The organism is Arthrobacter sp. 01N442, assembly GCF_056399345.1.
On the sequence record NZ_JBFTRD010000007.1, the window covers coordinates 1 to 115343 of the forward strand.

90 protein-coding genes (1 of these 90 running past the window's edge) are annotated in these 115343 nt (G+C 64.9%); 57 read left to right on the forward strand and 33 right to left on the reverse strand.

Features of this window, described 5'->3' with window-relative positions; all coding sequences use genetic code 11:
• Nucleotides 1-501: 501 nt before the first annotated feature.
• Nucleotides 502-1641 (reverse strand): TerC family protein, encoded by a 1140-nt coding sequence (locus AC1DNC_RS14420; RefSeq protein WP_476863220.1) that lies wholly within the window; start codon nucleotides 1639-1641, stop codon nucleotides 502-504.
• Nucleotides 1642-1984: 343 nt separating this feature from the next.
• Between AC1DNC_RS14420 and AC1DNC_RS14425 the strand changes: the two genes are divergently transcribed.
• Nucleotides 1985-2878 (forward strand): glucose 1-dehydrogenase, encoded by an 894-nt coding sequence (locus AC1DNC_RS14425; RefSeq protein WP_476863221.1) that lies wholly within the window; start codon nucleotides 1985-1987, stop codon nucleotides 2876-2878.
• Nucleotides 2879-2987: 109 nt separating this feature from the next.
• Here the strand turns inward: AC1DNC_RS14425 and AC1DNC_RS14430 are convergent, their stop codons facing one another.
• A complete protein-coding gene (locus AC1DNC_RS14430) occupies nucleotides 2988-4607 on the reverse strand; it encodes an alkaline phosphatase D family protein (RefSeq protein WP_476863222.1) in 1620 nt (539 codons plus the stop codon).
• An 81-nt stretch (nucleotides 4608-4688) separates the two neighbouring features.
• Entirely contained in the window at nucleotides 4689-4883 is a 195-nt protein-coding gene (locus tag AC1DNC_RS14435; RefSeq protein ID WP_476863223.1) for a hypothetical protein, read from the reverse strand.
• A 103-nt stretch (nucleotides 4884-4986) separates the two neighbouring features.
• Between AC1DNC_RS14435 and AC1DNC_RS14440 the strand changes: the two genes are divergently transcribed.
• On the forward strand, nucleotides 4987-6816 hold the full coding sequence (locus AC1DNC_RS14440; RefSeq protein ID WP_476863224.1) for an AfsR/SARP family transcriptional regulator: 1830 nt from the start codon (nucleotides 4987-4989) through the stop codon (nucleotides 6814-6816).
• A 185-nt stretch (nucleotides 6817-7001) separates the two neighbouring features.
• Here AC1DNC_RS14440 and AC1DNC_RS14445 read toward each other — a convergent pair whose 3' ends face one another.
• The 4 genes from AC1DNC_RS14445 to AC1DNC_RS14460 form a co-directional block, all read right to left on the reverse strand.
• A complete protein-coding gene (locus AC1DNC_RS14445) occupies nucleotides 7002-7466 on the reverse strand; it encodes a hypothetical protein (RefSeq protein ID WP_476863225.1) in 465 nt (154 codons plus the stop codon).
• Nucleotides 7467-7675: 209 nt separating this feature from the next.
• Complete coding sequence (locus tag AC1DNC_RS14450; protein ID WP_056738746.1) at nucleotides 7676-7879, reverse strand: cold-shock protein; 204 nt, start codon at nucleotides 7877-7879, stop codon at nucleotides 7676-7678.
• A gap of 286 nt (nucleotides 7880-8165) precedes the next feature.
• Nucleotides 8166-9137 carry an excalibur calcium-binding domain-containing protein gene (locus tag AC1DNC_RS14455; protein WP_476863395.1) on the reverse strand — a complete coding sequence of 324 codons (972 nt, stop codon included), beginning with the start codon at nucleotides 9135-9137 and terminating at the stop codon, nucleotides 8166-8168.
• A gap of 871 nt (nucleotides 9138-10008) precedes the next feature.
• Entirely contained in the window at nucleotides 10009-11220 is a 1212-nt protein-coding gene (locus AC1DNC_RS14460) for an acyltransferase family protein (protein WP_476863226.1), read from the reverse strand.
• A 262-nt stretch (nucleotides 11221-11482) separates the two neighbouring features.
• Between AC1DNC_RS14460 and AC1DNC_RS14465 the strand changes: the two genes are divergently transcribed.
• Entirely contained in the window at nucleotides 11483-12661 is a 1179-nt protein-coding gene (locus tag AC1DNC_RS14465) for an aminotransferase class V-fold PLP-dependent enzyme (RefSeq protein ID WP_476863227.1), read from the forward strand.
• A 64-nt stretch (nucleotides 12662-12725) separates the two neighbouring features.
• On the opposite strand, the gene AC1DNC_RS14470 is transcribed toward AC1DNC_RS14465, so the two are convergent.
• Both AC1DNC_RS14470 and AC1DNC_RS14475 read right to left on the reverse strand, forming a co-directional pair.
• Nucleotides 12726-13940, reverse strand: a complete 1215-nt coding sequence (locus AC1DNC_RS14470; protein ID WP_476863228.1) for an NAD-dependent epimerase/dehydratase family protein — start codon at nucleotides 13938-13940, stop codon at nucleotides 12726-12728.
• A gap of 201 nt (nucleotides 13941-14141) precedes the next feature.
• Complete coding sequence (locus AC1DNC_RS14475) at nucleotides 14142-14642, reverse strand: SRPBCC family protein (protein ID WP_476863229.1); 501 nt, start codon at nucleotides 14640-14642, stop codon at nucleotides 14142-14144.
• A gap of 208 nt (nucleotides 14643-14850) precedes the next feature.
• On the opposite strand from AC1DNC_RS14475, the gene AC1DNC_RS14480 reads away from it, so the two are divergent.
• The 3 genes from AC1DNC_RS14480 to AC1DNC_RS14490 all read left to right on the forward strand — a co-directional run bounded on the left by AC1DNC_RS14480 (nucleotide 14851) and on the right by AC1DNC_RS14490 (nucleotide 18116).
• Nucleotides 14851-15303: a DUF4383 domain-containing protein gene (locus AC1DNC_RS14480; RefSeq protein WP_476863230.1), complete on the forward strand. Its 453-nt coding sequence runs from the start codon at nucleotides 14851-14853 to the stop codon at nucleotides 15301-15303.
• A 153-nt stretch (nucleotides 15304-15456) separates the two neighbouring features.
• Nucleotides 15457-17043 (forward strand): alkaline phosphatase D family protein, encoded by a 1587-nt coding sequence (locus AC1DNC_RS14485; protein ID WP_476863231.1) that lies wholly within the window; start codon nucleotides 15457-15459, stop codon nucleotides 17041-17043.
• 704 nt (nucleotides 17044-17747) lie between these two features.
• On the forward strand, nucleotides 17748-18116 hold the full coding sequence (locus AC1DNC_RS14490; RefSeq protein WP_346960349.1) for a PH domain-containing protein: 369 nt from the start codon (nucleotides 17748-17750) through the stop codon (nucleotides 18114-18116).
• Between the two features lie 93 nt (nucleotides 18117-18209).
• Here AC1DNC_RS14490 and AC1DNC_RS14495 read toward each other — a convergent pair whose 3' ends face one another.
• Together AC1DNC_RS14495 and AC1DNC_RS14500 are read right to left on the reverse strand one after the other, a co-directional pair.
• A complete protein-coding gene (locus AC1DNC_RS14495; RefSeq protein WP_476863232.1) occupies nucleotides 18210-19265 on the reverse strand; it encodes a 2,3-butanediol dehydrogenase in 1056 nt (351 codons plus the stop codon).
• A gap of 361 nt (nucleotides 19266-19626) precedes the next feature.
• Nucleotides 19627-19893 carry a hypothetical protein gene (locus AC1DNC_RS14500; RefSeq protein ID WP_476863407.1) on the reverse strand — a complete coding sequence of 89 codons (267 nt, stop codon included), beginning with the start codon at nucleotides 19891-19893 and terminating at the stop codon, nucleotides 19627-19629.
• Here AC1DNC_RS14500 and AC1DNC_RS14505 point away from each other — a divergent pair.
• The 3 genes from AC1DNC_RS14505 (at nucleotide 19840) to AC1DNC_RS14515 (ending at nucleotide 22236) form a co-directional block, all read left to right on the forward strand.
• Entirely contained in the window at nucleotides 19840-20082 is a 243-nt protein-coding gene (locus AC1DNC_RS14505) for an HNH endonuclease signature motif containing protein (protein WP_476863396.1), read from the forward strand. The genes AC1DNC_RS14500 and AC1DNC_RS14505 overlap by 54 nt on opposite strands.
• Nucleotides 20079-21659 (forward strand): zinc-ribbon domain-containing protein, encoded by a 1581-nt coding sequence (locus AC1DNC_RS14510; RefSeq protein ID WP_476863233.1) that lies wholly within the window; start codon nucleotides 20079-20081, stop codon nucleotides 21657-21659. Before AC1DNC_RS14505 ends, AC1DNC_RS14510 begins: the two co-directional genes overlap by 4 nt.
• Nucleotides 21660-21849: 190 nt before the next feature.
• The gene (locus AC1DNC_RS14515) at nucleotides 21850-22236 is read left to right on the forward strand and encodes a TfoX/Sxy family protein (RefSeq protein ID WP_476863397.1); all 387 of its coding nucleotides are present in this window, start codon (nucleotides 21850-21852) and stop codon (nucleotides 22234-22236) included.
• A gap of 72 nt (nucleotides 22237-22308) precedes the next feature.
• Here the strand turns inward: AC1DNC_RS14515 and AC1DNC_RS14520 are convergent, their stop codons facing one another.
• Nucleotides 22309-23247 (reverse strand): LysR substrate-binding domain-containing protein, encoded by a 939-nt coding sequence (locus AC1DNC_RS14520; protein WP_476863234.1) that lies wholly within the window; start codon nucleotides 23245-23247, stop codon nucleotides 22309-22311.
• Nucleotides 23248-23499: 252 nt separating this feature from the next.
• Between AC1DNC_RS14520 and AC1DNC_RS14525 the strand changes: the two genes are divergently transcribed.
• From AC1DNC_RS14525 to AC1DNC_RS14535, 3 genes are all read left to right on the forward strand, one after another.
• The gene (locus AC1DNC_RS14525; protein WP_476863235.1) at nucleotides 23500-24618 is read left to right on the forward strand and encodes a PrpF domain-containing protein; all 1119 of its coding nucleotides are present in this window, start codon (nucleotides 23500-23502) and stop codon (nucleotides 24616-24618) included.
• Between the two features lie 12 nt (nucleotides 24619-24630).
• The gene (locus AC1DNC_RS14530) at nucleotides 24631-26118 is read left to right on the forward strand and encodes an SLC13 family permease (protein ID WP_476863236.1); all 1488 of its coding nucleotides are present in this window, start codon (nucleotides 24631-24633) and stop codon (nucleotides 26116-26118) included.
• Nucleotides 26119-26510: 392 nt separating this feature from the next.
• On the forward strand, nucleotides 26511-27149 hold the full coding sequence (locus AC1DNC_RS14535) for a hypothetical protein (protein WP_476863237.1): 639 nt from the start codon (nucleotides 26511-26513) through the stop codon (nucleotides 27147-27149).
• Between the two features lie 164 nt (nucleotides 27150-27313).
• Here the strand turns inward: AC1DNC_RS14535 and AC1DNC_RS14540 are convergent, their stop codons facing one another.
• Nucleotides 27314-33763 carry a DUF3320 domain-containing protein gene (locus tag AC1DNC_RS14540; RefSeq protein ID WP_476863238.1) on the reverse strand — a complete coding sequence of 2150 codons (6450 nt, stop codon included), beginning with the start codon at nucleotides 33761-33763 and terminating at the stop codon, nucleotides 27314-27316.
• Nucleotides 33764-33996: 233 nt separating this feature from the next.
• Here AC1DNC_RS14540 and AC1DNC_RS14545 point away from each other — a divergent pair, with 233 nt between their 5' ends.
• The 18 genes from AC1DNC_RS14545 (at nucleotide 33997) to AC1DNC_RS14630 (ending at nucleotide 61073) form a co-directional block, all read left to right on the forward strand.
• Entirely contained in the window at nucleotides 33997-34590 is a 594-nt protein-coding gene (locus AC1DNC_RS14545; RefSeq protein ID WP_476863239.1) for a hypothetical protein, read from the forward strand.
• A 484-nt stretch (nucleotides 34591-35074) separates the two neighbouring features.
• Entirely contained in the window at nucleotides 35075-37045 is a 1971-nt protein-coding gene (locus AC1DNC_RS14550) for a type I restriction-modification system subunit M (RefSeq protein ID WP_476863240.1), read from the forward strand.
• Nucleotides 37042-38325: a restriction endonuclease subunit S gene (locus tag AC1DNC_RS14555; protein WP_476863241.1), complete on the forward strand. Its 1284-nt coding sequence runs from the start codon at nucleotides 37042-37044 to the stop codon at nucleotides 38323-38325. Before AC1DNC_RS14550 ends, AC1DNC_RS14555 begins: the two co-directional genes overlap by 4 nt.
• A gap of 2 nt (nucleotides 38326-38327) precedes the next feature.
• Nucleotides 38328-39263 (forward strand): restriction endonuclease, encoded by a 936-nt coding sequence (locus tag AC1DNC_RS14560; RefSeq protein WP_476863242.1) that lies wholly within the window; start codon nucleotides 38328-38330, stop codon nucleotides 39261-39263.
• Nucleotides 39264-39273: 10 nt separating this feature from the next.
• Entirely contained in the window at nucleotides 39274-42351 is a 3078-nt protein-coding gene (locus AC1DNC_RS14565) for a type I restriction endonuclease subunit R (protein WP_476863243.1), read from the forward strand.
• On the forward strand, nucleotides 42348-42887 hold the full coding sequence (locus AC1DNC_RS14570) for a hypothetical protein (protein ID WP_476863244.1): 540 nt from the start codon (nucleotides 42348-42350) through the stop codon (nucleotides 42885-42887). Before AC1DNC_RS14565 ends, AC1DNC_RS14570 begins: the two co-directional genes overlap by 4 nt.
• A gap of 81 nt (nucleotides 42888-42968) precedes the next feature.
• Nucleotides 42969-44177 carry a DUF6361 family protein gene (locus AC1DNC_RS14575; RefSeq protein WP_476863245.1) on the forward strand — a complete coding sequence of 403 codons (1209 nt, stop codon included), beginning with the start codon at nucleotides 42969-42971 and terminating at the stop codon, nucleotides 44175-44177.
• Entirely contained in the window at nucleotides 44170-46050 is a 1881-nt protein-coding gene (locus tag AC1DNC_RS14580; protein WP_476863246.1) for a phospholipase D family protein, read from the forward strand. The genes AC1DNC_RS14575 and AC1DNC_RS14580 overlap by 8 nt, the downstream gene beginning before the upstream one ends.
• Complete coding sequence (locus AC1DNC_RS14585; RefSeq protein ID WP_476863247.1) at nucleotides 46040-49192, forward strand: DEAD/DEAH box helicase; 3153 nt, start codon at nucleotides 46040-46042, stop codon at nucleotides 49190-49192. Before AC1DNC_RS14580 ends, AC1DNC_RS14585 begins: the two co-directional genes overlap by 11 nt.
• Before the next feature lie 136 nt (nucleotides 49193-49328).
• A complete protein-coding gene (locus AC1DNC_RS14590) occupies nucleotides 49329-50018 on the forward strand; it encodes an 8-oxoguanine DNA glycosylase OGG fold protein (protein WP_476863248.1) in 690 nt (229 codons plus the stop codon).
• 193 nt (nucleotides 50019-50211) lie between these two features.
• Entirely contained in the window at nucleotides 50212-51978 is a 1767-nt protein-coding gene (locus AC1DNC_RS14595; RefSeq protein WP_476863249.1) for a hypothetical protein, read from the forward strand.
• 98 nt (nucleotides 51979-52076) lie between these two features.
• Complete coding sequence (dcm, locus tag AC1DNC_RS14600; RefSeq protein WP_476863250.1) at nucleotides 52077-53327, forward strand: DNA (cytosine-5-)-methyltransferase; 1251 nt, start codon at nucleotides 52077-52079, stop codon at nucleotides 53325-53327.
• Between the two features lie 3 nt (nucleotides 53328-53330).
• Nucleotides 53331-55217 (forward strand): DEAD/DEAH box helicase, encoded by a 1887-nt coding sequence (locus AC1DNC_RS14605; protein ID WP_476863251.1) that lies wholly within the window; start codon nucleotides 53331-53333, stop codon nucleotides 55215-55217.
• Nucleotides 55214-55708, forward strand: a complete 495-nt coding sequence (locus AC1DNC_RS14610; RefSeq protein ID WP_476863252.1) for an EcoRII N-terminal effector-binding domain-containing protein — start codon at nucleotides 55214-55216, stop codon at nucleotides 55706-55708. Before AC1DNC_RS14605 ends, AC1DNC_RS14610 begins: the two co-directional genes overlap by 4 nt.
• The gene (locus AC1DNC_RS14615; RefSeq protein ID WP_476863253.1) at nucleotides 55708-57288 is read left to right on the forward strand and encodes an ATP-binding protein; all 1581 of its coding nucleotides are present in this window, start codon (nucleotides 55708-55710) and stop codon (nucleotides 57286-57288) included. The genes AC1DNC_RS14610 and AC1DNC_RS14615 overlap by 1 nt, the downstream gene beginning before the upstream one ends.
• Nucleotides 57289-57298: 10 nt before the next feature.
• The gene (locus AC1DNC_RS14620) at nucleotides 57299-58141 is read left to right on the forward strand and encodes an HNH endonuclease (RefSeq protein WP_476863254.1); all 843 of its coding nucleotides are present in this window, start codon (nucleotides 57299-57301) and stop codon (nucleotides 58139-58141) included.
• Nucleotides 58142-58212: 71 nt separating this feature from the next.
• Entirely contained in the window at nucleotides 58213-59379 is a 1167-nt protein-coding gene (locus AC1DNC_RS14625) for an RNA polymerase sigma factor (protein WP_476863255.1), read from the forward strand.
• 95 nt (nucleotides 59380-59474) lie between these two features.
• Nucleotides 59475-61073 (forward strand): SIR2 family NAD-dependent protein deacylase, encoded by a 1599-nt coding sequence (locus AC1DNC_RS14630; RefSeq protein ID WP_476863256.1) that lies wholly within the window; start codon nucleotides 59475-59477, stop codon nucleotides 61071-61073.
• 78 nt (nucleotides 61074-61151) lie between these two features.
• Here AC1DNC_RS14630 and AC1DNC_RS14635 read toward each other — a convergent pair whose 3' ends face one another.
• On the reverse strand, nucleotides 61152-61820 hold the full coding sequence (locus AC1DNC_RS14635; protein WP_476863257.1) for an NUDIX hydrolase: 669 nt from the start codon (nucleotides 61818-61820) through the stop codon (nucleotides 61152-61154).
• Nucleotides 61821-61913: 93 nt separating this feature from the next.
• On the opposite strand from AC1DNC_RS14635, the gene AC1DNC_RS14640 reads away from it, so the two are divergent.
• From AC1DNC_RS14640 to AC1DNC_RS14675, 8 genes are all read left to right on the forward strand, one after another.
• Complete coding sequence (locus AC1DNC_RS14640) at nucleotides 61914-62873, forward strand: ARPP-1 family domain-containing protein (protein WP_476863258.1); 960 nt, start codon at nucleotides 61914-61916, stop codon at nucleotides 62871-62873.
• Nucleotides 62870-64399 (forward strand): ADP-ribosylglycohydrolase family protein, encoded by a 1530-nt coding sequence (locus AC1DNC_RS14645; RefSeq protein ID WP_476863259.1) that lies wholly within the window; start codon nucleotides 62870-62872, stop codon nucleotides 64397-64399. Before AC1DNC_RS14640 ends, AC1DNC_RS14645 begins: the two co-directional genes overlap by 4 nt.
• A gap of 526 nt (nucleotides 64400-64925) precedes the next feature.
• Nucleotides 64926-65228, forward strand: coding sequence for a hypothetical protein (locus AC1DNC_RS14650; protein WP_476863260.1), 303 nt, complete (start codon nucleotides 64926-64928; stop codon nucleotides 65226-65228).
• Between the two features lie 152 nt (nucleotides 65229-65380).
• The gene (locus tag AC1DNC_RS14655; RefSeq protein ID WP_476863261.1) at nucleotides 65381-67063 is read left to right on the forward strand and encodes a nuclease-related domain-containing DEAD/DEAH box helicase; all 1683 of its coding nucleotides are present in this window, start codon (nucleotides 65381-65383) and stop codon (nucleotides 67061-67063) included.
• 89 nt (nucleotides 67064-67152) lie between these two features.
• Entirely contained in the window at nucleotides 67153-67710 is a 558-nt protein-coding gene (locus tag AC1DNC_RS14660) for a hypothetical protein (protein ID WP_476863262.1), read from the forward strand.
• Nucleotides 67707-68309 carry a hypothetical protein gene (locus tag AC1DNC_RS14665; protein WP_476863263.1) on the forward strand — a complete coding sequence of 201 codons (603 nt, stop codon included), beginning with the start codon at nucleotides 67707-67709 and terminating at the stop codon, nucleotides 68307-68309. The genes AC1DNC_RS14660 and AC1DNC_RS14665 overlap by 4 nt, the downstream gene beginning before the upstream one ends.
• 183 nt (nucleotides 68310-68492) lie before the next feature.
• Nucleotides 68493-71075: a PD-(D/E)XK nuclease family protein gene (locus AC1DNC_RS14670; protein ID WP_476863264.1), complete on the forward strand. Its 2583-nt coding sequence runs from the start codon at nucleotides 68493-68495 to the stop codon at nucleotides 71073-71075.
• Nucleotides 71072-74215: a UvrD-helicase domain-containing protein gene (locus AC1DNC_RS14675; RefSeq protein WP_476863265.1), complete on the forward strand. Its 3144-nt coding sequence runs from the start codon at nucleotides 71072-71074 to the stop codon at nucleotides 74213-74215. The genes AC1DNC_RS14670 and AC1DNC_RS14675 overlap by 4 nt, the downstream gene beginning before the upstream one ends.
• 3 nt (nucleotides 74216-74218) lie before the next feature.
• Here AC1DNC_RS14675 and AC1DNC_RS14680 read toward each other — a convergent pair whose 3' ends face one another.
• Nucleotides 74219-74479 (reverse strand): hypothetical protein, encoded by a 261-nt coding sequence (locus tag AC1DNC_RS14680; protein ID WP_476863266.1) that lies wholly within the window; start codon nucleotides 74477-74479, stop codon nucleotides 74219-74221.
• Nucleotides 74480-74793: 314 nt separating this feature from the next.
• Here AC1DNC_RS14680 and AC1DNC_RS14685 point away from each other — a divergent pair, with 314 nt between their 5' ends.
• Nucleotides 74794-75564, forward strand: coding sequence for a DUF4839 domain-containing protein (locus AC1DNC_RS14685; RefSeq protein ID WP_476863267.1), 771 nt, complete (start codon nucleotides 74794-74796; stop codon nucleotides 75562-75564).
• A gap of 552 nt (nucleotides 75565-76116) precedes the next feature.
• Here AC1DNC_RS14685 and AC1DNC_RS14690 read toward each other — a convergent pair.
• Together AC1DNC_RS14690 and hisC are read right to left on the reverse strand one after the other, a co-directional pair.
• Complete coding sequence (locus tag AC1DNC_RS14690; protein WP_476863268.1) at nucleotides 76117-77538, reverse strand: amino acid permease; 1422 nt, start codon at nucleotides 77536-77538, stop codon at nucleotides 76117-76119.
• Between the two features lie 50 nt (nucleotides 77539-77588).
• A complete protein-coding gene (gene hisC, locus AC1DNC_RS14695; protein ID WP_476863269.1) occupies nucleotides 77589-78686 on the reverse strand; it encodes a histidinol-phosphate transaminase in 1098 nt (365 codons plus the stop codon).
• A gap of 93 nt (nucleotides 78687-78779) precedes the next feature.
• On the opposite strand from hisC, the gene AC1DNC_RS14700 reads away from it, so the two are divergent.
• The 4 genes from AC1DNC_RS14700 to AC1DNC_RS14715 all read left to right on the forward strand — a co-directional run bounded on the left by AC1DNC_RS14700 (nucleotide 78780) and on the right by AC1DNC_RS14715 (nucleotide 83864).
• Nucleotides 78780-79283, forward strand: coding sequence for an Lrp/AsnC family transcriptional regulator (locus tag AC1DNC_RS14700; RefSeq protein WP_476863270.1), 504 nt, complete (start codon nucleotides 78780-78782; stop codon nucleotides 79281-79283).
• 117 nt (nucleotides 79284-79400) lie between these two features.
• The gene (locus AC1DNC_RS14705) at nucleotides 79401-81077 is read left to right on the forward strand and encodes a thiamine pyrophosphate-binding protein (RefSeq protein WP_476863271.1); all 1677 of its coding nucleotides are present in this window, start codon (nucleotides 79401-79403) and stop codon (nucleotides 81075-81077) included.
• A gap of 35 nt (nucleotides 81078-81112) precedes the next feature.
• Complete coding sequence (locus tag AC1DNC_RS14710; RefSeq protein WP_476863272.1) at nucleotides 81113-82078, forward strand: lipid kinase; 966 nt, start codon at nucleotides 81113-81115, stop codon at nucleotides 82076-82078.
• 118 nt (nucleotides 82079-82196) lie between these two features.
• The gene (locus tag AC1DNC_RS14715; protein ID WP_476863273.1) at nucleotides 82197-83864 is read left to right on the forward strand and encodes an alpha-amylase family glycosyl hydrolase; all 1668 of its coding nucleotides are present in this window, start codon (nucleotides 82197-82199) and stop codon (nucleotides 83862-83864) included.
• Between the two features lie 168 nt (nucleotides 83865-84032).
• On the opposite strand, the gene AC1DNC_RS14720 is transcribed toward AC1DNC_RS14715, so the two are convergent.
• Entirely contained in the window at nucleotides 84033-84860 is an 828-nt protein-coding gene (locus AC1DNC_RS14720; RefSeq protein WP_476863274.1) for a hypothetical protein, read from the reverse strand.
• Nucleotides 84861-84993: 133 nt separating this feature from the next.
• Here AC1DNC_RS14720 and AC1DNC_RS14725 point away from each other — a divergent pair, with 133 nt between their 5' ends.
• Together AC1DNC_RS14725 and AC1DNC_RS14730 are read left to right on the forward strand one after the other, a co-directional pair.
• Nucleotides 84994-86229: a ScoMcrA-related endonuclease gene (locus tag AC1DNC_RS14725; protein ID WP_476863275.1), complete on the forward strand. Its 1236-nt coding sequence runs from the start codon at nucleotides 84994-84996 to the stop codon at nucleotides 86227-86229.
• Nucleotides 86230-86495: 266 nt separating this feature from the next.
• Nucleotides 86496-87389 carry a potassium channel family protein gene (locus tag AC1DNC_RS14730; RefSeq protein ID WP_476863276.1) on the forward strand — a complete coding sequence of 298 codons (894 nt, stop codon included), beginning with the start codon at nucleotides 86496-86498 and terminating at the stop codon, nucleotides 87387-87389.
• A 160-nt stretch (nucleotides 87390-87549) separates the two neighbouring features.
• Here AC1DNC_RS14730 and AC1DNC_RS14735 read toward each other — a convergent pair whose 3' ends face one another.
• Nucleotides 87550-87930: a VOC family protein gene (locus AC1DNC_RS14735; RefSeq protein WP_476863398.1), complete on the reverse strand. Its 381-nt coding sequence runs from the start codon at nucleotides 87928-87930 to the stop codon at nucleotides 87550-87552.
• A gap of 313 nt (nucleotides 87931-88243) precedes the next feature.
• Here AC1DNC_RS14735 and AC1DNC_RS14740 point away from each other — a divergent pair, with 313 nt between their 5' ends.
• From AC1DNC_RS14740 to AC1DNC_RS14755, 4 genes are read left to right on the forward strand one after another with little or no spacing between them, the layout of a single operon-like run.
• Nucleotides 88244-89002, forward strand: a complete 759-nt coding sequence (locus AC1DNC_RS14740; protein WP_476863277.1) for a DinB family protein — start codon at nucleotides 88244-88246, stop codon at nucleotides 89000-89002.
• 41 nt (nucleotides 89003-89043) lie between these two features.
• Nucleotides 89044-89622 (forward strand): histidine phosphatase family protein, encoded by a 579-nt coding sequence (locus AC1DNC_RS14745; RefSeq protein ID WP_476863278.1) that lies wholly within the window; start codon nucleotides 89044-89046, stop codon nucleotides 89620-89622.
• A gap of 47 nt (nucleotides 89623-89669) precedes the next feature.
• Nucleotides 89670-90359, forward strand: coding sequence for a VTT domain-containing protein (locus AC1DNC_RS14750; RefSeq protein ID WP_476863279.1), 690 nt, complete (start codon nucleotides 89670-89672; stop codon nucleotides 90357-90359).
• Nucleotides 90360-90413: 54 nt separating this feature from the next.
• On the forward strand, nucleotides 90414-91184 hold the full coding sequence (locus AC1DNC_RS14755; RefSeq protein ID WP_476863280.1) for a YoaK family protein: 771 nt from the start codon (nucleotides 90414-90416) through the stop codon (nucleotides 91182-91184).
• Nucleotides 91185-91194: 10 nt separating this feature from the next.
• Here the strand turns inward: AC1DNC_RS14755 and AC1DNC_RS14760 are convergent, their stop codons facing one another.
• From AC1DNC_RS14760 to AC1DNC_RS14790, 7 genes are all read right to left on the reverse strand, one after another.
• The gene (locus AC1DNC_RS14760; protein WP_476863281.1) at nucleotides 91195-93087 is read right to left on the reverse strand and encodes an FAD-binding monooxygenase; all 1893 of its coding nucleotides are present in this window, start codon (nucleotides 93085-93087) and stop codon (nucleotides 91195-91197) included.
• Nucleotides 93088-93298: 211 nt separating this feature from the next.
• A complete protein-coding gene (locus AC1DNC_RS14765) occupies nucleotides 93299-94663 on the reverse strand; it encodes an MFS transporter (RefSeq protein ID WP_476863282.1) in 1365 nt (454 codons plus the stop codon).
• Nucleotides 94664-94802: 139 nt separating this feature from the next.
• Nucleotides 94803-95570, reverse strand: a complete 768-nt coding sequence (locus tag AC1DNC_RS14770; protein ID WP_476863283.1) for an amino acid ABC transporter ATP-binding protein — start codon at nucleotides 95568-95570, stop codon at nucleotides 94803-94805.
• Nucleotides 95567-96658, reverse strand: coding sequence for an amino acid ABC transporter permease (locus AC1DNC_RS14775; RefSeq protein WP_476863284.1), 1092 nt, complete (start codon nucleotides 96656-96658; stop codon nucleotides 95567-95569). Before AC1DNC_RS14775 ends, AC1DNC_RS14770 begins: the two co-directional genes overlap by 4 nt.
• Nucleotides 96659-96664: 6 nt before the next feature.
• Nucleotides 96665-97567: an ABC transporter substrate-binding protein gene (locus AC1DNC_RS14780; RefSeq protein ID WP_476863285.1), complete on the reverse strand. Its 903-nt coding sequence runs from the start codon at nucleotides 97565-97567 to the stop codon at nucleotides 96665-96667.
• Nucleotides 97568-97648: 81 nt separating this feature from the next.
• The gene (locus AC1DNC_RS14785) at nucleotides 97649-98920 is read right to left on the reverse strand and encodes an alpha-hydroxy acid oxidase (protein WP_476863286.1); all 1272 of its coding nucleotides are present in this window, start codon (nucleotides 98918-98920) and stop codon (nucleotides 97649-97651) included.
• Between the two features lie 42 nt (nucleotides 98921-98962).
• The gene (locus tag AC1DNC_RS14790) at nucleotides 98963-99298 is read right to left on the reverse strand and encodes a cupin domain-containing protein (RefSeq protein ID WP_476863287.1); all 336 of its coding nucleotides are present in this window, start codon (nucleotides 99296-99298) and stop codon (nucleotides 98963-98965) included.
• A gap of 156 nt (nucleotides 99299-99454) precedes the next feature.
• On the opposite strand from AC1DNC_RS14790, the gene AC1DNC_RS14795 reads away from it, so the two are divergent.
• Entirely contained in the window at nucleotides 99455-101161 is a 1707-nt protein-coding gene (locus AC1DNC_RS14795; RefSeq protein ID WP_476863288.1) for a RecQ family ATP-dependent DNA helicase, read from the forward strand.
• Nucleotides 101162-101189: 28 nt separating this feature from the next.
• On the opposite strand, the gene AC1DNC_RS14800 is transcribed toward AC1DNC_RS14795, so the two are convergent.
• On the reverse strand, nucleotides 101190-101507 hold the full coding sequence (locus AC1DNC_RS14800; protein WP_476863289.1) for an acylphosphatase: 318 nt from the start codon (nucleotides 101505-101507) through the stop codon (nucleotides 101190-101192).
• A 157-nt stretch (nucleotides 101508-101664) separates the two neighbouring features.
• On the opposite strand from AC1DNC_RS14800, the gene AC1DNC_RS14805 reads away from it, so the two are divergent.
• Nucleotides 101665-102039: a YegP family protein gene (locus AC1DNC_RS14805; RefSeq protein WP_476863290.1), complete on the forward strand. Its 375-nt coding sequence runs from the start codon at nucleotides 101665-101667 to the stop codon at nucleotides 102037-102039.
• A 171-nt stretch (nucleotides 102040-102210) separates the two neighbouring features.
• Here AC1DNC_RS14805 and AC1DNC_RS14810 read toward each other — a convergent pair whose 3' ends face one another.
• Together AC1DNC_RS14810 and AC1DNC_RS14815 are read right to left on the reverse strand one after the other, a co-directional pair.
• Nucleotides 102211-102933, reverse strand: a complete 723-nt coding sequence (locus AC1DNC_RS14810; protein ID WP_476863291.1) for a hypothetical protein — start codon at nucleotides 102931-102933, stop codon at nucleotides 102211-102213.
• A gap of 6 nt (nucleotides 102934-102939) precedes the next feature.
• Nucleotides 102940-103698, reverse strand: coding sequence for a hypothetical protein (locus AC1DNC_RS14815; RefSeq protein ID WP_476863292.1), 759 nt, complete (start codon nucleotides 103696-103698; stop codon nucleotides 102940-102942).
• A gap of 188 nt (nucleotides 103699-103886) precedes the next feature.
• Between AC1DNC_RS14815 and AC1DNC_RS14820 the strand changes: the two genes are divergently transcribed.
• A complete protein-coding gene (locus AC1DNC_RS14820; RefSeq protein WP_476863399.1) occupies nucleotides 103887-105125 on the forward strand; it encodes a mechanosensitive ion channel family protein in 1239 nt (412 codons plus the stop codon).
• A gap of 385 nt (nucleotides 105126-105510) precedes the next feature.
• Here the strand turns inward: AC1DNC_RS14820 and AC1DNC_RS14825 are convergent, their stop codons facing one another.
• The gene (locus tag AC1DNC_RS14825) at nucleotides 105511-106389 is read right to left on the reverse strand and encodes a pullulanase X25 domain-containing protein (protein ID WP_476863293.1); all 879 of its coding nucleotides are present in this window, start codon (nucleotides 106387-106389) and stop codon (nucleotides 105511-105513) included.
• Nucleotides 106390-106511: 122 nt separating this feature from the next.
• Nucleotides 106512-107378 carry a DUF1295 domain-containing protein gene (locus tag AC1DNC_RS14830; protein ID WP_476863294.1) on the reverse strand — a complete coding sequence of 289 codons (867 nt, stop codon included), beginning with the start codon at nucleotides 107376-107378 and terminating at the stop codon, nucleotides 106512-106514.
• Nucleotides 107379-107521: 143 nt separating this feature from the next.
• On the opposite strand from AC1DNC_RS14830, the gene AC1DNC_RS14835 reads away from it, so the two are divergent.
• Both AC1DNC_RS14835 and AC1DNC_RS14840 read left to right on the forward strand, forming a co-directional pair.
• Nucleotides 107522-107962, forward strand: coding sequence for a DUF2177 family protein (locus tag AC1DNC_RS14835; protein ID WP_476863295.1), 441 nt, complete (start codon nucleotides 107522-107524; stop codon nucleotides 107960-107962).
• 84 nt (nucleotides 107963-108046) lie between these two features.
• Nucleotides 108047-109021 carry an aldo/keto reductase gene (locus AC1DNC_RS14840; RefSeq protein ID WP_476863296.1) on the forward strand — a complete coding sequence of 325 codons (975 nt, stop codon included), beginning with the start codon at nucleotides 108047-108049 and terminating at the stop codon, nucleotides 109019-109021.
• 121 nt (nucleotides 109022-109142) lie between these two features.
• Here AC1DNC_RS14840 and AC1DNC_RS14845 read toward each other — a convergent pair whose 3' ends face one another.
• On the reverse strand, nucleotides 109143-110267 hold the full coding sequence (locus AC1DNC_RS14845) for an adenosine deaminase (protein WP_476863297.1): 1125 nt from the start codon (nucleotides 110265-110267) through the stop codon (nucleotides 109143-109145).
• A 48-nt stretch (nucleotides 110268-110315) separates the two neighbouring features.
• Between AC1DNC_RS14845 and AC1DNC_RS14850 the strand changes: the two genes are divergently transcribed.
• Complete coding sequence (locus tag AC1DNC_RS14850; protein WP_476863298.1) at nucleotides 110316-112949, forward strand: excinuclease ABC subunit UvrA; 2634 nt, start codon at nucleotides 110316-110318, stop codon at nucleotides 112947-112949.
• A 13-nt stretch (nucleotides 112950-112962) separates the two neighbouring features.
• Here the strand turns inward: AC1DNC_RS14850 and AC1DNC_RS14855 are convergent, their stop codons facing one another.
• The gene (locus tag AC1DNC_RS14855; protein WP_476863299.1) at nucleotides 112963-113535 is read right to left on the reverse strand and encodes a hypothetical protein; all 573 of its coding nucleotides are present in this window, start codon (nucleotides 113533-113535) and stop codon (nucleotides 112963-112965) included.
• Between the two features lie 145 nt (nucleotides 113536-113680).
• Between AC1DNC_RS14855 and AC1DNC_RS14860 the strand changes: the two genes are divergently transcribed.
• The gene (locus AC1DNC_RS14860; RefSeq protein WP_476863300.1) at nucleotides 113681-114586 is read left to right on the forward strand and encodes an MSMEG_6728 family protein; all 906 of its coding nucleotides are present in this window, start codon (nucleotides 113681-113683) and stop codon (nucleotides 114584-114586) included.
• 128 nt (nucleotides 114587-114714) lie between these two features.
• Nucleotides 114715-115343: the 5' portion of an SDR family oxidoreductase gene (locus AC1DNC_RS14865; RefSeq protein WP_476863301.1), read on the forward strand. 271 nt of this gene lie beyond the right edge of the window; only the first 629 of its 900 coding nucleotides appear in the window; it begins with the start codon at nucleotides 114715-114717; the stop codon falls past the right edge of the window.

The window sequence follows — 115343 nt, forward strand, 5'->3', positions numbered from 1 at the left end:
TATTGAGTTCTCAAACAACAGACACACCCGGCACCACCCAAACCCAACGGTCCAGGATCACTCCGGAGCAACTTTTCAAACTTACCCGATCACCAACCGCTTTGCAAACCAGCGTATTCGCCGAATTCGAAGCAATGGAAGGGTCCCCACCCAAAAAACCAGCACGGAAATCCGCACCATTTTCCAGGCCGTTCAACAAGGGGGTCGGTCGCTATCTTTCCGCTTCAGCGGCGGCGACTCGAACTACTCTACACACCAACCCGACCCGGAACAAATCGACCCCCAGGGACGCCTCTGCCCGTCACAATCCCCGGAACGGCGCGGATTTCAGCCGCTGCAGCAGGCCCAGGGACCCCAACCGGCCGGCACTGGGCTCGTATGGAGTGGGTCACAGTCCGAGCCGACGGCGATCGACCCAGCCTGAGACGCAGCATGCGCCGGGCCAGCAGCGGCCCGTCGTCGTTCATGCGCGTTCGTTCCCTGCCGTCGCGTGCGTCCCGGCTACGGAGCGTCCGATGCCCTGGTAACCGGTGCCGGAGCCTCGGGCGCCGGAGCCTCGGCCTCCGGAGCGTCCTGTCCCCCACTTCCGGGCTCCCCCTCCCCACCGCCGCCCGCCGTCGTCGTTTGCTTACGCGACGGACGCCGCCACAGTGGTTCCAGCCCAGCCATCTCGGCGGCGGTAGCGGTCCCGAACGGAGCCCGCGCCGGCCCCTCGGGAGCCTTACGCTCCTGGCCGCGGGTGGCCCACAGGCTGGCACCGATAGAGATGCCAAGGATCGTGGCGATGACACCCAGGGACAGCGGGGTGGGGATGTAGTAGATGTCGATTTTCAGGAGCATCTTGATGCCGACCCAGACCAGGACGAGCGCCAGGCCGACCTTGAGGTAGATGAACCGGTGAATCAGGTCGGCGAGCAGGAAGTACATGGCACGCAGGCCAAGGATCGCGAAGGCGTTGGCGGTGAAGACCAGGAACACCTCATCGGTGACCGCGAAGATCGCCGGGATCGAATCGACGGCGAAGATGATGTCAGTGACCTCCACCAGGGCCAGGACGGCCAGCAACGGGGTGGCCAGCACCAGGCCGTTCTTGCGGACCAGGAATTTCTGCCCGTGGAACTTATCCGTCATTGGGACATACCGGCGGAAGAGTTTCAACGCCCGTGATTTCTCCGGCTCGGGGTGCTCGTTGCGCTGGCGGATCATCCGGTAGCCGGTGAAGAGCAGGAACGCCGCGAAGAGGTACAGCACCCACCCGGCACTGGCGATGATGGCGGAGCCTGCGGCGATGAAGATGCCGCGGAACACCAGGGCGCCCAGCACGCCAAGGAAAAGCACCCGGTGCTGGAACTCGCGGGGCACGGCGAAGTAGGTGAAGATGATCGCCCAGATGAAGACGTTGTCTACCGCCAGGGATTTTTCGATCAGGTAGCCGGCGAAGTACTGCTGGCCGAACTCGGCCCCGTAGAGCTGCCACACCAGGACGCCAAAGCCAACGCCGAACGCGACCCAGACCGCGGACCACAGGGCCGCTTCACGAACGCCGATCACGTGGGCTTTGCGGTGGGCGAAGAGGTCTACCGCCAGCATCAGGACAATCACGCCAAGGACGGCCAACCAGGCCCAGAAAGGAACATTCATCGAGGAGCACCCGCTTCCAGTCAGTCAATACCAACTGGAGGTCTCTCCCGGCCCCAACGGGCCTGCCCGCCGGGCCGCTCAGGGGCGGCCGTACTGACGACGGAACATTTGGGGGATACTCCCCTCCACCTAAAAAGTGAAGCACACTTCACCCCCGGCCGACAACGGTCGAGGATGGTCGTCCAAAGCCAATCGGGAACCCGGCCGCAACCTCGTTGCATCCGCTCCCCCGATCTGACTAGGGTAATTACTAAGCATGCTTAGCGTGTTGTGCTATCCACCCGCCGTCGATGTCCGGCCCCGCAAAAGGTGCCGGGCGCAACGCAACCATCGGAGGAGAACTATGACTGACCAGTACACGTTCAGGAACCCCGTTACGGCGTACGAGCAGATTGAGCCGCCCGAGCAGAGCCAGCCGGAACCCGGCCTGGACGCCAAGCTCACGCCCAAGGCGGATCTGGGCGAGGAAACTTATCGCGGCACCGGCCGGCTGGAAGGCCGCAAGGCACTCGTCACGGGCGCGGACTCCGGAATCGGCGCCGCGACGGCGATCGCGTTCGCCCGCGAAGGGGCCGACGTCGTGATGTCCTACCTTCCCGAAGAGGAAGAAGACGCCACCCGGATCGCGAACCTGATCGAAAAAGCCGGCCGCAAGGCAGTCAAGGTCCCCGGCGACCTGAAGGATTCGGCGGTGTGCCGGGAACTCGTGGAGACGGCCGTGCGGGAACTCGGCGGCCTGGACATCCTGGTCAACAACGCCGGCAAGCAGGTGGCGCAGAAGGCCCTCGGCGACATCACCGACGTCGAGTTCGACCACACCTACAAGACCAACGTGTACGCGATGTTCTGGCTCACCAAAGAGGCGCTGCCGCACCTGCCGGCCGGCTCCAGCATCATCAACTCCACGTCGATCCAGGCGTACAAGCCCTCCGAAACCCTGGTGGATTACGCCTCCACCAAGGCAGCGATCAACAACTTCACCAAGGGCCTGGCCCAGCAGCTCGCGCCCAAGGGCATCCGGGTCAACGCCGTGGCGCCCGGCCCGATCTGGACCCCGCTGCAGGCCAGCGGCGGCCAGCCCACCGAGGACCTGCCGGAGTTCGGCAAGGAAACGCCGCTGGGGCGCGCCGGTCAGCCGGCCGAACTGGCGCCCGCCTACGTGTTCCTCGCCTCGGCCGAGTCCAGCTACGTGATCGGTGAGACGCTCAACGTCAACGGCGGCATGCCGACGCCGTAACCCACCCTGTCCGCCCAACTGGCTCGCWGTTGTTGTCGTTTTGAGCGCTCATAACGACAACAACTGCGAGCTACTTGGGTCCCGACGCCGGGCTGCCGCCGCTCCCCGCCTACCGCTCGGGCTGCAGCGCCTTGCTCCACAACACTGCGCCGTTGGCGTTGCGCAGGCTGACCGTAAAGACGTCGTCGGCGCCGAGGTCCACGTGGCCGAAGTACTGGCTTTCGCCGCTGCGCGGGGATTCGTTGGCATAGGCGCCGGCCTTGAAGAACGCCACCTCCGGGCCGAAGGTGCCGTCCAGGGCGTTCGGGCCGAAGCTGCCGGCGTTGATGGGACCGGCCACGAATTCCCAGAACGGATCGAAGTCGGTGAAGGCGGCGCGCTCGGGCGAGTAGTGGTGGGCGGCGCAATAGTGCACGTCGGCGGTCAGCCAGACCACGTTCTTAACCCGGTTGCGCTTGAACGCGGAGAGCACCCCGGCGAGCTCGAGCTCCTTGCCCAAGGGGGCGCCGGCGTCGCGGTTTGAGAGTGACTCCTGGTTGACCGGGCCGTCCGGCACCACCAGGCCCAGCGGAAGGTCGTTGGCGATGACTTTCCAGGTTGCCTTGGACTTGCTCACCTCGCGGATCAGCCAGTCGGCCTGTTCCTGGCCGAGGATGTGGGTGAGGTGGGTTTCTTTGCCGTCCGTGTTGGCGTCCTTGTAGGTGCGCATGTCGAGGCAGAAGATGTCCAGCTGCGGGCCGCGGCTGATCTTGCGGTAAATCCGGGCGGGCTCGAAGCCGGTGCCGCCGGCGCTGACGCCCGCGATCGGCTGGTACTCCTGCCACGCTTGGCGGCCGCGGGCGGCGAGCACGTCCACGCGGCGTTCGGTGTAGCGGCTGTCGGTCAGGATCTGGCCCGGGTACCAGTTGTTGTGCGTCTCGTGGTCGTCCCACTGGGCAATGACCGGGACCTCCGCGTAGAGCGCGCGGATGTTCTTGTCCATCATGTTGTAGCGGTGCCGGCCACGGTACTCGTTGAGCGTTTCGGCCACCTTGGAGACTTCCTCGGTGACGAGGTTGCGCCACACCTGGCCGTCCGGCTCGGTCACCTCGGCGCTGATCGGACCGTCGGCGTAGATCGTGTCACCGGAGTGGATGAAGAAATCCGGCGCAGTGGCGTGCATGGCCGCGTAGCCGCGCATCCCGCCGATCTCCTCGTTGATGCCCCAGCCCTGGCCGGCGGTGTCGCCGCTCCAGACGAAGCTCTGGCCCCGCGCGGCGCGGCCACTGCGGAGCAGCCCGGTGGCCGGGGCGGTGCTGAAGGAGCCCTGCGCGGTCTCGCCGGCGTGACCGTCGGCGTCCTCGAAGTGCATGCTGACCGCGAAGCGGGTCCCGGCGGGCAGGTGTTCGGCGTTGATCCTGGCGGTGAAGTCGGTCGCCTCGGACGCGGCGCTCCCCCGCAGCACCCGCCGGAAGGCGCGGCCGCCGCGGAGCGGGGACCCGCCGTCGTCGACCGCCAGCAGGTTCGCCACCAACCGGCCCGGGCCCGACGCGCGGGACCACAGCACGCCGGAGCCGGTGGTGACGTCGCCGGTGGCGATGCCGGACGGCAAGGTTAGGCGGTTGCGGACCAGGGCGACGCCGGCGGGACGGGCGGCGCTGGCCGCTCCAGCCGTAGCGGGGACGACGGCGGCGGCGCCGGCAGCGGCCAGGGCACCTTTGAGGACATTGCGGCGGGTGAAATCAGTCATGCGTCCCAGCCTTGACGGTCCGCGTGAACCGTCGGTGGCGGGCGAGTGAACGGCACCGGGCCAGCGCCCGACGCCGGCGGGTTACCGGAACCAGAGCGCGGGCGGGAAACTCCGATTCGCCGACGCGTACGGTTCGCTCGGCAGATTGCCGGCTTTCCACGGTTCGGTGGACCGCACCTCGGGGGTGTGGCCGTGGCCGTCCCGGAGGATGGCGACGAACGTCCCGGGGATCGCGACCAGCGCGGAACCGGCGAGCAGGATAGCGAGAACTTCCATTGGTATTGCACCTCGGTGGTGGGTGGTGACTGGATGGCTTCAGTGTCTTTTGGGACCGTGTGAGCCGGCGTGTGAGCGGCGTTCCGGCGGTAAAATTGCCGGTATGGCCGACACCTGGATTCGGCTCCTCGGCCCGCCCCGGATCGAACCCCCTGACACAGCGCCCGCGGGCCCTCAACAGAGGGGCACGCCTCCCGCGCAGCCCCGGGGCCGCAAGGCGTGGGCGGTACTGGCCTACCTCGCCCTGAGCCCGGCCGGCGTCGCGCGCGCCCGAACGGCAGCGCTGCTCTTCCCGGACGCCGCGGATCCCCTGGGTGCCCTGCGATGGAACCTGTCCGAGCTGCGCCGGGTGCTCGGCGGGCCGGCGATCGCGGGCGACCCCTTACGCCTGGAGCTGGCGCCGCCCTGGCGCTGCGACGTGCTGGAGCTCGGTTCCGCCGCCGCCCGGGACGTGGACCCGCGCCGGTTCGAGGGTCAGCTGTTGGAGGGCCTGAACTTCGCCGACAGTCCGGTGTTCGAGTCCTGGCTCGCGGACCAGCGGTTCCGGCTGGAGAACGCGGTGCAGTCCCTGCTCTACGACGCCGCGCTGGCCTCGCTGGCGGCCGGCGCCCCGGCGGAGGCGGCCGCCCTCGCATCCCGGGCGCTGCAGCGGGATCCGTTCAACACCGACTGCGCCGCAGTGCTGGTCAAGGCGCTGGTGGCCCTCGGTGAGCGGCGCCGCGCCCGCGAGCAGGTCACCAGGTTCGGCGAGCTGTACCGCGCGGAGCTGGGCCTGCCGCTGCCGGAGGAGGTCAGCCGGGCGCTCTCGGAACCAGGGTCCGCCGCGGATGCCAGCACTCCGGCGAACGCGGCCACCGTCCGGTCCTACCTCGACGCCGGCGCCACCTCGCTCTCGGCCGGCGCGGTGGACCGCGGGCTCGCGCAGCTGCGCCTCGCCGTCGAACTGGCTCAACGGGCGGGCGAGCGTCACCTGCTGGCCGAGGCGCTGGTCACCCTCGCCGGGGCGGTGATCCACCAGGCGGGCGGACGCGGCGCCGAGGTGGCCGACTTCCTGCACCGCGCGCTGACCGCGGAAGCGCCCGACGGCGGCTCCCGCACCGCCGCTGCCGCCTACCGGGAGCTGGGCTACCTGGCCGTGCAGCGGGGCGTGCCGGACCGGGCCGCCGGCTGGCTGGCGAAGGCCATGCGGGCGGCCAAGGGATTCCCGGACGAGCAATCGAGGGTTCTGGCCATCCAGGGCATGCTGGCCTCGGACATCGCACGCTACGGGGATGCTGTGGCTGCCCTGGCGGAATCCGTGCGGCTGGCTGCCGAGGCGGGGAATCGCCGGCAGCAGGCATTCGGTGAGGCGCTGCTGGGACGGGTACATCTGATCCGAGGCGAGCTGGGCCCGGCGGGAGCGTGTTTGGACCGTGCTCTGGCCGGCGTGGCCGCGGAGCACTGGACGGCGTTCGAACCCTTCGTCGCGGGGCTGCGCGGCGAGACCTACCTGGCCGCAGGAAAGCTCGAGCAGGCTGCGGCAATGATCGACCGGTCCTGGGTGATGGCCGAGCTGGCCGGCGACCACTGCTACATGGCCCTCGCTGCCGGGGCCGAGGCGCGGCTGTTCCTGGCGCACGGGGACCTGGCCGCCGCGGAGCACTGGGTGGGCCGCGGCCTGGAACCGAGCCCGTGGTATCTCTGGTACTCGGCCCGGCTGCTGGACGTCGCGGCCGAGGTGGCGCTGGCGGCCGGGTCGCCGCGGGCCTCCGAGTTCGCCGACCGGCTGGGTTCGTTGGCCAGCCGGTCGGGGATGCGCGAATTCGCGGTGCGCGCGCAGTCGCACCGGGCCGCGCTGGGCGATCCGGACGCCGCGGAATCGGCGCAATGGCTCGCCAAAGAGATCGACAACCCGGCGCTGGCGGGGTGGGTGGCACGGCGGCAGGCGAGGTGAATCGGCCCGCCGCCGGGGCCGACGTCGGGTTGGTGCGCCCGTCCGCGGACCGGGCCGACGTCGGGCGGGTGCGCCCTGCCGTTGCGGCGGGTGCCGTGCCAGCGGCCCCGGATGCTCTCTCAGCTAGGGCTGTTCTGACGGCTCCAGAACAGCCATAGGTGAGAGAGCAACCGAGCTGGGCGCCCTCAAGCGCGTGCGGTGTCCACGAACGGAACCTGCCCGGCGTACTGCTGGTAGAGCTTGACGGCTTCGTCGACGTCGATGTGCCCGACGTCCAGCGAGACGGCGAGGCTTTCGAGCTGGGCGCTGCAGGTCTCCGCGGCGCTGACCCGGTCCGCGACGGAGCGTGAGGTGGCGAAGTTCGTGGACAGCGCGGCGGCGACGGAGAGGATCACGGCGAGCAGGCACAGCACCCGCCAGACGATCGAGTCCTCGCTGAGCGAGAGCAGGCCGGCCGTGGCGTGGGTGAAGCCGGTGCCGCCTACCGCGGGTCCGGCGGTGAGTGCGGCGGCCAGGCCGCTGCCCACGATGCTGACGTTGGAAAGCCGGTTCCGCCGGGGCCGTTCACGGGCCAGGTAGGCACGGACGGCCCGTTGTTTCTCGTCGATCCGGTCGGACAGCCGTTGCCGGGCGTCTGGTGCTTCGCTCATGGTCTGATGCCAGCTTCCCTCGCCGCTCCTTGGGGTTCCGCGTGGTGGCGACCGCGGACAGCATCAGAATGCTCCCGCGGGTGTGCGGTGTCTAGGGGGCGTTTCCGGGGAGGGGACAGCGCCGCGGGGCACTTCCGGGTTAAACAAAAGCAGGGCCCGTCCGAAGACGGGCCCTGCTCGAAACCTAACGGTCCCGGGTCTCTAAGGAATTAGAGAGCCTGGATGTTGGTGGCCTGAGGACCCTTGGGGCCCTGCTCGGTTTCGAAGGAGACCTTCTGGTTCTCTTCGAGGGAGCGGAAGCCGGAGGAGTTGATCGCGGAGTAGTGCGCGAAAACGTCCTGCGAGGAGTCATCGGGGGAAATGAAGCCGAAGCCCTTTTCAGCGTTAAACCATTTGACGGTACCAGTAGCCATTATTTTTGTCCTTCGTGAAGGTGGAGGAAAAGTCCCGACTTTCGGGTCCTCCAGTGTGGGGTGCTCAAAACCGCTGCTTCAGAAGAACACGGGCTTTCGACCGTGCGTACTGCCTGAACTACGAACTGCATAAACACAACAACAGGATCTACTCTACCGGAGTTTGGCGGGCCGGTTTACCACGCGTCATACAGCCCCGCGGTCCCCTCGGGCCCGGACACCCAACCTCCCATTCTGAGGAGCTCTGGAAAACTCCCCCTGGCTAGGCATCCGGAGCTTCAGGGCCCTACTCGCAGGCGATACCGTCACTGTCCCGGTCAAGAGGGCTTCTGTAACCTGGCTGTCCGATAAAGATCGGGGCCGCGCCCGCCGCCCTGGCAGCAGAGCAGTTAGCGTAGTAAACCGCCGAAACGACGGGAACCGGGGCAGCGGGCGCAGGAACGGCAACTCTGCGGCCGGCGGAAGACTTGCCGAGGGTTGTGTATCCGGCCTTGGACGCGGTGACGCGGACCGACAGAGTGGCACCCGCAGCGCTGGCAGGGATCCGGTAAGTCGCGGCGGTTGCCCCAGCAATCGCCCGACCGGAGCGGTACCACTGATAACGGAATGCGACAGGGGCGGGCGACCAGGATCCGCGGTTCAGGGTCAGCAAACGCCCCACGCGGGCCGTACCGGTAATGCGCGGGGTCGACCCCGCCAGTATGCCCTTAGCCACGACAGCAGTTGCTCCGGAGGTCTTGCCGAGAGTGGTGTAGCCGGCTTTAGATGCAGTAACGCGCACTGTGAGTCTCGAACCGGCAGCGCTGGCGGGGATCCGGTAAGTCGCGGCGGTTGCCCCAGCAATCGCCCGGCCGGAACGGTACCACTGGTAGCGGTAGGCAACGGGCGCCGGGGACCAGGATCCACGGCTGAGGGTCAGCACACGTCCAACGCGGGCAGTGCCGGTAATCCGAGGCGTGGACCCTGCCAGCACACCCTTCGCCACTACCGCAGTCGCTGCGGACAACTTGCTGACGGTGGTGTAGCCAGCCGCGGAAGCGGTGACGCGGACGGTGAGTCTCGCACCGGCGGCGCTGGCGGGGATTCTATAAGTGGCAGCGGTCGCTCCAGAAATTGTTCGACCGGCAAGGTACCACTGATAGCGGAACGCCGAGGGGGCCGGCGACCAAGAGCCGCGATTCGCAGTTGCGACGTATCCCACCCGGGCCGTACCGGTGATGCGGGGCGCAGACCCGAGCAGCGCACCCTCCGTTACCATCCCGGTCGCCGCGGACAGGGCCGTTGCGGTGGTGTAATCGGGCTTGGAACCGGCCACGCCCACTACCAGCGAGGTACCCAGGTCACTTGGTGTCAGGGTGTAGGTCGACCCCGTAGCACCGGTGATGGCAACTCCGGCGCGGTACCACTGGTAGCTAAACGAGACGGAGGACGGTGCCCAACTGCCGGGGTCGGCGGACAGTACATATCCGACCCTGGTAGTGCCAGAGATACTAGGGGTGCCAGCGGCGAGGGCGTATTTGGCCACCACGGCAGCGGACGTCACCGTGCTCACGTCGTAGCCGGGATTGGAGCCGGTCACTTGTACCGAGATCGCCTTCCCGACGTGGTCTGCGCCAATGAGCAGGGCGGCCTCGGTCGCCCCCGCCAGGGGAACTCCATCAGCCAGCCACTGATACTCGAATGTGGTGCCCGGGGTCCAGAGACCGGGATCGACCGTCAGCGTCGCACCTACCGTGGCGTCGCCCGAAAGAGACGGGGTTGAGACGGTCAGCGTGCTGTCTTGAACAACGGCAGTCGGCTCACTGGTACTCGTAACGTCCGAAGATGCGACTGCAGGCAGCACCCCGGAGGCAGTGACAACTGCAACGACTGTGATCAATTCCGCTAGGCGACGTGTCCAAGACGAAGCGGGTGTGGCGCGGCAAACTTTCAAAGCTCATTCCCCCAATATTCAACTACTTCAAGATTCAACTGAGAGAACTATGCCACAGCTTTCGCTGGAATTACCTACCCGTTTCCAGCCGATTCCTAACGAATGAAAAGCAGCCCAATTGTCGGCCGGCAATGGCGCTTCCAGAGCGCACCACTTACCAATCGACCGACGACGATTTCTCCACCCCTCGGGCCGGCTAGGAGACGGGCTCCCGCTCCCGGACGCTGGCGGCCGACGTCGTCGCCGCCTCGGGCGCGACGTCCGGCACCACCGGGGTTTGCCCGCCCCTGTTGCCGCCAAGGCGCCGGTCCACCGCACGTCCGGCAGCGATCGAGAGGCGCTGGGCAGGCTGTTCCACATAGCGGTAGAACAGTTCAGCCGCCGCGAAGCAGAGGACGACGGCGACGGCGAGCGCCAGCGGCAGCGAGACTCCCCGCATTAGCGTCACGCAGGCCAGGATGATCGGCAGGTGCACGAGGTACAGGCTGAAGGAGATGCGGCCCAGCCATTGTGCGGCGGCGGTGTCTCCCAACTTCTTCGCGGAAGCGGTCAGCAGGAACACAAGGACGAGCAGTGTGGCGCCGACGGTGATGAGCGCCTCCACACCCTTGACGGGTTTGGCCGGGCTGATCCATTCGGCGTTGGCCAGGAAGAGCCCAGCGGCGGTCAACGGGAGCCAGACGAGCCGCGGCCAAGAGTCGGTCAGCTCCCGGATCCGGTCCCGCTCGACGCCCAGGATCGCACCGATGGCAAAGATCGGCAGGTAGATCAGCCACTGCACTTCCTGCAGGGCGCCCAGCACGGTCAGGCCGACGGCGAGCGCCAGTTTCAGGTGCCAGATGCGCCGCCACTTGAGGGCGATCAGGACGTAAAGCGGAAGCAGCAACGAGAACAGCACCTCCCACCGCAGCGTCCATAACGGCGTATTCACGGTACTCGCGCCGAGCACCAGCAACCCGTCGCGGGCCACCCGGCCAAGTTCGGGGTCCACCACGTACATGTCAGCCCACGAACTCTGCAACGGCGACGCCGTGCGGGGCACCAGCGCGATCAGCGCCGCCGCAAGCCCCAGGGCCGCCCAGGCCGGAAGGTAGAGCCGCAGCAGCCGCTTGACGTAATACGAGGCCCAGCCCTTGCCCCGGCCGGCCTGGGTAAGGGGCAGAATCAGGACAAAGCCGGAGAGCACAAAGAACACGTGGACCGCCGGCGTGCCGTTCCAGAGCAAGTGCAGCGGCGAGAACACCGCCCACATCTCCGCGCTGTTGAGCGGACGGGAGCGTTCATCGAACACGACGTGGCCAATTCCGGGCACGACGGAGAGCACGTGGCAGGCGACGACCACCAGGGCGGCGAGCCCACGGAGGCCGTCCAATTGCGTGACTCGGGTGGTTCCAGACTGTTTCGGCATCAGCCCCATGTTACCAGTTCGTTACATTTTGCTGCTGGCCGGCAATAGCTCGCGGACCTGGATTTGGGACCTCGCCGCGGACCGTCGCAGTCCGGTTCCCGAGGGAGAATTCCCGGGCGCATCCCCCGGCCCCGCAGCGGCATGCCTTCTGAAAGCGGGCGCTTTCCGGGTATTGACTACTCGTGACACGCGGTCACCGGGGCTATAACTTGAGCTTCACTCAGTACGGGTCGAGGTAGAGGTGCCAGGCGGGGAGGCAACCATGCGTAAGAGTGCAACTCTGGCCTCCAAAGCGCAGGCAATCGAGGCTGCGGCGCTCCCCGGCCCAGTCCGCAAAGGCCTCACGCCGTTATCCGAGAAAATACTTTTCAACTATGCCACCGTTGCGCCGATGAGCCGGGCCGCCTATGAAGCCGCACGCACATTCATGGCGGATTTTTACCTCTATGGGCCTCCCGAAGTTCTCTACCAATACGACACACTGGCAGACGACATGGCCACCGAAGCCGCCCGGCTGCTCCATTGTTCGGCGGAGGAAGTCACGTACCTAAAAAATACGACCGAAGGCATCATGATGGCGAGCGAAGCCTTGCCGTTGCAGCGGGGCGATGAGGTATTGGTGCTCGGCAACGAATATCCCGCAAATCTGCTGCCGTGGCTGCGTAAGCGCCAAGACGGCGTGACCGTGAAGGTAATCACGGGCCGCGACAATGAAGGCGCGTTCCTGCGTTTGCTCGAGAGCATCGGCCCCCAAACCAGGGCCATAAGCATCTCCTCGGCCCAGCAGTACGACGGATTCATGCCCGCTCTCGGCTTACTTTCGGACGTGTGCCACGGCCGGGGCATCTTCCTGATTGTCGACGCCGTCCAGCACCTTGGTGCGCGGAGGATTGACCTGGCCAAAACCCCGGTGGACATCCTGGTGTGCGGCGGCCAAAAGTATCTGCGCGCCGGAATGGGCATCGGGTTCATGTACGTAAACCGGAACGTCATGCCCTTCTTGCGCGACAGCAAAGCGGGCATTCGCAGCGTGGAACGCTTCGACGAGAATTCCTACGTGCTGAAAAGTACGGCCGCGCGCTTCCAGGATGGCACCCAAAATGTCAGCGGGCTGGCGGCCCTGCATGCGGCACTAAGGGAAACCAACGCCGTTGGGATGGACGCCATCGAACAGAAAAACCTTGAGCTTCTAGCGGGGATCAAGGCTGTTCTGCACGAACACAACCTGGACTTTATTGATCACGGCACGCAGCAAAGCAACATCGTCTCGATCCGCACCCCCGATCCGGCCGGCCTATGCGGATTCCTGACGGAGCGCGGCATCTACCTCAAGCCCATCCAGGACGTAGCCCGAATCTCCTTCATCCACGAGTCCAGGCTGGAAGACGTCGCGGTTTTGGCCCGGCTTACCCGGGAATTCCTCGACGGCGGCAGAACCTAGCGTTTACGCGGCTGGCAAGGGCGGGCGGTGGGTCTGTGCGGGCAGCGGGTCAGCGGGCAAGGGGTTAGCGGGCAGCAGCTTGTTCGGTGGGCGACCACTTGACCCTCGGCATGATGATGGACGGCTCGATGTTGTCTTTGTAGCGGCGCGTGAACTCGAGCATGGCGGCCAATTCTGCCTGCAGCCGGGCCTCCAGGTCCCTGTGACAGGCCCTGATGGCCTCGTGCACCTCGACATGGGGTTCCAGCTTGCCGGTCGCTTCCTGGCGGGGGTTGGCGACATGCTCGATTTTGACCGAGGAATCGATGTCTGCGAGTTTTTGGGCTATTTCGCCGATGCTCAAGCGGTGGGTGAAATTGTGCACCATCTGGTGTTCACCGGCCTCGACGTCGAGGTCGATCAACTTGAGGAAGTTTTCGACCGTATCGGTCAGGCTTATCAGGCCGGTCTTCTGGGTGCCGTCGCCGTAGACAGTGAGGGGATGGCCGACGACGGCCTGGCAGACAAAGCGGTTGATGACCGTGCCGAAGACGGCGTCGTAATTGAACCTGGCAGCCAGGCCGCCCCGCTCGGGTGCATGGTTTTCCGGAATCGTTGCGCCAAAGATGGTGGCTTGCTGGACTGTCATGACTTTCAAGCCCCACATTTTGGAGCAAAGGTCATCAATCAGCAGGTCGGCGATCTTCGACTGATGGTAAAAGTCGGTGGCTTGCATCGGGAGGAAGCTTTGCAGGACCTTGTGCTGCCGGCCTTCGTGTTCGAAAGCGAAGTCGTGCTTGCCAAGCGGGACAGCATCGGTATCGGTGGCCATGTAGCAGCCTCCAGAGCCCAGCTTGATGTATTTAGTCGCTTTGCTCAGGTGCGCGATAGTCCACAGCACGTTGAGGTGGCCGACGATATTGTTCGTAAAAGTGGCGGCCGCATTTTCGGCGCTGCTCATTGAAAACGGCGCCGAGGGCTGCTGGGCCGCATTAATGACCACGGCGGGCCGGTACTTTGCTAGGACGTTCTCAACTGCCTTTGGATCCAGCAGTTCAACCTTCTCGAATGAGAGATTCGCCTTCCCGAAGATCCGTGTGTACTCCGCGATGCGCACTTCGGGGCTCCGTAGGGGCACCAGGACCTTGGCCCGGGCTTCCTTTTCCCAGCGGCGCTTGATGAGGTTGTCTACCAGAACCACCTGCCGGCCGGTGCGGTTGGCCATCGCCAGACCCAGCGTCCAGCCTAAATACCCATCCCCGCCAAGAATCATGAGCACATTGTCGTTCGTCTCAATCATGGCTGAGCCCCATGAAAATCACGCTTTCCGCTTTTACAAAATGCATGAATGGTTCTGTAGTTCGAGAACGTAGAGCAACTCTGCCCATGAGTCAATGGTTTGGGTCAGCTCATAGTGCGACTTCAGCCCGCGAGGTTGCAACGACGGCGCCTACCAGGCCCGGGTGCGGGAGTTCCGCGCCGGGACGGGAGCCCAGTAGCGCTAGGCTCGGACGACGCCAGCCGGATTGCTGGACTCGGCGATCCGCTTGATCGCTGCGAGCGTCCTCGGAATGCCGTCGAGCGCCTGCTGGGTGCGGTCCGCGATTTGGGCGTCCGCCCCGTCGCCGAATTTCTCCCCGAACATGGCGATCCCCTCCGGCAGGAATTCCCACGTCTCGCTCAGGACAGTTCCGGCGTCGGACGGGGTGAGGGTGAAGCCCCAGCGCACATACTTGCCGCCCACCACCCACGCGAATTCGCGGCCACGCTCGGCCGCCACCACCTGCGACCGGGTTTCCCAGGACCGCGTCGGAAGCTCGTTGCGGCCCGTGAACCAGGCACCGACCTGGCCGGCGCTGTCCTCGTCGTCCCACCAGCATGACGTGCAAACCGGGCTCCACTCGCCGGTACGGGTGATGTCGGAAACCAGGTCGTAGAGCGTCTCGGCTGATGCGTTGACCGTGACCGAGTCCTGGTATTGGCGAATGCTGTGCTGAACCATGAGTCCATCCTTACAGACGCTTCCCCCCTTCCGCCGCTGCTTGTCGCCGCGGGTAGCCGCCGGGGGTGCCTTCGGCTCGCAGCAGGAAGGCCTGATACTGCCGCGAGCAATCCACCGCCCCGAGTCCTCCGAATTGCTGGCATAAGCACAGGACCGGCCGAACCACAGGCCGCTCCCTCACCGCAAGCCCGCACCCAAGGAGCCAGCTATGACAACCACGACCCACACCCGAACCGCAACCCGCACCACCGTCCAAAAGGCCAGCCTCGCCGTCGGCGCCGTCTTCCTGCTGGTCGGCATCCTGGGCTTCGTCCCGGGAATCACCACCAACTACGATTCACTGCAGTTCGCCGGCCACCACTCCGAGGCCATGCTGCTGGGCCTGTTCCAGGTCTCGGTCCTGCACAACATCGTCCACTTGCTCTTCGGCGCCGCAGGCCTGCTGCTGGCCCGCACTGCCACCGGCGCCCGCTCCTTCCTGCTCTACGGCGGCGTCGTCTACCTGGTCCTGTTCGTGTATGGCCTGGTGGTCCCGGAGGATTCGGCCGGCGACTTCGTGCCGCTGAACAGCCTGGACAACATCCTGCACCTGGTGCTCGGCGCCGGCATGATCGCGCTGGCAGTCATCCTCACCAAGGGCCGCGCCAAGGCACACGCCTAAGCCAGAGCCCGCACGGAGCACCGCTCCTTCCCGACAACCGCGCCCACCGGAACCCGGCGGGCGCGGTTGTTGTGTCAGGTCTTGTCACGCAGTTAACTGCCCATTCATGTCTTCCTTGGATTGGGTCAATCCGGCGTGAATAGCGTGGCGGGCATGGACAACATTTCCCGCAGATCCGTTCTTTCCGCCGGCCTCGGTGCCGGGCTCGTCGCCGCCTGGCCGGGCGCCGCCGTCGCCGTTTCCCCCGCGGACGACGCCGGTCTCCGCACCGACCCGTTCCGGCTCGGCATCGCCTCCGGCGAACCGTGGCCGGACGGCTTCGTGCTCTGGACGCGACTGGCCGTGGACCCCGTGGCCGAGGACGGCCTGGGCGGCATGCCCGCCCGGAACGTTGCGGTGGCCTGGGAAGTGGCCGAGGACGCGGCTATGCGCACGGTCGTGGCACGCGGCGTCGAGCAGGCCCGGATCGAGACCGCACACTCGGTGCACGTGGAGCTGCGCGGGCTGCGGCCGGGGCGTGAATACTTCTACCGGTTCCGCGCCGGCCGTCACCTCAGCGCCGTCGGCCGCACGCTGACCAGCCCGGCGCTGCACGAGACGCCGGCGGCGCTGGCCATGGCGTTCGCCAGCTGCGCGCAGTACGAGCACGGCTACTTCACCGCCTACGCCCGGCTGGCGCAGGACCACCCCGACCTGGTGCTGCATCTGGGCGATTACTTGTACGAGTACAAGAAGGACAGCTACGTGATCGGCGGCGGCAACCCGCGCGACCACGAGGGCCCGGAGACGGTGAACCTGGCCGGCTACCGGCAGCGGCACGCGCAGTACAAGGCCGACGCCGACCTGCAGGCCGCGCACGCCGTGGCGCCGTGGCTGGTGGTCTGGGATGACCACGAGGTGGACAACAACTGGGCGGACGACGTGCCGGAGAACCGGGACGCCGGGCAGCTGAACGACACGACCGAGCACTTCCGGCAGCGCCGGGCGGCGGCGTTCCAGGCGTACTACGAGAACATGCCGCTGCGGCCTTCGTCCGTGCCGGCTGGCGCCGACATGAAGATCTACCGGCGGCTGCAGTGGGGCCAGCTGGCCAACTTCCACATGATGGATACCCGGCAGTACCGGGATGACCAGCTGGCCGGCGACGGCTGGCGGAAGAACGTGGCCGAGCGGCTGGCCGAGGACCGCACCATCACCGGCGCCGAGCAGGAGCAGTGGCTGCTGGAGGGCTTCCGGAACTCCACGCAGCGCTGGGACATCCTGGGCCAGCAGGTCTTCTTCGCCGAGCGGGACCGGAACCAGGCTCCGGAGATCGACGACGTCTCCATGGACGGGTGGGACGGCTACGCCGCTTCACGGCGCCGGATCACGCAGGGCTGGGTGGACGCGGACGTGCGGAACGCCGTCGTCCTGACCGGCGACGTGCACCGCAACTGGGCCAACGACGTCAAGGTGGACTACAAGGACCCGGCCTCCCCCGTGGTCGGCTCCGAACTGGTGTGCACCTCGATCACCTCGACCGGCAATGGAACCGGCTCCACCACGGACGCCACGATGGCCTGGAACCCGCACCTGAAGTTCTACAACGACAACCGCGGCTACGTGAACACCCGCATCACCAAGGACGCCATGACCGCCGCCTTCCGGACGCTGGACTACGTCACGACGCCGGGGGCACCGGTGAGCACTAAGGCGTCGTTTGAGATCCGGGACGGGGTGCCGGGGCTGGTGGCAAGGTAGGGCCTACTTCGTCTTCCGGTGCTGAGGCTCTAGGTACCGAGCGGGTCGAAACCGTCGAAACCCCCGGCCGAGTCCGCTCGGCCGGGGGTTTTGCGCGGCCCCAAGACGTGACCCTGCGGACCGGACCGCCGGGGTCTCAAAACCCGAGTCGACTTCGTCCCGATGGTCCTGTTCCGTCGTGGCTACCGATCGATACGATGAGTCATGACTAGCCAGGACCCCTTGGAATTCCTCCGTCGGACAAATCAGTGCCGTACGGAACAGCAGCTCGAGCTCGCCGCAGATGTGCTGGATACGTTTAAAGCAATGCATGAGGCTGAACAGGTGCTGTACCAAGCCCGAAGACGCTATATCGAGTCCTTCAAAAGGGCCACGGGTGCGCAATGGAAGGCACAGGAACTCCGGGACGCAGGATTTCCGACGCCGAAGGTCTCCGTCCTCAAGAGAAGAATGGATCTCCGGGGCCTCATGGCACCCCCAGCTGACGCCAACACTCAAGACTGAAAGACGGGGCCGCCGGAAAAAGCGACCCAATTACCCCGCGGTTCCCCCTCAAACACCAGCGGGCCCATGGGTCGCGCGTGCTTGAGGGCCAACAGCCGGTCGCGACGTCGTGCCGGCAACACGCCCGTTCGGAAAGGGATAAAACCAGCCCATGATTTGCAACACTGAACGCAAACACTATCCCTTTAGAAGGAGCCTCTTTGGAAGCCGCAGCAGTAACGACGTGGATGTTTGTCGAGGAATGCCCGATTCCGAATGACGTCATGGAGTTGCTGGTCCCGGGCGAGGAGCCCGTTGCCGCTTACCGGACCTTCCGGGACAGCGCGATCTTCACGACCAAGCGGATGATCGTCCGCGATGCCCAGGGCATCACGGGCAAGAAGGTAGAGGTCTACTCACTGCCCTACTCGGCCATCAACATGTGGTCGTCCGAGAACGCGGGACGCTTTGATCTGGATGCTGAACTGGAGCTGTGGACCCGGGCCGGGCACATCAAGATCAAGGTGGGCAAGAAGGCGGACATCCGGCGCCTCGACATGTTGATCGCGCATTCGGTGCTTGGCTCGTAGCACTAAACAGCGGGAAGGCGGTCCAGGCATGCGGGCCGGGCGAGAACAGCTGTGGCTCGGGACTGCCGACGGCTCCCCTCTCAGCTTCCGCCGCTAGGGATGCACCAGCACCTTCACGGCGGTGTCCTTGTGGTTGATCAGGGTGTCGAAGCCCTGTTCCACGAGGTCGTCGAGCGCGATCCTTCCGGTGATGAAGGGCTTGAGGTCTACCTTGCCCTCCTGCACCATCCTGATCACGGCGGGGTGGTCCCGGACGTAGGCGATGGTGCCGCGCAGGTCAATCTCCTTGAGCACCAGCTTCTGCATGTCCACGGTGGCCGGCGCGCCCCAGATGGAGACGTTGACCACCACTCCCCCGGGCCGGACGGCCTCGAGCATGGTGTCCAGCACCGCGTTCACGCCGGCACATTCGAAAGCGACGTCGGCGCCGGTCCCGCCGGTGAGTTCCAGCACCCGGGCCGGGACGTCCTCCTGGCTGGGGTCCAGCACGTGGTCCGCCACGCCGCTGGAGAGGGCCTTTTCCTTCCGCGCCTGGGTCAGCTCGCTGATGATCGTCGTCACGCCCTTGCCCTTGAGGACGGCCGCGGTCAGCAGCCCGATCGGGCCGGACCCGCCCACCAGGGCCACGTCGCCGGCCTTGGCTCCGCTGCGCGCCGCCGCGTGGTGCGCCACGGAGAGCGGCTCAATCAGGGCCGCCTCATCCAGGGGGATGTCGCCGATGGGGTGCACCCACCGCTGGTCAACCACGATCTTTTCGCTGAGCCCGCCACCGCCGCCGGAGAGCCCGATGAAGCCCATCTGCCGGCACAGGTGGTAGCTGCCCGCCTGGCACATGTCGCAGTCGCCGTCCACAAAATAGGGTTCGACGACGACGTTGTCCCCCACCGCGAGCCCCTCCACCCCGTCACCAACCTCGGACACCGTGCCGGAGAACTCGTGCCCCAGAGTCACCGGCGACTCCTCGTGCGAGAGCGGATGCGGCTGTCCCGGGGCCGGGCAGAAAATGGGGCCTTCCAGGTATTCGTGCAGGTCCGTGCCGCAAATGCCGCACCACGCGACGTCGATCTTTACCGCGCCGGCCCGGAGCTCCGGCTCCGGAACGTCCTCGATTCGGATGTCCTTGCGGGCATGGAAGCGTGCTGCCTTCATGATGGTCCTTTCCATTTCTGTGGAGGTGGCGATCTTTCGACACCCGGGGCTGCGGCGTGCCCGGGTACCTTGCTGATCCTCGCACCGTCGCGGCGGGCTTGTTAGGGACTACGGACCCTGAACGGCGGGAGCTTCCCAGGGCTTCAAGGGCAGCCCGGACAGTTTGTCTGTTATGAGCGATACGATCTGTTGCAGTGGCCGCAGAGCAGCACGGCTGGAGCTCATTTGGGGGAATGAACCGATGGTTGAACTGAAGCGCATCTACTGGAGCCGGCAGGCTCTGCGTCTCGCTTATGCGGCTGTGGTTGTGTGGTTAGCCGTCTCGGTTGTCCTGGCGCTGACACGGACAGGCAAAGCCGACTCAGCGAACAGCACGCCAACCGTCAGCGGGGCCCTTCGCGGCTTTCTTGACAGCGTTCTGGCTGCGGTCGCTCTCCCGGGGCTGTTCATTGTTGTCTTGCTCATTGTCGCTGTGGTCATCCACGGCATGGATGTCCGGCGGCGGGACCCAGTCCGGCGTTTCAGCCGCCAGCAGCGCCGGGAGGGCATGGCGCGCGCCGGTGGCCAGTGCGAGATGGAGGCTGGATTCAGGCGACGATGCTCGCGGCCCGCTGAGCACGGAGATCACTTCTTCCCGTGGTCCAAGGGCGGGTCCACCAACTTGCAGAACTTCGTCGCCGCCTGCGCAAGGTGCAACCGGGCGAAAGGCGCACGGGTTCCCTCGCCCGGCCAGCAGGCAAGGATAGAACGACGACGGCGGGAGTACGTTGCGCCGGCCGGTCCCGTCAGCGTCGGCGCACGTCGGACGCTGTCTTGAACGTCGCGAGTCGAGAAGGGAGTGACTCCCTGAGCTTTAGCCGTGCAGCAGAGGTCCCTCTGGATATTGTTTTCCACACCACCGGCTCGGCCGCTGGACCACTGGAATCCGGGCCACACACGCAGGAATCAGCGACTGAGACACCTCCCAGCGGCCGTGGAAGACGACAACTGCCTGTCAAGGACGAGGGCGTCCGGTCGCTCGCACATCTGTTTCCGACCATTGCTGCGGAATGGGATCAGACCAAGAACCCATTCCCGCCCTCTCACGTTCGGCCAGGTAGCAACCGCAAAATTTGGTGGCTCTGCGAAAAGGGCCACTCTTGGCTAACCGCGCCGTATGTGCGGACGAAGGGACATGGCTGCGCCGCCTGTAAGGGCACGAAAGCGACAGGCTCCAACAACTTCGCCTTGGCTAGGCCAGACCTGCTCCCCACTTGGAATCACGAGCGCAACAAGTCCGAACTGGGTATCGCACCCACTGACGTATTGCCACAGTCCAACAAGAAAGTTTGGTGGACCTGTCAGAACGACGAACGGCACACGTATGCCGCCTCCCCTGCCGCACGCTTCCGCGGGCGGGGCTGTCCCTATTGCGTTGGGAAAAGGGTTGATGCGTCCAACAGCGTGGGCGCTACAAGACCAGTCCTAGCCGCCGAGTGGGATCCGGCAAACACCAAACGTCCCGATGAGGTGTCCATCGGTAGCGACTTCAGGGCCGCTTGGATATGCCGAAATGATGACACTCACAGATGGATAGCTGCCGTAAGCTCCAGACCTGCCAGCGGTGCGGGATGCCCGTTCTGCAGTGGCAAGCGACCCACGGAAGCCAACCGATTAGACGTGAACCGGCCCGCGCTTGCACTGCAATGGCACCCAACCAAGAATGGAGCGCTGACGCCTGCCGACGTGACCGTTGGTAGTAACCGTCGCGTTTGGTGGCTGTGCCCTCAAGATGCTGCCCACGTCTGGGCAACCACGGTTCGTTCACGCGCCCTGGATCACGATGGCTGCAAATGGTGTGCTCCGACCATCCGATCCAGAGTCGATATTGCCATAGCGTGCGAGTTTGCAGCGGTGTTCCCTCAGGACGTTGATCCGAAGAGGCAAGAGCTCCTGGATCTTGGCCATAGTAGGCCACACAGCGTCGACGTCCTGATCAAATCCTTGCGGATCGCCATCGAGTTTGATGGCTCGTACTCACATAAGGGCAAAGCCCACGAAGCGCGCGACAACGTGAAAACAGGATTGCTTCGCGAGGCTGGGTACAGAGTTGTTCGAATTCGGGAGGAGCCATTGCCACTGCTCGATCCTGAATGCGACGTCTCAGTCCAACAAACCCGAGTTCCGGATGCGAAAGCCATAACAAACAAAGTCTTGCGCCATTTAGTGAGTCTTGGTTGGGTCGGCCTGGATGTCGCTGCAGCCTACCTCGAGTCACCTAATGCGTGGGCCGTCGCAATGGCTGACCAAATCTACGCGTCCCTTCCCGAGTCCGAACGCTTCGTCCCGTTGAGCGCCAAAGCTGCACGAAAGCGACGGCAGTCGGAGTTAGCTGCCCTCGACCGACCCTCCTAGAGTGCACTCGCGCTAACAGCGGTGCACCGAAGTTTCGTTTCCGGCAGGCGCCGCCGCGGTACTAAAGCATCGTTCGAGATCGGGGACGGGGTGCTGGGGCTGGCCGCGCGGGGGTAGGGGCCTGTACCCGGCGCGGCGCCGGGCATATCCTGCGGTGACCGAGCCCCTCCAGCCGCTTCCGGAGGAACAGATGGAGATGCCCAAAGCGTCCGACGCCGACAAGGAACACTTCCGCGCGATCATGCCCGACCGCGCCGAGGTGGTGGTCAAGCCGATGTTCGGGAACCTCGGGGCGTTCGTGAACGGCAACATGTTCGCCGGGCTGTTCGGTCCCACCGTCGGGGTGAAGCTGGGCGCGGCGGACAAGGAAGCGCTCGAAAGCACGGAGCGGACCGTTCCGTTCGGGCCGGCCGAGCGGCCGATGGGCGGCTACACCGGTCTGCCGGAGGTCTGGAACGGCGACGGCGACGGCGATGAGGCGCGGGCCAAGGCCTGGGTGGAAAAGGCGTTCGAGCACGTGGCCGGCCTCCCGCCGAAGGCACCGAAAGCGTCGAAGGCTGGCGCCGCGAAGAAGTAGTCGCCGACTGCGCAGGTCTTCACCACCGTCGCCGGACGCGGCGCCGCCCGCCGTCGTGGGCCGTCGCCGTCGTTACAAGTAGTCCCCTGCGCGCTCCCGGGCGATTTCCAGCAATGTGGAATGGAACGCGACCTCTGCCGGGGCGTAGACCTTGTCTTGGCGCTGGGCGAGCAGCACGCGCCGCAGGGGCGCGGCGGAGCCGAGGCTGATCACCCGGACGTCCGGGTGCTGCAGGGCCACGGCCGTCTTCGGCACCATGGCCACGCCCATGCCGACGCTCACCATCGCCTGCGCTTCCTGGTAGTCGTTGGCCAAAAAGCCGATGGTCGGTTCGAACCCGGCTTCGTGGGCGGAGCGCTGCAGCACTTCGACGACGGGGTGCGCCTCGGCCCGCACGATCCACGATTCCTTGCGGAGCTCCTCCATCCGGATCTCGTCGCGGTCGGCCAGCGGATGGCTGCGGGACACCAGCAGGACCGTGCTTTCCTGGAAAACCTCCGTGATCCGGATGGAATCGTCATGAAAGCGGTTCCAGGGGTAGTCCCAGAGCAGGCACAGCCCGGTCACCCCGGACTGCAGGTCGCTCACCAGGTCATCGAAGCGCGCACTGCGCAGGGACAGGCCGATTGCCGGGTACCTCTTCTTGAAGGCCCGGATGACAACCGGCAGGAACGAGCCGGCGAGCGTCGGAAACGTGCCAACAGTCAGCGAGCCCCGTTTGAGGCCGGCGATCTGGTCCAGGTCGGACTGGGCGGCGCGCATCTGCCCGATGACCTTCCGCGCGTGCCCGGCAAGCACCTGGCCCGCCTCGGTGGGCACCACTCCGCGGGAGCGGCGGTTCAGCAGCGGCTGCCCGACTTCCTGCTCGAGCTTGCGCAGCTGCTGCGAAACGGCGGAGGGCGTGTACATCATCAGCTCGGCTGCGGCGGTGATGGATCCCTGCTCCACCACCTCCACCAGCAGGGCAAGGCGCCGGATGTCGAACAATTCCTGATCAGGATCGTTAAGCAACGCTTTACCCTTCTGTTGGATCCGTTAATTCTATACATTCCCCGCCCGGTTGGCGGGGAAAGGCCAGGGGTTTACGACGTCGACGCCGCCTGAGTTGGGCACCTTCGGACCGCCAGCAAGGTGAATTAAGCATCACTACACTCCCTTGCAGATATCCAACCTTGTCTTCATTTGTGATCTGGATCAATCTCGAATCAAGCCCTTGAACACCATTGAGGCAGATCGAAGCAGAACCGAAGCAAGGAACAGACCATGAAGATCGAAGCGGAGTGGATGCGCGGAGGCACCAGCAAATGCTGGGTCTTCGAAACCGGCCAGCTGGATGACACCGGGACCAGCCCGGACGTGCTCCTGCCCCGGCTGTTCGGCAGCCCCGACCACCGGCAGACCGACGGAGTGGGCGGCGCCACCTCCACCACCAGCAAGGCGATGATCCTGCACCGCCCGGCCGACGCCGGCGTCGACGTCGAATTCACCTTCGCCCAGGTGGGCATCGAAGAGGCCGCCGTGGATTGGGGCAGCAACTGCGGCAACTGCTCGGCAGTGGTTGGCCTCTACGCCATCGAAAAGGGCTGGGTGGTCCCCACCGGAGACGTCACCCGGATCGTCACCCGGAACACCAACACCGGCCAGATCATCATCCAGCGGGTGTCGACGCCGGCCGGAGCCCTTCCGATCGTCCCGCAGGCAGAGATGCCCGGTGTTCCGTTCCCCGGCTACCGGGTGGGGCTCGGCTTCCTGGACCCGGCCGGCAAAACCACCGGCAGGCTGCTTCCCACCGGATCAGCCACCGACACCATCGTCGCCGGCGGCACCCGCTGGACCGTGTCACTGGTCGACGCCGGAGCACCGGTCGTCATGCTGCGCGCCGAGGACCTGGGCCTGGACCCGGAGCGCTACGGCAGCTGGCCCGCCGGGCTGGAACTGCAGCTGGACACCCTGGAACACATCCGGCGCCAGGCAGCCGTGCGGATGGGTCTCGCATCGGCTCCCGGAGACGCCGCCCGCGCCATCCCCAAGGTGGCCGTCGTGGGGGCCCCGGCCCCGTCCGACGCCGACAGCGACGTCGCCGTCGTCATGCTGTCGATGGGCAAGCCGCACCCGGCCCTGGCCATCACCGGAAGCATCGCCCTGACCCTCGCGGCCCGCACCCCGGGCACGCTGCTGGCCGACATCACCGGCGGCACCGTCCGTCCCACCCTGCGGCTGCGCACACCGGCCGGGGTGATCGAAACCTGGAGCGAGGAACGGGACGGGCAACTGCTGGTCGGCGTCGACCGCACCGCCCGCACCATTGCCACCACCACCATCCACCTTCCCGAGGCCCTCGGCACCGCCGTCGACGCCTCCCTTGCCAGCGCTACTCGATGAGGAGAAAGCATCATGACTAACATCGCAGAAAAGACTGCAGAAGAAACCGCAGAACGAGCCCCGGAACAGACGGACGAACAGACTGCCCCCGGCGACACCCGGGTAGAGCCCTCCGGGCGTCCCGACCGCCGTCGCCGTATCCTGCTGGTGACGGTAGCCGCGATCGCTGTCCTGGGTCTGCTGGCCCTCCTGTTCGGAGGTGTCCTCTTCAACCCCGCGGCCGCCCCTGAATCGGAGCCGACCATGACCGCCACCCAGATCATCCCGCTCGTCATCCTCGTGGTGATGTTCGTCGTCGCCACCAAATGGCCGCTGAACATCGGCGTCATGGGGCTGGTGGCGTCCTTCGGCGTCGGCTATTTCATGCTCGGCATGAGCGACAAGGAAATCCTGGAGGACTTCCCGGCCAGCATCGTCCTGACGATCATCGGCGTGACCTACTTCTTCAGCATGGCCCAGCGCAACGGGTCGATCGACATCATCGTTCAGACCTGCGTGCGGCTGGTCCGCGGCAAGACCATGCTGCTGCCCTGGGTGTTCTTCCTTCTGGCCGCGGCGCTGACGGCGCTGGGCACGTTCTCCCCCGCCGCGGTGGCGCTGCTGGCACCGGCGGCCCTGGGACTGGCCTACGAATCACGCATCCACCCGGTCCTGATGGGCGCCTTCGTGATCAACGGAGCCCACGCCGGCGGCTTCTCCCCGCTGTCCGTCGCCGGTGTGCTGGTGCACGACATCGCCCTGAAGAACGGCTTCCCCATCTCGCAGGCCGGGCTCTTCACGGCCAGCTTCGCGCTGAACTTCATCCTCTCCGCGCTGACCATCGTGTTGTTCGCCCTGGTGGGCAAGCTGCGCGACAAGCACGCCAACGAGTACGCCGGCCTCGAGACGCCCCGCACCGGCCGCCCGAGCGGACAGCAGATCTTCACCCTGATCCTGATCGCCGCGATCCTGGTGTGCACGCTGGGCTTCCACCTGCCGATCGGCTTCGGGGCCCTCTCCGCCGGCCTGCTGCTGGCCTTCGTCAACATCAAGGAACACAAGACGTTCATCGGCGGCGTCTCCTGGTCCACCGTGCTGCTGGTGGCCGGCATGATCACCTACGTCTCGCTGCTCCAGCACGTGGGCGTCATCGACACCCTCGCCGAGATGGCCCTGGCCCTGGGAGCGCCGCTGCTGATCGCCCTGGTGCTCTGCTACGTCATCGGCGTCGGCTCCGCCTTCGCGTCCTCGACGGCGCTGCTCACCGCATTCATCCCGATGGCCGGACCGCTGCTGGCCACCAGCTCACTCAGCGCCTCCGGCACGGTCGCGGCCCTTGCCATCGCGGCTACCGTGGTGGACGTCTCCCCCTTCTCCACCGACGGCGCCCTGGTGGTGGCCAACGCCCGCGACAACGACCGCCAGCGCGTCTACCGCCAGCTCATGATGTACGCCGGAGGTGTGGTCCTGGTAGCTCCCGCACTGGCCTGGGTGCTGCTGGTGCCGACCGGGGTTATGTAGGCGGGCTCGGCCGGCCCCGAGGTTGGCAGGCCGGCGCCACAGGTAGGACGGCTTTCGCAGCCGCCCTGCCTGTGGTCTGTCACGTGTGAACTGTCCGGAGTCCGCGGCGCCTTGTCATCTTTTCCTTGGAAGGAACAGCTATCAGGAGCCAATTCGAAGAAGAATGGGCCCTGACACGCAACCAGCGGACGAACGTGGCATGACTTGTCCCCTCCCTCGGATAAGCTTCGGAGGCCGACAACAACGCGCCCCTTGGAGGGGATTCGTACGACTCTGTCGGCACATCCCCAGACGTTCGCGATACCGCGGCTTGGGGCGGGCCCTTGCGTCCGGACCTAATGGCAGACGGTCCGCACCGTCTGTTCGTAAACGCACTCTCTCTATGGGGACAAATGAAGAAAATCGCTACAATGCTATTTGCCGCTGGGCTCACACTCACCGCCTGCGCTCCCAGCGGCCCGTCCGCTGCGGTCAGCACAGAAACAGTCAGCAGCTCCAGCACTGCCGAAGCCACTGAGTCGACCTCGCCGACGCCGACACCCACGCCGACGCCAAGTTTGAAAATCTACAAGCTGAATGAACCCGCGGATCACGACGGCCTCATCATCAAAGTCAAGCAGGCCAAGATATCCCGCACACTCCTGATGAACACTTCGCAGTACCGCCCCGAAACAGATATGGCGACGTTTGAGGAGGTTCCCGCCAAAGCTGGCGCTACGTACATGATTCTGACGACTCAAGTGACGAACAATACTAAGAAGGGTTTGGATCTGACGTGCGGCGGCCCCGTCCAGATCACCGTTTACAACGACCAGGAGCAGGAATACACCCCGGTTGAGGACCTCTACCAGATCAAGGGAAACCCCGAGTGTAATTCCCAGCTGGGCCCGGGTTTTTCGGCCCCGATGACCTGGGCCTTTCTCGTCCCGGCTGGTTCAAAGATGATTGCCGCCGGCTTCTACAACATCAATGACTTCAATGCCGTAAACAATGAACCTACATTTATCGCGTTGGATCCCAACTACAAGTAGGAAATCAACGCCAGTCAGCGACGCGCCAACCCGTCGCTGCATGAGGCTCAGCTTCATCCAGCGCGTCTGAGATACAAGGCGCGATGGGTCGCACCGCTCAAATAGTTATGGGCTTCCGATGTGTGGCCGGGCGTATCTGCCCGGCCACACTTCGTCGCGACGCCCTAGCCGCCAGCTATATGCACCATGTCGCCCCGCAGCTCAAGCCGGTTCGTGTCGACGCCATACTGCAAGCCCTCGTTCAGTCGCGCAGTAACGCCCGCGGTTCGCCGCTTTCCGCCAAAAAGTCGGATCGTTTCCCGATGCAGCTCGCTGACAGAAATTCCTCCGGAGAGCCGGACGACGTCGACCATCGCGTTGCGCAGCTCGACGACACTGATGTGTTCCGGTTTGCGATCGACATCCGGGCCGCTGGTCCGGTAATCGGTCCATGCCTCCGGATCTGTAGAGACGTCCCAGATGAAACCGTCACGGTCGCAGCAGTGAACCGATGAATCCAACGCGTCAAGAACTGAGTTGGCCCGATCGGAGTTCATTTTGTTCAGGTCAAAGGCCGCGCAGACGAGTTTGGCCAAACGCTCCTGATGAACAGGCCCTTCCGCTTCTACAACGGTGCGGATGGCGTCCCGCACGGCAAGTACCGACCGCCTAGAAGGCAGCGCATCCAGAACGTCTCTGCCGCCAAAGCGACGAACAGTCCAAGGCTTGTACTCGGGATGTTTATGCTCGACGACAGCTGCCGCAGAGCCGGATCCGCCGCCCGCGGAAGCCAAGAGCGGAGCAGGCACGCCAGCAGGGGAAGTAGCGACCGCCGGGGGAAGCGGGCTGTTCAAAGCGGCTCCCGGGGTTGAAGCAGCCGGCTCAGCCTTCGGACCTTCCACTCCCACGGAGCGAACCGGTTCGACTTCGCCGGCCGAAATCCCCGAACCTGCGTCAACGAACGCCTTCTCCAGCTTGTCCAGCACCGCCTCTCGGTCGCTGATCCAAGCCGGCAGCCATACGCGCTGGACCGAAGGCCAGCGCATCATCCGTGTGAGAACATCCCCCGGCAGCCCATCCCGGTCCCCGGCCGTTCGCCGTGCGGCCCAGGCCGGACTGTCTAGGAGGATGGCCATGGAGGGTCTGTCCGGGGCATCGAGGGATGCCAAGCTGATGTCCACTTTGAAGTCGGACAAGCCGACGTCGGTGGCAACGGCATACCCACGGTCCCGGAGCGCATCGGCGATTTCCTCACGGTGAAGGTCGACCGTCATGGTGCGGCGGCCGTCGTAGGGCAGGGCGCCGGTTCCTTGCTCCGCAACATCCAGATAAGAGCGCAGGTGCTTGATCCCGACGGAGCTTGTCTCCTCAGCCCGCAGCTCGGAGGGGCTGAAGCTGGAGAACACGATGACCTGCCGCCGCGCACGGGTCACGGCCACGTTGAGCCGCCTTTCGCCTCCTGCCCTGTTCAAGGGGCCAAAGTTCAGCGGCAGGTAGCCCTTGTCGTTCTTGCTGAAGCCTGTCGAAAAGAGGATGACGTCCCGCTCGTCACCCTGGACATTTTCAAGGTTCTTCACAAAGAGACCCTCGGGGTCTTCGTCGAGCGCCTTGATAATGCGCGGGTCGTCAGTGTCGCGGAGCAGGCTCTCGATCAAGGCCCGCTGTTGCAGGTTGAACGTCACCACTCCCACGGACGGCGAATCATCCCCTGCCTCGAACCGCCGTCGCACTTCCGCCACGACGGCGGCCGCCTCGATGGGGTTGGTCCGCAGCACCTTCGAAGTTCCCGACCGGTAGAACTGGCCGTCGACTCGCACGTAATTTACGCCGTAACCGCGCACCCCGGGGTCCGGGGCTCCGTGCGAGGGGCCCGGGAAGGACGAGAGCTTGCTCTCGTAGTACTGCTGGTTGCTGAACGCGATGAGCGATTCATCCTGGCTGCGGTAGTGCCAGGAGAGCCACTGCCGCGGCACGCGCGCCTCAACGCATTCGGACAGGATGGACTCCATGTCCTCGACCGCGGTGACTTCGTTCTCCGCCTCGTCAAGGGAATCGTTGGACGATTCCGCGAACGACGTCGGGGGCATCTGCTTGCTGTCGCCCACGACCACCACCGAGGCGCCGCGTCCCATGGCACCGACAGCGTCTGCCACGCGGATCTGCGATGCCTCGTCGAACACCACAATGTCGAAGACGCCGGCTCGTGCCGGAAAGAATCGCGCCACAGAATCCGGGCTGACGAGCGTGCAGGGCATGATCTGGGTGATGAGGTCGGCATAGTTTTCCATCAGCTTGCGGACGGTGAGGCCGCCGCGCTGCCTGGTCAGCTGCCGCTGCAGCTCCCCCATCCGTCCGGAGGTCGACGACGTCGAGACCCGCCGTGAATTCACGACGCCGGCGGCAAGGTTGCGTTTGAGCAGCTCGCGTACCAGCATTGCCCTGGTGGTGAACCGCTCGATGGTTCGTTCGTGGGCCTGCGCGTCAAAATCCTGCAGTCCAGTTGCCAGGCCGCGTTCCTCCAGGGAGCTCTCCGCCAGTCCCCGCTCGAAAGCTGTGGCGGCGTCATCCGCGTCGAGTTCGCCGTCCAGAATTGCGTTGCGCACGCCCGGCAGGCCCACGGAGCGCAGCGGCTCCACATGGTGCAGCAGTTCCAGCCACCGCTCCAAGGCGCGGGACCCTGCGGCGTCGAGACTGCGTGCGGCGCGTGTGCTGCACCAGGCGTCCAGGAAACCCTTGTTCCCGGTCCAGCGCGCGAGTTCGGCTCGGTCGACGGCCGGGACGTCCGTCAAGGCTTCCCACGCTGATGCGAGCTCGTACAGCCAGGCAACGACGTTCTCGTGGACGGGCTGGCCGCCGTCGAGGAAGGTGCGCAGAGCCGTTTGGAAGGGCACTCTTCCGTCGCCGGCGTTGGGCTGGACAGCCTGCGCCGCCCACCGCAACCACCCGAGCCGACGCTCCAGCGCTTGCTGGCCGGCCTCGGTCAATGGATTCCAGCCACGGGGGACGGCCACACCGGGAACCGACCGCGCTTCGCTCTGGAGTCCGCGGATCTCGCGTTGCGCGGCGACCAGACTCTGCATCAGCGGCACGAGTTCCTTGGGCCGGACGCTGGCTCCCGCGTGCACCACGGAGTCAAGCTCCGCCACTACTGCCAGCAACCGCTTCTTGCGCCCGAAGAAGCCGCTGGCCGCCGCCTGTTCCGCGCGGCCCAGGATCTCTTCGAGCGGTAGTTCCATGGCTTCGGGGCCCACCTTGTCCAGGCCCGGGTGGTTCACCGCCGCGAACGCCGCCACCAACTGCTCCAGGTGCTGGGCGCCGGCGGACCACTGACCGGACCTGACGACGTCGAGGGTTTCCACCGGGACACTGCGATCCTCAAGGAGCGCAGCAAGCGTGCGAACGTCGTCGGGGGATGCGGCGGACACGACGACGTCAGGCAGCCCGTCAACGGATCCGGCGACGTCCAGAGCCTCGTCAACTCGGCGTCCCACCTCGGTAAGTTGAGTCATGACGTCGGGGCCGGCGGCGAATGCGACGAACCGCCACGGGTGATCAGCTGCTGGGCGGGCACGGTCGGTGTACTCGGGCAGCCCGCGCAAGAGGGCCCGCACGGGCTCAAGGACCGCAGCATTTGCCGAAGAGGCGAAATCCGCGCCCAGCGGGAGTCCGGGGATATCCGGATCGAACGTCAAGGCTTTGGTCCGGGCACTGTAAAGGGAAAGCTGGGCGCCGTTTTCCTCGTGCAGACGGCTGGCATAGCGAACCAGACCGCGGCGCGCGGACGCGAGGTCGGTGGACGCGGTGTCCAGCTGCTGGGCATCGGAATCCACACGCAGCTCCAACGCGTGCTTGATTTGGGCCCGGACGGCCGCCGGTTTACTGCCCTTGTCGTGCAGGTCCAAGGAGAAGGGACCCATGCCCACCTCCTGGAGGCGCTTTTGCACAACGTCCAGAGCGGCGCGCTTTTCGGCGACGAACAGGACCCGCTTACCCTCGACGATCGCTCGGGTGAGCAGATTCGTGATGGTCTGGGACTTGCCCGTGCCGGGAGGACCTTCCAGCACGAAGGTCTGGCCAGCAACCGCCGAGGCGACGGCCTGCAGCTGCGACGAGTCGGCCGGGATGGGACACAGCGCAGACAGAGCATCGAGATCCGACTCCTCTGCAACATCCACGTGATCGTTGAAGAGTTCTGTAGGGCTGCTGATGAGATGGTCCACCAGTCGGTTCTTGGCGAACTGCTCCCAGCTCTCGTCCAGGTCCTTCCAGAGCCGGAATTTGGCGAACTGCAGCATGGACAGGTCCACGGTGTTCTCCACCCGGAACGCGAGTCCCTTGGCCGATACGGCTTCCCTGACGGCGTTGAACGCGGCGTCCAAGTCGATGCCGGATCCATCTTCCGTGGGTTCGGCCAGACCGGGAATCCGAAGGCCATGGGTCTGGGCTAGCTTCTCAAGCAGACAGTAATTCGGCGTTGACTGCCCGGCTTCATCCAACGTGACCCGGTACAGGCCGTTCTTTCCAGCAGAAGTCAGGTTGACCGGGACGAGCACGAGCGGCGAACGCAGGGCTCGGCCATCCAGGTCCCAAAGCAAGCTCCCGAGGGCCAGGTACAGGTTATTGGCGCCGGTTTCTTCGGTCTGGGTCTTGGCTTTGTAGGCCAGGCCCCGCATTTTGGAGTTGTAGGCCTCCTCGGTGACCTCGGCGAAGACAGCCTTTTTAGAGCTGAGGAGGCTAATCAGTTCGTCCTGCGGAAGGTCCCGGCCGAAACGGATGCCGCGTTCCTGGTGGACGGCGCTGATCTGGTTGGACGGAAGCAGGCTGATGGGGGTGCCGTTGTTGACGAGATCTTCGAACGGGCCAATCCACGTGCTGGGAACGGCTAACGGGAAACGTGCCGTGTCGGTGAAGTTGATCAGCCGGTTTCTGAGGCTGAGGTCCAGCAACGCGTTCTTCCACTGGGTGACGCGCGGCGGTACATCTGACGCGGTCCCCGGACGCGGCGCTAACTTGCCTGCCTTCTCTGGAAAGAGGGGGGCAACTTTGGCCTGCGGGACGTAGTTGGTGACGACCAGCTCCCCGGAGGAAGCGGTAGTCCGTGCGGGTAAAGGGTAGATGCCATCCAGCCGGGCACGGCGGACGTCCGTGACGGCTTGAATTTCGTCGTGCCCCGTTTCGATGTACTTAGCTTCCGGGCTGCTTCGGAGCATAGCCGGGGTGAGGGGCTGGCTGCCTGTCAGCAGAGTGGTCTCGACAAGGCCGATATAGCCGCGCTGGACCAGGCTGACAAGTTCGGGGACGTCGTCGGAAGCTGCCGTTGAAAGCCCTGTGTCTTCCCGCCAATACCCAAGAAAGGCGTGCCCGTTGACGACCCACAGGAGCGGTGCGATGCCGCAGAACTCGAGCGCGGCTGCCATCGCGACCGTGGTGTCAAGGCAGGTTCCTAGAGGGTCTTCCAGAACTTGCGCCGGTGTCCGAACCTGCTGGCCCTGCAGACCCCAGCTGGCCGGCGGCATGCTGTAGCGGATGTCGCGGTTGCTCGCTGCCTGGGCCAACGCGAAGACTATTTCATCCACCCGCTCGGCACCGTCCGTGTAACCGTCCAGACTGCTGCTGCCGGTGGTTTTCTCCAAGAGGTCCGCCGCCTCGGAGACCAACTTGGCGATAGCAGGGTGATGAGGCTGAACAAACGCGGCCAAGAATTCGTAGGAGACAAGACCTCTGCCGGCGATCCAGAGCTGGGCCGGGAGGAGCTGCAGGCGCGCCTCGGTCTTGCCGAGGTCCGAGGCCGCGATGCCATCCGCGCCGGACTCGATCGTGACAACCACTCGGCCAAGCTGCTTATCGGAGAGGTCATACATCGTGGCGGCGGAGACGTGCACGTCGACATCGTCCAGGACGATAGTCTGCCCGGGTCCGAGGTCCACGTACTGCTGGAAGTCCTCTGAAATCCTGTTCGTGTCTGCAAACACCTCCACGCGGACCACAGCACCGCGAATCTCCGCCCCCGGGTTGGTGATCTTGATTTGCCGTACAAACTTGAAGCCGTTGTGCACCATGGCATAGCTGAGCGACTCCGCGGCCGTGACCTCGATTCCCACGGCATGCTGTTTCAACGGGGTCCCTGACGCCTCGAGCGGCTCCGTCTGTCTTATTGCTTCTGTCCCGACGGGGGCCTCCGGCGCTTGGCCCCCGCCTTCTGCACTGTCGCGCAACTTGTATTCGGCGAGCAGAACCTTAAGCGCTTGCGCGGCGCCTTCTAGCTCCAGATGCTTGGCGAGCCGGCTGGCAGTATCAATCGCGCGGTAGGTGTCAGCGTCATCGAAAGTCTCGTTGTGGGCCCAAAGGTTTCGGGTCTGGCGAAGCTCGGAGGTGTAGCTTCGGCCGTCGTGGGTGAGGTTGAAGGGGTAGCCAAGGGATCCCAACGACTCCGTCATGACCCGGAGCTGCACGCTCAGATCCGTGGGCGAGTACGTCGTCGGCGCTCTCCCGGCGCTGGCATCCTTGTGCTCCAGAAGCTTCGGCCATGAAATGCCCGCCGCAATGCCTTCCAGGACTGAAGCAATGTGTGAACCAAGACTGGCTGCCAAGGTATCCAGAGCACGGCCAACGTACTCGCGGTTGGAAAGCCCCATTGTGTTCCCCCATCTGCGGCATGCAGGCCGCGACCATCAACTCAGCTCAGAGTAATGCCCGACCCAGTAACTCCCAACCCGGACGTCTCGGTCGACAACTATTCCTGAACGCCAAACGACGAGGCCGACAATTTCGAGCTACGCTACGAACGACGTCCCGGCAATGACTTCGGTGGTTGGGACAGGAAGTGCGAATCTTGGCTTGCGCGAATACGACCAGTTTTGGGGAGATAATGAGAGCGATCACGGAATCTGGACTTGCCATCGACCTCAATGAAGATGGCACGTGGGTACCAGCAAAGCTTGGAGGAGTGCCTACCCAAGAAGGCTTCAGAAAAGCCTCTTGGGGTGCCTCGCCCACAGAAGTCAAAGCTTTGGAGGGCGCCGAGCCCCAAGTGGAACAGGATGATTACCTCCATTTTGAGGTGAGGCTGGGGAGCTTCGCGTGCGTCGCCGCCTACATTTTCATCGGAAATCAACTTGTACGCGGGAAATATCTGGTTCTCGAGGAGTACCAGAATCAGACAAAGTACCTCACCGTATACGAGGAGCTCAAAGACTCAGTGAGCAAGAAATACGGTTCTCCAATCACGGACGAGACGTATTGGCTGAATGAGAACTACAAGGACGATTATTCGGAGTGGGGAATGGCCGTTGGATGTGGACACCTCAGCAAGTTTGCGAGCTGGGAAACTCCGGGATCAAAAATTAACGTTGGTCTCTTCGGTGAGAACTTCGACGTGCATGTGTCTGTTGAGTATGCAGGGAAGATCTTTGACGGCATCGAAGATGCCGTCAAAGAGGCCAAGCTTCTCGACGATCTCTGACCCGCGGAAGCTCGAGCATCTGATCCAGAGCCATACTGCTTGAACCCTGGACCCCAGCGTCAGCCCCGTCAAATGCACACGAGAACGAGTCAACTAACTCTTTCGGGATCCATATCTCCGTGGGCGCCGCCGTTCTTGCAGGGAAACATGGTCTTATCGGTCCCCTTCTCTCGCGGTTGGATCTTGATACCAACCAAGCGAGAAGGACGGGCAGTGGAACCGCCGTCCTTCTTGCGCAACCGACTGCCCGGCGCCCCCTGGCGTGAGTTGAGTGCCGACAAAGCCTGACGACGACCTACTCTTTACCCTCTAAGCGGGCTCCGACTCACGGTCTTCAGCACTTCGAGCCAAAATGTCTTCCCTCCCCCATACAATGCATATCAAGTACGTGCGTGATCGATGAACGCTGCACGGCAATGGGGTCGCCGCGATCGGCAAGACATCAAGTAGCTCCCCACTGCCCGCAGCAAGGAAAGTGGGAGCAGTGGCCGGCAACAACAACGCCAACCTGGTGTGGAGCATCGCGAATATTCTGCGGGGCACCTACAAACCGGCACAGTACGGCTCGGTGATCCTCCCGTTCACGATCCTCCGCCGCCTGGATTGCGTCCTGGAAAATACCAAGGCCGCCGTCCTTCAGGAGGCAGAGGCGAAGAAGAACCTGAACATCCCGCTGGACACCTTCCTCCAAAAGGCCTCCGGCCACAGCTTCTTCAACGCCTCCCAGTTCAACTTCGCGAAGCTCCTCGATGACCCCACCAACATCAAGGCGAATATTCTCAACTACGTCCAGGGCTTCTCCGAGAACACCAGGGACATCTTCGAGCGCTTCGAGTTCTATAAGACGCTCGAGAAGCTGGACAGCTCAGACCTGCTCTACCACGTCACCAAAGACTTCGCCGCGATCGATCTTCACCCGGAGACCATCAGCAACATCGAGATGGGCCTCATGTTCGAGGAACTCATCCGCCGCTTCGCCGAAGCCTCCAACGAGACCGCCGGCGAGCACTTCACCCCGCGCGAGGTCATCCAGCTCATGGTCCAGCTCCTGCTGAACTACGACGACGACGTCCTCACCAAAGAGGGCATCGTCAGGTCCATCTACGACCCCACCGCCGGCACCGGCGGCATGCTCACCGTCGCCCAGGAGCACCTCCACGCACTCAACCCGAGCGCCTCCCTCGTCGCCTACGGGCAGGAAATCAACGACGAGTCCTACGCCATCTGCAAGTCCGACCTCCTGATCAAGGGTCAGGACATCTCCAAGATCTCCGTCGGCGACACCCTGGCGAACGACCAGAACATCGGCCAGCAGTTCGACTTCATGCTCTCCAACCCGCCCTTCGGCGTGGAATGGAAGAAGATCCAGCCGCAGATCCAGAAGGAACACGAACTCCACGGCTTCGACGGCCGCTTCGGCCCGGGCCTGCCCCGCGTCAGCGACGGCTCGCTGCTCTTCCTGCTGCACCTGGTCCGCAAGATGCGCCCGGCGCACGACGGCGGTTCCCGCATCGGCATCGTCCTCAACGGCTCGCCGCTGTTCACCGGCGGCGCCGGCTCGGGCGAGTCCGAGATCCGCAAGTACCTGATCGAGAACGACCTCGTTGAAGCCATCATCGCGCTGCCCACGGACATGTTCTACAACACCGGCATCGCCACATACATCTGGATCCTCTCCAACAGCAAGAAGCAGAAACACCCGGATCGGGTCGGCAAGATCCAGCTGATCAACGGCGTCGACTTCTTTCAGAAGATGCGCAAGAGCCTTGGCTCCAAGCGCAAGGAACTCGCGTCCAAGGACATCACCAAGATCGTCCAGCTCTACGGCGCATTTGAGGACGACGGCAAGACCTCCAAGATCTTCAACAACCAGGACTTCGGCTACTCCACCATCACCGTGGAGCGCCCGCTCAAGATGAACTTCGCCTGCACGCCCGAGCGGATCGACACCGTTCTGGCGCAAAAACCGGTCGAGAAACTCTCCGACGACGACCGGCAGCTTATCGAGAAAACGCTCACCCGGCTCGGCGAAGACGCATCAAAACTCTGGAAGAACCGCAACGCATTCCTCAAGGTCCTCAAGCCTGCCCTCACCGGGGCCGGCCTCAAGCTCGGCGCCCCGGTCCTGAAATCCGTCCTCGCAGGACTCTCCGAACGCGACGAAACCGCCGACGTCTGCAAAGGCCCCAAGGGAACACCCGAGGCAGATACCGACCTCCGCGACACAGAGAACGTCCCGCTCGGCGAAGACATCAAGGCCTACTTCGAGCGGGAGGTCCTCCCCCACGTCGCCGACGCCTGGATCGACACGTCCAAGACCAAGATCGGCTACGAGATCCCCTTCACCAGGCACTTCTACAAGTACGTCGCTCCCAGGTCGCTTGACGAGATCGACGCAGACCTGAATAGGCTAATCGCCGAGATCACGACGCTGCTTTCCGAGGTCGAGAAGTGACTTACCGGCGGCACGGCTCTTATCTACCCGTTGAGTCAGCTTGGCTGCAGGAGGTTCCAACCAGCTGGAGGTATTCTCCTCTGTGGCCCTATTTCCATGTCATTGAAGACCGAGCCGGCAACGGTGCTGAAACCCTGGAATTGCTATCTGTATCGCAGACTCTGGGTGTTCTGCCGCGGTCGGCTATCAGCGATAAGGAACCGCGAGCCGACGACCTGAGCAACTACAGGCACTGCCGCGCCGGCGATGTCGTCATCAACCGAATGAGCGCCTATCAAGGGGCTGTTGGAGTGAGCCCTCAGGAAGGCATCGTCAGTCCAGATTACCTTGTCCTTCGATGCTCCGACCTGCTTCGTCCTGGCTTCCTTGTGCACTTGCTGAAGTCCTCCGGCATAATCGGCGAGATCGTCCTTCGTCTCCGCGGCATCGGCACCCCAGGGGCCGGCACGGTCCGTACACCGCGAATTGGCGCCTCGGAACTTGGCCGCATATCGATTCCGCTGCCCTCAGTCGCGGAACAGGACGCAATTCTTACTGCGCTCGGCTGCGAAACCGCCCAAATCGACGGCCTGATCGGCAAACAGGAGCGGCTCATCGAGCTGCTTGTCGAGAAGCGCCAGGCCGTCATCACTCACGCCGTCACCAAAGGCCTCGACCCCACTGCCCCCACCAAGCCCTCCGGCATCCCTTTGCTCGGTGACGTACCAGCCCACTGGACGGTTGGCCCCGCTAAGCGGTTCTTTCGCTCGCTAGACAACCAGCGCATTCCACTTAGCACGGTGGAACGCGCTGATATGCAAGGCGATTATCCGTACTACGGCGCCTCGGGGATTATCGATTACGTGGATGACTTTATCTACGATCGGCCGCTAGTTCTTGTGTCCGAGGACGGCGCCAACCTCTTGGCTAGATCTTCAGCCATTGCATTTGTGGCTACAGGCAGATATTGGGTCAACAATCACGCCCACATCCTCCAACCCATCACCGATTCGGTGGAGTTTTGGGCTGCCCGAATCGAATGTGAGGACTTGACTCCAGTCGTAACGGGTTCTGCCCAACCTAAGTTGACCATCGAAGCGCTTATGAATCTGCAGATTGCTGCTCCAGAGGACCCCGAAGAGACTCGACGAATTCAAGAGTTTATAGTCCAGCGATCTTCATCACTCGACGCGCTTCTTGACAAAGCAAAAACCGTAGTCCGTGTACTTAGGGAGCGCCGCTCAGCCCTGATCTCCGCTGCCGTCACCGGAAAAATTGACGTTCGAGAAGGAGCAGCATAGTTATGGCGTTGCCTCAGTGGCATGGATTCATCGACCCCGTGCTCAGAGAAATGACGGACGGGAAAACCCGACGCAATGCCGATATTCGGGAAGCGGTGGCGAAGCGTACTCACCTCACTCAGGAGGACATGAGCGAGATCATGTCCTCCGGCGAGGCTCGGTGGTCGAACCGCATCAATTGGGCAGTCTTTGACTCGATGAAGGCTGGGCTGCTTGTTAGAGAAGCTCGCGGTCAGTACAGGATCAGCGAGGAGGGCCTGCGACGTGTTTCGGCCCCCTTGCCGGTCACCTATCAGACGCTGATGGAGTACGAGTCCTACCGCCAATACAACAAGAAGTCGAGTCCGCCCAAAGTTGGACTCGTAGCTGGTTCAGAAGTAGCCGTAACGCCCGCGTCGTCCGTTGCGGATTCTGATCCCTCTGAGTCACTGGAAGCGTCGGCGGACCAGCTCAACCAAGTTGTCATCGACGAGATCTACCGCAATCTGCTCGAGCTCTCTCCCGACGCTTTCGAACGCCTCATTCCGTTTGTCGTGAGGGCACTGGGCTACGGAACGGACCGCGAAGACAACCTTAAGCCCACTCAGCGGTCGGGTGACAAGGGCATAGACGGAATCGTTTGGCAGGATGCGCTGGGCTTCGACCGGGTCTACCTCCAGGCCAAGCGCTACTCCGAGGGCAACAACGTCGGAGCGCCCGAGGTCCAGGCCTTCAGCGGAGCTCTGGGCCAATTCCGCGCCACCAAGGGCATATTTATCACCACCTCGACGTTCACGACCGGGGCGCGGGCTGTCGCCCGCGACACTGCGCATTACACGCTGATTCTTATTGACGGGCAGCGGCTGGCGTCGCTCATGTTCGAGTACGGCGTCGGTGTCCAGATCGACCGCACTGTGGTCGTGAAAAAGCTGGACCAGGACTTTTTCGACAGTTTCTAGGGGGAACCATATGGCGCAGCACAATGAAGTGACGTTCGAGGAAGAGATCTGCCAAGCCCTCGCGGCCGAGGGCTGGATCTATGAACCTGACCGCAAGGCGAGCGAGCTCTACGACGCAACCCGGGCCCTTATCCCGGAGGATGTCTTCGCGTGGCTCGCTGACACCCAGCCCGAAGAGCTGGCGAAGGTCCTGAAGCCCACGGATTCCCCCGCCGAGCAGGTGGTCGCCAATAGGCTCCTGCTGGACCGCCTCTGCAAGGTCCTGGACAAGCCGGCGGCCAAGGAAGCCGGCATGCTCTCGGTCCTCCGCACGGGGTTCAAGGACGTCGCGGCGAAGTTTGAGATGTGCCAGTTCAAACCGGCCATGGGCCTGAACCCGGAAACGCTTGAGCGTTACGGCAAAGTGCGACTGCGCGTGATCCGGCAGGTGCACTACTCCACGGTCGACACCATGAAGAGCATCGACTTGGTCCTGTTCGTCAACGGCCTGCCGGTCGCGACCATCGAGCTCAAGACCGACTTTACGCAGAACGTCAATGACGCCGTCGAGCAGTACCGCAAGGACCGGCTGCCCCGCAACGGCAAGAACAAGGACGAGCCGCTGCTGTCCTTCGGCCGCCGCGCCCTGGTGCACTTCGCGGTCAGCAACGACGAAATCCAGATGACGACCGAGCTCAAGGGCAAGGACACTTACTTCCTTCCCTTCAACCTCGGCGACAACGGCCACGCCGGAAACCCGGTCAACCCCAAGGGATCGGCCACCAGCTACCTCTGGGAACAGGTCCTGCAGCGCGACTCATGGCTGAACATCATCGGCAAGTTCCTGCACCTGCAGATCAGCGACAAGACCAACCCCGTCACCGGCGAGCGTGAGGTCCGCAAGTCGTTGCTGTTCCCGCGCTACCACCAGTGGGACGTGGTCAACCAGCTCATCGAGACCGCCCGCGAAGAGGGCCCAGGCCACCGCTACCTGGTGCAGCACTCCGCCGGGTCGGGCAAGACTAACTCGATTGCCTGGACCGCTCACCAGCTCAGCTCCCTGCACGACGCCGGCAACGAGAAGATCTTCGACTCCGTGATCGTGGTGACCGACCGGACCGTGCTGGACGCCCAGCTGCAGGACGCGATCTACCAGATCGAGCACAAGTCCGGCGTCGTCGTTCCCATCCGCGGCAACGCCGGCTCCAAGTCCGCCGAACTCACCACTGCGCTGGCGGCACGGACGCCGATCATCATCGTCACCATCCAAACCTTCCCTTTCGCACTGAAGGCCATCGCCGAATCCCAGGCGCTGAAGGGCCGGAACTTCGCGATCATCGCGGACGAGGCGCACTCCTCCCAGACCGGGTCCACCGCGAACAAGCTGAAGAAGGTGCTCTCCGCGGAGGAACTGGCGGACGTCAACGACGGCGGCGAGTTCGACGTCGAAAGCTATCTGGCGGCCGAAATGGCCGAGCGTGCCGATGCCAAGAACATCAGCTACTTCGCCTTCACCGCCACGCCCAAGGCCAAGACCCTGGAGCTGTTCGGCCGCAAGGGTCTGGACGGGCTGCCGCAGCCGTTCCACCTGTACTCCATGCAGCAGGCCATCGAGGAGCGCTTCATCCTTGACGTGCTGCAGAATTACACCAGCTACAAGGTGGCCTACCGGCTCACGCACGAGGGCCGGGACTACGACTCGGACGATGCCCAGGTGGACAAGTCCGAGGCTCTGAAGTCGCTGATGAACTGGGTGAAGCTGCACCCGTACAACATCAGCCAGAAGGTCCAGGTGATCGTGGAGCACTTCCGCGCCAACGTGGCCTGGCGCCTCGACGGCAAGGCCAAAGCCATGGTGGTCACCGGCTCCCGCAAGGAAGCTGTGCGGTACAAGCTCGCGATCGACAAGTACATCCACGACGCCGGCTACTCCGGCTTGGGCACCATGGTCGCCTTCTCCGGCGAAGTGAACGACGACGAGTCCGGCCCAGAGGCGTTCACGGAGCTCAACATGAACCCCGGGCTCAAGGGCCGCACGCTGCCGGAGGCGTTCTCCACGGACGAGTACAAGATCATGCTGGTGGCCAACAAGTTCCAGACGGGCTTCGACCAGCCGCTGCTCGTCGCGATGTACGTGGACAAGAAGCTCTCCGGCGTCTCCGCCGTACAGACGCTCTCCCGCCTGAACCGCACCGCCGTCGGCAAGGATCAGACGTTCGTGCTGGACTTCGTCAACGACCCGGCCGAGATCCTCGCCTCCTTCCAGCCGTACTTCCGCGAGGCCGCGCTCGAAGGCGTCTCCGATCCCAACGTCGTGCATGACCTTCAGGCCAAGCTCGACGCCGCCCAGATCTACCTCGAGTCCGAGGTAGACGGGCTGGTGAAGTCTTACGTCCTGGAGGCCGGCAACAACGCGCTCTCCGGCTGGGTGGCCCCGGCCAAGTCCCGCTTCAACACCCGGTACAACGCCGCCGCGGCTGAGGGCGACAAGGCCGCCCAGGACGAGCTGGACCTGTTCCGGAAGGACCTCGGATCGTTTGTCCGCGCCTACGACTTCCTCTCCCAGATCGTCGACTTCGCCGACACCGATCTGGAGAAGCGCTCGATCTACTACAAGCACCTCCTGCCGGTTCTCCGCGTCAACGACGCGAAAGTGGCCCTGGATCTCTCCGGAGTAGTGCTGGCCAAGTACGCGCTCAAGGACAAGGGCCACGCCCAGCTGCAGCTTTCGGGCGATGATGCGCTGCTGAAGCCGTTGACGGATCCGGGAACCGGCCAAGCCAAGGATCCGGTCCTGGCCACGTGGGAAGAGATCATCCAGCAGGCCAACCTGCCGTTCGAAGGCGAGGAACTGGACGCGGTGGCGCACTTTGTGGAGGGCGTGCGTCGCGAGCTTGTGAAGAACGAGACGCTGCAGAAGCAGGCAAAGAACAACACACGTAGCCATTTCAATGCGAGTCCAGAACTCCATGGTGCGGTGAGCACAGCTGTCATTAACTCGATGGAAAGCCACCGCAACCTCAGCATCCAAGCATTGGGCGACAAAACAAAGATGCAGGCTCTGCTCAAGATGCTGAGCGAGCTGGTTTATGAGGACATGCAGTCATGAGCGGGTGGGAATGGGTGGAGATCGGCGCCCAACTCGCGACGATGGTAACCGCATTGGCAGTCTTCCTCGCTCTGCTGCAATTGACCCAGGGCCGCACGGCGAAGCATCGAGACTTCGAAAACCTCTATGTTCAGCGCTATTGGAACCTGATGGATCGTTTCGAGGGTAATCCCTGGACGGCCTCTTCCATCGACGACCTCGTGGACAGCGACAGGTCTCGTGTCTCGGCCTATCTTCAACTCTGCGAGGATGAACTAGATCTGCGACGGAACGGCTTCATCTCCACGAAAACTTGGGGTATATGGGTAGACGGCATGAAGAGTCAGTGCGCCCGCCCGGCCTACAAAGAAGCTCTAAACGCCATGGAACAGGGCGAGCTGCCTGCGCTGCGGGACTTCATCGACAACGGAAACGAGGATCCGTTGTCGATGAACTGGTTCCGGAAATGGTGGACTGGCATTGGAAATGAAGGTCGGAAGCAAGCAGCAAGGCGGCCGGTGGCCGCCGCGCAAGAATACGACGCTGCACGGTCATAGGTTCGCCGACGTTGCACTGACCGAAGAATCAACCATAATCCCTCCCGTCGGCCGGCCGATAGAAGCGAGCTCCTCACCAACATGACCTCCCTCATCTCCTGGCTCGACGCGTCCACCGAGGAAAACTCGAAGATGCGCGAGCTCGTGAAGCTCTTCGGCACGCCGGAAACCACCGATGACCTCGGCATGGGCCAGCTCCGCGACGCCATCAGCAACAGTCTGTTTCCGGGCACTTCCGTGCTGCATTTGGGCGCGCGCTACATGCTCCTCGTCCCGTGGGCCTACCAAACCGCCCACCGCAGCACCCGAAACCCGGATGACCTGCGGAAACGGTCCGAGGAATCAGAGCGGCAGCTGATCGGCCGGCTCAAAGAAATCGGCGAGGAAAGCTACATCGGCCGCGACGCAGGCCGGAACGTCCAGCTGCTGCCATCCGCCGCCTACTGGACCGCTCTGCGCACCTACGGCATCGTCAGCCAGGACACCGACCGCTCCGCTGTCGCCCAGCTCATGTGCGCCGACGCCCCCGCCCCTGAAGACGGCGAAAACAGCTACTCGGTCTGGAACCAGACCCTCCCCAAACCGCCGGCCGGCTTCCCGCAGGCCGAAGATCGCGGACTGAAGCTGTCCCACAACGAAGCCCGCTGGCTGCAGGAACGCATCCTGACCACCTGTCCCGGCACCATGCTGGCCCACGTCGTCGGATCCGAGGTCAGTCCTACCCCGGGACTTTGGGCACCATGGCTTGACCCGGCGTGCCGCGGCGCGGAAGGCGAGCCCGCGCGGTGGCTCACGGACGCAGAGGCGTTCTCCTTCATCCACAACGGCGCCACCATCCTCTACCAGCACCTGCTCGCGGAACTCTCGGCAAAGGTCTTCTCCGCCGGCGCGGATACCCTGAAGCCCACACACGAGCTCCTCGCAGCGTGGGAAGACCAGCGGGACAGTAAACGCGAGCTCCTCAGCGAATGGGACGTCGACGGTTTCATCGCCCGCGCCACGGCACTGAACCGCGGCATCAACAGCAACACCGCCGGCTTTGCCCGGCAGATGGCCGAGACAGCCACAAGCCCCGGAAAACTGATCGACAACCAGGACTTCCGTGCCGCCGTCGAAACCCGGGAGAAGCTCATGAAGAAGTCCAACTCGCGGTTCCGCAATGAACGCCGGCTCCGCGCTTGGCAGCCGCCGGCCCGGGTGGGCGCTCTGACCTTCCGCTGGACGCAGGTCCGCCGGAACGTCCTGGACATCCGCGCAGGACTCGCACTGGAAGGGCAGTCGAATGCTTGAGGCAGCAAACAGGCAGGCACTCGCCCAGCAACTGCGCCCGCCGGCAGGATTCCGGCTCTCCCACGCCGTGGGCACCACCTTCACCCTGGACATGACCAGCGCCCTTTCGGTGCCGCTGAGCTTCGTCGCGGGCTCCGGAGAAGAATTCACCAGCCCGGTGGCGGTGCTCAGCGCCCTGCGCAAAGTCTCCGACCGCGTAGACATCTTCTGCCAAGCCGGCCACATCAAGGCACCCTCGGACGCCTCGGACCTGCTCGCACTGCTGGAGCCGATGGTCCACCAGGTCAGCGTCCGGCGCGGTCTCTTCCACCCGAAGATCTGGCTCCTTGAATTCGAGAACGACACCGAGCGCCGCTACCGCTTCCTGTGCAGCAGTCGCAACCTCACCACCGACGCCAGCTGGGACCTCCTAGTCCGACTGGACGGCGAACCCGTTCAGGACACCGAGGATGCCGGGCCGGACAGCGGGCCCCTGGCACGCTTCATCGCCGGGCTCCCCGACCTCTGCACCGTGACGCCCGACGCCGGGAGGCTCGCCAGGGTACGCGGGCTCGCGTCCCGCCTGGGGGACGTCCGCTGGGATCTGCCCGAGGATATCCACCGTTTGGCATTCCGGCCGATGGGCATGGGCGAAGACTTCGAACAGGGCTCAATCGTGGCGCACCTCCGCGACCCGGAAGACTTCAAAGCACTCAACGGCAAAACCGGGACCGGAGCCCACTTTGGCCGAGAGAAGCTGGTCATCTCGCCCTTCCTCGACGACACGATGCTCGGCCGGCTGCGGGACCCGTGGACAGATAACCTCTACGTCTACTCACGCGGGGACCAGCTGGATCTCCTCAACGAGTCAACCGTGGGTGATTCGGCAACGTCGTTCAGGGCTTTCGACGAACTCGGCATCCCCGAATCGTCAGCGTCAGGCCAGAGCGATGTAGACGAGTCCGGCCTCCAGCGCGTTGCCGACGATCTCACCGGCCTGCACGCCAAGGCCTACTTCTGCGACTTTGACCACCATACTTACGCGCTTCTTGGCTCCGCCAACGCCACCGAGGCGGGCTTCACCAGGAACGTGGAGTTCCTGCTGGAAATGCGGGGAACCAAGAAGCGATTAGGCGTGCAGCGCATCCTGGAAAGCCTAAAGGACGTCCCGTTCGAGGTGTACTCAGGCACGGGCGGCTCAGCCCGCTCCGAAGAAGACGTGGCGGCCTTCCGGCTGGAGAACGCCCTGCGGGACGCCGCCGCGCAGCGGTTCCTCCTCGACGCCGTCCCCGAGGGCGACGCCACGAACAACTTCGCCGTGACCGTCTCGCATGACTGGTCGCCGAAGCCCGAGTTCACCGCGACGCTGCGGCTCCTCTCTCTCCCCCAGCCGAGCGCCGTCGTCGAACCTCCCGGCGGTCAGCACGCACACGTTTTCCACGCCATACCGCTGGCTGACGTGACGCCGTACCTGGTTCTCACGCTGGGGGACCCGGCGGCCGGGCTGTCCAAGAGCACGGTGATTCAGGGCAGTCTGCTCACCGATCCTGCGGGACGGCTGGATGAGATCGTCGCCCGCCAGCTGGACGATCCCCAGAAGCTTCGGCAGTTCCTGCTGTTGTTCCTTACCCCGGAAGATGCCCTGCCGGGGTCGGGGACTGGCACGGGATGGTTCGCCGGTTCAGGGTTCGGCGACGGATCCACCGCCGGGCTCTTCGAAGCGATGGTTGGCGCCATGGCAGGTCCGGACGCCGGCTCGGTCTTCCCGGATCTGAAGGTCGTCATGGACCGGCTGCTCGCCCTTCGCGGCGATGACCCGGAGATTCAACAGCTGCACGCGCTCTGGACGGCAGTCACCGAAGCATTGGAAATTGGGGAACTTCATGGGGTTTGATGCAAAGCCCGCGCTGGACGGACTGCGAGGCTTTCAGCGCCGCACAGTGGAACACGTCTTCAAGCGCCTCTACCTGGACGACCAGCCGGCGGACCGCTTCCTCGTCGCGGACGAGACCGGGCTAGGCAAGAGCATGGTGGCCCGTGGCGTCATTGCCAAGGCCATCGAACTGCTCGACCGGCCCGACTCCGGGGTGAACCGCATCGACGTCGTCTACGTCTGCTCCAACGCTGACCTGGCCAAGCAGAACCTCAGCCGGCTGAACGTCACCGGGCAGAAGGACATCATCGAGTCCGGCCGGCTCACACTGCTGCCCACCGAACTGGCCAAGCTCAACGCTCCGGCCGCGAAGGGAACACGCAAGCGCGTCAACTTCATCTCGCTGACCCCTGGAACGTCCTTCAACGTCGGCGGCGCCACCGGTCGGGCCAAGGAACGGGCGGTGCTCTTCCGCATCATCACGCAGCTTGGCGTCATCGGCGAAGAAGAGCACGACGACGCCGTGGAGCTCCTGCGCGCGGGCTCGGGCACGCAGAACTTCGGCCGTCTGGTCCAGTACATGCACGAGCAGTTCCCCGACGGTTTCTCGGTCCCCGTGCGGAACCGCTTCCGCACCCTGGCGCACCAAAGCGGCAACCTCCCGGCGTTCCGCAAAGCCCTGCGCGAGGCGACGCGTGACGGGGCCGAGACCGTCCGGCCGCGCATGAGCTCCATCATCGGCGGACTCCGAGGAGACCTGGCCCAGGCCGGGCTCGATTGCCTGGAACCCGACCTGATCATCCTGGATGAGTTCCAGCGCTTCCGCGATCTGCTCTACTCCCCCGGCACCGCGCCCGACGACGAGGATTCCGCGGCAGAGCTGGCCCGGCAGTTCCTGAACTACAAGGACGCCAAACTGATCCTGCTCTCGGCCACGCCGTACAAGGCGCACACCGGAGCGAACGAGGAAGACGGCGACGACCACGCCGCGGACTTCCGGCAGCTGCTGCGTTTCCTGAGCAGCGAACGGCCGGGCTACATGGAAGGACTTGAATCCGACCTCGACGGCCGGCGGACCCAGCTGCTAAAGCAGGTCCCGGACGATGCCCTGACGCACCGCATCGAGGACGGCCTGAAGCTCTTCATGAGCCGCACGGAGCGGCCCCAGCTGGGCAAAGACGACATGCTGTCCGTGATCGAGATGGCACCGACGGACGTCCGGGCCGGGGACCTCACCAGCTACAAATCCCTCTCTGCCTTGTTCCGGGCTGCGCGCACCGGCAACCCGATGGAGTACTGGAAATCCGTGCCGATGTTCGCGCACTTCCTCACCGACTACAAGGTTGGCAGGATGCTGGACGGCAGGATCCACTGCGACCGCGAAGCCGTGGACCCGGTACTGCCGGCCCTCACCACCATCAATCCGGAGGCCTATCGCAGCTACGGTGCCGTGGAGACCGACAACGCCAAATTCCGGGCCGTGCGCGAACACACCGTCGGCCAGGGCTGGTGGAAGCTGCTGTGGATGCCGCCGTCGCTCCCGTACATGCCCCCCTCCGGCGCGTTCGCGGAGGTGGGTCCGGCCGTCACCAAGCAGCTGGTCTTCTCGGCGTGGAACGCCGCCCCGACGGCGATCACCACGATGCTCTCCTACGAGGCCGAACGGCAAATCCTCGAGGGATCGCCGCTGCATGGTGAAAACACGGCCGAGGCGCGCAAGCGCTTCCGCGGCAGACTTAGGTTCCGCGTCCGCGACGGCGAACCCCAGGCCATGTCCACGCTGGCGTTGTTCATTCCTCACGCGGCCCTGGCACTGTCAGGTGACCCACTGGAGAGTGCCTCCATGAGCGGTTCCCTCGTGTCCGGAGACGCGGTGCGGGCTGCTGCGGCAGCGGCCTCCAAGGCCATGCTTGGCGGTGCCGTCGTTGATCCGGCCAGTCGCCTCGGTGCATGGGCGTCCTATTTCTCGGTGCCCGGCGCTCTGCCGGGAGAGTGGAACGACGACGCGCAGCTGGCGGCGCGTGAGCTGCGGGAGCTGGACGAACTCACCCAGCGCCAAGGCAAAGCCTCGGACGATGGGGACACCGAGCAGGAAGGTGGCTCGGAGGCTGGACTCTACTTGGCGCACGTTGACCGGATGCTCGAGGCCGTGGGCGGCGAGCCGGCGGGCTGGGAGGACGGTATTGAAGACCTGGCCGTCAACTCCCCCGCCAACTGCCTCTACCGCGCCCTGAAGCGTGTGGTTCCGGACGACTTTGACGGCGCCGAGCTGTGGAAGGCCGCCGTGTTAGCGGCGACTGGCCTGCGCACGCTGTTCAACCGGCTCGATGCCACCGAGCTGCTGGACAAGCTCTACCCCGAAGGTGACTACTGGCAGAAGGTCCTGCGCTACTGCGAAGCCGGAAACCTCCAGGCTGTGCTGGACGAGTACGTCTTCCAGCTTCGCAGCCAGCAGGCTCCCGGGGAGGTCACGGCAGAACAGCTATGGTCACTGGCCGATGACATCCGGCGCTCGTTGTCCCTTAAACCGGCGCAGATGCTCGCAAAATATCCGGACGGTTCGCACGAGGATCTCCGCATGGGCAGCCGCTTCGCCGTGCGCTACAGCAACGCGAAGACGGACGACGGCGACAGCAACCGTATGCCCGACGTCCGCCGGGCCTTCAACAGCCCCTTCTGGCCGTTTGTTCTTGGGTCCACATCGGTGGGCCAGGAGGGCATCGACTTCCACTGGTGGGCCCACTCCGTTATCCACTGGAACGTGCCAGGAAACCCTGTTGATTTCGAACAGCGCGAGGGGCGGGTGCACCGGTACCTGGGGCACGCGGTGCGGAAAAATGTTGCGTGCAGGCACGGTCGGGACGTCTTGAAGCCGGACGTCACTGATCCGTGGCAGTCCCTTTTCAGGGTGGCTGCAGACTCGGTCGCCGCACTGACAGAGAACGAATCTAATGAGTTCGCTCCGCACTGGATCTACCGGGGAAAGCACAAGATCGAGCGGCGACTGCTCGATCACCCCCTCAGCCGCGACGTGCCCAGAACGAAGCACATGCTTGCGGGGCTCGCGAAGTACCGGCTCACGCTGGGCCAGGCCCGGCAGGATGACTTGCTGGGACTGATCAAGGAAGGGACTGAGATCAAGCCGCTGAATTTGCGACCTTAGTTCGACGCGGAAGTTTAGTTAGCCACGTTGCGTCCCAAACTGCGCCAATCGGAGATGTGAGAAGGTTACATTTGGGCGGGAAACCCCCAAAACACCACTGAGTAACTTCAGAATGCCAGAGAATTCGGAGCCATTCTTGATCAATCCAGATGCGTCACTACCGGAGGATATCTATCGCCGGCTACCCAGCCGGGCAAAAGTTCTCAGCCATGCGGTGTCGGTGGATACCGCTCGCTGGAAGAAAGAGCTTTCGGTTAGGGGTCTCCCCGGACCTACCGGCAAATTGAACGGATCCGGCATCGTGCCGCTGAGCCGTGCCGACGTTTTTTCCGTCGCTGATCAAGAGCCTTCCCCCGAATCAGCTCTTCAGCTGCTCTGGTACTCCCTAGCTTGGGGCTTGGGCACCCGCGCACCTCGACTTCACGCCCGACTAAACGGCATTGCCGAGGACGAGCGGAAGGCCGCAAATCTCCTCATGGAAGCTTGGGGATTGGCGCGTAACGAGGCAGACGCAGAGAAGGGATACTCCGTTCTCACCACTGACAAGGGAAGGGGGCGCATCAAGTGGTTGGGCCCCGCGTTCTCCACCAAATTCCTTTACTTCGCGCAGGGCTCCACCAAGGCGCCAAGCTACCTAATTCTTGACGCGGTGGTCGCGAGGAATCTCCGCGCGACCGCTTGGCCGAGTGCCCCATCGACGGCTTGGTGGCCAAGTACGTACGGCGCGTACTGCTTACTCATGAAGAACTGGGCGGAAGAGGCACAAGTCCGGTCTGGAAATGAAACAACTTCAGACCAAATCGAACTGGCAGTATTCAAGGGCTGAACCCGCAGCGACCTGTCGCGTTGCGCCAACGAGGCAACCTGCTCGTGCAGCGGATCACTCCGAGGCGGCGAGGTCAGCGAATTGAAACGACGTGATCAAGGTGGCGACCGCGCCCGATAATGACTGGTCTAAGATGTCGGCGCCACCGGATATCCTTTTTGCCGGTAACAGAATTTTCGCATTTGGGGGACGAATGAGCGGACTCGACGAAGAGCAGCAGGCTGCGCTGCTGAAGTTCAAGCAAGACGTACTCGGGGTGCCGACCGAAGAACGGGTGGCGCCGCCGACGACACTAGCCACGCCGCCTGCGCAATCCCGTCAAGTGCGCATAGCGCAGCCGAAAGCTGCTCCCGTCAAGTTCCGTCCCACGGCTCCCCGACCATCAGTGCTCTTCAGCGACGTCGTCAGTGAGACAGGGCTGCCCTCGAGAGTACTCATTGAAGAGTCGCGCCGTTCAGGGATCCGACTGCATGCATCCCCTGGGCGCACGCGACTATATGCCGAAGAAGCCGAGCACCTCCGGCGTTTTGCGGCGCTAAGGGCGGCAAAACCGCTACTGACCGCCAGCACATACGTGCCCGACCCCGAGGGTCGTATATCCCTAGAGGACTACGACCGGTTGGAACCGCGATTCGCGGCAAAATTGCTCGTGTGGGGTTACCTACCCGTGCGGAAGGAGCTTAAATCGTTTCCGAACCGGTCCTGGGCCGGGGTAGTCCGACACCACCGGCGACTCGAAGTCCTTAGAAATCAGAGGGAGCGGGAGGCCGCCACCTTGCGGCGATTGAATGGCAATTCTCCCGGTTCGCTCTCTAGCTCCGAACCTCTGCCGACGACTAGTCCGACTGTCGAGACGAAGCCGACGAAAGGGCCGGCGACTGCGGTATCCAGCCCCGTGGCAATAGAAATCAAACGGCAACTCGACGCCCGCCGGCACCGGCGAGAAATAGATCCCGAATCCAAGCTTGAGCCTGCCGGCGTCAAGGTCTCTGCACCACTCCCGGATCCGGTACCCACGTCCGTCGGCCCCGGAAACCCCGCTTTGGAAGAACTGCACCTGACCCTTAGCGCCTTCGCCCCGAAGGATCACCCCGTCTTCTTCGACAGCCTGCTCGCCGCCTTGGAGTTGGACGAGCGTAACGCCAAAAAATTGTCCGCTGAACCGGACTCTCGAAAGATCACGGACCGAGCCCTCCGCAATCTGATTCGTCTGGTCTGCAACGGAAAGTTCGGCCTATTCGCTTACCACGAGGTCAGCAACACACTCCGGTCCGCGGCTCGGAAGAACAGACTGATCACTTCGACGGTTGTGGTGAAGAATGCCCTCGCAAATTTGCAGCCAATGTACACCGGTGTACTGACAGACGCCGGCAAGAGTCGATTCGTCTTCTGGCATGTGGAGCAGAACGGGACCCAGCTCGCCGTTGTCACGTTCGGAGCTTTGTCGGATTGGGTCCGGGGAATGGAGCGCGGTCAATACGTGCCCCTGCGCGGCCGGCTGATCACGGTGTCACGCCACGTGAAACTGACGGAGATGGACCGCGAGGACGCCCAGTTCATGGCCGAGGCCGCCCTCAAACTGCGGAAGGGCATCCACATACGCCGGAGCGCACCACTGCTCGCTGAACCTCGAGGACGGGACTACCTAGACGGTCGTACCTCCTCACCACGGCGCACCCTCACTTACAAACCTCACAGCGATTGGCTGATTCCTGTAGTCATCGAGAACGGCTTTGCCACAGCCGGTCTCCAGGAGGGATTCTTCTCCAATCACGGGGGCAGAAGCGCCCACGAAGTCCGCGAGTTCTACCGGCGGGCACCAGGCACCTCGTGGACCGCCCCGAAGACAGTGCAGGTAAGTGCCCACACGCGCGGCGGCTACGAGGTTGGTGACATCGGGTTCATGCCTACAGTCACCATATTGAGGGACAAGACTGCGACCGAGCTGAGCCGCTCCTGACAACCCAACGTAGCTGTCAACGAGACGGGCATCACGGCATCTTGGGGTGGCGCTGGGAGCGTCTTGCGACAGAATGTCAGTACGATGCCCCAGAATGGATGACTATGCAGACCCAACCAAGCGCAACTACCCGCCAGAGACTCAGCACCCTCGCCAAATTGCATGGCACCCGCGAGGTCGCTCAGGTGCTCGGCTACTCGGCGAGGACTGTCGAGCGATGGATCTCGGACGAGACGACCATCCCACCCCTGCTCGCCCCAGCGCTTGACAGCATTTACGGAATTTGGCCCATGGACGTGCCTGCTTCCTCGGGCAACTACAGGTTCGTGGACCTTTTTGCCGGAATCGGCGGCATCCGGCTCGGGCTGGAACGTGCGGGTGCAGAATGTGTCTTCACCAGCGAATGGGACAAATTTGCCGTCAAGACATACATGGCCAATCACGACTCACACCATCAGGTTCTCGGTGACATAAACACCGTCGACGCGGCCCATATCCCCGACCACGATATTCTTGCAGCAGGCTTTCCCTGCCAGCCCTTCTCCTTGGCGGGCGTCTCCAAGAAGAACTCCCTTGGACGAGACCACGGATTCCTCGACAAGACCCAGGGAACGTTGTTCTTCAATGTTGCGGAGCTAATTGACAAAAAGCGTCCTAAGGCATTTCTGCTTGAGAATGTAAAGAATCTAATTAGCCACGACAAGGGCCGGACTTTCGCAGTCATCAAAGAGGTTCTTGAGAAGGACCTCGGTTATTCAATCCAGTACAAGGTGGTTGATGCCAAGGGTTTCGTCCCACAGCACAGAGAACGGATCTATATCGTTGGGTTCCAATCGCCGGTCGAATGGAACTGGGACTTGGTCAAGCCGGACAAGAGAATCGGCCAAGTGGGTCAAATTCTTCATTCATCGCATAATCCGGTGGAAGGAGACCTTCCCTACCTAGACGCTGAAAGTGGCGAGGTTGTAGATAGATACGTACTCAGCGACAAGCTTTGGTCGTACCTTCAGGCGTACGCCGCGAAGCATCGTCTTGCCGGCAACGGGTTTGGCTTCGGGCTGATTGAACCCCAGAACACGACAAGGACCCTCTCCGCTCGCTACCACAAGGACGGGTCCGAGATTCTTGTATCACGGGGCCTCAACCAGAATCCGAGGCGGCTCACCCCCCGCGAATGTGCTCGGTTGATGGGTTTCCCTGATACGTTCCGCATCCCGGTTAGCGACACGCAGGCCTATCGTCAATTCGGCAACTCCGTGGTCGTACCTGTAATAGAGTCGCTGGCAACCCAGATCGTTCACCATCTTGACGTTCTGGCGATGAAGAATGGACTAGCGGAGGCGTCGTAGGCAATGACTACTGGGGGAACATGGGCGTCTGAGGCGGGCGGAGAGTTGGTGCTCAGGACTGACTCTGAAGTGATCGCCGTGAAAGGCATCGATGTCTGGTCGGCCGAGTACGAGGGGACCTCGGAGGTTACCGGGGTCGCGTGCAACAGACCGTCCGCCGATTTGCCGCATCTGGACTTCGCAGCCGACCTGCTCGAAATACAGCCAGTTCTTCTTTCGTTAGACTCCGGACGAACGTGCGTTGCCCTGCGTGCAATCAATGCTGCGGGCAAGCCGTGGGTGGATTCCTGGCCCAGATCCGACCAAACGGTCATCGGAAATCAATGGTTCGCGACCGATCAGGATCATTTCTCGCGGGTGGCGGCGAAACTCAAGTCTCATGGAATTGAGCTACGGCAGGAACTTAGTGAAGCGCAGGAACTGTGGCTTCTATGGCACAGCGGACTGGACATCGATTACTCCGGAGCTGAGCACCCAGGGGTTGAGATTCGGCCGAATCCGGTCGAAACCCGCAGCGTTCCCGGGGAGCTAGTGGATGCCAGCTTGTACCCCTACCAGACTATCGGCGTGTCGAAATTAACATCGATGGCCGCCCAAGGACTTGGGTGCCTACTGGCCGACGAAATGGGTCTAGGCAAAACTATCCAGGCTATTGCCTTGATTTCATGGATGACCAAGAACGGCGGGTCACCTTCACTTGTTGTAGCCCCATCGTCCACCACTGCGAATTGGTGCCGGGAACTGAGCCGCTTTGCGCCCCACCTGAGTGTCTACGAGCACACGGGCCCCCATCGAACTGGCGACCCGGCGATGCTTAAAGGCTTTGATGTCATCGTGACGTCGTTCGACCTCATAATTCGGGATGAGTTCATGATGCGAGCGATAAAATGGGCGTCCATATGCGTTGACGAGGCGCAGAATGTTAAGAATCCCCAAGCGCAGCGATCTATGGTCCTGAGACGGCTTGACGCGAAGACGATCATCGCCATAACAGGCACCCCAATCGAGAACTCACTGACCGACCTCTGGTCTATCATGGCGCTCGTCGCCCCAGACCACCTATCGTCTCTTGACGACTTCAAAATCCAATATCCAGACGAGGCTCACGCTGCTCTCGAGCTGGGGCGAAGGGTGGCTCCGCTGATTATCAGAAGAAGGGTCACCGAAGTTGCCGAAGACCTCCCGAAGCGGACGGATTCAGCGGTACCAGTTCACGTCAGCAACTTGATTGCGATGGAGTACGAACGCGTCAGACTGGATGAGTCGGTGGCCCCATTGGCCAGGATCGGGTACCTACGGCAAGTTTGTTCGACCTTGAGGTGTTTGGACGGAGAGAATCCGCCCATTACCTCAGGAAACCCCAAGTACGAACAGGCGCTGCAGATAATTACGGACGCGTTCAGCCGCGACTGCAAGGTCCTCCTCTTCGCCTCATTTACGTCAACCATTGATGAGATCCAGGCAGATCTTCGCAACCGATTCGCAGCCGCCTTCGTATCCCGCCTAGATGGCCGAGTGCCGATCCGTGAACGACAGTCGACTATCGATGAGTTCACGCGTTTCGCTGGCCCCGCGATATTGGTACTCAACCCGAAGGCCGCAGGAGTCGGAATCAATATTCAAGCGGCTAACTACGTCATCCATTTTACCCCTGAATGGAATCCAGCAACCATTGACCAGGCGTCCGCACGCTCCTATAGACGGGGGCAAGGAAAACCAGTCTTTGTCTACTCCCTCTACTACAAGGACACGGTAGAGGAGTTGATGTTGGAACGGGTCGAGGATAAGAGAGTTCTCTCAGCCCATGGGTTGTTAGCGGCCGAGGAGCTTCCCAGCAACCGAGAACTAGAAGAGATGCTTACGAGGAGCCCACTAGGGAGCTTAGTGTGACGATTTCGATAACCGCCGCTGTCAGTAAGGTACTCACCCCTAACGACGTAGGTACGACAGGGTCCCATCAGGCGGGCATTGCTGTGCCACGACAGGCAGCAACGCTTGCGTTCTTTCCAGCCCTCGACACGGGGCTATATAACCCACGGCAACAACTTCTATTTAGAGAAGTCGGGGGTATAGATGAGTGGCCGTTGAACTTCATTTACTACAATGGCAAACTTCACGGTCGTTCCACCAGGAACGAATATCGGCTGACAGGTCTGACGCCCTATTTCAGGCGGCATGAAGCGGCTGTCGGGGATACCCTTCACCTTTGCCGGACTCTGTCTGGGCGTTGGACGATCGACATAGATCACGCGAGCGATGAAGCGCTACCAAATATCGCTTCGATCTCTCGGCCCCTTGGAGCAACCCAAGAACAGCCGCACCTTTATGAAACAATCAAACTCTCCGGCACATGGAGTGCCGTATCAAGGAGGAAGAGCTAGTGTCCGCTGAGTTATTTGAAGTCACCCCCGATCCCGAACGCATCACGGAATCGCTGAGGGACACGGGTTACATACTCAACACCGCCGTCGCTGACATCGTCGATAACTCAATTGCGGCGGGAGCCAACTCCGTCTCTGTGGAACTAAAACTGGACCCCCGTGGGAATGTGCGCTTCAGCGTCACTGACAATGGGATTGGGATGGACCGAAACGGCCTCGTTAATGCTCTTAAGTACGGCTCCGCCCGCCGTCCCGATCCATCGAGCCTTGGCAAATTCGGGCTAGGGCTCAAGACCGCCTCCACCTCCTTCGCCCGGCGGCTCAAGCTGACTTCAAAAGCATCGGCCGATTCGCCAGGAGCCACGGCCATTTGGGACTTGGATCTAGTGCCGAGCCAGGGGTGGCAGGTGTCAGTCGACTCGCAAGCCGATCCGCTTGATGCTGCCTTGCTGGAGAAGCACACCGCGGGAACGGGAACCGTCGTACGTTGGGAAAAGGTCGATCGACTGATTCGGGACTACAAAGATCCCGCCGGAGACCGGGCCCAAGGCGCCATTAAGCGGCACGTAGCTTCCCTTCGTGATCATTTGGCCATGGTCTTTCAGCGATTTCTTGATCCAACTGATACTCGGGCTGGCAATGTAGAAATTTCGCTAAATCAAACTCCTATCGAGGCGTGGGACCCCTTTGGATTCGACTCCGACAAGCTCCTGGACGTTTCCATTCCGGTGGATCTTGGGGATAAGACCACGAAGATGCACCTCAAGGCTTTCGTTCTGCCGAGAAAGACTGAGCTCCAGGCCGCTCACGGGGACGGGGCGCCTGCCTTGGCTCGCTTGGGCAACAAGACACAGGGAATCTATGTCTACCGGGAGAACCGTCTAATACATGGGCCCGATTGGCTAAACATGTGGGCCCAAGAACCGCACTTCACCCTCTGCCGGGCAGAGCTTTCCTTCGACCACGAACTTGATCTTGCGTTCCAAGTTGACATCAAGAAGTCGACAATCATTTTGGACACAGCCCTTGCCGATGTGGTGTTCAAGGCCCTGACACCACCCCGGCGTGAAGCCGAGACACGCTATCGCGATGGTCAGCGGTCCCGCGTCAAAGAAATGACGGACCCAGAACTGCATGCTCCGTCCAATGCGGCCATCAAAGACAAGTCAAAGTCCATTCCCAACGCAACGCTGCAGTCAACTGATGAAAGTTCCGGGACGGCAGAAATCCGTAACGATCATGGTGTCGTCAAGGTGGACTTTGTTCAGTCCACGTCAGGTGTTTTTGTCGAAGCAGTCGATGAGCTTCGGGACGGAATTCTTTATCAGCCGGCCTATATCGGCGACAACCCGGGCGTGAGAATTAGCAAGTCCCACCCATACTACGAGAAGGTATACCTACCCAACCAAGACTCAGGAAATACCATTCAGGCCCTTGACTCACTCCTATGGGCACTGGCCTCCGCCGAGTTCCGCTCTGCCCAAGACTCAACGAAGGAAATCTTCGAAGACATCCGGTACGACGTATCCCGAGCGCTGAAGAAGCTCGTGGAGGATCTCCCGTCCCCGGAAGCGGAATAGGGTTCGCCGTATGGACACGGAAAGGCTCGCACTCACACTCAGCAATGCTCTTAGCCTGCCGATAATTTCCAAATCAGACGCACGGACAGGAACACTTGAGTTTCGTCTCCACGGCATGGCTCGCCCGCACGGTTTCAGCATCTTGGTGACCCCTCTCCTGAGCAGGGTCAAAGCAGAGTTAAGACTGGACAGACTGGCAGCCGACCTTCTTCGGGTAATAGGCGAAGCCGATTCCGAGAAATGGCTCCAGGTCGCCGAGCTATCACGTGCGTACGGCTCCCTTGGAGCCGCATTCCAAGTTCTCGTCAACGGCACCACGCTTGAAGCGCTTAGTTCGAATGAGTTGAGCGAGGGCGTCGAATCATTTACGTGCACCGGCCGCCTTATGCGGGCTTCGACTGACGACGCGAGTTCGGACGTTCTCATGGTTACCGAAGCACTCTTCAGCTTTATCGTCTGTCTCCTTCCGCTGGACCTAGAGCAGGAAACTACAGTAGAAATGGGCAACGTCGATTTCTCCTTCGCTTCTGAGGGCCGAAGATTTGCCGTGCTTTCCAACAGATACGAACGGAGCAGAGCCAACCGTGCTGCGGCGATAGCCGTACACGGAAGATCCTGCACTGTCTGCCAATTCAACTTTGACGAGGACTACGGCGGCCTCGCCGGTGGCTACGTCGAGGTGCATCATCTGACCCCCTTGAGCTCCATGGGCGAGCCTCGCCCGGTGGACCCAGTGAGGGAGCTGGTGCCGCTGTGCGCCAATTGCCATCGCATGGCCCACAAACGCTGGCCTCCTTACACCCCGCAAGAGCTAGCCGAAGCGCGCATGCAATCGGCTTCGACCAAGGCCTAGGCGGGCAGCTCAGGCCTATTGTCCGTGCCCGACGTTAGGATCGGGCCAGTCGTTATTACAGGGGGGCGAAGATGAACCGGGCAGAACAAGCGTTAGAGCCCACCTCTAACGAGGGAACAGACCTAGCCGCGTCGCCCCATGGCAACTCCGACTGGCTCGCAGATTTGGTGGTGACGCTTAGTGGGACGCTGGATGGTGGGCGCAGCGCGGCTAGGCGGCAATCTTCCACGTCACCTGAAGCTGCAGCCACCGGCTCCGGCTTCGTCCACTCCGAAACCGACGACGGTGACGCCCCCGTGCAGCAGGTCATGTCCGCCGGCGCCACCGCCGACCCGGTCAAGGACTACCTGAAGCAGATCGGCAAGGTAGCCCTGCTGAACGCCGAGCAGGAAGTCGACCTGGCCCTGCGGATCGAGGCCGGGCTGTTCGCCGAGGAGAAGATCGCGGCGGACGACGGCTCCATGGACCCCAAGCTCAAGCGCGAACTTGAGTTCGTGATCCACGACGGCAAGCGCGCCAAGAACCACCTGCTGGAGGCGAACCTCCGTCTCGTGGTCTCGCTGGCCAAGTACTACACCGGCCGTGGCATGCTGTTCCTGGACCTCATCCAAGAAGGCAACCTAGGCCTGATCCGTGCGGTCGAGAAGTTCGACTACACCAAGGGCTTCAAGTTCTCGACCTACGCCACCTGGTGGATCCGTCAAGGCATCACGCGGGCCATGGCCGACCAGGCGCGCACAATCCGCATCCCTGTGCACATGGTGGAAACCCTAAGCAAGTTCACAAAAGTGAGTCGCCAGATGTGGCAAGACTTGGGGCGCGAACCTACCATTCACGAGCTTGCCCTTGAGTTGGACATCACGCCGCAAGTGGCGCAGACCTACAAGGGGTACGCGTTAGAACCGATTTCTCTCGACGAAGACGTACTAAGTGAATGGGGCGATCTGGTCCCGCTCCGCACTCTTATTGAAGATGCTGAATCTTACGACGTCCATGAAATTGCTATATACGGTCTTCTAAGAGGGAAACTCGAATCAGTGTTGGACACTCTTTCCGAACGCGAGGCCGGCGTGGTCGCTATGCGTTTCGGCCTGACCGACGGGCAGACGAAGACTCTGGACGAAATTGGCAAAGTTTACGGCGTCACGCGTGAGCGGATTCGCCAAATCGAATCCAAGACTATGTCCAAACTGCGGCACCCAACTAGGTCTCACGTCTTGCTTGATTACCTTGACTGAGAACGAGGGCAAATCATTGCACCGCCCCACCTTCCTTCTTGTAAGTGCAGGTTGGGCGGCCGCCTCTCACACGTGCAACTGATAGAACTACAGTCATGGCTGAATCACACTTGTTCGTGACAATGGGCAACATCTTGCACTTGCGCTTCGACGCCTGGCTGGCTCCGACCGACGAAGAGCTCAACTTTCATAATGGTTGGACGGACAGAATAGATGGTCTGGCCGAAGCTGCATTCGCGTCCGCCGGGCCGTCGTTCCGACAGGGGACAACCTTCGCGGTGGCAGCCGAGAACTGGCCTACGTATGAACCCCTTCCGGTCTTCACCTCAGTCCCGTTTCGTGGTGTTCAGTCAGCTAACGACCTTCGTCCTAGGGTTGCAGCGTTCCTCCGCGAGGCGGCGCGCGCGGCCTTGTTGAGCCCACGCAGCTGGACAGTCCAAGCACGCAGAGTTCCCCTGCTAGCACTTCCTTTCTTCGGAACAGCAGCGGGAGGGGGCGATCTTCAGCGAGGGGAGCTCATGCGAGCAATCCTCGAGACTATTGTCCGAGAATTGCCGATGCTCGAATGTGATGTCGTCTTGGTTCTCCAAGACGAAGCCGCATTTGCCCTCGCGCAAGATATACGCAGATCAAACGAGCGCAGCTACTGGTCGCGGCTTTCCCCCGAGCACTTGGATCAGGCCAAGAGCCTTGCTGCCAAGGCAAGGGATGGGCGGCTAGTTCCGTTCATGGGCTCAGGGGTGAGCGTCACTGCAGGGGCCCCGTCATGGGAAGGTCTGCTGGACAAGCTGGCAGAATGCGTCGGCCTGGACGACGATCTGGCTGTTGGGTTCCGGAAACTCAGTCCCCTAGACCAAGCCAACATCCTGCAGTCCTTGCACGAATCACCGCAGAGAACCGGGGATGAGCCGAGAGGATCTTTTGGCTCACTCGTGGCAAGCTTCGTCAGGGTTGAAAAATACGGACTGGCACCCACGCTGCTGGCGAACCTACCGTCTGATGGAGCGATCACGTTGAACTACGATTCTCTGTTTGAAAGAGCGAGTGCCGACGCACGTCGGAATCGGGCCATAATCCCGCAAGATCCGACAAGCGCCCACGTCGACACGGATTCCCGTTGGCTCCTCAAGCTTCATGGCTCCGTCTCTCAGCCGGACTCAATCGTCCTGACACGCGATGACTACCTTGGCTACAACGCGAATCGGGAGGCCTTGTCGGCACTGGTAAAAGCACACCTGATGACCCACCATTTGCTGTTCGTCGGCTTCGGCCTGAAGGATGACCACTTCCATGAAATAATCCATGATGTTCGCCGCGCAATGCCAAGCGATCGTGGCGGATCTGCGAGTCTTGGCACAGTGCTGACTCTCAATACAGATCCGCTCCAAGAACTCGCATGGAAGGATAAGCTCAGTTTTATTTCCATGGAGAATCCTTCGTCAGGCGACTCGGCACGGACTCTGGAGATCTTTCTTGATGCCCTAGCCTGCTATTCCACGGCGAGTCACTTCTACTTCTTGGCGCCCAAGTATGAAGGCGGACTCAATGCAAAGGAGAGGCAATTGAGAAGAGAAATTCTCAGGCTGAAGACTCTCCCTGCAGCTGTCGGCGAAAGCAGCGTAGTTGGAGTCATCGACGAAATGCTGAGGACCCTGGGTTGGTCAGAAAACGCATCTTACGAGGGAGAGCTCTAAAATTGCCGCATACGTCAGCGGCTCCGAGAGCGCGCGATTCGCCCCAGAGCACGCGCAAGGGCAGGGACTTCTCGAAAGTCATTTACCCCGTACCCACAACCGCGACGGCCTCCCCCGGGCCCCGTCGGACATATGCCCGGTGCCCTGCAGCTTCGGCTCCATGAACCGTCGGAACGTGTCCCGCATCAGGGTCGCGTCCGCCACTGTCTCATGCAGCTCCCGCAGGTCCTTCAGCGTGAACGGTTCGGCCAGTAGCGCCGCCGGGTCCGGCGCCTCACGGTAGGCCGCCCGCAGCCACTCCACCGCCTTCGCCACGATGTCCGCGTGGCCGTACGGCAGCCCAGCGATGAGCTCCGGTTCCCCCGTCACCGAGGCCAACAGAACGCCGTCGGACGCTAACGCGGACTCCAGGGCCGCCAGCGGCACCACGTCCACGTGCGCCACGGACAGCACCCAGCCGCGGTCGTCCCGCGCCGGGTCGTCGAAGACCTGCAGCTGGCGCGGCACCCGCCCGGAGATCCCGCCCTTTTCCCGGAGGCAGCGCAGCACCGCGTCCGCCAGGGTCTCGCGCTCGCCCAGGAAGGTGCCGGGCAGCGCCCACTTTCCGTGCTGATGATCCTCCGCGCGCCGCACCAGCAGCACGCAGACGGACCCTTCCGCCACCGTCAACACCGCTGTATCCACCGCCACCGAGGGGCGCGGGTAGTCGAGCAGGGACGTTCCGGGGCCGTTCTGGGAATCCTTCACAGGATTATTTATTGCAGTATTGCGCTAAAGATGCAAGCCGTGCATACTGAAGGCAATTAGCGCAGAAATGATCTAAATCAACCGGAGGTTCCCATGAAAGTCCCCCAGCTCCACGTCGGCGTCGGCAGCAGGCTCGGCCCGCTCAGCATCTTCCCGGTCTGGACGTCCGGCTCCGGCAGCCTCGGCATCAGCACCGGCACCCACGCCGACGTCGCCGTGACCGAACTCGCCAGCGGCCCCCAGGTCGCCCGGCTCACCGTCACCAACAACGGCCCGCACCCGGCGCTGCTGCTGGAAGGCGAGCTGCTTGAGGGCGGCCAGCAGCACCGGACCTGCGCCCGCGACGTCGTCCTGGGCCCCGGCGAAACCCGCGACATCGACACCTTCTGCGTCGAGGCCGGCCGCTGGGAAGCCGGCCAGTCCAGCCACCGCCGGCAGGCACGGCGCGCACCACTGAACGTCTGGTCCGAACTGGCCAACAGCCTCGACGGCCGCCGCGGCGGCGACCGGCAGGGGCGGATTTGGGAGCGGGTTAGCCGCTTCGACGCGGCCCGCGGCCCATCGGTGACCAGCTCCCTGCTGGACCACATGGACCTGTTCAAGGACAACGCGCACAACCGCTTCGACGCCACCGACGCTCCGGCACCGCTGGAGGGCCAGCGCGGCGTCGTGATCGGGCTGGGGACGCAGCCTCTGCTCCTGGAGGTCTTCGGCACCGGCACGCTGTTCCGCCGGCACTACCGCCAGCTGATCGACTCCGCGCTGCTGGACCTGGAGCTTCTCTCACCCCAGGCGCTGGCCGCCGGTCCCATGCCGGGCCAGCGGGCCCGCGACTTCGCTGCCCACGTCCAGGCGATGGACTTCGGAACGTTCGACGGCGGCGCCGCGGCTGTCGAGGTCCGGAGCCACGGCACGCTCCGGAGCCGCAACGTCTCCCGCACCGCCGGCCCGGTGTCCGCCGCGGGCATCGCCGTCGAACTTCCCACCCGCCGCCCCCAGCTGGCCCACCTGACCGGCTGGAACACCCACCACCCCCTGATGGAGCTGGCATGAAACTGACCCCCTTGCAGAATGACCGCGCGGCCGGCGTCCTCGTCGCTCTGGCCGCCGGCGACGCCCTCGGCGCCGGCTACGAGTTCGGCGCGCCGCTGCCGGACGGCGCCGAGGTCACCATGAAGGGCGGCGGGCCGTTCGGGTTCGCGCCGGCCGAGTGGACCGACGACACCTCGATGGCCGTCCCGATCGCCCAGGCGTTGCTCGAGGCAGCGTCCGACGCCGGATCCTCCTCCCCTGCGGCGCTCACCATGGTGGTCCGGGCCTGGGCGGCATGGGCCGCCGAGGCCAAGGACGTGGGCGCCCAGACAAGTGCCGTGATCGCCGCCGTCGGCCGGCTGGCGTCCGACTCAGGCCGGAGCAAGGTGACTGCCGCGGACTTCAATGCCGCGGCCGCGGACTTCCATGCCCGCACCGGCCGCAGCGCCGGCAACGGCTCGCTGATGCGCACCGCTCCGCTGGCGCTGGCCTACCTCGACCGGGATCCGGCGTCGTTGATGGCCGCGGCAGGGGCACTCAGTGCGCTGACCCATGCCGACCCTGATGCGCAGGAAGCCTGCGGGCTCTGGTGCGTGGCCATCCGGGAGGCGGCGCTGACCGGGCGGCTCGATGTCCGGGCCGGGCTGCCGCTGCTGTCCGCCGAGCGGGCCGCACTGTGGCTGGAGCGGATCGAGGTGGCCGAGCAGTCCCGGCCGCGGGACTTCGCCCGCAACGGCTGGGTGGTCGAGGCCTTCCAGGGCGCCTGGAGCGCCATCTACTTCGCGGGATTGACCGCGTCCGGCCCGGCGCACCTGCGGGCCGCGCTGGAAGAAGCGGTCCGCGGCGGCCGGGACACCGACACCGTCGCCGCCATCGCCGGCGGACTCCTGGGTGCGGCCTACGGCTACACGGCGGTGCCCTTCGAGTGGCGGCGTCGGCTGCACGGCTGGCCTGGACTCCGAGCCCGCGACATCATGATGCTCGGAATGGAGCTCGGCCGCGGCGAGGGCCGCAGGCCCGCATCCTGGCCGCGCGCCGAGCGCCAGGACTACAGCATGTGGAGCCGCACCGACGCCTTGGTCCCGCACCCGCACGACGACGGCGTCTGGCTGGGCGGCGTCGGGTCCCTTTCACGGGTGGCCGAGTTGGGGATCGACGCCGTGGTGTCGCTGTGTCGGCTGGGAACTTTGGATGTGCCCGGGGTGGCGCCGGAGGATCACGCCACGTTCTGGGTTGTCGACTCCCCTGTTGAGGAGGACAACGCCCACGCCGCGTTCGTGCTGCGCGACGCGGCGGCCGCCGTCGAGCGCTTCCGCGCAGAGGGCAAGACGGTTCTGCTGCACTGTGTCCGGGCCGAGTCGCGGTCGCCGACAGTGGCGGCACTGTACGGGGCTCGGGTTGCGTGTATTACGCCGCTGGAGGCACTTGAGGATGTGCGGCGGGCGCTCCCCGGGGCTAACCCCAATGGGTTGTTCCTGGGGTTGCTCGCCGAAAGGTCAGGGGCTACACCGAGCCCGTTCAACGCGATGTCATCGAGCCTCACCTAAAGGCTCGAGAACTGCGGCTAGTGTCGCAGCATGCATTCAATTCAAACAGGACGAATCATTGACAAGGTCATCGATATGTCCGAATTCTAAACAGGCTTTACCTCTGCGTTGGACTGCCCTAAGGACATTCCGTCACAGGTGGCGGGAACTGTAGAAAAAGTCACCAAATTCATCAAGTAGAGAGCCGCCCGTGTTCAACTACCCCGTCATCGAGGAGCGCTGCTCCTGCGGTGCCAGTACCCAGACTGTCGGAACGAAGCCTGCTTCGAGCGGGCAATTCGAGCGATGGCGTACGGACCACGTCTGTCCTCCGAAGCCACAAGTAGATCCCCGAACGCCGTTGATTCGCTCCTTGGCGGAGGCGTGGAGGGAATCTCCTGAAATCGAACCTGGGGAACCGAGCGCAAAGCAAGTCCTGCTCGGGCAGTGGCCGGTCTTGGCGTCAGCGATCTTGGCCTTGGTTGATGCAACTATCCCTGTAGTTAGCGGCGGGCAGGGAGGGCGCAGGGTCGTCAGCACGCGAAGCATGAAAATCCTGAACATTAATGCCGCCAGCACGCATCAAGCCGACATTGCTCTCCCATACGAGACCGACGAGCAGGTTCAGAGCGCCTGGGAGTACATATTCCGACGGAATTGCGTAAAGGTCCGGCCCGAGCCCTATGTGGATAACCAGGACCGGGCCATGCTTGAATACTGCGCCGAAGCCTTTCGGAAAGACGAAGAACTCCACATTCCCGGCGCCGATCAAACGCGCCGGCTGATCTCGACTATTCGCCAAAACGAGATGAGCCATGACGTCCGGGAGCTCTTCGACCCAGCCAGTTAGATGTCAGAGGGCACTACAGCGACAGGCATCTTGGCCTACGTTTGGAAGAACCTGCCACGCGTGGCCCGCCTCTGCAATAACCAACCGGCCTCTCCCGGCTAACGTTGGATCAGCGAACACCGGGCAGCCGGTTCATAAGTTTGGGGGCAGCAATGAGATGCATTCCGGAAGAACCCGAATTTGGCGAGGGCCACGTGGCCGAGGAAGCGGTTTGGGAGGCCCTCAAGAAGAGCCTTCCCGACGACGTCGTCCTCGCCCACTCCGTCCAAGTCAGAGACGGACGCGCAGAGCACGAGATCGACATCCTCGTGCTCTGGCCCGGCGTCGGGATGGCTGCCATCGAGGTAAAGGGCGGAAAGGTCGGCGTCGAGAACGGGCAGTGGTACCAGTCTGACAAGGCCGGCGGGCACAACATCCAGAGCCCGGTGGTGCAGTCGCAGGCGTCGATGCATGCTTTCAAGAACTGGCTGGAAGACCAGCTCGGATCCCGGCTCAGCAGCCGCTTCGCGTATCTGGTCAGTCTCCCCTACTCGGACGTTCCGCAGGGCTGGGCCATGGCGGGGTGTCCCCGCTCGCTGATTCTGGACCGGGCGGACACTGGATCGCTGAAGGACCGGGTGCGCCACGCCATCGAGCGCGAAGGCAGCGGGGCCACCACCCTGACCCCGGTATTCCTGGAACGCATCGTCCGGAAACTGGGCGGCGACCTCGACGCAGGGCACTCGCAGATCCCCGACCCGCACGAAGCCGAAGACGCCCAGGATCACCTCACCATCAGGCAATCCGTGCTGTTGCGCGCGACCCGGTCTCTTCCCCGCGTCCGCTTCACCGGCGGTGCAGGCAGTGGCAAGACCTGGCTCGCCTTGGAGAAGGCGCGGCTCCTCTGCAAGGAAGGCAAGCGGGTGGGCCTCTTCTGCTACAACAAGGGACTAAGTCAGTATCTGCAGCAGCAAGTCTCCGGCTGGCGGCAGGCCAAGCCGGTCTTCACCGGGGAATTTCACGAGTACGTCCGAGCCCTTGGTGTTCGGGACGGGACCGGGACGGAGTACTTCGAGCAGGAGATGCCGCGGCTCCTCAAGGAACTGGCAGGACGCATGGGACCGCACGAGCGGCTGGACGCCGTCGTCGTCGATGAAGCGCAAGACTTCGCTCCACTGTGGTGGGAGTCGCTGCTGGCCTGCACCGCTGACCCCGAGGCCGGCGAGGTGTATGCGTTTATGGATGACCGGCAGGACGTCTATCAAAGGTGGACAGGGTCCGGGTCCGACGGCAAGCATCCGACGGCGGACCTGGTCCCGATCCATATCGACGAAAACCTCCGCAACACCCGGAAAATTGCCGAAACATTCCGGTCCTTCGCAGGCGAGCATTTCACTCCCCGGGGCGGCACCGGACTCCCCGTGCGGCGGGTGGAGTGCGACACCGAGGACGCCCTTGATGCGGCGGATGAATGCGTCGAAGCACTCATGGACGAAGGCTGGAGCCCCAACCAGATCGCGCTGCTCACCACCAAGTCACGGCATCCGGTGCATCAGGAACGGTTCGATGCCGGTTCCATCGCCGAGTACTGGCTGGATTTCCACGCGAACAACGACGTCTTCTACGGCCACGTTCTTGGGTTCAAGGGCCTGGAGCGCTCGGCCGTGGTGCTATGCGTCAACGGTTTCAAGGACCTGCAGCGTGCCGCCGAACAACTGTATGTGGGGCTGTCCCGGGCCAGGAGCCTGCTGGTGGTGGTCGGTGATTCCCGCTTGTTGGAGAGCGCTGGCGGCCGGGACCTGAAGGCGGCACTCGCCCGCGCCGAGGCCTGGCAGCCCGCCGCCGTCGGTTTGTGACTCTGGCGGCCGCAGTTCACGTGGGCTTCAGATTGTCGGTGCGGTGCCGCACACTTCAGGCAGGAACCGTCACACCGCTTGGGGGATGCATGAAACAGGGAGCACAACAGCTCAACGACAACTACGCCGAGTTCATCGCGCGGCTTGATACGGCCGCGCGTAAGCTCACGGACCGGAATGACTCCCTCAACACCTCTCTCGAGATCCTCACCCTGCTGGCCGAGCAGAACCGCGCCGGGCTAACGGCGTGGGAAGAACGGCGGGCGACCCTCAGCGGACAGCTGGAACGACGCGCTGAGGGTCCGGAAACGAATTCCCTGAAAGAGCTATTTGAGGTTGCCCTCAGGATGACGCCCATGTTTCGCAACCGGGTGGATCGGATCGAACAACGGTTGTCTCTGCTGCGGAAACGATCGGACGATCTCAGCAAGTCTCTCTCGGAGCTTCGGAAGAGCAAACTCAAGCTGACCACGTCCAAGGTCCTTGCTCAGGAGAAAGCCAACCTGAGCCGGGCCGTAGCGGAGTTATCAGGCACACCGCAGGGCCCTGTTGGTGCCCTTCCTGATGCCGGCCTGTTGGACGACCTCAAGAAGGCCAGGGAAGCGATCGTCCTCGCCGAAGCACTCTTGGAAGTGAAGGGACAATGAAAGACTCGTTGCCTAAAAAGGAGCAAAAACTGCTCCTTTCGTTTACGTCGCTGCAATGGAGCGGACGTCCGGCGCAGGAGGCGATCTACTCCTGTCTGGGGCTCGGTGTCATCGGGTTCTTCGTTTGTCTGGTGCTCATGATCTTCATTGCCGGTCTCCGGGACCCCGGAGTCGCGACACTTTTCATCGTCGTTTTCGCGGTCGGGTTGACAACACTGGCGGTCTGGTCAAAAGCGTCCAACGAGAAGAAATTCCTCGCCGGGATCAGCAAGCGGGTCAACGACACGATCGTCGAACTGACCGGCAACCCGAACGACCAACTGTCACTCCCTGACTTCAGGAAGTTCATCGAGAACGAGCGTCGCATTTCGCTGCTAGTTCACGGCGTGCCGGGCCTGGAGCTTCGGGCGGTCCGGCATGGCGAATCGCCGGCGATCGGACCAAAGCAGTCTCCACCGCACCAGACTGCACCGAGGAACTCTTCGTCCGCACGCACGCCCGTGGTGACCACAACTCAGGTGGTCATCGCCATCACCCCGCCCGAATACGGAACCGCAAGCTTTGACCGGCTGCTGCAGGCCACACTCGACGCCGATTGACGTCACTGCTCGGCCACCCCCATCGCGTCGCAACGGTCATTGTCCGACCCTGAACATATGATCTAGGAACTGTCGCTCCAACACGTCCCGGGGGATGATGTGAACGTTTTGTTTGGCCTGTACCTGGACCGTGCTCCATGGACCTACCGGGATTCTGCGCTAGGCGTGGTTAGGCTCGGGCCCTTGGGGCTGGCCCAGCTCCTGCAGACCCGGCTCGGGCTCACCGGCCCCGACGCCCGCCACTCCACACGGATCCGGCAGTTCATGGCCCGACTCGCGGAGCAGGACAGCCCGGAAGCTTGGTTCCACGGATCGTTCTCCGTCGATCCGTGGTCCACGGCCATCGACCTTTTGAACATGCGCGACGAACTTGTGACCAACGGGTGGACGGGCCTCGCCCCGGACGGATCCAGCGCCAAGCTGCAATCCCTCGCTATCCTGGAACAGAGCCGGCTCCCTCTCGACCGGGCGTTCGCCGATTACCCGTTGGAACTCATCCATGAGCTGGAGAGCGAGGCCACAGCCCACTGGCCACTCGGAATCTCGCGGCTTGAACTCCAGCACCACCGCGCATCGTTCCCCGCCATCTGGACCCGCCTCATCGCCGCTTTGGAGCGCCGCGGAGTGACGGTCGTGGAGCCCTCAGTCCCGACGGAGCCCGTGGGGGAGGTGACCGTCCTCGTCACCAAGACCGAATGGGAAGCGGCTGAGCACACGGCACGTTGGCTCGCGTCTGCAGATAGTCCTGACTCGGTCCGCTCCGCCGTCGTCGCCTCCACGAGCACCGCGCTGCTGGACCAGGAGCTGCAGCGCCTCGGCCTGCCGCGGATCGGGGTCGGCAACCGCTCACGCTGGCGGGCCATGGACCAAATCATTCCCCTCTTCTTCAACGTGATCTGGGGGCCGGTGGACGTCCAGTTGCTGGGCGAATTCCTGAACCTTCCCGTGAGCCCCGTCCGCCGTAAAGCCGCCCGGCATCTCCTGCACGCCCTCGCCGCCCAGCCGGGGACCGGCGGCGACGAATGGCTCGGCGCGCTCCAAAAGATAAGCACCGATGAAAACCTCGGCCCGGCGGTCGCGGCGGAGCTGGACCGGCTTCTCAGCACCGGGCTGTTGACCGATGACGGAACTGTCACCGGCAGCGCCGTCGTCGAACGCGCACAATGGCTGCGCACCCAGCTCAGCCGCCGCGTGCAGCTCTACCCCCAACTTGAAGGCGTGCTTAGCCAGCTCAATGAATTTATGGCCCTGATCGACGGGCCGGAGCCGGTAACACGCAAGACCATCGCACGGATCCTGGAATCCGTCATTCCCGCCAGTGCCAGTCCCCTGGCCGGCGGCGAGGCTGCGCCGTGGGTCACGCTGCGCAGCCTCGGTGAACTGTGCGACAACGTCGACACGCTCGTCTGGTGGGGGTGCCAGGATGACGGCCAGGCCCGGTCCCGTCACTGGGACGACGCCGAACGCCAATCCCTGCTCGGCGTCGGCGTCGAACTGCCCCATCCTGCTGCCCTTGCCGAGCTGGAACTTTCGGTCGCAGTAGACGCCGCGAGACGCTGCCCGCGGCTGCTGCTGGTCCGCGCCGCGGAGATCGGCGGGGAGCCAACCAAGGCCCACCCGGTGCTGTCTTCACTGGCCTTCAGCACCCTTCCGACGCCGTTGCCAGGAACCCCGGAGGAGAACAAGAAGGCGGTGGAGCAAGCCATTTCGGCCTTCAGCACCACCACCGCCGAGTTGGTGCGCGACGGCGTCTGGCGGCTCGCCGGCCGGACTGCCGCGTTGACACCGGTGCAGCCAGCCCAACCCGAGCCGATCCCGGCCACGCACGAGTTGGGTCCCCGCCCGGCGTTCCTGCCCGACAAGCTCTCCTTCACCCAGCTCAGCACGTTGATCGGTTGCTCCATGAAGTGGGTCCTGGAGAAAAAGGGCCGGTTGAAGGTCGGTGACGCGCAATCCGTCCCCACCGGGAACACCATGATCGGCACCCTGGTCCACAAGCTCGTCGAAGAACTCTTCGCGGAGCTGTACGCCGCGAACCGTGCCGTGCCCGAACCAGCGGAAGTCCAGGCCAAACTGGACCAGCTCGTGCCGCTTTATGCCTCGGAGCTGCTCCTGCCCGGCCGCGGCAGCAAACTCGCTGGCCTCCGGCCCATCATCGAGAACTCGGTCATCAAGCTTTTCCAGACCCTGCAGACGCAAGGGGTCTACATCCGCGCGACGGAGCACGAGTTCAGCAAGCCGGCCCTGTTCAACGTCAACGGGACGCAGATCGAAGTCGAGGTTTCCGGCTACATCGATGTCTTGGCCGCGGACCAGCAAGCCGAACCCGTTGTGATCGACCTCAAGTGGACCAACCGTTCGAAGTACCGCCGCGATGAAATCACGCAGGGCAACGCCATGCAGCTGGCCCTCTACCACTGGGCCTTGGACGACGGCCCGGACACCATGTCCACCGTCGCCGAAGACGCTGCGATGTCCTACTACATGCTCAAACAGGGCGAGTTCGCTTCGACGAGCAGACTTTTCGGTCCGGCCTTGGCCAGCCCCGCGTCCAGCCGGAGCACCTGGCGACGCTCGGTCCGCGCCGCCGAATTCTCCATCTCTGAAGTTGTCGGCGGGCGCGTCCTGGCAGCCGGGCGGCAGGAGTTGGGCTCGTCCGACGAGCAGCGGGACACGGCGACGGCAGACGGCCGGCTTTACCAGAAGCCGCCCTGCAACTTCTGCGATTTCTCCGCACTCTGCGGCCTCAAGGGGGACCTGTCATGAACCACGCACTGAACAACGTCACCATGATCACGGCCAGCGCCGGCACCGGCAAGACCTACAGCCTGATGGGTGAAATCGCCCGGTCAATCAACAGCGGCACGAAGCCCAGCCAGATCCTGGCCACCACCTTCACCAAGAAGGCCGCCGCCGAACTGATCGACCGGGTCCAAGCCGAACTCTTCAGCCAGGAACGCCCCGATGCCGCACGGCAGATGTCCGTCAGCATGGTGGGCACCGTCAACAGCGTCTGCAGCCGGCTGCTCCAGGAATACGCGGTCGATGCCGGGCTGTCGCCGGCCCTGCAGGTTATTGCCGAAGACGAACAGCTCCGCATCTTCCAGCTCGCCACGGACGCCGTGTTCGCAGAGTTTACTCCCCGGATCCAGCCCCTCGCCCGCCGGCTGGGACACGACGGCGAAGCCGACATCCGGGGCACCGACACCGACTGGCGCAAGATCGTCCGCGACATCGCGGATGCCGCCCGCAGCAACCGGATTGCCCCCTCGGCCCTGACGCACTCCGCCGCGGCGTCAGGGCAGGGACTGCAGCAGGTCTTGGGCCCGGCCGGCCTCGACGACCGCGCAACCTGGTCCAACCACCTCCTCCAAGGGCTCATGAGCCTTCGGGGGCTGGCCGCTGAAATCGCCGAATCCGGCAAGACTCCACCGAAGAACCTCTTGGCCTCGATCGCCCTGCTGGAGCCGGTCCTGACCCATGCGTCGCCGGAGGAAGCTCCTTGGCGGTTCTGGATCGAGGCGTCCGGCGTCTCCAACGCAAACGCCAAGCGACAGCTGGAGAGCTACATTTCCGCGGTCGACGTCGAGCTGGCCGCCAACCCGGCGTTCCAAACCGAGCTGCGTGAATTCACCGAACTGGTGTTTGCCTGCGTCGCTGCGTGCCTGGACCGGTTCGCGGACTTCAAGCGGCAATACGGACTGATTGACTTCGCGGACCAGGAAACCCTGGTTCTGGACCTGTTGGAAAACAATCCGGAGTTTCAGGCCTCCATCACCGGCCGCATCAAGTTCATGGTGGTGGACGAGTTCCAGGACACCAGCCCGCTGCAACTCCAGCTGTTCACCAAGTTCGCCGAACTGGTGGAGAAGGTCGTCTGGGTGGGCGATTCGAAGCAGGCCATCTACGAATTCCGGGGCACTGACCCGGAGCTGATGAAGGCAGTTGCCGCGCATGTCGACGAATCGAACAAAGAGCACCTTCGCCACTCTTGGCGGTCGAAGGAAGCTGTCATCGATCTCTCCAATGCAATCAGCCTCGCCATGTTCCCGGAGCTTGGCGAGGACGAAGTCCGTCTGACGGTCCCCGAAGCCCGCCGCGATGAGTCCCATCCCAAGAACGCCCTGGGCGGCGCCCGGGAGGCATGGACACTGGCTGCGAAAACCGTGCCGGAGCAGCGGCGGGCGGTCGCCGCCGGCGTCGTGGATCTCATTCAGCGACGGGGCTTCAAGGGGTCCGACGTCGCGGTCCTCGCCCGGTCAAACGACGCCGTGGCCGCCATTGCCGCGGAACTGGCCGCGCTCGGAGTCAAGGCAACCACCAACACCTCCTCGTTGTTCGCCGCACGGGAAATCCAACTGGTCCGCGCCGGCATGGCCTTCGTCGCGTCCGACGACGACTCCGTGGCACTGGCTGAGCTGGCGCACCTGCACCCGGATCATCCCCAGTTCGGCCGCTGGGTCCCCGCCCTGTTCGACGCCGAGGAGCCCCGGGAGGAGCTCCAACGCTGGGCCAGCGACCCCCTAGTGTCCGGATTAGTCGAGCTCCGCGACTTGGCCACGGTGTGCACGCCGACCGAGATCATGGAGGAGGTCACGTCGCGGCTCGGGATCGCCCGGCTCATCAAAGCGTGGAGCAACCCTGGAACCCGGCTCAAGAATCTGGATGCACTGCGCTCCCTCCTGGAGCAGTACTACGAATCGTGTGCCGCGCTCAGCAAGCCCGTGACGCTGAGCGGCTCACTCAAGTTCCTGGCCGACGCCGACAGCGCCGGCAGCGAGAACTTCGGCGACGACGTCGTGAATGTACTGACCTACCACAAGGCCAAGGGGCTGGAGTGGCCGGCCGTCGTGCTGGCGAGCCTCGACACCGACGTCGTAGCAAAACCATGGGGCGTGGCTGTCGAAGGCGTCGATGAGATCGACGTCCGCGATCCCCTAGTCGGACGCTGGATCCGCTTCTGGCCCTGGCCGTTCGGCGCCAAGGGATTCAAGCCTCTGTCGTCGCTAACGGACTCATCGGCGGTCGCGGAACGGGTCTTGGCCCGGCGCCAGGCCGACTCAGCGCGAGTGCTCTATGTGGGTCTGACCCGCTCGGTCAGCGTGACCTGTCTGGCGGCCGCCAAACCCGCGCCGGCTTCGCTGAACTCGCTTGGAACCGGCCCGATTGTGGAGTGGACTGAGGAAGGTAATTTGAAAGTCCAAGGGCGCGACGGGGAACAGACTCTCTCCGTGGAGGCGTTTAGCTACGAGCCAGCGGATGGCCCGGCCGATACCGATGAAGGCGCCAAGGTCGAGTATGAGGACGGCCTGGCAGTCGAAGCGCCGGTTTCGCATAAACCTGCCCGCGTAACCGCCAGCTCCCTGGAGAGCTTCGGCTTCGCTGCCGACGTCACCGAGGTTGCTGTCCTTGGTCCGCAGCTGATTCCCCACGGCGCTGCCAACTGGGACCAGGTGGGCTCCGCCATCCATGGTTACTTTGCCCTGCCCCTCGCCAAGCTGGATGACTCCGTCCGGCTCCGGGCAGCGCAACGTCTTCTGGACCGCTGGGGTGCGACCTCCGCAGTCGACGCTGACGTTGTGGTGGAAGCGGGTGAGCGGATGCTCGCATTCTTCGCCCAGCACTACCCCGGGGCGACGGTCACCACGGAGCAGTCCGTTGCCTGGCGCAATGCTGACAACCAGCTCATGGAGGGGTGGATTGACCTCCTGCTGGAGACGCCAGCCGGTTATGTGCTGGTGGACCACAAGTCCTATCCGGGCAAGGATCCTGTCGGTCACATCAAGGACAAATACATCGGCCAAATGCGAGGGTATGCCGAAGCGATTGAGTCCATCACCGGAAGGCCCGTTGTCGAAACGCTAATCCACATGCCGGCGCTGGGGAAGATGTTCCGGATTAGCTGAAGTTCACCACCAGCGGTGACGGCACTCTGGGTTCTGGCACGCCCATTTGGGTGTGCCAATCTCCCTCATGCCGGTGGCGGGGTACTCGCGGACCATCATGTCGATGCAACATCCGGCGAACTCGGTTTTCTCGGGCATTGCGTCGCGCGCTGACGGCATGATCATTCCGTAGGCAATCCGCCAGGCCTCACTGCCACACACCGGGCATTTCCGCGAGACGGTCCGCTTTTTCTTCGGTGCGGTGATTGCTTCTTCAGGATTCATAGAAGCAATGTAGGCCAGCGTCCTGACATTAAGCGGCATGTTGGTCCTAACAAGATTCCTTTTTTGGCTGTGCGTTTCTTGTAACCAAACCAGCGGGGCCCACTTCGGGGTCGGCGGCTGGTGGGAATTGATGGAAGCCCGATGCTGCGGCATTCAGCGCTACGTGGCGGTGTCACGCGACCGCTTGATGAGTCTTACCGCCGCGCAGTGCTAGTACTGTAAGCATAGGAAATAGCGGGGCTCGACAGCACATATCGACCTGTCGTTGACCGCGCCACCATCCACATCTGAGTCACATCTTTGGGGGAACATTTATGCGCCGTCTTGTCGTCACGTCCGCTGTCTTCGCCGTCACTTTGCTAATCGCAGGGTGCTCTGGCAAGGCAGCCGTCACCATGCCCGATGTGGTTGGGAAAGGCCTCGATGTTGCAATCAGCGATGTGAAGCGAGCCGGAATAGACAAGGAGGTGGAGGTCCTCGGCGGCGGCGTGTTCGGCGTTGTCGACAAGTCGAATTGGAAGGTGTGCAGCCAGGAACCTCAAAGCGGGGCCGGAGTGTCTTCAGCGCCTCGCCTCACCGTTGACCGTACCTGCGATAGCGCTAAGGATCCCACAGAGGAGCCGACGCAGGTGCCTACCCAGGAACCGGAGCAGAGCACCCCGACGGGGGCCGCAGCTCCCTCGTCCGAGCCAGAGCAGACCCTAACGGTAAAGAACAACCAAGACCTGGCAGCGCTTTTGGCCGGGTCAGCTCCAGACAGAGACATGGTCGAAGCATTTGCGGTCAAATATGAGGGTCAGAACATCGAGTTCGATGGAAACATCGCCTACATGAACAATCATGGCAGCTTTAAGACCAGATATGACATTCTGATCGCAGCTGGCGACTACAGCAAATCAAAAATGACTGGACCAAACTTCCAATTTAAGGACGTCAATATCGTTAATGATTTGCGCCTCACGGGTGCAAACGTTCCGGATACTATTGGCGCGGGGCAAAATCTTCACATTATCGCCACGGTCGAAGGGTATAACCGCACTCAGGAGCTGTTCTTTCTAAAACCGGTGTCTACCACAGTGAGATGAGCGCGAATACCTCGGCACTCGAAGTCTAGAGACTTCGGCAAAAACAACCGTTTTCACCGGTTACCGCCCCTTAGCGAAGGTCCTGATGCTCCGGTCAGGGCCTTCGCTTTGCGACGGCCGCCACTAGTCGCGGTTGCAGGCCACTACAGTTTCGAACGCCTTAACCTCCCAAGTCATGCAAGGCGTCGAGGAGGAAACCCAAAAGGGCAGCTACGTCGTGATGCTGGGCCGCCGCGGCGCCTAGTCCGCCTACATTGCGGGCTCTCGTCGCAGCCAGCGCACTTACCGGGCCACCTGCGTCATCCTGATCTCCGCGGTGATCACGCTGTGGCCCCGGAGGCCGCTGGGCCCGAACGTCGCCATCAGCGACACGTCGGGCTCCCCAGCAATGCCATCGCGACGGGTACGCAGCTTGCGACGCGACCCGCCACCAACCGATTTCACGTTCACCAAGGCCAACCCGGCACCCCAAGACAGAAGGGCGCGCCCGGCCAAAGCCGGACCCGCCCTCCGCGTGCACCGGACCCGCCATGCGGGTCCGCAGCACTTGACTTAGTCGATCAGCACCGGCTCCTTGGCGCGCTCCGGGGATTCCTCAACCGGCGCAACCTTCCGGTTCCTCTGGTTCAGCCAGCAACCCGCCGCCAGCAGCGCCACGAGTGCGAACGTGCTCAGAAGCTGGGGACGGGAATCCTCGCCGATGAAGCCCACCGTGAAGATCGCCGCGAGGATCACCAGACCAAACACCGTGAGCCCCGGGAAGCCGGGCATCCGCAGGGGAAGCTCGGTGCCCTCACGGTCGGCGCGGAGACGCAGCGCGAGCTGGGCCAGCAGGGCGGACGTCCACACCAGCAGACACGTCGACCCCACGATGTTGAGCAAGATGGGGAGGACCATCTCGGGGAAAGCCAGCTCCAGCACCACTGTGACAATGCCGAAAGCGACGCTGGCCAGGACGGCCACCACCGGAACCCGGGCCTTGGACACCGAGGCCAGCAGGCGCGGCGCTTCACCGCGCTCCGCGAGGGAGTACGCCATCCGTGACGCGCCGTAGAGGTTGGCGTTCAACGCCGACAGCAGCGCGGCGACGGCCACCAGGGTGATTGCGGTGGCTGCGCCGGGCATGCCGGCGGCCTCCAGCACGGCGGCGAACGGGCTCTTCAGCCCGGCCGACCCCACCGGAACCACCGGAACCACCGCCGCGATGATGAAGATCGCGCCGATGTAAAACACCAGGATGCGCCACAGCACTGTGCGGACTGCCTTCTTCACGCTGCGGGCCGGCTCGGCCGTCTCAGCGGCAGCAACGGAGACAATCTCGGTGCCGCCAAACGCGAACGCCACCACGAACAGCGCCGTCGCAATTCCGGCAAATCCGCTGGGCGCGAAGCCCTCCCCCATGAAGTTGCCCAAGCCCGGCGACTGAACGCCCGGCAGCCAGCCGAAGAGCAACGCGAAGCCCACCAGCAGGAACCCGACGATCGCCGCCACCTTGAGCAGGGCGAACCAGAACTCGAACTCGCCGAAGTTCTTCACGCTGGTCAGGTTCACGGCCGTAAGCACCACAATGAAAACGAAGGCCATCAGCCACACCGGCAGGGCCGGGAAGATGGTGGCCAGCAGGCCGGCCGCACCGAGTGCTTCGGCCGCGATGACCACCACCAGCTGGATCCACCACAGCCAGCCGACGGTGGCGCCGGCCACCGGCCCGTAGGCCTTGGCGGTGTAGACGGAGAAGGCGCCGCTGTCCGGGTTGGCGGCGGCCATCTCGCCGAGCGCCCACATCACCAGGATAATCAGGGTGCCGGCGACGAGGTAGGAGATCAGCACGGCCGGGCCGGCGGCCTGGATGCCGGCGCCGGAGCCGATGAAGAGGCCGGCGCCGATGGCGCTGCCCAGGCCCATCATGGTGAGCTGGCGGGGTTTGAGTGCCGCGCCGAGCGCGCGGGCAGACGTCTTTGTCTGTTGTTCCATGGGGATTCCTCTGGTTGTAGGCGGAACGGGTTGGTAAAGGTCAGTGGTTTCTAGGCGGCGTGGGCTTCCAAAAGCCCGAGCACGCGGTCGTTGGAGGCGGGGTCGGCCACGGTGATCCGCACGCCGTCGCCCTGGTAGCCCCGGACCAGGATGTCTGCGCGGTCGAACGCGTCCACCAGCATTGCCCGGAGGTTGTCATCGGCACGGATCCACAGGAAGTTGCCCTGGCTTGGCTGCAGTTTCCAGCCCTGCGCTTCCAGCTCCGCGGCCATCCGGGCGCGCTCCTGCTTGACGGCTGCCACCCGCGCTTCCATCTCGTCCCCGGCGTCCAGCGACGCGATGGCCGCCTTCTGGGCCAGCGCGCTCACCGAGAAGGGCAGGGCGGTGCGGCGCAGTCCCTCGGCGATGGCCGGCGCGGCCACGGCGTAGCCCACGCGCAGGCCGGCGAGTCCGTAGGCCTTCGAGAAGGTGCGCAGGATGCAGACGTTCGGGTACTGGCGGTAGAGCGCCAGGGAATCGGGGCCGCTGCCCGCGTCGGCGTACTCCGCGTAGGCCTCATCGACCACCACGAGGATGTCGGACCGGACGGACCGCAGGAAGGCCTCGATGCGCTCGTGGCTGATGGGCACGCCGGTGGGGTTGTTGGGGGTGCAGAGCAGGATCACCTTGGTGCGGTCGGTGACGGCCGCGGCCATGGCCTCGAGGTCGTGGCCCTCGGCGTCGTCCAGCGGGATGCGGACCGGCCGGGCGCCGGCCAGCTCAACCAGGATGGGGTACGCCTCGAAGGAGCGCCAGGCGAAGATCACTTCATCGCCGGCGTCGCACAGTCCGGTGATGATCTGCTGGAGGACCCCCACGCTGCCGGGTCCCACTGCTACCTCCGCGGCGGTGACGCCCAGGTGCCGGGCCAGCCGTTCGCGGAGTTCGACGGCGGCGCTGTCCGGGTAGCGGTTCATGGTGCCGGCCGCTTCGGTCACGGCAGCGGCGGCCGCGGGCAGCGGCTCGTAGTGGCTTTCGTTGCTGGCTAGGGCGGCGATGTCCAGGCCGGAGCTCTTCCGTCCCGGGACGTAGGACGGCAGTCCGGCCACGGCGCCGCGAAGGCTAGGAAACGCTGCGTCCGGTGCGGTGAGGAGTTGTTCAGAGGTCATGAGGTCCGATGATGATTGTGACCCGCCACACAATGCAAGATACCCTCATCCCATTGGGACTTCTGCTCAACTTATACAGTCTGCGGTGAAAATATGACCACGCCGAACCCGCGTGCCCTGGATTCCCTCGACGGCCGGATCATCCTGGCCATGGACAAGGATCCCGAAGCCAGCGCCTTGGCCCTCTCGCGGACCCTCGGTGTCGCGCGGAACACCGTCCATGCCCGGCTGGCGCGGCTCGAGCGCAGCGGCGCCCTCCGGTCCTTCAGCCGCCGGCTGGACCCCGCCGCGCTGGGCTATGAGCTCATGGCCTTCCTGTCGTTGTCCATCAGCCAGACCCGGACCGGGGCGGTGGAAGACGGGCTCGCCGCGATCCCGGAGGTCATCGAGGTGCATGCCACCACCGGGGATGCGGACCTCATGGCCAAGGTGGTGGCCCGCGGCACGGCCGACCTCTACCGCATCACCAACGAGATCCTGGGAATCGAGGGAATCCAGCGGACCAGCACCGCCATTTCCGTGCTGGAACTCATGCCCCCGCGCTACGACGGCCTGCTGGCCCGGCTCTCGGAGCAGGAGTCCCGCTCCGCCGACTGAGGCGCGTGGCGCACCACATGTGGGCAGATTTTCACTCCGAATGGCTCATGACTGCCAAAAGTCCCAGCCAAAAGCAGCGCTCTTGCCGGTTCGTGACCCAGCCCACAAGCTTTCAGCATGACCACTCTCACCGTCTCGGGCCGCGTGGCACAGGTTCTCAGCGGCTATCTCACCGATCTGTTTGGTGTCATGGGCAACGGAAACGTCTACTTCCTGGACGCCGCAGAGCAGCTGGGCCTCCGCTTCTCCGCCGTCCGCCATGAGGGCGCCGCCATCGCCGCAGCCGACGCCTACTACCGGACCTCGGGCCGTCTCGCCGCGGGCACCACCACCTACGGCCCCGGCTACACCAACGCGCTCACCGCGCTGGCCGAAGCGGTCCAGGCGCAAATCCCCGTTGTGCTGGTCACCGGGGACGCACCGAGCACCGGCGCCCGCCCCCAGGACGTGGACCAGGCAGCAATCGCCGCGGGCCTCGGCGCGGCCACCTTCACCGTCACCCGCGACGCCGCGGGTGCCATCACGCAGCAGGCGGTGGAGTACGCGCTCACCAAGCGCACCGCCGTCGTGATTGCCATCCCCTACGACCTCGCAGCACTCGAAGCGGCGGATGAAGAGCTGCCGGCGCCGTTGGCACCGGCCGTGAGTGACGACGTCGACGGCGGCCTGGGACAGGTTGCCCGCCTGCTCGCCGGGGCGAAGCGCCCGCTGATCCTCGCCGGCCGCGGCGCCCATCTCGCCGGCGCCGGCCCGGAGCTCCGCGAACTCGCCGACCGCCTCGGCGCGCTGACCGCCGGAACCGCGCTGGCGCTGAACCTCCTCGAGGGCGCCGGGTATCTCGGCGTCGCGGGCGGCTTCGGCACCGACACCGCAGCCGGGCTCATGGGTGAGGCCGACGTCATCCTCGTCGCCGGGGCAAGCCTGAGCCCCTTCACCATGCGGTTCGGGCACCTGCTCGGCCCCGACAGCACGGTCATCCAGATCGACGCCGCCCTGCAGCCGACGCACCCCCGGGTGGACACGTTCGTCAGCGGGGACGTGAAGGCCGCTGCGGAACGCCTCCTGACGCTGCTGGATGAACCGGCCGCGCCCGCCGCCGGCCCCTCCGGAGCCTGGCGCGCGGAGGCCCGCAAACGTCTGGCCGAGGGACCGGCGCACCACCCAGGCTCTGCGGAGACGCCGGACGGCCGGCTGGACCCGCGCGCCCTCGCCAAGGCACTGGACGCGGTGCTGCCGGAGCGCCGCACGGTGGTCCAGGACGGAGGGCACTTCGTCGGCTGGGCACCCATGTACTGGCGGATCCCGCGGCCGCAGGACCTGGTCATGGTGGGCACGGCCTACCAGACCATCGGGCTGGGCCTTGCCAGCGCCGTCGGGGCAGCCCGCGCGGTGGAGGACGGCCGCACCCTGGTCTTGGCCTCCGGCGACGGCGGTTTCCTGATGGGCCTCTCCGACCTCGAATCGCTGATCGGCGCGGCCCGCAGCGCCGTCGTCGTGATCTACAACGACGCCGCCTACGGGGCCGAAATCCACCAGTACGGGTCCCAGGGCCTGACCGAGAAGCCCATGCTGATCCCCGAGGTGGACTTCAGCGGCGTCGCCCGGGCGCTTGGTGCCGAATCGGCGATCATCCGCTCGCTGGAGGACCTTTCAACTCTCACCGACTGGATCGACGCCGGCGCCAGGGGAACCTTTGTAGCCGACTGCCGGATCACCGCCAGCGTCCGCGCCCCGTGGCTGAGCGAGTGGATGGCGGCCTCGCAGGCCGCGAAAAAGGCGCCGGTGGCCGGCTGACGGAATTCACAGGTCCGCGGGCTACCCTGATCCCCATGAAGGCTGCCCGGGACGCACGCTCCGCCGCCGTGGTGATCAACGCTGGCTCACGCCGCGGGGCGGCGTCCGAGCAGGCCGTGGACGCGATGCGCGCGGCAGGCGTGCCCGTTACCGCCGTGCACCGTGTGCGGTCCGGGGCGGACCTGGCCGCGACGCTTGACCGGGTGCTTGCGGACGGGCATGACCTGGTTGTAGTCGGTGGCGGCGACGGGACCGTCTCCTACGCCGCCGGCCGGGTGGCCGGCACCAACGTGGTGCTCGGCGTCCTCCCACTGGGCACCGCCAACGACTTCGCCCGCACGCTGGAGATACCAAACAACCTCGCCGAGGCTTGCGCCACCGTCGCCGACGGCAAGGTGGTGGACATCGACCTCGGCCGGGCCAACGGTGAGCCATTCCTCAACGTCGCCTCCGTAGGCCTCTCCGTGGCGGTGACCGAGGCGCTCAGCCCCCGCTTGAAGCGGCACCTCGGGCCACTGGCCTACAGCATCGCCACCCTGCGCGCTTATACCCGGCACAAGCCGTTCCGGGCCCGCCTCGAGTTCCCGGAGGGGGACCACCAGCCGCTGGAGCTCGGGGATCTGCTGCAGGTGGCGGTGGGCAACGGCCGGCACTACGGCGGCGGCAACACGGTCTCCCCCACCGCAGGGATCGATGACCACCTCCTTGATATATACGCCATCCCGGCAGGGCCTCTGCGGGAGCACGTGAGCATCGCCCGGCTGCTCAAGGGCGGTAGCTTCATCAAGCACGACCGGGTCTACCACCTGACCACCCGGCACGTGCGGGTGGTCACCGAGCCGCCGCTACCGGTGAACCTCGACGGCGAGATCGCCACCACAACTCCTGCCGACTTCACCATCCAGCGCAACGCCGTCCACGTGGTGGTGCCCCAGGCCAGCACCAGCGCCGTATTCGACGGGCCGGGCACCACGGCCCCTCCTGAGGACGTTGTTTCCTAAACAGTCACGCCCTGGCCGCCTCTCCCCTTAGTGTTGGTGCAGCCAACGAAACAGTTTGCCTTAGGCTTCCGTAGTGCGTTCGCGCAGCACCCGCAGGCACACTCAGGGAGGAGAAACAGTGGTCACCATCCGCGATGTCGCCAAGTACGCCTGCGTCTCCCCCGCCGCTCTCCCTGCTGCAGAGGAAACCGCTCTCACGCCGGACGTGCAGTGGTGGGAATCCGCGGTGATCTATCAGGTCTATCCGCGCTCCTTCGCCGACGGGGACGGCGACGGCGTGGGCGACCTCGCCGGGCTCGCCGCCCGGCTGCCGTACATCGCCTCCCTGGGGGTAGACGGGATCTGGATGACCCCGTTCCAGCCCTCCCCGCAGGTGGACCAGGGCTACGACGTGTCCGACTACTGCGGCGTGGGCCCGCTGTTCGGAACTCTTGCGGAGTTCGAGTCTTTGTTGGAGCGGGCGCACTCTTTGGGGTTGCGGATCCTGCTCGACGTCGTCCCCAACCACTGCTCCTCCGAGCACCCGCTGTTCCAGGCAGCGTTGGCCGCCGGGCCGGGCTCCCCGGAGCGGGAGATGTTCCACTTCGTTCAGGGTCCCGGGGGTGACGTTCCCCCGAACAACTGGCAGAGCGTGTTCGGCGGCCGGGCGTGGAGCCGCGCCAACCCCTCGTCCGGGACAGACACCGACTGGTATCTGCACCTCTTCTCCGCCGGCCAGCCGGACTGGAACTGGCGCAACCCCGCCGTCGGCGACTACTTCGACGGCGTGCTGCGCTTCTGGTTCGACAAGGGCGTGGACGGGCTGCGCATCGACGTCGCCCACGCGCTGTTCAAGGCCGAGGGGCTGCCGGATTCGCCGTCGGAGGGCGGCGTGGTGGACGGGCTGCGGTCCAACCCGCAGGTCTCGGACCAGGAGGAGGTCCACGAGGTGTACCGTCGCTGGCGTGCCCTGGCCGAGAACTACCAGCCCCACCGCCTGCTGGTGGGCGAGGTCAACCTGGAACCGGCCCGCGCCGCCCGCTACACCCGCTCCGACGAGATGCAGCAAGCCTTCGCCTTCGCTTTCGTGAAGCTCGGCTGGGACCCGGAGGCCTGGGCCGCCGTCGGGAACGACCTCGAAGCCGCCCGCCGGGAACACGGCGCCACCCCGACGTGGGCGCTGGAGAACCACGACATTGTCCGCACCGTCACCCGGTTCGGCGGCGGTTCTGTCGGTGCCGCCCGGGCCCGCGCGGCGCTGGTGGCCCTGCTGGGGCTGCCTGGGCCGGCGTACCTGTATCAGGGCCAGGAGCTCGGGCTGCCCGAGGTCGACGTGCCGGTGGAGGCCCGGGTGGACCCGATGTGGGCGCGCGGCGGCGTCTGCCGCGATGGCGCCCGCGTGCCGCTTCCCTGGACTGAGGACGCCGGGCGAAACCACGGCTTCTCGCTGGGGGACTCTGGCGTTAGTTCCGAACCCTGGCTGCCGCAGCCCGCCGGGTGGGGAGCCCACGCCGTCGACCGCCAAGAGCAGGATCCGGCGTCAGCGCTGAACCTCACCAAAGCCGCGCTGGAACTGCGCCGGAAGCTCTGGCGGGAAGGGGTCTTCACCGCGAACGACGGCGGCACCTGGCGCGTCGAGGCCGGAAACCTGCTGATCTGCGAGCGCAACGAGCACTTCCTCGCCGCCGTCGCGATGGGCGATGAACCGGTGCGGCTCCCGGCCGGCACGGTCCTGCTCAGCGCAGCCCCGCTGGAACGGGATGGCTGGCTGCAGCCGAACAACGCCGTGTGGGTATTGAACGGCTGAGCACGTTGCAGGGTTGCGGAGGCCTGCCATACGAAAGGGCCGGCGCGCGTTTCTAAAGGCGAGATGGCTGTGGGCCAAACGCTAAAGAGCTGGGCGGTTGCGCCGGGTCGCGTTGCCGGCGTCAGCTGGACTCATGGTTTGGGTCAGCTCTGGCGGCTCGGCCTCTCGCTATTTCACGACAACCTCCAGATCGATTACTTCGGCGTCAATGATCTCGGCGTCAACGATCTCGGCGTCGTCGGTTCGGTGTCCTGGCTTGGTCAGCTCCAGGCTAGCGAGGTGCTTCTGCAGCCGTTTGGACATGGGAAGGAATGTGCCCAAGGTGAGGCCTCCGGAGAGAACTGCTCCGACTATTGGGATAGCCTTTGCGACTCCGCTGGCGAAAAGCTTCTTGGTCATGCTCACACCGAGATAGCCGGCCACCTTTTTCACGATCGGATAGATGACACCCTGAGTAAGTGCCTTCTGCGGCAGTTTCTTGGCAACGGTGGCGGCGACCATGCCCGCGACTCTTGCCACTCCACTCTGGGCGATCTGCACGCCGAACATCACGCCCACGAACAGGATCAGCATGCTCTCGGTGGCTTCATCGATTTCGTCGTCATCATCGGCGAATAGGTCAGGCCAACTGTAGATATACGCCAGCTTCTGGGCGATCCGAAGCATGTGACCCAAGTACTGCGCGAGGTCGGCTGGGACAGTGCCGATCATTGCCAGACCGCCGGGGATACCTGCGACGGTTGATATGCCTGTGACCTTGCTCGTCTCATAAGCGATCGAGGTGTTTGCGATCTCAGCGATGACCTTGAGTGGAATGCCCGCTGCCGCGGGAGTTTCGGCGATTGCCCTCTTGATCTGTTCCTCGGTGCAGTGGCGCTTGAGTGCCGTTCGGAGATAGGCGGCCCTACTGATCCTCACGCCTGGCAGCTTCGCCGCCGCGTCCAGCACCTGGGTGAAATTCGATCCAGGGTTATCAATCTCTTGGGTTTCGGTCATGAGGTAGATCGTATCTGTGGGCTCCGACCTACACCGGTATTTGCGAGTCCGAAAATGTTACTCTCCCGTTCCTTCCACTTCCAAGGTTCTTTTGAACTCATGGGCAAGTCATAAATCAGGTATGAATGGGGACATGAAGAGATCATGGGCCGATTTGGGGCGTCGAAGCATCGACCGCGCAATTGAGCTGTGGCATGAGCTCGGAAGCGAGGAGTTCATTGCCCGGACCCGATTTAAGGAGTCTCACCGGTACGTAGTGATCGACCGAGGGCAGTCGATTGCAAGCAAGCCACTGGTCGCCATGGCCTTCCAACTGCAATTCGGCTGCGGCAAGGACGGGCCTCCGCGGCTGTCCGGGGGAGAACAGACACGGTCCATCTTGAATCGACTGGGATACGAGCTGGTGGACATTCACGGAGAGAGTCTCGAAGGCACAGCCGAACCCCTCAGGATCGAAGTCAGTCCGAGCACGAATTTCTGGTGGGCGAACCAGTCGGTGAACTTCGACCCCGTCTTTAACGACGGTACCCTGTGGGCTCCCCTGAAGGATCGCCGTGGCCAACAGGTTGACCACTGGCGCACTCTTGACGGTGTGTCCCCAGGGGATCTCGTTTTCCACTATGCCAGCCCCGAGATCCGGGGCGTCAGCCGCGTGGCAACTATGCCGCGACCGGCCTATCCGCCTCGCGGCTATGACGATGTGCCTGCCGGCACGAAGGGCACATTGGTTCTCACGGAACCGGTGCATGAGATCCGTGTTTCACGGGATCGGGCTCTGAACGCGCTCGACGTCGGCCAGGGTCCGATCACCGCAAGCGGGTCCCTTAGGAACGGCTATTTCTTTCCCCTCGACCCTGGCCGCGCACTGGAGGTGTTGCGGCTAGCAGGCATTGAGCCCGTCACCGGAACAGCCGAGGAGCGAGGGGAACACGCTGAACCGTTCGAAGGCTATGTCGGCGGTCCTAGTGACAGTTTGGCAGTAGTGGCAATCCGGGCAGAGCAGCGGTTTCTGCGGGACCAGCAGCTGCGGCGCTGGGGTAGCTCGTGCGCACTTTGTGGACGCTCGCTCCCCGAAGAACTAGTTGTCGCGGCGCATATCAAGCCCCGCTGGGCATGCTCGGAGAACGAGCGCATGGACACACGAAACGTGTCCATGCTCGCTTGCCTGTTCGGCTGCGATGCGCTCTTTGAGCTCGGCTATGTTGTCATCGGTGATCAGGGAATCATCGAACACGGCAGCCGCGGTTCCGAGCAAGCTGCGGACCGGATACGGGACATCGTCGGCAGGAGATGCGCGGCCTTTGGCGAAAAGTCCCGGCAGTACTTCGCTTGGCACCGACAGCACAATTCGGCCAAACGCGGCAAATAGCGGTTGAGGGAACGCTGCCTATTTTCTCCGCTAAGTGCCCACGTCCAACCTAACCAGATCGTGCCGCTGAATACCCTTGGAAATGGGCCTGCAGACGAGCCCGTCTTTCTATAGGCGGGTGCCCCACGGCGGAACCGCCTGGGACCGGGAACAGAAACCCGGCTCCGAGTAACCTGCATCCAGACCCAGGGGAACCCCGCAGTGCCCGGCACTGCGGGGTTCCCCTGTCTGTCACTGTGCCCGGGGCGCCGCCCATAAGATGAGGCATGGACTTTGCGGATACGCTCTGGACGGTTTTGGGGGCCGGGCTGGTTCTGCTGATGCTCGTCGACGTCTTTCGTACGCTCCTTTATCCCCACGGCTCCGGTCCCGTGGGCCGGGCGATCATGCGCGGGTTCTGGCTAGCATCCCGAAAACTGCGGGGCCGGGGCTCCTTCATCGCAGCGCCGTTGGCCATGGCGGCTGTCATTGGCGCCTGGGCGGGCCTCGCGGCCATCGGCTGGGCCCTGCTGTACCTGCCGCATCTGACGGACGGTTTTGTTTACGGAGCCGCGGTTCCCCTGCGGGCCGACTTCGCCGAGGCCCTCTACATCTCCCTGGTCACTCTTTCCACCGTGGGATTCGGCGACATCGTGGCCACGCATCCGCTGCTCCGGCTGGTTGTGGCCTTCCAAGCCGTCACGGGTTTCGGTTTGCTGACAGCAACGGTCACCTGGATCCTGCAGATGTACCCGGCTCTTAACCGCCGCCGGGCCCTTGCCCACGATCTGAACTTGTTCAGGGAGGCTGCAGGTCCTGCAGGTGTACTGTCCGTGGAACCCACGCATGCCGCCGGGCTGCTGGAGTCAATGGCCGGAAACGTAGCTCTCGTGAGCATCGATCTGCTTGCGTTCCATGAAACCTACTATTTCCGTGAAGTCGAGCAGCGCGGCTCCTTGCCGGCCACAGTCGCCTACGCCCAGGAACTGGCATCCGAGGCCCAACGCAGCGACAACCCTGAGCTTCAGTTCGCCGGACGGATGCTCCACGCCGCGCTGGATGGACTCGCCGCCGTTCTTCGCGGCAAGTTCGGCCACTCAGGAACCACCTCTTCTGACGTGTTCGACAGCTACGAGCTACACCACCGCCACCTTCGGGGCAGGAAACCCGACACTAACTAGCGTGCGGGCAGCCGCTGCCAGCGCTGCTGTTCTGGACGCACTCGTTGCCCTGTTCGGGGGCGACGTCAGGCTCGAAACCGGCTCCCGCCTGAGGGCTGGATCCGGTTCCCTCCGGCTCCGTTGCCGGCGTTAGCGATGTTGATCGGTGCCAGCCTCCGGCCTACGAGCGCTGGGCGATGTTGAGGATATTGCCCTCGCTGTCCAGGAACCAGGCCCCCTTCCCCCAGGATGCCGTGGCAATGCCGTTCTCCGTCTTCAGGCCGGGAAAGTCGTACTCCTCAAAGACGACGCCGCGGCCGCGCAGATCCTCCATGTCGCGTTCGATGTTGTCGGTTTCCCAGCCCATCTGGGTGTTCTTGGCCGTCCCCGCATTGTCCGTCTGGTAGACGAGGAAGCGGGTTCCTTGGCCGCAGCTGTACATCACGCTGCCCTCCTCCATGGATTCGGAGGGCTCGATGCCCAGCTTGTCCCGGTAGAACTCCTTCGCCCTGTTGATGTCCTTCGCGGGGAGGACAGCCATAATGTTTGAATCCTTGAACATGATGAATCCCTTCAGTGCGTCGATGACCGCAGTGATGGCGTAGCTCCCCCCGGTTTCGGTCCCCGGAATCATTGTCCGGAGCCGTGACCGCCCCTCGCGCCGAGCCGGGGCAGCCACCTGGGACTCTCCAACGCCGCGCCACCCATCACCGGCGCGAGGGGTCCCCGAAGCTTATGTGGCCATTATGGACCGATCTGATCCCGCAGAAAATGGGTGCCGGGTGTCCGGTTTCAGGCTCTGAGGACCGCCGGCTGCAACCGCGGAACCCCGCCAAGGCGCTGCGCGGCTGACGCTGGCGTGGCAGAGTGCTGGCATGACAGCCTTCACCCAGTCCGAAGACCTGCAGGGCGCAACGTTCACCGACGTGAACCTGCGGGGCGCCCGGTTCGTCCGGACCGACCTGTCCGGCGCGGTGATGCGTGCGGTCGACGCGGCCGGGGCGGACATCGACGCCCCATGGCTGGTCGAAGCCGGGAACACCCTGTACGTCAACGGCGTCGACGTCGTTCCCTTCGTCGAGGCCGAACTCAACCGCCGCTTCCACGGCCGGGAACAGAGGCGCGCCCAGGGCCCGGACGGGCTACGGGAGGCGTGGGCCGTCGTGGAGCAGGCCTGGCGGGCGACGCTGGAGCGGGTTGCGGCGATGCCGCCCGGCAAGGTCGATCTCTCGGTCGATGGCGAGTGGTCCTTCGCCCAGACCCTGCGCCACCTGGTGATGGCCACGGACACGTGGTTCCGCAAAGCCATCCTGGAACTCGAGGAGCCCTATCACCCGGCAGGGCAGCCCAATGCGGAGTACGAGACCGACGGGTACGACCTCTCTGTCTTCTCCGCAGCCGCCCCGCCCTATGCCGAGGTGCTGGAGGTCCGGGCCGGCCGGCAGGCCATGGTCCGCGATTTCCTCGCCACGGTTACCGAGGCGGAGCTGTCGGCGGAGCGCCGGAACCCGTGGGGGCCGGAGCACGCGGTGACGGTCCGATCCTGTCTGCACACGATCCTCAACGAAGAGTGGGAGCACCTGCGCTACGCCGTCCGCGACCTGGAGGCGATAGCGGTGGGGCTCAACAGGTAGAGGCTGCGGGGCGCCGGGAGCCGTCTGAAACAATGGAGGGCATGACCCTCACAACTTTCGCGCTCATCCGCCATGGCCAAACCGACTGGAACGCGGAGCGCCGGCTGCAGGGATCAACCGATATTCCGCTGAACGACGTCGGCCGCGGCCAGGCGCGGGACGCCGTCGCCGCCCTGTCCGAGTACGAATGGGATGCGATCGTTTCCTCGCCGCTGAGCCGGGCCGCGGAGACGGCGGACCTGATCGCCGCCGGGCTCGGGCTCGGCACGGCGCGGCGGGTTCCGGAACTCACCGAGCGTCACTACGGCCCCGCCGAAGGTCTGCAAGACGGTCCCGACCTCGACGCCCTGCGCATCCCCGGCGGCTTTCGCGGCGCCGAAAGCGACGACGATACATCTGCCCGCGGGCTGGTCGCGTTGGAAACTCTGGCCGAGGAATTCCGCGGCGGCCGGGTGCTCGTGGTCGCGCATGGCTCGCTGCTCCGCGTGACCCTCGGCCGTGCGGTGGGCTGCACCATGCCCAGCATCGATAATGCCGCGCTGAATCTGGCCCATCACCACGCCGTCGAGGGCTGGCAGCTCGAATACCTCAACGGCGAGCGGCTCAGCGCCGTGGTGTGACCGCCGTCGTTCGAGGGACTCCCAGCAGCCATGCCTAAGATGGGCCCATGACCGCTTCGCCGCTGAGTGCCATGCTGTCCGTCCACCCGGTGACCGGACTTCTGCCGCCATGGCTGGACCCAAACGTGTTCCTTCGTGATCCGGCGGTGGCGCCGTGGCTCATCGCCGTCGTTTGCGCCTTCCTCTTCATTGAGACCGGCCTGCTGGTGGGATTCTTCCTGCCCGGAGACTCCCTGCTGTTCACCGCGGGCCTGCTGGTGGCCACCGGCTCCGTCCCGGTCAACATCGTTCTGCTCGGCGCGGCCGCCTCTGCTGCGGCGTTCGCCGGGGACCAGACCGGCTACCTGATCGGCCGGAAAGCCGGGCCGTCCGTCTTCAAGAAACCGGATTCCAAGCTGCTGCGCAGTGACTACGTGGACAGGGCCCACGAATTCTTCACAAAATACGGCCGCCGCTCGGTGGTGCTGGCCCGGTTCGTCCCCATCGTGCGGACTTTCCTGCCGGTGACGGCCGGCGTCGGGAAAATGGGGCACCGGACCTTTGTCGCCTTCAACGCCATGGGTGCCCTGCTGTGGGGCTTCGGGGTAACCCTTCTGGGGTTCGGGCTCGGCCAGTATGAGTGGATCGGTTCGAACATCGACCTCATCTTCATCGTCATTGTGCTGGTCTCGGTCATCCCGATCGGCATCGAGGTGCTCAAAAAGCGCCGCGCCAAGGCCTCCGACCACGCCGGATAGTCCCTCAACCGGGGTTCAAGCAGCGCCACACTCCCCCGCAAGGAAAGTTGATTTGTGCTTAATCGATTGAAGTCCGCCGAGCCGGCCCGGCTCCACCTGGTCCTGATGCTGGTTTTGACCTTCTCCACCGGCGTGATCGACGCCGTCGGCTACCTCGGCCTGGACCGGGTGTTCACCGGCAACATGACCGGCAACGTCGTGATCCTCGGCATGGCCCTGATCGGCGCAGACAACCTGCCGGTGGTGGGACCGTTGATCGCGCTGGCCTGCTTCATGGTCGGCGCCGTGGTGGCCGGCCGCGTCCTCCGCCCCGAGGCCACGGGCTGGAGTCGCCGTACGACGGCGTTACTCACGGCCGTCGGCGCCACCATGACCGCGGTCGCCGCCGTCCTCTTCGTCCACGCGCCGCACGCCGGCGACCCCGTCACCCTGACCATCACCGGCGCGCTCGCGGTCGCGATGGGCATCCAGGCCGCCACCGCCCGGCACCTGGCGGTCAACGACGTCACCACCGTGGTGGTCACCTCCACCCTGACAGGCCTCGCCGCGGATTCCCGCCTCGGTGGCGGCTCCGGCAAGCACACCGGCCGCCGCCTCGGCGCCGTCGTCCTGATCCTGGCCGGCGCCACCGTGGGCGCTGCCCTGCTGCACGTGCACCCAGGGCTCGGGGTGCTGCTGACCGCGCTGCTGACGCTGAGCGTCGCCGTCGCGGGCGGCGTCGCTCGGGCGTCGGGCCAGGAGCGGGTTCGGTCTGAGCCGGCAGACGCCGACGCCGGGCCCTCCACTGCTGTGGAAGACCCGGCGCCGATGTCCGTGCAGCGCTAGCCGCGCCGGGCTAGACCGTCGCCCGCTCCCCCACCAACGGCGCGAAAAACGCGGCGAGCTCCGCCGTCGCCGTCAGGGGCAGGACGGTGGCCACGTACTGGTCCGGCCGCACCACCACCACGACGCCGCCGCGGTCCAGGCCGCGTGATTCAAAGATGTCCGCCCGGGGGTCCGCGGCGTACACCTTCTCCAAGTAGTTGAGCTGGAACGGCCCCACGGCAGGCTTGAACACCGCCGGCACGGCGCCGATGTCCACGCTCGTGTGCTCCTGCTGGTAGATGACCTTGACGTCGAACCATGCGTCACGGTCCAAACCCTCAGGGGTGGCGGCCAGCGGCGAATCCGGCGCGTCGGCCATCCAGGCGGCCAGGTCCGTGGTGGGCGACGGGGCGCCGGGCAGGGCCGGGTCCGCGAAGACGTAGATCCGCCAGCGACCGTCCGCCGCGGCCTGGTGGCCTAGGTGCAGCGGGTTGGTGTCGCAGACCCGCACCACGGGCGCGGACTTGAAGCGCTTGCCGATCGGGAAGCCGGTGGCGAACTCCTGGTGCGTGGCCTCGCCGATCAGCATCGACGCGGTGTACTGGGTCATGAAACCGGCCGGGAACTCGGCGGTGCTGACGTAGAAGTCCTCCAGCTCCGAGGGGCTGTTGAACTCCTCCGGCTTCTTCGCCATCAGGGTCGACCATTCCTTGTCGAAGTCGATCAGGTTCTTGGCGACCACCTGGCGCTCGGCCGAATAGGTGGCCAGCAGCGCCTCCGGGCTGCGGCCCTCCAGCACGTGCCCCAGCTTCCAGCCCAGGTTGAAGCCGTCCTGCATGGAGACGTTCATGCCCTGGCCGGCCTTGGCGCTGTGCGTGTGGCAGGCGTCGCCGGTGATGAACACCCGGGGCGTGCGGGTACCGCGGTCCGCCGGGACGACGTCGTCGAACCGGTCGGTCAGGCGGTGGCCCACCTCGTAGACGCTGTGCCAGGCGACGTTGCGCACATCCAACGTGTAGGGGTGAATGATGGCGTTGGCCTTGGCGATGATCTGTTCGATGCTGGTGCTGCGCACCGCGCCGGCGTCGTTCTCCGGGACCACGCCCAGGTCCACGTACATGCGGAAGAGGTGCCCGCCCTCGCGCGGAATCAGCAGGATGCTGCCGCCGGAGCCCGAGGTGATGGCGCATTTGGTGCGGATGTCCGAGAAGTCGGTGTTGGCCAGCACGTCCATGACGCCCCAGGCGTGGTTGGCCTTGTCCCCGGCCATGGTGCAGCCGATCGAGTCGCGGACCTTGCTCCGGGCCCCGTCAGCACCGACAACGTACTTGGCCCGGACGGTGCGCTCGGTGCCGGCGTCGGGTCCGGCGGTGTGCGCGAGCGTCACGCTGACGGGGTACTCCCCTTCGGTTACCTCCAGCCGGAGGAATTCGTAGCCGTAGTCGGGCTTCATCCGGGTGGGGGCGTTGGCCATGAACTCGGCGAAGTAGTCCAGGACGCGGGCCTGGTTGACGATCAGGTGCGGGAATTCGCTGATCCCGGCCGGGTCATCGAGGGTGCGGGCTGCCCGCACAATCCGCGACGGGTCCGCGGGGTCCGGCTTCCAGAAAGCCATCTCCGTGATGCGGTACGCCTCGGCGATGATCCTCTCGGCAAAGCCGAAGGCCTGGAACGTCTCCACGCTGCGGGCCTGGATTCCGTCCGCCTGGCCGATGGCGAGCCGGCCGGGCCGGCGCTCCACGATCCGCGTCGTGATGTCGGGGAACTGCGAGAGCTGGGCGGCGGCGACCATGCCCGCGGGCCCGGTGCCCACAATCAGCACGTCGACGACGTCGGGAAGCTCTGCCGGGCGGTCGACGCCGACGCCGGCGGCCGGCTGGACCCGCGGGTCCCCGGATACATAGCCGTGGTGGTGGAAGTGCACGGGATTTCCTTACGTCGTTGTAGGGCTGATTGACGCCGTCGAGGCCGGTTGTTCGATAATAGAACACGACGTTCTATTATCGAACCGATCCTTCGACTATAGGCTTCCCTCGGGCACTCCGGCAACTTTTTTGTGGCTCCGCTCACACACAAGCCAGCGGTGCGCGGGGGTCGCCGTCGCCGTCGGGTCCTCCGCTCAGGCCGGCCTCCGCTTAGGTCGGCCGCCGCTCCCGCCATGCCAGGGACACCACGAACACCACCGCACCGAGGCCCAGCATCACCAACACCATCAGCCCCCAGTTCGCCTGGCTGACGCCGGTGCCGTAAAAAATGCCGATCAGCACGGTCGCGGTGATCGCTCCGCGGTAGCGGCAGGTCTGGTAGATCCCCGCGGCCACGCCGCGCTCCTCCAGCCGGGTGGAGAGGTACATGCCCTGGCTCGAGGCGATGCTGACCACGCAGTACGGCACCCCCAGCAGCGCCGTCATCGCCAGCACCAGCGGAGCGGCGAGGGACGCGGTCAGCAGCCACATGGTGCCGGACGCGGCAATCAGCAGTACGACGCCGGCGATCAGCACCCGCCGGACGCCGAAGCTGTCGATGGCGCGGACCGCGAAGGGCGTCCCGACCACCGAGATGGCGGCGAGTGGCAGCATCAGCAGGCCCACGATGCCAGGGTCGTAGCCGCCGGCGGTCTGCAGCAGCTGCGGGAGCCCGAAGAACGCAAAGTAGTAGACGCCGTTGAACAGCGCGAAGCCCAGGTAAACCAGCAGCAGCGGCCGGTTGGTCCCCAGCAGCCGCAGGTCCAGGAAGGGCGGGCTGAAGCGCAACTCCCGCACGGTGAACAGCACGGCGAGCAACAGACCGCCGCCCAGCAACCACCACCGGTAGGCCGGCAGCACATTGAGCAGCGCCATCATCACCAGCACCAGCGCCCCGATGAACGCGCCGATGCCCGGCAGGTCCGAGTCGCGGAGCAGTTCCGACACCCGGCCGCGTTCCCGCTCAGCGTCCGCCGGCGCAAACCGGCGGACCACCAGGATCGCCGCCAGCGCCAGGGGCACGTTGATCAGGAACAGCGCCTGCCAGCCCACCAGGCTCACCAGCAGGCCACCCACCACCGGCCCGACGGCGGCGGCCGAGGTGTTGGCCATCTGGATCCGGCCCAGCGGCCGGGTGGACCTCACGTCCGCCTGCCGCGCCAGCGCCGCTACCATCACGACGGCGCTGGGATACGCCGTCGCGGTGCCAAGCGCCATGAAAGCCCGCGCGACGCAGAGCAGCGCGAAGTTCGGCGCGAAAGGAGCGAACGCGCAGGTCACGGCCACGAGTGCCATGCCCAGCAGGAACAGCCGGCGCGGGCCGAAGCGGTCCGCGAGCCGGCCCATCAGGGGCTGGCCGGCCGCGGATGTGAGGTAGAAGGAGGTGACCACCCAGGTGACTGTGGCGACGTCGAGCGCGAAATCCGCGCGCAGCACCACCAGCGCGACGGCGATCATCGATGAGTTCAGCGGGTTCAGCGAGGTACCGAGGCTGAGCCCTGCAATGGCGACGCCGGTCCGGGAAGAGTTGCTCACGGCAACAGTCTGTCCTACGATGGCGGCCGAGATCGAACCCGCTCACCGTCACGGACCCGTTGGGCCGTCACACAGCGCAGGCTTCCCGTGACGGCCGACGGCGGGCAGCCGCCCTACTGCCCCGGCGCCCGGTAGCGCGTCAGAGGACCTTGGAGAGGAACGCCTTGGTCCGGTCATGCTGCGGGTCGCTGAGGAGCTGCCGCGGCGGTCCGGCTTCCACCACCACGCCTTCATCCATGAAGACCAGGGTGTCCGCGACTTCCCGGGCGAACCCCATCTCGTGGGTCACCACGATCATGGTCATGCCGCTCTTGGCCAGCCCCTTCATGACGTCCAGGACCTCGCCCACCAACTCCGGGTCCAAGGCACTGGTCGGTTCGTCGAAGAGCATCAGCTTCGGGTCCATGGCCAGGGCCCGGGCGATCGCGACGCGCTGCTGTTGGCCCCCCGACAGGTGCGCGGGATAGGCATCCCCCTTGTCCTCGAGCCCCACACGCTCCAGCAGTTCCATAGCCCTGGCGGTGGCCGCCGCCTTGGACTGTTTTTTCACCCGCATGGGAGCAAGGGTGATGTTCTCCAACGCGGTGAGATGCGGGAACAGGTTGAACCGCTGGAAGACCATGCCGATGTCCTGCCGTTGGTGCGCTGCTTCACTGAGCTTGAGCTCGTAGAGCTTGTCGCCTTTTTGACGGTAGCCAACCAGCTGGCCTTCCACCGACAGCCTGCCGCCGTCGACGCGTTCCAGGTGGTTGATGCAGCGCAGGAAGGTCGATTTGCCTGAGCCGCTGGGGCCCACGATGCAGAGCACCTCGCCGCGGTCCACTTCCAGGCTGATCCCGCGCAGCACCTTGTTGGTGCCGAAGTTCTTGGAGACCTTTTCCGCGAGGACCATGGGCGCGCCGGTCATCCTTTTCCTCCAAAGTCGGTGCCGGTCGGGGTGGCGGGGGCGCCGGGTGCGCCGGGCGCGGCCGGCGCCGTCGTCGTTGCCGGCCCGGGTGCCGCAGGTCCCTTGTCAGTCTTCATCCGCCCGGTTCCGCGCGAGAACCGCTTTTCGATGAAGTGCTGGCCGACCATCAGCACCGAGGTGAAGAGCAGGTACCAGAGGGACGCGACGATCAGCAGCGGCACGGGGGTGAACGTCACGGCGGAGATGCCGCGGGATACGCCGTAGAGGTCGATGCTCAAGGGGATCGCGGCAACCAGGGAGGTGGTCTTGAGCATCGAGATGACTTCGTTGCCGGTGGGCGGAATGATGATTTTCATGGCCTGCGGAACCACGACGTACCGCATCGTCTGCCCCCAGGACATGGCCAGCGCCGTCGAGGCCTCGGCCTGGCCCTCGTCCACGGACAGCAGGCCGGCCCGCACGATCTCGGACATGTAGGAGGCCTCGTTCAGGCCCAGCCCGATGACGGCGGTAATGAACAGGTTGGTGAAGACCTCGTTCGGGATGGTGACCCACGGCGTCATGAACGGAATCCCCAGGGTGAACACCGGATAGATCAGCGACACGATGCCCCAGAACACCAACTGGACGTAGACCGGAGTCCCCCGGAAAATCCAGATGTAAAGCCATGCGATGCTCTTCAGCACCGGGTTCGGGGAGAGCCGCATGATGGCCAGCAGGAGCCCGATGACGATCGCGCTGATCATCGCGTAAATGGTCAGCCACAGCGTCACCCACGCGGCCTGGCTGATTCGGCGGTCGAAGATGTACTTGCCCACGTCCGCCCAGCCATAGTCCGGGCGCTGCGCGGCGTCGAGGACGAAGACCGCCAAGCCCAGCACCAAGAAAACGGCGATCACGTTCCGCCAGGGGTGCCGCAGCGGAATGGCGACAATCGCCTCCGCCGGGGCGTCGTCCGCCCCGCCGCCCGCGCCGGCGCGCTGTACCTTGCCGGCCGGCAGCGCTTTACCGACCGGCTGCGCCCCGCCGGCAGGCAGCTTGTTGGCCGGGTCCGAGTCAAGCATCCGGTCGGGTTCCCGCTCGTTCATCTGATGTCACCCTTTGGCGGCCACGTTGAGTTCCGCCGTCTTGATGCCGCCGGCTTCCACTCCCCACTTGGCCAGGATCTTGGTGTAGGAACCGTCGTCGATCAGCGACTGGAGCGCCTTCTGCAGGACCGGCGTGAACGCGCTGCCCTTCGCCACCGGGATCCCGTACGGTGCCACCTCAAAGGCGTCGCCGGCGGTCTGCAGCTTGTTCTTGGTCTTGGAGATCGCGTACAGCGTCACGGGCGAATCGGCGCTCATGGCGTCCACCTGCCCCACCACCAGGGCGTTCGTGGCCTGGTCCTGGGCGTCGTAGCGGAAGATGGTGATGGCCGGCTTGCCAGCATCCGTGCAGGCCTTCGATTTGGCCGGCACCTCATGGGTGTCCTCGTAGGTGGTGGCCTGGACGGCGACCTTGAGGCCGCAGGCGTTTTTCGGATCCACGGTCTTCCCCTTCGGCGCGGCCCACTGAATGCCGGCGGAATAGTAGTTCACGAAATCCACCTGCTTTTCGCGTTCCACGGTGTCGGTAAAGGAGGACATGCCCATGTCGTCCTTCCCTGCCCGGACGGCCGGAAGGATGTTATCGAAGGTGCCAATGTCGAAATTGACCTTCAGCCCCATCACTTTTCCCAGCGCGTTAGTGAGATCCACGGACCAGCCTGCCGGTGCGCCGTTATCGTCCTTGAACTCGTTGGGCGGGTAATTGTTGGCCATGCCGACATTGAGCACGCCGGCGGTCTTGATTTTCTCCGGCAGGGCCGCGGCAATGGCGTCGTTCTTTTTCACATCGACGGCGTCGGAGGTGCCATTTGTTCCGCCCGTGGCGGCGGGTTCGCTGTTGTTAACACAGCCTGAGAGGGAGAGCGCCGTAGCGATCGTGAGAACGGGAAAAAGGTATCGAGTACGCATGGTTTCCTTAGCTGTTCAGGGATTCGTTAGCCTCCCGCGGCGCTGCGGGAGAACTCTGGGTGCCTGCTGGATCAGAGTGAATCACTTCGTGTCGCCTGACGCCGTCGATTCAAGGATTTCCCCGAAACGACGAATGTCCCGGAGAATTTCTCCACCCCGGGCTTTCAACTCGGGAATGCTGGAAACGCCTACTAGCGTCATCGTACGCCGGAGTTCGTCGGCGAGGATTTCTATGATGCGTTCGACGCCGGGCGATCCAGCGGCGACCAGCCCGTAGAGGTAGGCCCGGCCGATGGAACACGCGTCGGCGCCCAGTGCCAGCGCTTTGAGGATGTCGCTGCCCCGGCGGATACCGGAGTCCACGTAGATTTCGATCGAATCGCCCACCCGCTGCCTCGATTCCTGCAGCACGTCCATGGGGCTGAGCATGTGATCGAGCTGGCGTCCGCCGTGGTTGCTCAATTGGACGGCGTCCAGGCCAATGCGGGAGGCCTTGGCGACGTCGGCCGGGTTGACGCAGCCCTTGAGGACGATCTTGCCGTGCCACGCCTGCCGCAAGGCTTCCAATTCCGTCCATCCGCTGGTCGCATCCGAATGGCCAAGGATGTGCTGCCACATGGCGGGCGTGATCATGGAGGTTGCCGCCGCACTGCGTGGGTCCAGGTTGGGGAAACTGATGCCATCGGCCTTGAGGAAGTTGATCCACCAGGCAGGACGCCGGGCAATGTCGGCGATGGTTGAGAGCGTCAGCGCGGGCGGCGCGGTGAAGCCGTTGTGAAGATCCCGCTCCCGGGATCCCAGCGCGCGGGTATCGACGCCGACAATGAGCGTCGTGAAGCCCGCGGCTTCGCAGCGCGCCAGTTTGTCTTTGAGCGCCTGGGCGACGGAGGTGAGACCGAAGTTGAACCAGCGGTCAAGGTTCGGCTGGCGCTGGGCGATCGTTTCCATCGCCACGGTGCTCAGCCCTGCCAGCCCGTAAGGAATGCGGGCCCGGTCGGCGGCCGCGGCGACGGCCGCCTCACCCTCGGGATGGAACAGCCGGGTGGCCCCCGTCGGGGTCAGTGTGAGCGGCAGGGCGCTTTCTTTCCCCAGCAGGGTGGTGGACGTGTCGGGTCCGGATACCGGGCCCCAGCTGGGCATGAGTGCCCAGGCATCGAAGACCGCCCGGTTGCGGCGCAGCGTCACCTCGTCCTCGGATCCGCCGTCGAGGTAGTCGAAAATCCCGGTGGGCAGGACTTTCCGGGCCGCCTTCCGGTACTCCTCCACATTGAAGGCGTCGGCCAGCACCCGTCGCTGGCGGGACAAGATGGGCGCCTTGACCTGGATGAGCTGCCTGGCTTCGCTGACTTTCAAGGAGGACCTTTCAACTGGGTGCGTGCGCGTTCTAGTCCGTCGTCAGGCCCTGGTCTTCGCCACCGTCATCAGGATGGCCGAGTCTTCTTCCGCCATCAGGCTGTGCAGCCCGTCCGGCACGATCAGCAGGTCGCCGGCTTTGCCCTGCCACGATTCGTCGCCGGCCTGCAGGCGGACACAGCCCCGGATCACAAACACCGTGGCCTCCCCCGGGTTCTGGTGTTCGCTCAATTGGGTTCCGGCTTTGAACGCCATCACGGTCTGCCGGAGGACCTTCTCGTGCCCGCCGTAGACGGTGTCGGCGGCCCTCCCGCTTCCGGCCGCGAGCGCTGCCGTGACCTGCTGCCGGGCCAGGGCGTCGATCGATATCTTCTGCATGCGGTCACCCTACCCACCGCTGAGGTCCCTGCCGAGGGCCATTTGTCCTGACCGGGCGCCGATGCGTTTCTTGTAACTCCGGGCTGCGCCTACCCTGAACTCAACGGCCGGCACTGCGGGCCGCCAAAGTCCCCACGTTCGTAAGGGAGCCGCCGAATGAGCCAAGCCAGCGCCGGCCCGGCCCGCGAAGCGCCAGACGACGCCCTCCGCACGCTCGCCGCCGCTGCCTTCGGCCTCTCCCGGCTCCGCGACGGACAGCTCGACGGCATGCGCGCGCTCGCCGGCGGCCGCGACGTCCTCGCGGTGATGCCCACCGGCTACGGGAAGTCCGCCATCTACCAGGTTCCAGCGCTTTACCTGCACCGGCAGCTCAAGCGGCCCACCGTCGTCGTCTCCCCGCTGATCTCCCTGCAGGAAGACCAGCTCGACGGTCTGGAGGAGGCGCTTGGCCCGGGACACGCCGTCGCCGTCAATTCCTCGCACAGCGCCGCGGAGCAGCAGCGGGCCTGGCAAGCCGTTGAGCGCGGCGAAGCGGCGTTCCTTTTCCTGGCCCCGGAGCAGCTGGCGAAGACCAGCACCGTGGAGCGGCTCGCGGCCCTCAACGTCGCGTTATTCGTGGTGGACGAGGCGCATTGCGTCTCCGCCTGGGGTCACGACTTCCGGCCCGACTACCTCGGCCTCGGCGAGGTCCGCGAGCGCCTGGGCAACCCGACGACGGCGGCCCTCACCGCCACCGCCGCTCCCCCGGTCCGTGAGGAAATCCTGGACCGCCTGCGGATGAGGGACCCGCTGGTCCTGGTCCGCGGCTTCGACCGCCCCAACATCAGCCTGGACGTCGTCCGCCACCACGAGGACAAGGAGAAGCGCCGCGCCGTGCTGCGCCAGGCCGCAACCCTGGCCAGCGAGCTGCACGGCCCCGGCCTGGTGTACGCCGCCAAGCGGAAGGACACCGAGAAGTACGCCGCGAAACTGGTGCTGCGCGGATTGCGCGCCGCTGCCTATCACGCGGGCCGGAGCGCGGCGGAGCGGGACGAGGTGCATCGGCAGTTCCTGGTTGGAGACCTGGACGTGGTGGTGGCGACGACCGCGTTCGGCATGGGCATCGACAAGCCCGACGTCCGGTTCGTGCTGCACGCGGACATCCCCGAGTCGCTGGACAGCTACTACCAGCAGATCGGCCGGGCGGGCCGCGACGGGCTGCCCGCCGAGGCTGTGCTGCATTACCGGTCCGAGGACCTGGGCCTGCGCCGTTACTTCGCCGCCCACCGGCCGGACGAGGATGCCCTGCTGGCCGTCCTCAGCCTCCTGCACGACGCCGGCGGCCCGGTTCCGCAGGAGGCCCTCGCGGCGGCCACCGGGTTCCGGCCGCGGCGGCTCACCGAGCTGCTGCACGAGCTGCAGGACACCGGCGCCGTGACGACCGCCGGCGGGGTACGCCTGAATCCGGGCGCGGATCCCGCGCAGGTGGTGGAACGCGCCGTCGCCCTCGCCGCGGCACGGGAACGCGTGGACAAGTCCCGGATCGCCATGATGCGCGGCTACGCCGAGACGCACCACTGCCGGCGCCAGTTCCTGCTGGGCTACTTCGGCGAAGAACTGCCCGCCCCGTGCGGGAACTGCGACAACTGCGCCGAGGGCTCCGCAGCGAGGACGCCCGACGACGGCGCTGCCACGGCCGGCGCTTCCTCGGCTGACGCAGAGGCATTCCCGCTGAATTCCAGCGTGGAGCATGCCCTCTGGGGTCGGGGCCTGGTGATGGGCCACGACGACGGGCTGATCACGGTGCTGTTCGAACGGGAGGGCTACAAGACCCTCTCCCGGCAGGCGGTGCTGGCGAGCGGGCTGCTGAGGCCGCTGCCCTGATGCCCCCCGCCTTGGGTGTGACCCGCGCTCAGTAAAGCACCCGGAAGTTGCTGAACGCTCCGGTGGCGGGGGAGATCCGCTCGTCCACGTGGTCCACCCGTCCCGGGGCGTCCGGCGAGCGCAGCCAGGTCCGGAACTGCAGCACCACCGCCTGCGGACCTTCGACGACGACGCCGACCGTGCCGTCGTCGTTGTTCCTGACGGTGCCGCGCAGCGCGAGTTCCTCGGCCTTGCGCACGGTCCAGTAGCGGAAGCCGACCGCCTGCACCATTCCCTGCACCCGCGCGGTCAACCGCACGGCGACGCCTGCATCCCCCGCCCCCGGACCCTCAGCGTATTCAGCCATGAACCCAATGTAGTCCCGGTCCGGCGCCGCCCACATCCGGGACTTTCGCCCCTTTCAGCTCCGCCGCGGACCCATGGAAGGTGGATGGAGACCTCCGGCGAATGGCACACAGCGGACACCCCGCGTTGCCCGCCGGAACGCCTGAAAGGAAAAGACAATGGCAGGACAATTCGAGATCTTCACCGACGCAGAATCGAACGTCCGGTTCCGGCTGCTGGGGGCTGACGGCACAGTGCTTGCTGTCTCAAAAGCGTTCGAGGACAAGCGTGCCGCAGCGGATGGCATCATGGCCGTCCGTGAATGCGCTGGCACCGGGCTGATCCGCGAGACGCACTCCACCCCCTGGGGCGGCACCACCTGGACCAAGAGCAGCCAGGCGGCACGCCCCATACACGACAGCGCAGGCACTTCCCTGCTGTCTAGCCACCCCGGGCCCGACGCTCCCTCACATCCGGCACCGCCGGGCCCGACGCTCCCTCACATCCGGCACCCCCGGGCCCGACGCTCCCTCACATCCGGCGAACAACGCTGAGGGGGCCTCCGGGCAAGACCGCCAGAGGTGAGGGAGCGTCCAAGGCAAGACCACCAGACCTGAGGGAGCGTCCCGGGCACCACCACCAGACCTGAGGGAGCGTTCCGGGCACCACCACCAGACCTGAGGGAGCGTCCCGAAAAACACCACCAGACCTGAGGGAGCGTCCGATTAGGCCGCGGGCCGCAGCGACGTGATCATCTTCCGGATTAGTTGGTATTCGGCAGTGCCGGCGTAGCGCTTCGCCTTCTCCAGATACGGCAACGACGCCGGGCCCGGGGTGAGATTGTTCGTCGGGTTGTAGGAGCCGCCAAACAACGCTCCGCTGGGCGGCCACAGGAACAGATGGAACATCGGGCAGGCGAGCGGCCCGGTCTCTTCGGGCATCATGGTGATGCCGTACGCGGCCATGGTCGTATGGCCCGGCGCAGTGCCGTCCCCGCGGGATTCAAACACGTAGCGGGGCATACCCCGGTCCGCGCTGCCCGGCTCTAGCAGGGACTGGAGGGGCTGGGAATCGTAGACCTGGTACGGGTACTGCTCGGTGCACTCGGCGCCGGTAACGATGTTGGTTCGCAGTTGGGCCATCGGCTTCCCGGCCGCGTTGGTCACGTCCACGAACGCGCCGCCCAGGTCACCGCCGGGATCCCTGGCGGTCCAGTCCGGCGGGTAGTCGAAGGACAGTCCGTCCGAGGTCGTGAACGTCTGCCAGCCCGACGGCGTTGTGTCCGGCTGCATTGCGGGGGACGGCGTTGCGGTTTCGGAGGCTGGTGAGCCCGCCGCCGTCGTACTTGTGGGCGCGGTGTTCTCCGCCGGCGCCGCCGGGGCAGCACAGCCGCCGAGCAGGAGGACCAGCCCCACCGCGGTGCCGGCCGTTTGCCACGCACGTGCCACGGGCGGCTACTTCCCCGCCGGGCGCAGGGACATCATCGCCTGTTTGATGTATTTGTACTCGGTGGTGTCCTTGTACACCTCGGGGGTGTCCACGTGCATCGGTTTGCCGGGGGTGGTGTCGAACGGATCGTAGACGCCGCCAAAGGACGCCGATTTGGGCGGCCAGGGGAAGACATGGGAGATCGGGCAGGCCTCGGTCCCGGTGGGCTCCGGCGCCGCCGTGATGCCGTAGGCGAAGGTGTTCGGTTTCGACATGTCCGCCGGGGTGGCGTTGACTCTGGCCTCGTAGGTAAAGCGGGGGGTCACCCCGGACTGCGCCAGGGCTGGAACCGGCGCGGAGTCGTAGACCATGAACTGCGATTTCGTTGTGCACGCCGGACCGGCGCCCACCCCTGTGCGGAGCCTCGCCATCGTCTTGCCGTAATCGCTCACCAGCGCCGCAGCGCCGTTGACCTCCTTGACGGACCAGGCGGCCGGGTAGTCGAACGTCAGGGTTCCGTCCGCCGTCGTGTATGACTTCCAGCCTGCCGGGGCAGCCGGCGTCGGGGCGGGCGTTGTCGCGTCCGGCTGCGTGGTACCCGTGGGGGACGGTGACACCGATGTTGGCGAGGCGCTCGACGGCGAGGCGCTCGCAGTGGCGGAGGCCGACGTCGTGCCCGGCGGGGTGGTGGCCGGAGCCGCCGCGGGCGACCCGCATCCAGACAACAAAAGCGCCGCGCAGAACGCGGCGGAAACGGCTGCACCCGATGATGTCTTATGGCTCATGTCACCCTCCCCCGGAGATGCAAGTGATGGCACCATTCTGGGGCATTGAACCGCGGATTCTAGGGCCTTAGGGCCCTAAACCGGCTCCAATGCGACCCCCGAAGTGCCGGGGAGAACAGGCGTGATCAGACCCACCTTGACATTCCACCGATTTCAATTGGCCAGAGAAGCTTGCTAATCCTTGAATGATGCAAGAGTTTCTGAGTTCCGCCATGCCCTTCCTCGCTGTGGCGTTCGCCGTGGCCGCCGGGCTGATCGCCTCCTGGCTGGTGCGCCGGGTGATCCTCCGGCTCAACCGCAAGCAGGAGGCCCTGCGGGAGACCTCCCGAATGGCGCGGTTGCCGCTGCGTTTCGCGCTGTGCCTGGTCGGAGTGCGGATCGCACTGGCCCTGACCACCGCCGACGCCGAATGGCGCCGCAACGTGGACCACGGCCTGACGATCGCGCTGATTGGGTCTGTCGCCTGGCTGGCGATTGCGGTGTTGCTGATCATCGAGACCATGGTCCTCACGCGCTACCGGGTGGATGTGGCGGACAACCGGCGCGCCCGCCGGCTCCGCACCCAGGTGATCCTGGCGCGTCGGATCGGCGTCGCGCTGATCGCCATTGTGGCACTGGGCAGCATCATGCTGACCTTCCCCGCCATCCAGGCTCTGGGCGCCGGGCTGCTGGCTTCCGCGGGCGTGATCTCGATCGTCGCCGGCCTCGCAGCGCAGACCTCCTTGGTCAACGTCTTCGCCGGCATCCAGCTCGCCTTCACCGACGCGATCCGGGTGGACGACGTCGTCGTGGTGGTGCAGAAGGAATGGGGCCGGATCGAGGAGATCACCCTGACCTACGTGGTGGTCCACATCTGGGATGACCGCCGGCTGATCCTGCCGTCCACGTACTTCACCACCACGCCGTTCGAGAACTGGACCCGGCGCCAGTCCGAGGTGATGGGCACAGTGGAGTTCGACCTCGACTGGCGTGCCCCGGTGGAGGCCATGCGCGCCGAGCTGAAGCGGGTCCTCGCAACCACCGAGCTCTGGGACAAGCGCGTGGGCATCCTGCAGATCACCGACGCGACGGCGGGCTTTGTCCGCGTTCGCATCCTGGTCAGCGCCGGAGACAGCGCCTCTCTCTTCGACCTGCGCTGCCTGATCCGCGAAGAGCTGGTGCTCTTCCTGCAGCAGGAATACCCGACGGCGCTCCCCCACGTCCGTCTCGAATCCATGCCGTCCACTGCAGCCTCCGGCCAGCCCGCGGCACGGCGTCCGGGCAAGCTCGCTGCGGCGGATGAGACCGCCGCGCGGCTGCCCTCCGACCCGCACGACTCACAGCTCTTCACCGGCTCGATCGAAGCCGTGCAGCGCTCCCGGGCATTTTCCGGACCGGGCGAGGATGTGTTCGAGGACCGGGACAAGTCGATCGCGGCGCAGAACTAGCCAAGCTCTTCGCTGGCCGCCTTCCCTCCCGCCGGTGACGGGTCGATAATCGGAGCCATGACCATCCCCCCAGCACCCGAACCGTCCCCGTTTCCGCCTGAGCCCGGGCCGACGTCGCCCGAGCCGCAGCCCGGCGATCCGTTCCCGCCGGATCCGGGACCTACCTCGCCGGCGCCGATCCCAGCCCCGGGCCCAAGTCCGGCGCCAGGGCCTACGCCGGGTCCGTTGCCCATTCCCGACCCAGGCCCGGTTCCGCCTCCGCCCGTTCCACCGGCCCCGGATCCCACCCGGTTCTAACCCGACGCGGGGTCACTTACGGCCCATCCCGATAGCCAGGATGGGCCGTAAATGACCCCGCGTTGCTTGGTGCAGATCCGCCGCAGGCCTACTCGACGACGATGTCCTTGGTCCGGTGGTCGTACTGGATGACCAGCAGCCCGCCACGGTGGTGCACCTCGTGGTTGGCGCCGTCGAAGTGGCCGAATGCGCCGTAGTTCTCATCCCAGGAGCGGTTGATCGCGATCTTGAAGCTGTAGGAGCCGGCGGGCAGTTCGGCGGCGAGCTTCCAGAGCTGGTCCACCTCGTCCAGCTGCATCTGGGACTCGTCGTACTGCGGCGCCCAGTTGGCAGGGGCGCCGAGCAGGACGTTGAAGTCGCCGGCGACGGCCACCTCGGCCGGCTGCTGGATGGTCTCCGCGCGTGCTGCCGGGGCGGCGGGCTCGGCAACGCTGGCCGCCTTTTCCGAGGACTTGCGCTTGCGGACGGCCTTGGCGACCGGCGCAACAACCTCTTCCACGAGCTTGGCGGCCGTGTCGGCCACCTTCTCTGCGACCTCTTCGGCTACCTTGACGGCCTTCGGCGCGGCCTTTGGCGCCGGCTTGCCCGCGTGACCCGCCGGGGCGGACGGCAGCGGGGTGTCCGCGGGAGGCTGGGTACCGGCGTCGAGCGCTGCAGTGAAAGCGGCGGAATCGGCGAAGGCGACCGTGGCGCGCTGGCCGTCCTCGGTGATGGTCCAGCCGGAACGGCCCTTGACCAGCCAGCCGGCCTTGACCAGCTTCGCGGTGGCGGTGGTCAGCGCCTTGTGGCCGCGGGGAATGCCGCCGCTGAGCAGTTCGCGCTCGTGGTCGTTGAGCGGCACCCGCGCGATTGCCTCGCCGAGCACGACGCCGGCGTTCAGCTTCTCGCCCGACCAGACCCCCTCGGCCAGGACGTCCAGCACAGCCTTAAGCCGAAGGTTCGTGTTTTCCGCAGCGTTCGCGCCCATGGGTCTCCTTTAGAAGCAATTGATCCACCTGCATTTTGCCAAGGTTCGGCAGGTTCCGCGACCGGACGGGGTTAACTCTGTGTGTCGTGACCCCCTGTGACGGCCAAAGCGGTGTTGCGTGGCTAGATCCGCGGGATCAGCACGGGGGTGTTCTTCTTGTAGGCCTCGTAGTCGGCCTGGCCGCCCCACTTGGTGTCGGCCTTCTTTTCGAGATGCGGTACCCCGCTGACCTTGGTGATCAACAGGGCGACGAAGATCGGGGAGATGAGGGCGACCCACTGCCAGCCCTGCAGCACCGGCAGGGCGATGATGGCGACGCCGATCCAGAGCAGGATTTCACCGAAGTAGTTCGGATGCCGCGACTTCGCCCACAACCCCGTCGAGATGAACTTCCCCTTGTTGGCGGGGTCGGCGCTGAACCGTGACTTCTGGGAGTCGGCCACAACCTCGAAGCTGAAGCCGGCCACCCAGACGAGCAGGCCCGCCACGGCGAAGCCATCCAGTGCTGCCCGGTTCGCGGACGTCATGGCCACCCATGCGGCGGCCGCCGTGAATGCCACCCAGATTCCCTGCATGGTCCAGACGCTCAGGAAACGGACGAAGGACGGCTTGATCTCATCGAAGCGGTCGTCCTTCCCGGCTTTACTGATGCGGCGGAAGAGGAAGGAACCCAGCCGGATCGCCCACACCAGGACCAACCCCGCCAGCAGGAGTCCCCGGGCGTCGATCCCCGGCGTCAGCAGTACCAGCAGCAGGGTGACGGCGATGTAGCTCAGGGAGCCGGTTAGGTCGTAAAACTTCTCGGTTTGAGCCAGGAAGGCCGGGATGAATGCCAGCCACTGGATCAGGAAGGCTGCCCCGACGGCGAGCACGAACACCGGGATCCCGCCCGCGACTGCACCGCCCTGGCTGCCGGCCCAGGCGAGCCCGGCACCGAGCAGCACCACCACCGGGATGACGGCGAGCGCCTTGCGTTCGGACTCCTTCATGGACGGTTCCTTCCGTTGGCGGCCCGAGGTCTCGTAACCGGCGCTTACTACTAAGCCTACGAATTAGTATTGGGGAAAGTTCCAGTTCCACCGGTCATGCCCCGCCCATCACTCATCGCGCGTCCCGCCCAGAAGGAGCCCCCATGACCCGTCCGCTCAGGAAGTGGCTGCTGGCTTACGCGGTAGCCGCCGTGATTTTCGCCGGGATCGACGCCGTCTGGATCTTTACCGTGGCCAACCCCCAGTACCGCAGCCAGATCGGGCACCTGCTTCCGGCCAGCTTCAACGTCGTGGGCGCTGTCCTGTTCTACCTCGTCTACGTGGTGGGCATCGTGCACTACGGCATCCGGCCCAACGACGCGCGGGCCACGCTTCGCAGCCGCGTCATCGGGGCGGCCCTATTCGGCTTCTTCACCTACGCCACCTGGGCCCTGACCGCGTTTGCCATCCTCAAGGACTTCCCCGCCCTGGTGGCCGTGACGGACATCGTCTGGGGAGCCGCGGTGTGCGCGGGCGTCACCGCCCTCACGGCCACGATTCTGCGACTGGGCCAACCCGTTGCCCGCGGCAAGCAAGCTCACTAGAGTGGGCTGATCGACGCCGCACGCCGCACGCTCGCCCGGGTGCTTGTCCGCGGCACTCCATCCCCCTCTGTTCAGGAGATCCCTATGGAATCACGCACCCTTGGCTCGCTCACCGTCTCCGCCCTCGGACTGGGCTGCATGGGCATGAGCGAGTTTTACGGCCAGGGCGACGAACGGGAGTCCGTCGCCACCATCCACGCCTTCCTTGATGCCGGCGGAACCCTGCTGGACACCGCGGACATGTACGGCCCGTTCACCAATGAGAAGCTGGTGGGGGGCGCCATCGCAGGCCGCCGTGACGACGTCGTGCTGGCCACCAAATTCGGCAACGAACGCCGCGAGGACGGGTCGTGGGTCGGTATCAACGGCAAGCCCGAATACGTCCGGGCCGCGTGCGACGCGAGCCTGCAGCGCCTCGGCGTCGACCACATCGACCTGTATTACCAGCACCGGGTGGACAAGACCGTGCCGATCGAGGAGACCGTCGGCGCCATGGCCGAGCTGGTCCAGGCCGGCAAGGTCAAGCACCTGGGACTCTCCGAGGCCAGCGCCGACACCGTCCGCCGGGCCCACGCCGTGCACCCCATCACCGCCCTGCAGACCGAATATTCCCTGTGGGAGCGCGAGCCCGAGACCAAGATTTTCCCGGTGCTCGCCGAACTCGGCATTGGCTTCGTCCCCTACAGCCCGCTGGGCCGCGGCTTCCTCACCGGCCAGCTGCGCAGCGAGGAGGACTTCGCCGAAGACGACTTCCGCCGCCACTCGCCGCGCTTCCAGGGCGAGAACTTCACCCGCAACCTGGAACTCGTGGACCGAGTCACGGAGCTCGCCCGCGAGAAGGGCTGCACCCCCGCGCAGCTCGCGCTCGCCTGGCTGCTGGCCCAGGGCGAGCACATCGTGCCGATCCCCGGGACCAAGAAGCGCGAACGGCTGCAGGAAAACCTGGGCGCCGTCGACGTCGAGCTCTCCGCGAGCGACCTTGCCCGGCTCGATGAGCTGGCCCCGGCCGGCGTCGCCGCCGGCGCCCGTTACCCGCACATGGACAGCATCGACGTCTAGTCGCCCCGCCCCGCCCCGGGCGTTGCTCTCTCACTTATGGCTCCTATCCGGCCGGTTTAGCAGCCACAAGTGAGAGAGCAACCAAGAGGGTTAGCGGCCCGAGGGCCGGCAACCGAGGGGGTTAGCGCCCCGAGGCAGCCAGTTCGGCCAGCAGCTCGGTCTTGCGTTCCTCGCTTGCGAAGGAGGACCGGATGGAGTTCGCCGCGAGCCGCACGCAGTCGAACTCGGAGAGGCCGATCACGGACTTGAGCTGGGCAAAGTTGTCATCCACGTACCCGCCGAAGTAGGCCGGGTCGTCAGAATTCACGCTGACGTTCAGCCCGGCCGCGAGCATGCCCGGCAGCGGGTGGTCGGCGAGCGTGTCAACCGCGCGGAGCCGGACGTTGGAGAGCGGGCAGACGGTCAGCGGCATGAGCTCGTTGACCATGCGTTCCACCAGCTCGGGGTCCTCCATGCAGCGGATGCCATGGTCGATCCGTTCCACGCCCAGCAGGTCCAGCGCCTCGATGATGTACGACGGCGGACCCTCCTCACCGGCGTGCGCGATCCGCCGCAGCCCGGCTTCCGCGGCGCGGGCGAAGAGCCTTTCGAACTTCGACGGCGGGTTGCCCACCTCGGCCGAGTCGAGGCCGATTCCGGCGATCGGCGCACCCATGGCGAGCAACTGCTCCAGCACCTCGAGCGCCGATTCCTCGGACAGGTCGCGCAGGAACGCCGCGATCAGCAGGGTGGAGATGCCGAATTCCTCCGCCGAGGTGGCCAGCACCGAGGCCACGCCGTTCACGCAGGTCTCCAGGGACACGCCGCGGGTCAGGTGCGCCTGCGGATCCAGCATGATCTCGGCATGCCGCACCCCGGCCTTGGCGGCCCGCGCCAGGTAGGCGCGGGTCATGTCGGCGAAGTCCTGCTCGGTCTGCAGCACGGCCATGTTCGCGTAGTACAAGTCCAGGAACGACTGCAGGTCGGTGAATTCGTACCGGGCACGCAACTCGTCCAGGTCCGCGTACGGCAGCGTGATGTTGTTCCGTTCGGCGAGCGCAAAGATCAGTTCCGGCTCCAGCGTTCCCTCGATGTGCAGGTGCAGCTCGGCCACCGGCAGCGCCGCGTGGACCTCCTCGGGGATTTCGGCGAACTCGGGAACGGTTTCAGCTTCGCGCCCAGCGTCCTGCTCAGCCTCCCGCTCAGCCTGCGGCTCCCCTTGCGGCTCAGCTTGCGGCGCCTTAGCACCACCGTCGTAAGTTTCCATTCGGTAAGGATATGCCCGCCCGAGGCAAGGACGGATAGAGTCGAACAGATGCAGAATAATCAGCAGGCTTCCGATCTCACCGGCGTCACGCCGGACCACCCCACGGACGGCTTCGTCCGGGTCCGCGGCGCCCGGGAGAACAACCTGCGCAACGTGGACGTGGACGTGCCCCGCGACGCAATCGTCGCCTTCACCGGCGTCTCCGGCTCCGGCAAGTCCTCGCTCGCCTTCGGCACCATCTACGCCGAGGCCCAGCGCCGGTACTTCGAATCCGTGGCGCCCTACGCCCGGCGGCTGATCCAACAGGGGCACAACCCGAAGGTGGAGCTGATCACCGGCCTCCCGCCCGCCGTCGCGCTCCAGCAGCGGCGCGGCACCCCCAGTTCCCGCTCCACGGTGGGCACCGTCACCACGCTGTCCAACTCGCTCCGGATGCTCTTCTCCCGCGCCGGCAGCTACCCCGACGGCGCCGCGTCGCTCGACTCGGACGCCTTCTCCCCCAACACCGCGGCGGGGGCCTGCCCCGAATGCCACGGCCTCGGCATCGCCCACGCGGTCACCGAGTCCTCGCTGGTCCCGGACCCCTCGCTGAGCATCCGGGACGGCGCCATCGCTGCCTGGCCGGGCGCCTGGCAGGGCAAGAACCTGCGCGACATCCTCACGCACCTGGGCTACGACGTCGACACCCCGTGGCGGAAGCTGCCCAAGAAGCAGCGGGACTGGATCCTCTTCACCGAGGAGCAGCCCGTGGTGGAGGTGACACCGCAGCGCGACCGCGTCGCCAAACCCTATAAGGGCCGCTTCTGGAGCGCCCGCAGCTACGTCCTGCACACACTCGCCGATTCCAAGAGCACCACCATGCGCGACCGGGTGCTTCGCTACATGGAAACCGGCCCGTGCCCGCGCTGCGGCGGCAGCGGCCTGCGCCCCGAGGCCCTCGCCGTGACCTTCGCCGGCAAGACCATCGCCGAGCTCAACGCCGTCCCGATGACCGAACTGGCGCAGATCATCCGGCCCACCACCGAACTGACCTCCGCCGGGACTGCCTCCCGCAAGCAGTCCTCCGGCGAGTCCAACGAGGTGGCCGTCGCGATCACCCGCGACCTGCTGCAGCGCGTCACCGTGCTCCTGGACCTGGGCCTGGGCTACCTCGCGCTGGGCCGTTCCACCCCCACGCTTTCCCCCGGCGAAATGCAACGCCTCCGCATCGCCACCCAGCTGCGCTCCGGCCTGTTCGGTGTGATCTACGTGCTCGACGAGCCCTCCGCCGGCCTGCACCCCGCCGACGCCGAACCCCTGCTCGCGGTGCTGGACCAGCTCAAGTCCTCCGGAAACTCGGTGTTCGTGGTGGAGCACAACATGGACGTGGTGCGCCGCGCCGACTGGCTGGTGGACGTGGGCCCGCGCGCCGGCGAGGGCGGCGGCGAGGTGCTCTACAGCGGCCCGGTGGCCGGCCTCGCCGAGATCGACGCCTCCGTCACGCGGCCGTACCTGTTCCCGGAAGCAGACGGGCTCAATGCGGACGGTCTCAAGGCGGCCGGGCTCAAGGCGGACGACGGCGGCGCGCCCGGTTCGGCGGGCAAGGGCACCCGCCGCCCCGGGCGCGGCACCCGCCGCGAGGCCGCCGGCTGGCTCGAGCTGCGCGACATTAGCCGCCACAACCTGCAGAACCTCGATGCGAACTTCCCGCTCGGGGTGCTCACCGCCGTCACCGGGGTCTCCGGTTCGGGCAAGTCGACGCTGGTCAGCCAGGTCCTCGCCGAGGTGGCCAACTCCTGGCTGCACCCGGGGGCTGACGCCACGGCCGGCGCCGCGGCGTCACCGGACGAGGTGGCCGACGAGGCCGAGGAGCTCAGCGCGCCGCTGAGCGTCGGGCCGGTGTCCGGGCTGGAGCACATCGACCGGCTCGTGAAAGTGGACCAGAAACCGATCGGCCGCACGCCGCGCTCCAACCTCGCCACCTATACCGGGCTGTTCGACGCCGTCCGCAAGGAATTCGCGGCGACCGACCAGGCCAAGGCCCGCGGCTTTGGCGCCGGACGTTTTTCCTTCAACGTCGCCGGCGGGCGCTGCGAGACCTGCCAGGGTGAAGGCTTTGTGGCCGTGGAGCTGCTCTTCCTGCCCGGCAGCTACGGCCCCTGCCCGGAATGCCACGGATCGCGCTACAACCCCGAAACCCTGGAGGTCACCTACCGCGGCAAGAACGTGGCGGAGGTGCTCGGCATGACGGTCAACGTGGCCGCGGACTTCCTCACCGACGTCCCGGCCGCCGCGCGCGCCCTGCAAACCCTGCGCGAAGTGGGCCTGGGCTACCTCCGGCTGGGCCAGCCCGCCACCGAACTCTCCGGCGGCGAGGCCCAGCGGATCAAACTCGCCACCGAACTGCAGCGCGCCCAGCGCGGCCACTCGCTCTACCTGCTGGACGAGCCCACCACCGGACTGCACCCGGCCGACGTCGAACTCCTGATGGCCCAGCTGCACCGGCTGGTCGACGCCGGGAACACCGTCGTGGTGGTGGAACACGAGATGGACGTGGTGGCCGCCGCGGACTGGGTGATCGACCTCGGACCTGCCGGTGGCGACGCCGGCGGCAAGATCATCGCAGCAGGGGAACCCGCCGTCGTCGCACGCTCCAAAAAGAGCAGGACCGCCCCGTACCTCGGGGCGGTCCTGAAGGGCTAAAGCGGAGCAGGCTCTACGCGGCGCGGGGCAGTTCGCGGATGATGCGGACCTTCCAGGCGGTGTCGTCGCTGGTGTCCAGCAGGGCCACGGTGCCCTGCGCGAGGTGCAGGGCGACGCGCTTGGCTGCGAGCAGTTCCAGGTAGAGCTGTTCGTTCATCCGGGCCGGGGTGTCGATCACGTACTTCACCGCGTCACGGACCTTGCGGTAGTTGGCGCTGCGCTCCCGGTGCAGGTGGAGTTCGAGCATCCGGCGCTGCCGCAGCCGCGGCTCATGCCGGTTCAGCCAAGACACGGCCGCGTGCACAGCCACCACCAGGGTGAGCGAGATCGCATAGATTTCCCAACCGCTGGAGAGCAGGAACAGCGGCAAATTGGCGATCGCTACGACGGCGATGAACAGCCGGAACGCCAGCAGCCGCCGCATGGTCAGGGCCACCGAGGCAAGGGCCGCGCGGAAACCGTGCTGTTCCTTGCGGGCCTCGGCCGGGTCCAGCGTGAATTCTTCGAGGACCAGGATTCCGTTGGCTTCCGGGCCGAGCATTTGTCCGTATTTGGGCGCAATGGGCGCCGTTGATTCAAGGGTCATGGCGGGTCTTCCGTGCGGCTGGGGTGGTTCCCGTAAATGATAAATCCCCGGTCTGGGAGCTGTCTGTACGTATCCGCGATGTGAACACGCTCACCCGGCGGCCCCAGCAATTGGCGATGCGGCCCCGTGGCCCCAAACTGGAGAGATGCAGACTTTCCTCCCCTTCCCCGATTTCCAGCAGAGCGCCGCGGCCCTTGACCCCGCGCGGCTCGGCAAGCAGCGCGTCGAGGCGCTGCAAATGCTGCGCGCGCTGGTGATTCCCGAATACGGCTGGCAGTCCCACCCCGCCGTCCGGATGTGGATGGGACACGTCCCTGCGCTGACGATGTACGGCCTGGCCATGGTGGACGAATGGACCGCCCGCGGCGGCGAAGACACCACCCGGGAAAAGATCATGGAGTTCGCTCCGCAGGCCGCGCACCCTGACTACGCTGCCAGGATCCCGATGCCCTACTGGCTCGGCAACCCGGATTTCCACCTCAGCCACCGCTCCCGGCTCCTCGCCAAGGATGAGCGGTTCTACGCGTCGGTGTTCCCCGGCACGGACCCGGACCTGGAGTACGTCTGGCCCGAGCCCAAGCACGAACTGCTCCCGGAAGACCCCACCGGCGACCGGATGTGGGTCCTCCGCCTGCCGCTGGGAGACACGGATCCGCAGCAGCTGGACACGATCAGCCTGCCACCCGTGCGCGGCAAGGCGAACAGCCCTGCCGGGGACGAGGAGTACCAGTTCGTCTACGCGGACAACGGTTCGCGCCGGCCGGACAAGAACGCCCGCAAGCGCCCGGCCAAGCCGCTGGTGAAGAAGCCCACCCGCAAGCGCCAAGCGCAGGAAGAGGCCTTCACCACGCTGCCCGGCAAGTCGATCGTGGCAATCCCGCTCGAGGGCGGCCGCTCCTTCGCCGTCGGCGAGGTCCAGGGCCGTCCGATCACGGTGGACGGCCACTTTGCCCGCAACTTCCAGGTCAACGAAATCCTGGCCCGCCGGGACTTCGACTACCCGGCGCTGCTGCAGGATCCCCGGGCTTTCTTCCCGATCCCGGCACGCTAGCTCGGGGGGCCTGACCGCTCGCGGGTTCCGTCCGCAGTCGGCGTTTCGTAGCGTCGAGGTGGGTCGGAACCCGCGAGTACGTCTGCTGCCGACCTCACCGCCCCGGAATTGCTGGCAGACTTGCCGGTATGACTGTACTGCTGGCCGGTTGCGGCGATCTGGGGACCGAGGCCGGGCTGCGTTTTGCCGCGGCCGGGCACCGCGTGGTGGGCTGGCGGCGCTCACCGGAAAAACTCCCTGAGGCCATCGAGGGCGCTGCGGCGGACCTGAGCTCCGGCACACTGCCACCGGTCCCCGCGGACACCACAGCCGTCGTCGTCGCCATCGCCGCGGACTCCCCCACCGAGGAGGCCTACCGGGCGGCGTATGTGGACGGCCTGGCGCACGTGCTCGACGCCGTAGTGGCGTCCGGTGCGCCGGTCCGCCGGGTGCTGTTTGTCTCCTCCACCGCGGTGTACGGCGGCGCCGGGGGCGGCTGGGTGGACGAGACCACGACGCCGAACCCAGGTGGATTCTCCGGCCGCATCATCCGCGAAGCCGAGGAGTTGCTCTTCAGCCGGCTCCGCGGCACCGGGATTGCGCCGGTGGTGCTGCGCCTCGGCGGGATCTACGGGCCGGGCCGCACCCGGCTGATCGACCAGGTGCGCGGCGGGAGCGCCATCATTCCGGCCGAGTCCCGCTTCACCAACCGGATCCACCGTGACGACGCCGCTGCCGCGATCGTGCACCTATGCACCATGGACGCAGAGCCGGCGCC

Excerpts from the sequence above, each read along its gene's own strand:
- AC1DNC_RS14860 (WP_476863300.1), top strand. The coding sequence starts at position 113,681 with ATGCAGACTTTCCTCCCCTTCCCCGATTTCCAGCAGAGCGCCGCGGCC.
- AC1DNC_RS14700 (WP_476863270.1), top strand. The coding sequence starts at position 78,780 with ATGACCACGCCGAACCCGCGTGCCCTGGATTCCCTCGACGGCCGGATC.
- AC1DNC_RS14855 (WP_476863299.1), bottom strand. The coding sequence starts at position 113,535 with ATGACCCTTGAATCAACGGCGCCCATTGCGCCCAAATACGGACAAATG.
- AC1DNC_RS14655 (WP_476863261.1), top strand. The coding sequence starts at position 65,381 with ATGAGATGCATTCCGGAAGAACCCGAATTTGGCGAGGGCCACGTGGCC.
- AC1DNC_RS14435 (WP_476863223.1), bottom strand. The coding sequence starts at position 4,883 with ATGGAAGTTCTCGCTATCCTGCTCGCCGGTTCCGCGCTGGTCGCGATC.
- AC1DNC_RS14625 (WP_476863255.1), top strand. The coding sequence starts at position 58,213 with ATGAACCGGGCAGAACAAGCGTTAGAGCCCACCTCTAACGAGGGAACA.
- AC1DNC_RS14730 (WP_476863276.1), top strand. The coding sequence starts at position 86,496 with ATGGACTTTGCGGATACGCTCTGGACGGTTTTGGGGGCCGGGCTGGTT.
- AC1DNC_RS14835 (WP_476863295.1), top strand. The coding sequence starts at position 107,522 with ATGACCCGTCCGCTCAGGAAGTGGCTGCTGGCTTACGCGGTAGCCGCC.
- AC1DNC_RS14780 (WP_476863285.1), bottom strand. The coding sequence starts at position 97,567 with ATGCGTACTCGATACCTTTTTCCCGTTCTCACGATCGCTACGGCGCTC.
- AC1DNC_RS14735 (WP_476863398.1), bottom strand. The coding sequence starts at position 87,930 with ATGTTCAAGGATTCAAACATTATGGCTGTCCTCCCCGCGAAGGACATC.
- AC1DNC_RS14750 (WP_476863279.1), top strand. The coding sequence starts at position 89,670 with ATGACCGCTTCGCCGCTGAGTGCCATGCTGTCCGTCCACCCGGTGACC.
- AC1DNC_RS14770 (WP_476863283.1), bottom strand. The coding sequence starts at position 95,570 with ATGACCGGCGCGCCCATGGTCCTCGCGGAAAAGGTCTCCAAGAACTTC.
- dcm (WP_476863250.1), top strand. The coding sequence starts at position 52,077 with ATGACTATGCAGACCCAACCAAGCGCAACTACCCGCCAGAGACTCAGC.
- AC1DNC_RS14495 (WP_476863232.1), bottom strand. The coding sequence starts at position 19,265 with ATGAAGGCAGCACGCTTCCATGCCCGCAAGGACATCCGAATCGAGGAC.
- AC1DNC_RS14805 (WP_476863290.1), top strand. The coding sequence starts at position 101,665 with ATGGCAGGACAATTCGAGATCTTCACCGACGCAGAATCGAACGTCCGG.
- AC1DNC_RS14630 (WP_476863256.1), top strand. The coding sequence starts at position 59,475 with ATGGCTGAATCACACTTGTTCGTGACAATGGGCAACATCTTGCACTTG.
- AC1DNC_RS14660 (WP_476863262.1), top strand. The coding sequence starts at position 67,153 with ATGAAACAGGGAGCACAACAGCTCAACGACAACTACGCCGAGTTCATC.
- AC1DNC_RS14515 (WP_476863397.1), top strand. The coding sequence starts at position 21,850 with ATGGAGATGCCCAAAGCGTCCGACGCCGACAAGGAACACTTCCGCGCG.
- AC1DNC_RS14430 (WP_476863222.1), bottom strand. The coding sequence starts at position 4,607 with ATGACTGATTTCACCCGCCGCAATGTCCTCAAAGGTGCCCTGGCCGCT.
- AC1DNC_RS14675 (WP_476863265.1), top strand. The coding sequence starts at position 71,072 with ATGAACCACGCACTGAACAACGTCACCATGATCACGGCCAGCGCCGGC.
- AC1DNC_RS14445 (WP_476863225.1), bottom strand. The coding sequence starts at position 7,466 with ATGAGCGAAGCACCAGACGCCCGGCAACGGCTGTCCGACCGGATCGAC.
- AC1DNC_RS14640 (WP_476863258.1), top strand. The coding sequence starts at position 61,914 with ATGAAAGTCCCCCAGCTCCACGTCGGCGTCGGCAGCAGGCTCGGCCCG.
- AC1DNC_RS14595 (WP_476863249.1), top strand. The coding sequence starts at position 50,212 with ATGAGCGGACTCGACGAAGAGCAGCAGGCTGCGCTGCTGAAGTTCAAG.
- AC1DNC_RS14580 (WP_476863246.1), top strand. The coding sequence starts at position 44,170 with ATGCTTGAGGCAGCAAACAGGCAGGCACTCGCCCAGCAACTGCGCCCG.
- AC1DNC_RS14425 (WP_476863221.1), top strand. The coding sequence starts at position 1,985 with ATGACTGACCAGTACACGTTCAGGAACCCCGTTACGGCGTACGAGCAG.
- AC1DNC_RS14825 (WP_476863293.1), bottom strand. The coding sequence starts at position 106,389 with ATGGGCGCGAACGCTGCGGAAAACACGAACCTTCGGCTTAAGGCTGTG.
- AC1DNC_RS14605 (WP_476863251.1), top strand. The coding sequence starts at position 53,331 with ATGACTACTGGGGGAACATGGGCGTCTGAGGCGGGCGGAGAGTTGGTG.
- AC1DNC_RS14545 (WP_476863239.1), top strand. The coding sequence starts at position 33,997 with ATGAGAGCGATCACGGAATCTGGACTTGCCATCGACCTCAATGAAGAT.
- AC1DNC_RS14775 (WP_476863284.1), bottom strand. The coding sequence starts at position 96,658 with ATGAACGAGCGGGAACCCGACCGGATGCTTGACTCGGACCCGGCCAAC.
- AC1DNC_RS14440 (WP_476863224.1), top strand. The coding sequence starts at position 4,987 with ATGGCCGACACCTGGATTCGGCTCCTCGGCCCGCCCCGGATCGAACCC.
- AC1DNC_RS14800 (WP_476863289.1), bottom strand. The coding sequence starts at position 101,507 with ATGGCTGAATACGCTGAGGGTCCGGGGGCGGGGGATGCAGGCGTCGCC.
- AC1DNC_RS14485 (WP_476863231.1), top strand. The coding sequence starts at position 15,457 with ATGGACAACATTTCCCGCAGATCCGTTCTTTCCGCCGGCCTCGGTGCC.
- AC1DNC_RS14845 (WP_476863297.1), bottom strand. The coding sequence starts at position 110,267 with ATGGAAACTTACGACGGTGGTGCTAAGGCGCCGCAAGCTGAGCCGCAA.
- AC1DNC_RS14455 (WP_476863395.1), bottom strand. The coding sequence starts at position 9,137 with ATGGTAACGGAGGGTGCGCTGCTCGGGTCTGCGCCCCGCATCACCGGT.
- AC1DNC_RS14685 (WP_476863267.1), top strand. The coding sequence starts at position 74,794 with ATGCGCCGTCTTGTCGTCACGTCCGCTGTCTTCGCCGTCACTTTGCTA.
- AC1DNC_RS14535 (WP_476863237.1), top strand. The coding sequence starts at position 26,511 with ATGAAGAAAATCGCTACAATGCTATTTGCCGCTGGGCTCACACTCACC.
- AC1DNC_RS14650 (WP_476863260.1), top strand. The coding sequence starts at position 64,926 with ATGAAAATCCTGAACATTAATGCCGCCAGCACGCATCAAGCCGACATT.
- AC1DNC_RS14450 (WP_056738746.1), bottom strand. The coding sequence starts at position 7,879 with ATGGCTACTGGTACCGTCAAATGGTTTAACGCTGAAAAGGGCTTCGGC.
- AC1DNC_RS14480 (WP_476863230.1), top strand. The coding sequence starts at position 14,851 with ATGACAACCACGACCCACACCCGAACCGCAACCCGCACCACCGTCCAA.
- AC1DNC_RS14705 (WP_476863271.1), top strand. The coding sequence starts at position 79,401 with ATGACCACTCTCACCGTCTCGGGCCGCGTGGCACAGGTTCTCAGCGGC.
- AC1DNC_RS14465 (WP_476863227.1), top strand. The coding sequence starts at position 11,483 with ATGCGTAAGAGTGCAACTCTGGCCTCCAAAGCGCAGGCAATCGAGGCT.
- AC1DNC_RS14505 (WP_476863396.1), top strand. The coding sequence starts at position 19,840 with ATGGAGGCTGGATTCAGGCGACGATGCTCGCGGCCCGCTGAGCACGGA.
- AC1DNC_RS14475 (WP_476863229.1), bottom strand. The coding sequence starts at position 14,642 with ATGGTTCAGCACAGCATTCGCCAATACCAGGACTCGGTCACGGTCAAC.
- AC1DNC_RS14530 (WP_476863236.1), top strand. The coding sequence starts at position 24,631 with ATGACTAACATCGCAGAAAAGACTGCAGAAGAAACCGCAGAACGAGCC.
- AC1DNC_RS14460 (WP_476863226.1), bottom strand. The coding sequence starts at position 11,220 with ATGCCGAAACAGTCTGGAACCACCCGAGTCACGCAATTGGACGGCCTC.
- AC1DNC_RS14525 (WP_476863235.1), top strand. The coding sequence starts at position 23,500 with ATGAAGATCGAAGCGGAGTGGATGCGCGGAGGCACCAGCAAATGCTGG.
- AC1DNC_RS14570 (WP_476863244.1), top strand. The coding sequence starts at position 42,348 with ATGAGCGGGTGGGAATGGGTGGAGATCGGCGCCCAACTCGCGACGATG.
- AC1DNC_RS14795 (WP_476863288.1), top strand. The coding sequence starts at position 99,455 with ATGAGCCAAGCCAGCGCCGGCCCGGCCCGCGAAGCGCCAGACGACGCC.
- AC1DNC_RS14710 (WP_476863272.1), top strand. The coding sequence starts at position 81,113 with ATGAAGGCTGCCCGGGACGCACGCTCCGCCGCCGTGGTGATCAACGCT.
- AC1DNC_RS14540 (WP_476863238.1), bottom strand. The coding sequence starts at position 33,763 with ATGGGGCTTTCCAACCGCGAGTACGTTGGCCGTGCTCTGGATACCTTG.
- AC1DNC_RS14420 (WP_476863220.1), bottom strand. The coding sequence starts at position 1,641 with ATGAATGTTCCTTTCTGGGCCTGGTTGGCCGTCCTTGGCGTGATTGTC.
- AC1DNC_RS14840 (WP_476863296.1), top strand. The coding sequence starts at position 108,047 with ATGGAATCACGCACCCTTGGCTCGCTCACCGTCTCCGCCCTCGGACTG.
- AC1DNC_RS14680 (WP_476863266.1), bottom strand. The coding sequence starts at position 74,479 with ATGAATCCTGAAGAAGCAATCACCGCACCGAAGAAAAAGCGGACCGTC.
- AC1DNC_RS14745 (WP_476863278.1), top strand. The coding sequence starts at position 89,044 with ATGACCCTCACAACTTTCGCGCTCATCCGCCATGGCCAAACCGACTGG.
- AC1DNC_RS14740 (WP_476863277.1), top strand. The coding sequence starts at position 88,244 with ATGACAGCCTTCACCCAGTCCGAAGACCTGCAGGGCGCAACGTTCACC.
- AC1DNC_RS14585 (WP_476863247.1), top strand. The coding sequence starts at position 46,040 with ATGGGGTTTGATGCAAAGCCCGCGCTGGACGGACTGCGAGGCTTTCAG.
- AC1DNC_RS14560 (WP_476863242.1), top strand. The coding sequence starts at position 38,328 with ATGGCGTTGCCTCAGTGGCATGGATTCATCGACCCCGTGCTCAGAGAA.
- AC1DNC_RS14575 (WP_476863245.1), top strand. The coding sequence starts at position 42,969 with ATGACCTCCCTCATCTCCTGGCTCGACGCGTCCACCGAGGAAAACTCG.
- AC1DNC_RS14665 (WP_476863263.1), top strand. The coding sequence starts at position 67,707 with ATGAAAGACTCGTTGCCTAAAAAGGAGCAAAAACTGCTCCTTTCGTTT.
- AC1DNC_RS14620 (WP_476863254.1), top strand. The coding sequence starts at position 57,299 with ATGGACACGGAAAGGCTCGCACTCACACTCAGCAATGCTCTTAGCCTG.
- AC1DNC_RS14470 (WP_476863228.1), bottom strand. The coding sequence starts at position 13,940 with ATGATTGAGACGAACGACAATGTGCTCATGATTCTTGGCGGGGATGGG.
- AC1DNC_RS14820 (WP_476863399.1), top strand. The coding sequence starts at position 103,887 with ATGCAAGAGTTTCTGAGTTCCGCCATGCCCTTCCTCGCTGTGGCGTTC.
- AC1DNC_RS14645 (WP_476863259.1), top strand. The coding sequence starts at position 62,870 with ATGAAACTGACCCCCTTGCAGAATGACCGCGCGGCCGGCGTCCTCGTC.
- AC1DNC_RS14690 (WP_476863268.1), bottom strand. The coding sequence starts at position 77,538 with ATGGAACAACAGACAAAGACGTCTGCCCGCGCGCTCGGCGCGGCACTC.
- AC1DNC_RS14815 (WP_476863292.1), bottom strand. The coding sequence starts at position 103,698 with ATGAGCCATAAGACATCATCGGGTGCAGCCGTTTCCGCCGCGTTCTGC.
- AC1DNC_RS14850 (WP_476863298.1), top strand. The coding sequence starts at position 110,316 with ATGCAGAATAATCAGCAGGCTTCCGATCTCACCGGCGTCACGCCGGAC.
- AC1DNC_RS14725 (WP_476863275.1), top strand. The coding sequence starts at position 84,994 with ATGAAGAGATCATGGGCCGATTTGGGGCGTCGAAGCATCGACCGCGCA.
- AC1DNC_RS14565 (WP_476863243.1), top strand. The coding sequence starts at position 39,274 with ATGGCGCAGCACAATGAAGTGACGTTCGAGGAAGAGATCTGCCAAGCC.
- AC1DNC_RS14830 (WP_476863294.1), bottom strand. The coding sequence starts at position 107,378 with ATGAAGGAGTCCGAACGCAAGGCGCTCGCCGTCATCCCGGTGGTGGTG.
- AC1DNC_RS14720 (WP_476863274.1), bottom strand. The coding sequence starts at position 84,860 with ATGACCGAAACCCAAGAGATTGATAACCCTGGATCGAATTTCACCCAG.
- AC1DNC_RS14790 (WP_476863287.1), bottom strand. The coding sequence starts at position 99,298 with ATGCAGAAGATATCGATCGACGCCCTGGCCCGGCAGCAGGTCACGGCA.
- hisC (WP_476863269.1), bottom strand. The coding sequence starts at position 78,686 with ATGACCTCTGAACAACTCCTCACCGCACCGGACGCAGCGTTTCCTAGC.